We start from the raw sequence: 94,995 nt of genomic DNA on the forward strand, positions 1-94,995 counted from the left end.
GTGCGGTGGATGTATACAATTACATCGCTCTAAATGTTTTAGATGAGTTAAAAAGAGTTCCAGGGGTTGGAGATGCAAACGCCATAGGAAATCGTAATTATTCTTTAAGAATTTGGCTCAAGCCTGATTTATTAAATAAATTTGGAATCACAGCTACTGATGTAATTTCTGCGGTTAATGACCAAAATGCCCAGTATGCAACTGGTAAAATTGGCGAAGAACCTGTAACCCAAAAATCCCCTTATGTTTATTCAATCACTATGCAAGGAAGACTACAAAATCCTAGTGAATTTGAAAACATTATTTTAAGAACAAATGATGATGGATCATTTTTAAGACTTAAAGATGTAGCTGATGTAGAAATAGGGTCACAACAATACAGCTCACAAGGACGATTAAATGGCAATGATGCAGTTCCGATTATGATCAATCTTCAATCAGGGGCAAACGCATTGCATACAGCAGAACTTGTTCAAGCTAAAATGCAAGAACTTTCAAAAAATTTCCCAAAAGGTTTAACATATAAAATTCCTTACGATACAACAAAATTTGTAATAGAATCAATCAAAGAAGTTGTTAAAACTTTTGTTGAAGCTCTAATTTTAGTTATCATTGTTATGTATATGTTCTTAAAGAATTTCCGTGCAACACTTATTCCTATGATAGCTGTACCTGTTTCATTGTTAGGAACTTTTGCTGGACTTTATGTTTTAGGTTTTAGTATTAACTTGCTTACGCTTTTTGCTTTGGTTTTAGCCATAGGGATCGTTGTAGATGATGCGATTATAGTTGTAGAAAATATCGATAGGATTTTACATGAAAATGAACAAATAAGCGTAAAAGATGCTGCTATCCAAGCGATGCAAGAAGTTAGTTCTCCGGTTATTTCAATTGTTCTTGTGCTTTGTGCTGTTTTTGTACCAGTTTCTTTTATATCAGGTTTTGTTGGAGAAATTCAAAGACAATTTGCCCTTACCTTAGCTATATCTGTAACTATATCAGGTTTTGTTGCTCTTACCTTAACACCTTCTTTATGCGCACTCTTTTTGCGACGTAATGAAGGAGAGCCATTTAAATTTGTAAAGAAATTTAATGATTTTTTTGATTGGAGCACCTCTGTATTTAGCGCAGGAGTAGCATATATTCTAAAAAGAACCATTCGTTTTGTTTTAATTTTTTGTATTATGCTTGGAGCGATTTTTTATCTTAATAAAGCTGTGCCAAATTCTTTAGTTCCTGAAGAAGATCAAGGTTTGATGATTAGCATTATCAACCTTCCTTCAGCTTCAGCACTCCATAGAACAATTTCAGAAGTTGATCACATAAGCCAAGAAGTTTTAAAAACTAATGGAGTTAAAGATGCAATGGCTATGATAGGATTTGATCTTTTTACAAGCTCATTAAAAGAAAACGCTGCTGCAATGTTTATAGGCTTGCAAGATTGGAAAGATAGAAATGTGAGTGCTGATGAAATCGCCATGGAGCTTAATAAAAAATTTGCTTTTGATCGCAATGCTTCAAGTATATTTATAGGCCTACCTCCTATACCTGGATTAAGTATCACAGGTGGTTTTGAAATGTATGTTCAAAACAAAAGTGGAAAAAGCTATGATGAAATACAAAAAGATGTAAATAAGCTTGTTGCTGTAGCCAACCAAAGAAAAGAGCTATCAAGAGTAAGAACAACTCTTGATACAACTTTCCCTCAATACAAGCTTATAATTGATAGAGATAAATTAAAACACTACAATCTTAACATGCAAGATGTTTTTAACACAATGAATGCAACTATAGGTACTTATTATGTTAATGATTTTTCTATGTTAGGCAAAAACTTCCAAGTAAATATCCGTGCAAAAGGTGATTTTAGAAATACACAAGATGCATTAAAAAATATTTTTGTAAGATCAAACGATGGAAAAATGATACCACTTGATTCTTTTTTAACTTTACAAAGAAGTTCAGGGCCTGATGATGTAAAACGATTCAACCTTTTCCCAGCAGCACAAGTTCAAGGTCAACCCGCACCAGGTTATACTTCAGGTCAAGCTATAGAAGCGATTGCTCAAGTAGCAAAAGAAACTTTAGGGGATGATTATTCCATAGCTTGGAGTGGATCAGCCTATCAAGAAGTTTCTAGCAAAGGAACAGCAAGCTATGCTTTTGCTTTAGGAATGATATTTGTCTTTTTAATTCTAGCTGCCCAATATGAAAGATGGCTTATACCTTTAGCAGTTGTAACAGCCGTGCCTTTTGCGGTATTTGGATCATTTTTATTGGTATATTTAAGAGGATTTAGCAATGATATATATTTTCAAACAGGACTTTTGCTCTTGATTGGACTTTCAGCTAAAAATGCTATCTTGATTGTAGAATTTGCAATGGAAGAGCGCTTTAAAAAAGGCAAAGGAGTTTTTGAAGCAGCTGTTGCAGCGGCAAAACTTCGTTTTCGTCCTATCATAATGACTTCTTTAGCATTTACTTTTGGAGTCTTGCCAATGATTTTCGCAACAGGAGCAGGAAGTGCTTCAAGACACTCTTTAGGAACAGGGCTTATTGGTGGAATGATCGCAGCATCAACTTTAGCGATATTCTTTGTGCCTTTATTTTTCTATCTTTTAGAAAATTTTAATGAATGGCTAGATAAAAAAAGAGGTAAGGTTCATGAATAAAATAATTTCAATTAGCGCTATAGCAAGTTTTGCTCTTTTGATTTCAGCTTGCTCTTTAAGTCCAAATTTAAATATTCCCGAAGCAAACTATAGCATTGATAATAAGCTTGGAGCCTTATCCTGGGAAAAAGAAAACAATAGCTCTATCACAAAAAATTGGTGGAAAGATTTTGATGATGAAAATTTAAATAAAGTGGTTGATTTAGCACTTAAAAATAATAATGATTTAAAACTTGCCTTCATACACATGGAACAAGCTGCTGCTCAATTAGGTATAGATTTTAGCAGTTTGTTGCCAAAATTTGATGGTAGCGCAAGCGGTAGTCGTGCAAAAACAGCTATAAATGCTCCAAGCAATCGAACTGGGGAAGTAAGTTACGGTAATGACTTTAAAATGGGGCTTAATTTAAGCTATGAAATCGATCTTTGGGGAAAATATCGCGATACATATCGCGCCTCAAAATCAGGCTTTAAAGCAAGTGAGTATGATTATGAAGCTGCAAGACTTTCTGTTATTTCAAATACAGTTCAAACTTATTTTAATCTTGTAAATGCTTATGAAAATGAAAATGCTCTTAAAGAAGCCTATAAATCTGCAAAAGAAATTTATAGGATTAATGATGAAAAATTTCAAGTTGGTGCTGTAGGTGAATATGAACTTGCTCAAGCAAGAGCCAACTTAGAAAGTATGGCTTTGCAATATAATGAAGCAAAATTAAATAAAGAAAATTACCTTAAAGCTTTAAAAATTTTAACTTCAAATGATTTAAATGACATACTTTACAAAAATCAAAGCTATCAAGTTTTTAATCTTAAAGAATTTGACATTCCAACTGGAATTTCAAGCACCATCTTGCTTCAACGTCCAGATATTGGCTCTTCTTTAGAAAAATTAACTCAGCAAAATTATCTTGTTGGAGTAGCTCGCACGGCTTTCTTACCTAGCCTTTCTTTAACAGGATTATTGGGATTTGAAAGTGGGGATTTAGATACCTTGGTTAAAGGAGGTTCTAAGACTTGGAATATAGGTGGAAACTTTACTCTGCCTATTTTTCATTGGGGTGAAATTTACCAAAATGTAAATTTAGCTAAGCTTAATAAAGATGAAGCTTTTGTAAATTATCAAAATACTTTGATTACTGCTTTTGGAGAAATTCGCTATGCTTTAGTAGCTAGAAAAACTATACGCTTACAATACGATAACGCACAAGCAAGCGAACAATCTTATAAAAGAATCTATGAAATTGCTAAAGAACGCTATGATATAGGAGAAATGTCTTTGCAAGATTATTTAGAGGCACGTCAAAATTGGCTTAATGCTGCGGTTGCTTTTAATAATACTAAATATTCTTATGCCAATTCCATAGTAGATGTAATCAAAGCATTTGGTGGAGGATTTGAGCAAAGTGAAGATACGAGTAAAAATATAAAAGAAGAATCAAAAAATTTAGATATGTCTTTTAGAGAATAGTTCGTTCTATTCTCTAAATAAATTAAAAATCTTTGTCTAAATCTGCATCTGTAATTTCATAAGCCTTGTAAATAGCAGGCAATAATTTCCTTATAGCATAATCAAAATGATAAAATTGCTTATATACCTCTTCTGGATTTAAATTTTTAGCATTCTTAAAATCAAATACTTCAGTATTATTGATTTTGGCAATATTTTCATCAAAATAAGAGTAAAACTCTGCTCTTTGTTTAAACAAAGCATTTAAATTTTGAACAATTTTGGCTTTATCCATTTTTATATCCTTTTTAAATAATTTAAAAACTTAATCCCATTTTTTATTTAAGAAATAAAAAATTTACTCCTATTTTAGCTAAAAATTGATAAAGTTATGTCTTAAATATTTTAATATATAGGCCACTTATGAATTTATTTCAAAATTTAGCTTTAAAATACTCTCATACTATGATGGAAAAATCCCTACAAAAAGGTTTCAATGTCGAACTTTTAAAACAACCCAAAGAAAAAATTCCAAAACAAGATAAAAGCTATATGCTTTATGCTCATGTACCTTTTTGTCATACTTTTTGTCCTTATTGTAGTTTTCATAAATACTATTATGATGAAAATTTAGCCAAAGTGTATTTTCAAAATCTTAGAGAAGAAATTAAAATTATGAAAGATAAAGGTTTTGATTTTACCTCCATGTATGTGGGTGGTGGTACAACACTGATTAATGAAGAGGAATTATTAAAAACTTTAGAACTTTGTAAAAAGTTATTTAATATAAAAGAAATTTCATGTGAAAGCGATCCAAATCATATTGATCCAAACAAGCTTTCTATGTTTAAAGGTATAATTGATCGTTTAAGTTGCGGGATTCAAAGTTTTGATGATGAAACTTTAAAAAAAGTGGCAAGATATAATAAATTTGGTTCATCTAAAGAACTTCAAGAAAAAATTTCAAAAGCTTTAGGAATTTTACCTATTTTTAGTATAGATCTTATTTTCAATCTTCCAGGACAAAGTGAAAAACAACTTTTAAATGACTTAGAAATTGCTAAAAATTTAGCCCCACAACAAATCACAACCTATCCTTTAATGAAATCAAATCTCACCAAAGATAATATCGCCAAAAGTTTAGGAGTAAGTATTAAAGATAATGAATTTACTTATTATCAAATCATATGCGAATTTTTTAAAGACTATACCCAAAACAATGGTTGGAGTTTTTCTTTAGAAAAAAACAAGCTTAATGATGAATATGTCAGTTCTCATCATGAATACCTAGGAGTGGGCAGCGGGGCTTTTAGCTTTTTAGATGGGGAGCTTTTAATTAATGCATTTAATCTAAATGATTATGCTAAATTTATACAAGAAAAACAAAATGCTAATATAGCCAAAGCTTGTTTTGATAAAAAAGAAATTATCAAATATGTCTTTTTAACTGAAATTTTTTCAGGGAAAATAGAAATTGATAAATTCAACAAAACTCTAAATTGCAACCTCGAAAAAGAACTTTTCATAGAACTTTTAGGGCTTAAAACAAGTGGTGCCATCATAAAAGATCAAAATGCTTTAATCGCAACTGAATTTGGTCGATATCTTTTTGTGGTTTTAATGAAAGATTTTTACACAGGAATGGATCTTGTGCGTGCAGTATTTAGAGATGATAAGCGTCTTAAAAATAAAGATTATATCGATATCATGAAAGAAAATATTGATCCGCTTAACTCCGCTAGTATGGAATTTAAAGCGGAGACAAACTAAAAGGGACGAACAACCATCATTAAAGCGATAATAATAAACATTATAGTTGGAAGTTCATTATAAATTCTAAAGTATTTCCCACTTTTAGTAGAAGTATCATTTGCTAAAGCTTTTAAACAATAATAATTATGTATATGAAAAATAATCAAAAGTGTAACACAGGTAAGTTTAACATGCATAAAACCCGCACCTACCATTAAAACTTCCTTATGAGCATGCAACATTAAACTTCCTGTGATTAAAGTCACAATCATTGCAGGAGTTTGTATATAAAAATAAAGTTTTCTTTCTTGAATTTTTACAATCTCGACAAAACCTTTATTGTCTTTATGTTCAGCATGATACACAAAAAGACGAGGTAAATAAAAAAGTCCAGCCATCCAAGAAACAAATGCCAAATAATGCACCCATTTAATCCAAAAATAATAATCATTAATCCATTCTGTCATCTTTTTTCCTTTTTTTAAATATTCCTTGTATTAAAATCAAAGCCACACTTATATTTATCATGACATCTGCAACATTAAAAATAGCAAAATTAAACCATTTATGCCAAAAAAACATATCCACTACACCTCCGTATATAAAACGATCCAATAAATTTGAAACGCCAGCACCAAGCATCATTCCAAAAGCTATGCTATGAGTTTTTAAAAGTGTTTTTTGCCAAAAAAGATAAATAAAAAGCACTCCAATTAAAGCAAGATGTAAATATTTTAAATTATGTTCTAAAAAACTCAACATTGAAAAAGCTACGCCTGTATTTAGAGCATAAGTTAAATCTAAGTATTCACTCTGCCATCTAAGTCCTGCTAAAGTTAAGGATTTCACCCATTGATCAAGGACAAAAACCAAAACAAAGGCACCCCAAAAATAAAAAATAAATTTAAAAGTTTTAGCCATTTAAAGCTTTCTTAAAAAACTCCACAACATTTTTCATTTCTTTTTCTAAGAGCTTAATATCTTTGGCTTCTAGTAAAAGTCTTATCAAATTTTCAGTTCCAGAATAGCGAAATAAGGTATTGATATTTTTATTTTCTAAATCTTTTTTTAATTCTTTTAAACCTTTAATTTTATCCAAATCTTTTTTTTCTGCAATTTTAAGATTGGTTAAAAGCTGAGGATAAGGCTTAACTTGACCCAAAATAGAACTTGCAGATTTTTTCTTAGAAAGCATTAAAGCACTAAATTGCAAAGCAGCTATTAAGCCATCTCCAGTTTTTGCATAATCGCTAAAAATAATATGCCCACTTTGCTCTCCACCAAAATTTCCACCATTAGCTTTTAATTTTTCAAGCACATATTTATCACCCACATTACAAGTATCAAGTTCTATACCATGTTTATTTAAAAATTCTTTTAAAGCACCATTACTCATTATAGTGGCTACAACACTTGATTGTAATTTACCTTGTTCTTTAAGATAAAGTGCTAATACACCCAATAAACTATCTCCATTAGCCACTTCGCCTTTTTCATCTACAACCACCAAACGATCCGCATCACCATCAAAAGCAAAGCCCACATCTGCACGCAAACGCTTTACTTCAGCAGCTAAGTTTGCAGGATGCAAAGCTCCACAATTTTCATTGATATTAAGTCCATTGGGTTTATCACTCATTACTATAACTTCAGCACCTAATTCCTTAAAAACAGTAGGTGCTACCTTATAAGCTGCTCCATGAGCCACATCTAAAACCACACGCAAAGACTTTAAAGTAAGATCTTTTGGAAAAGAATTTTTAATAGAAACAATATATCTTCCTATAACATCATCAATTCTTTTTGCTTGACCAATTTTTTCCATATCCACCTTAGAGGCTTGTATAAGCTTATCATCAAAATAAATTTCTTCTATTTTTTTCTCTATATCTTCACTAAGTTTGTTTCCATGAGAATCAAAAAATTTAATACCATTATCATAATAAGGATTGTGAGAAGCTGAAATCATAATCCCTGCATCACAACGCATATCTTCAGTTAAGAATGCAATCGCAGGAGTTGGCATAGGACCAATTTGTATAACATTATATCCTATAGAAGTAAGTCCGGAAACAATAGCATTTTCTATCATATAACCACTTCTTCTTGTATCTTTTCCTACTAAGATATTATTAGTAATACTTTTATCTTTAAAATAAATACCCGCAGCCATTGCTAAACGCATAGCCAAAAAACTATCTAAAAATTCACCCGCTTTTCCACGAACTCCATCAGTTCCAAAAAGTTTCATTGCAAACCTTTCTAGCAAAATTTAAAGACAATTATAACAAAGCTAAGATAAAGAAATTTAAACAAGCCCTAAAAATAGAGCTCGTTTGGAAACCTTATAGTTCAGGTTTAGGAGTTTTTTCAGTAGAAATAGGAAGTTGTGGATAAACAATTGCTGGTTTTGTTCCTGTTAAAGATTTTAAGAAAGTTTCAATACTTTTTGCTTCTTTATCAGAAATTTTAATGCCAAGTTGCACACTACCCATTTCCTTAATAGCATCTTTTAAATTCCAAATCGCACCATTATGAAAATATGGAGCAGTTTCAGCAACATTTCTTAAAGTTGGAGTTTTTACCATGCCATTTGCATCACCTTTAAAATCACCTAAATTTGCAAATTTATATTTACCAGCAACTTCAAACGCTTGCATATTGCCACCTAAATTCACACCATTATGACAAGCTACACAACCTTTATCTATAAAAAGCTTTAAGCCTTTTTGTTCTTCTTTTGTTAAAGCTTTTTCATCGCCTTCTAAAAATTTATCAAAACGAGATGGAGTGATCAAAGTTCTTTCAAAATTTGCAATTGCATCAGCAATATTGTCAAAATTTACACCGCTTTTACCATAGATTTTTTTAAACTCACTCACATATTCAGGCAAAGATGAAATTTTTTCTACTGCAAGTTTAGCAGGAGTTGCCATTTCAGGATCAGCTTGGATTGGACCTTTAGCTTGATCGGCTAATGTTCCTGCACGACCATCCCAAAATTGAGTATTATTTAAAACTGCATTATAAACTGTTGGTGAATTTAAATGATGAGGATTTGCTGTCCATTTATGACCTATTGCAGTACTGATTCCATCTGTTCCACCAAGTCCTACATTATGACAGGTATTACAAGAAATGATACCACTTTTTGAAAGACGTGGTTCAAAATAGAGCTTTTTGCCAAGCTCTGCTTTTTCAAGAGTAAATTCACTAGCCTTTACTCCATTTTGTTTTAAAATTTCATCAACGCCTTTTTGATCTTTTGGTAAGGCAACAAGACCTGAATTTTTAGCTTCATCTATAAGACTTGCAGCATTTAAGCTTGAAAAAGCAACTAAGGATGCGATTAGCAATGATTTTACTTTCATTTACAAACTCCTATTAAAGATAAATTAAAATAAAATAATAATCATTTAGAGCTTAAATAAAAATAAATATTATTAAAAAATATTTACAATTAATTAATACTATTTTTATCTTAAAAATTATTTTTTGTTTATTTATTTTCATAAGATATAATTTTTAGTTATAAATCTTAAAATTTTAAGATGATTTGAAAAGGATATTATGGAAAATTTAATAATTTACGCTTTTATATATCTTTTAGGTTCAATCCCTTTTGGGCTAATCCTAGCTAAATTTTTTGCTAAAACTGATATCAAAAAAGAAGGTTCAAAAAGTATAGGGGCAACCAATGTTTTAAGAGTAGTAAAAGAAAAAAATCCCAAACTAGCAAAAAAACTTGCCATTGCTACAATAATTTTAGATTTTGCAAAAGCAGCTATTCCTTTACTAATCTTGAAATTTCTTCATTATGATCAAGCTTTGCTTTGGAGCGTCGCAGTTTTGGCTATTTTTGGACACTGTTTTTCAATTTACTTGTTATTTGAAGGAGGTAAAGGCATAGCAACAGGAGCAGGTGCTATGATAGTTTTACTTCCATTGGAAGTACTTACAGCATTTATTGTTTGGGCAATTATTGGAAAAATTTTTAAAATATCTTCGCTAGCTTCTTTAGCAGCATTACTTGCCTTTGTTGTAAGTTCTTTTATATTTAATTATGACTTAGAAATTCATACACATGCACCCGTTTTCATTATCGCTTTTATTATAGTATATAAACATCTACCTAATATTAAAAGATTGATTTTTAAAGAAGAATGCAAAGTCATATAAAAATAAAATTTCACTTTAAGTGTATCATTGGTATATTAGATTTCGAAAGAAGAAAAAAACAAAAAATTATTATCAAGCTTAAAGCTAAAGCAAATGAATTTTTAAATTATGCAGAGGTAATTACCAAAATTAAAAAATGGTATAAAAAAGAAGAATTTTACACCCTTGAAGAGTCTTTAGGCTTTGTAAGCTTAAATTTAAAAAAAGATTTTCCTAATTTAACCAATCTTAACATAAAAATTTTCAAACCCCATATAATAAAAAATGCTACAGTTGGGGTTAAATTGAAAAAAAAATATTAATTTTTTTTTAAAGATATCTAAACATTTACTTAAACTATGATATAATTTTTTAAATTTTTCTTAATAAGGATAGAACAAATGAGAATTTTAGTTATAGAAGATGAGATTAGCCTAAATAAAACAATTATAGACAATCTTAATGAATTTGGTTATCAAACCGATTCTTCTGAAAATTTTAAAGATGGAGAATACTTTATCGGCATTAGACATTATGATTTAGTTTTAGCAAACTGGACTTTACCCGATGGAGATGGAGCAGAACTTGTTAATACCATTAAACATAAATCTCCAAGAACTTCAGTTATGATTATGTCTTCAAAAACAGACAAAGAAACAGAAATCAAAGCTTTAAAAGCTGGAGCTGATGATTTTGTTAAAAAACCTTTAGATTTTGATATTCTACTCGCAAGAATTGAAGCAAGACTAAGACTTGGCGGAACCAATGTTATTAAAATTGAAGACTTAGTTATTGATCCAGATGAGGAAAAAATTACTTATAAAGGTCAAGATATAGAACTTAAAGGAAAACCTTTTGAAGTTTTAACGCACTTAGCAAGACATTCAGATCAAATTGTATCCAAAGAACAACTTTTAGATGCTATCTGGGAAGAACCTGAGCTAGTAACTCCAAATGTTATCGAAGTAGCTATCAATCAAATTCGTCAAAAAATGGATAAACCATTAAATATATCTACCATAGAAACAGTTCGTCGTAGAGGATACCGTTTCTGCTTTCCTAAAAAATCTTAACAATTTTGCACCTTCGGTGCAAAAAATTTATCTTTATTTCTATTTTTATATTTTATTTAAGTTTGGTTATTGTATAAACTAAAATTATTTTTTAAATTTTTGAAAGGTTATGATGTCTCTTTTAATTACAAAAGACTGCGTATGTTGTGATGCTTGCAGAGAAGAATGTCCTGATGAAGCTATTTATGAAAATAGTCCAATTTATGTAATAGACCCTGATCTTTGTTCAGAGTGCGTTAATGATTTTTCAGAGCCTGCCTGTATTGTTGCTTGCCCATATGAATGTATCATTCCTGATCCTGATAATGTAGAAACTATAGAAGAATTAAAACTCAAACATAGAGATAGAGAATTTTAATGGCAAAAAAAACAGCCGTTGTTGATCTTGGCTCAAACTCCATTAGAATGGTGATTTTTGAAAAAACTTCTAGATATGGTTTTTATACAACTTGCGAATACAAACGCAAAGTAAGACTTGGAGAAAATGCTTATAATAATGGTAAAATTCTCCAAGAAGAAGCCATGCAAAGAGCTGAAGATGCTTTAGCTTTTTTCAAACAATGCGCTTTAAAGCATAAATGTAAAAAAATATTTATAGTAGGCACATCAGCCTTAAGAGATGCCCCAAATTCAAAAAATTTCATTAAGAGAATCAAAGATAATCTGTCTTTAAATATACGCTGTATAGATGGAAAAAGCGAAAGCTACTTAGGTGGTCTTGCGGCTTTAAATTTATTAAGTCCTTTTAAGGATGGAACCACTTTAGACATAGGTGGTGGTTCTAGTGAATTGTGTTTAATAAAAAATAATAGAATTATTTCTTGCATATCTCTTGATATTGGCACTGTTAGGCTAAAAGAATTATTCTATGATACTGGAAAAATGGATTCTTTAGAAGAATTTATAAAACCAATTTTAGAACAAATTCCTAAAGAATTTTGCAATCAAAACCTTATTGCAATAGGTGGAAGCTTAAGAGCAATATCTAATTCCATCATGCAAAAAAATTCCTATCCACTGAAAAATTTACATGATTTTCGCTATATGCTAGATGAAGAAAAAGGACATATTTTAAAAATTTTTAATTCAAACTTAGACTCTTTAATCAATTTTGGCATAAAAAAGGATCGTTTTGATACCATTAAAGAAGGTATATTTATTTTTTTAAAGATTGCGGAAAAAATAAAAGCCAAACAAGTTATCACGAGTGGAGTTGGAATCAGAGAAGGAGTTTATTTACAAGATTTGCTTCGTCCTAAAATCACATTTCCATCAAATTTCAATCCTAGTTTAAAATGTTTACAAGATAAATTTTTACAATCAAAACAAAAAAATAAAACTCCACATTTTGCTCTCCAAATTTTTACAGCCCTTAAAAATCTTCATAGACTTAACGATAACTACAAACATACTTTACTAAATGCTGCTAAATTATGCCATATTGGAGAATATTTAAATTTCTATTTTGCTAATGAACACTCTGCTCATTTTGTACTAGGTGGATTAAATTATGGATTTTCGCATAAAGAAAAAGCTTTAATTGCTAGCATTATTAAGCTTAATGGAAAAAAAGTTAATCCTTATAATCTTGAACCCTATAAACAACTTTTACCCAATATTCATACCATTTCATGGCTTAATTTTATTTTGTGCTTAGCTAAAACTTTAAGCACAAATGAAGATAAGATTGATTTTGCTTTTGCAAACAATACTCTTTATATATATCAAGAAAACAAAATTCTTAATTTACCCAAAGATGAGCTCAAAAAAATTGCAAAACCAGCTACCATAGCATTAGCAATCAATCAAAAAATTTAAGATTTTTTACCTTTTTGACGCTGCTCTATAAGATTTTGAATTCTTTTTTTATTCTCTTCAAAAAAAGAATCAAAATTTTTCTCTGTTTTTTCTGTATGTTTTATTATTTGTTCCTCTGGAATTTCAACACTTTCTAAAAGTACATTGGAATTACCTATTATCATTGTATAACGTTTGTTGGCGTGATCAAAAACAACAAGTTGATTATTTTTATCTAAAAATCTTTGGAAAATCATAGTAAAATCTCTAGAAACATTGTTATTTTTATAAACCATAGTCTTTTTAAACCACCAAAGCACTATTAACAAAATAACTAAAATCAACATTACTAAGATATAATTTGTATAATCATACCCTTCTAAACTTGTACTTTTTGGTTTAGGCATTAATTCTTGAGAACTATTCGCAGTAGTTATAGGTGATGCTACAGATTCGATATTTGCTTTCCCTTGCTCTATAGCTCGTATTCTTATTCCAAATTTATCATTGATAGAGCTAAGTTCTAAATTAATATTTTGTTTGTTTTGTAGCATAATATAGGTATTATTATTTTTAGAACTAATACTAATTTTATCTACAAGTTGAGAGTTAAGTTCTTTTAATTCATCTTTAGAATATGTTAAATCACTAAAAGTTAAAAGAGTTAAATTTTTTTCTTTTTTTTGAGAAATCTTGCCATTATAAGCATTATCAAAGGAAAGCATTAAATCTACTCGATCATTTCTATCGTAGATATTATAACTAATCAACTCAACACTATATAAAGGTAAAATTAAAAAAAATAATACTAGCAATCTCATTTAAATTTCTTTTTTAAAATATTGAAGCACAGTCTTAGAATCCAAAATTTCATTAATTCTTATAGCGAGATTTTTTTCATAAACCATAACCTCGCCTTTGCCAAAAATTCTTTTATTGATATAAAGCTCAACGCTTTCTCCAGCAGGCTTTTCAAGATCAATAACCGAACCTACTTCAAGTTTTAAAAGCTCCGCTACACTCATATTTGTAGTTCCAAGCTCGCTTACAAAATCTACTGTAATATCTAAGATATCTTCATAAGATTGTAAAAGCCCATGATGAATGTTAAACTCTATATCATCGCTCATTATTTGCAATATCCTATTCTAAAATAACAATTTTCAAATTTATAAGTTAAAGCTTCATCTAGAACTATTTCAGAAAAATCAACTTTTCCTAAATATTCCGGAATTCCGAGTTTATACTCGTCATCACCCTTGGCATCATTTAACAAATTTTTAGCATAACCTATAATCTGATTGGCACATTCTTTAGTTAAATCGCACCAGTCATCTTCTTTAAATTTTTCATCATTAATTAAAATTTCTGCAATTTTTTTTAAAAATTCTTTTGGAAAAAATAAATAAAAATTACTTTCTCCTTCACTTTTGCCCATGATAGGAATACTCGCTCCATAAAGTTCACCGCTTATATCTTGAGCTGCTTCAATGCGAAGTCTTAAGATATGCTCGCAAAAATGAGTGATGGAATACTCAAGAATCTTTAACATAGCTACCACCTTTATAAAAAACTTAATTTAAAATTATAGTAAATATAAAATAAAAATATGTTTTAAAATTTTATTTTTTGAAAATTTCTTCAATATCTTTCATTATTATATCCAAATTTCCTTGTTTAAAACACTTTACTATGCTAGTTCCCACAATCACTCCATCAGCAACTTTTCTCATTCTTTTTACATCTTGATTATTTTGAATGCCAAAACCTACAAAAATAGGCAAATTTGTAAAAGATCTGATTTCTTTTACTTTATCTTGTAAGATTGCTTCTTCGACACTTTTAGTACCTGTAATACCTATGCTTGCTAATAAATAAATAAAACCTTTAGCATGTTTTACTAACTTTTTAACCCTTTCTTTAGGGGTTGTAACACTTACAAGTGTAATTAAAGCTATATTATATTTCTCACACTCTTTAATTAAATCATCACTTTCTTCAAAACTTAATTCAGGTATAATCAAAGCACAAATCCCTAAAGATTTTGTTTTTTTCACAAATTTTTCCAAACCATAAGAAAAAATTAAATTATAATAAAGCATAAAAACCAAAGCTTTTTTAGTTTTTACCCTAGCTAAAAGCTCAAAAACATTGTAAATATCTACACCTTGATCAAGAGCTATTTTTGCCGCATCTGCAATAATCTCACCATCGGCAATAGGATCACTATAAGCAACACCAAGTTCTAAAATATCAATAGGGCTTTGATCCAATCTTTGCAAAAAAGCTTCACTTGTTTGAAGATTTGGATAACCTAAAACCGTATAAGCCACATTTGCATTTTCTTTATAAAATTTTCTAAAATCAACCATAAATCACCCCTTTTTTATAATCTCTAATCATTTGCATATCCTTATCTCCCCTACCTGAAAGATTTACTACTATCACGCTTTTCTTTTTTAAAGTTGGACAAAGTTTTTCTAAAAACGCTAAAGCATGCGAACTTTCAATCGCTGCAATAATACCTTCCTCTTTGCAAAGTAATTTTAAAGCTTGCATACATTCTTCATCACTTATAGCATGATATTGCGCTCTTTTACTTTCAAATAAAAAAGCATGCAAAGGGCCAATTCCTGGATAATCAAGCCCTGCAGAAACACTATGCACAGGCAAGATATTGCCTAAATCATCTTGTAAAACCTTGGTTTTCATACCGTGAATAATGCCTGTTTTTCCCTTATTTAAAGTCGCTGCATGATAAGGTGTATCGATGCCAAGCCCCCCTGCTTCAATACCTATAAGTTTAACATTTTCATCTTTGATAAAATCATAAAAAATCCCAGCTGCATTGCTTCCACCCCCAACAGCTGCGATAATATAATCTACTTTTTTATTGAGTTTTTGAAGTTGCATTTTGCATTCTTTTCCTATAATGCTTTGAAAATGCGTTACCATTTTAGGATAAGGATAAGGACCTACCGCACTTCCAACCACATAAAAAATATTTTTAATATCTCCAACCCAAGCTTGAATAGCCGCAGTAGTAGCTTCTTTTAGAGTTTTAAGCCCACTTTGTACTGCATGAATTTTAGCACCCAAAAGCTCCATTTTATAAACATTTAAAGCCTGTCTTTGTACATCAGTTGCCCCCATATAAATTTCACATTCAAGTCCTAAAAGTGCTGCTGCAGTGGCTGTTGCAAGTCCGTGTTGACCTGCTCCTGTTTCTGCTATGATTTTTTTCTTTCCCATTTTTTTTGCTAAAAGGGCTTGAGCGATGGCATTATTGATTTTATGTGCTCCAGTATGATTTAAATCCTCGCGTTTTAAATAAATTTCATGCTGATATTTTTTGCTTAAATTTCTAGCAAAATAAAGCGGAGTAGGACGCCCCACATAAGTTTTTAAAAGCTCGTTTAATTCTTTTTTAAAGAGTTTATCTTTAGAAAATTTCAAAAAAGCACTTTCTAGCTCATTTAAAGCAAACATTGCACTTTCAGGCAAAAACTGCCCACCAAAATCCCCATAATATGCTTTTTTCATTTTTTCAGCTCCTTTAAAATTTGTTTTATTTTGTTGATATCTTTTAAGCCTTTTTCATCTTCAAGCTTCGAATTAAGATCTAAAATTTTAGCTCCTGTTTTTACGGCCTTATGAATATTATCCAAACCTATGCCTCCAGCTAATACAAAATCTTTAGTATAAGAACTTAATAAAGTCCAATTAAAACTTATTCCATTACCGCCCTTTAAAATTCCCTTAGCATCAAAAAGCACTAAATCAGCAAAAATTTCACTTTTTAAATCTAAACTATCTTCCACACTTATCACCTGCCATACAAAAACATTTTGCACCTTTAAAATTTCAAATTCTTCTTTGGTAATAGTGCGATAAATTTGTACTCCATCAAGCTTAACTTCTTGAATACATCTTAAAATTTGTTCCAAATTTTCATCTACAAAAACACCGACAACTTTTTTATCTTTTTCATGAAAAATTGCACTTAAATTTCTTGCTTGTTCTAAACTCACTCTTCTTGGACTTTTAGCAAAAATAAGTCCAAAAAAATCAATATTTAAAAAAGCTAAATCTTTGGCATTTTTTTCATCTTTAATGCCACAAATTTTAAGCTTTAGCATAAGCTTGATACTCCTTAAAATACTCTATAACTTTACCTGAATAAATGGCTTCTAAAATCATATCTTTAGCCACTAAAGGCGAACTTGCTTTATTGGCTGTATAAAGTGCAAACATAGCATTTAAAACTACTAAATCAAATTTTGCCCCTTGCATTTTACCACTTAAAATATCTTTTAAATCCTTAGCGTTTTCATATGCACTAGATCCTATGATTTCACTATGAAAAGCTCTTTTAAAACCAAATTGTTCAGGACAGATAGAATACTCTAAAATTTCTCCTTCACAAAGCTCATAAATTTTACTTTCATCGCAAATACTAAGCTCATCCATACCATCATTTCCTCTTACCACTAAAGCTTTTTTGCGTCCTAAATTTTTTAAAACCTCTATCAAAAGCCTATGCACAGGTGCGTGATAATTTCCCATAAGTTGATATTTTAACTTTAAATTAGGGTGCAATAAAGGACCTAAAACATTAAAAACCGTTCTTACTCCAAGCCTTGATCTGATCTCTTTAAGTTCTCCTACTAAAGGATGGAAAAATGGAGCATGTAAAAAACTAAGCCCTTGATTGTTTAGTTGTTTTAAAGCTGATTCTAAAGTGTTTGGAGTAGTTATATTTAAAGCTTCTAACACATCTGTACTTCCGCTAGAACTTGAAATGGCACGATTTCCGTGTTTGGCTACTTTTACTCCTAAAGCTGCTAAAATAAAAGCACTAGTCGTAGAAACATTGATACTTTTAAAACCATCTCCACCTGTTCCACAAATATCAATCATCTCACTCTCATCACTAAAAGTTTGAGAATATCTTAAAATTTGTCTTACAAAAGCACTTAAAGATTTTTCGTTTAAAGACTTTTCAGTGATTAAAATCAACAAAGCCGCCACTTGCAAAATTTCATAATCTTTAGACATAATAATCTTACAAATTTGCTCAAAATCATCGCTTTGTAAAAAATGATTTTCACTCATTTTTTGCAAATAAAAACTTAAAGGATTTTCCTGTTTTTGTGATTTTTTTATATCTTGTTTTAAAAAATTAGAAAAAAGTTGTAAGCCATATTCACTAAAATAGCTTTCAGGATGAAATTGCACACCATAATAAGGTAAATTTTTATGTCCCAAAGCCATAATCACACCCTTTTCATCAAGGGCTAAAATTTCAAGCTCATCACTAAGCTGTTTAACCTCTAAAGAATGATAACGCATCACGCTAAAATTTAAAGGTAAATTAGAAAATAATTCATTTTCCCTGCACTGTTTTATCAAAGAATTTTTTGCATGCATAGGCTCTTGCATCTTAACCACTAAAGAATCAAAAGCTAAAGCTAAAGCTTGATGTCCTAAGCAAATGCCCAAAACAGGGATATTAAGCCTTGCTTTAAAAATTTCAAGACAAATCCCACTTTGACTTGGATGCTTTGGACCAGGACTTAAAATAATATGAGTAGGATTTAAATTTTTAATTTCACTCAGAGAAATTTCATCATTTCTTCTTACTAAAATTTCATCATTGCTGAGTTGCTCTAACATGCTTTTAACATTAAAAACAAAAGAATCATAATTATCAATTAAAAGTATCATTGATTTTCCTTTTTTAAATTTTCAAAAGCTACCAAAAGCGCCTTGCGTTTAGCACGAATTTCTGCATATTCTTTTTGACTCTCACTTTGCAAAACAATACCCGCCCCACTTGCCAAATAAGCCTTATCTTGAGTAAAAAAAGCGCAACGAATTAAAATCGCTAAAGTTATGTCTTCGTTAAAATTTAAAAATCCTACCGCACCACCATAAATTCCACGATCGCAATCTTCAAGCTCACTAATGATCTCTAAAGCTCTTATTTTAGGAGCTCCGCTTAAAGTTCCCGCTGGAAAAACTGCTTCAATCACATCAAAAATACTCGCATCTTCTTTCATATTGGCATACACTTCACTCACTATGTGTATTACAAATTTATTTTTAATAATAGAAAAAAGATTTTCCACTCTTGTTTGAGTGCCAAATTTAGAAGCATCATTTCTTGCTAAATCTACAAGCATCTTATGTTCACTAAATTCTTTTTCATCACTTAAAAGATCTTTTTCTAAAGCTAAAAGATCACAGTTATTTTCCAAATTTCTAGTTCCAGCAATAGGGGCTAAATAAATCTCTCTTTTTTTAATTTTCAATAAAAACTCTGGAGAAGAACCCAAAACAACACCATATTTACTTGGAAAATAAAACATATAAGCGCTTGGATTTAAAGCACTTAAACTCTCATAGTAGTCAAAAGCATTTACTTGATGTTTGATACAAAGTTGCTTACTTAAGACCACTTGAAAAATATCTCCACTTAAAAGATATTCTTTGGCTTTTTCGCACATTTTTAAAAAATCATTTTTTTCATCTTCTAAAGAATTTAAAATTTCAAAATCATTTTTTTGTTTCTTTTTCATTGGTTCAATATCATCTTTTAAATATTCAAAATATTTTGAAGCACCAAATTTAAAAAACATCTTGCTATTTTTCTCATAAATCAAATAAGCTTTAGCATTGGCAAATAAAAATAAAGGAAAATCATAATTTTTCTTAGAAGAAAGTGGAATTTTTTCAAACAAAGATACAAAATTTGCACTAAAAACTCCAAAAAATCCAGCAAAGTCGCAAATTTTATTCTTGCTTAAAGCTTCATAATATTTTGCCTTAAACTCGCTAAAGGATAATTCATTAGCATCTAAATAATCACAATCAATCCCTATAATTACCTTAGTCAAATCCTCTGCAAAATAAGAATTTTCAAATTTTTCAAGGATTTGTCTGTAATAAAAATTTACATTTTTAACAAACATAATAAACCTTTTTTAAAAAATAAATTAAAATAATATTAAAGAAAAAATTTAGATAAAAAGAAGTTTAGAAACGCCAAGAGCGAAGAGTATGTGTAAGTTTTAAAATCAAAGAATTGCTAAAAAAACCATTTTGACTCATCTTTTACCTTTCTTATAAAATATTTCAAAAATTAAGACTTTTATGAAAATTTTTAAAGTCTAAATTAATTTTAATCAATAAATATAAATTTTGCTTTAAATTTAAAATAAATATTATAAAATCTTTATATTTTATAATATTTTGAAACATTTTTACGATGCTTAAAGTTACCAAAAAATATTCTATTGTTATAAAAAACTAAGATAATACTTAGCTTAATAAGATAAAATTATTCCGTATTTGAAATATTTAATATTTTTTAGGAAAAGCTATGGAAATCACAGATTTACCTTATCTAATCATAGGAATCATTTCAGGTATTGCTTCTGGACTTTTTGGCATTGGTGGAGGTATGATTATCGTTCCTTCTATGTTCGCACTTGGAGCAAGTGCTCACCATGCTATCGGAATTTCAGTATTGCAAATGATTTTTGCAGCAGTTTTTGGCTCTTATATTAATTATAAGAAAAAAAATCTAAATCTTAAAGATGGTATTATGATAGGTTTTGGAGGACTCATAGGGGCAAGCTTTAGCGGAATGCTTTTAAAAGCTTTAAGTGATGTAGCTCTTACTAGCGTATTTTTGGCGGTAAGTTGTATATTTTTTATCAAATATGCTTTTGGAATTAAAGAAAACATTGTGCAAAATCAAAGAAGCGTTTGGGTAAAGAATGTCATTTTATTTATTGCTGGAGCTTTTACTGGTATTTTTGCTATTTCTTTGGGAATTGGTGGTGGACTTTTAATTGCTCCGATTTTAGCTTATTTTTTAGGCTATGATAGTAAAAAAGTTGTTTCTTTATCCTTGTTTTTTGTTATTTTTGCTTCAGTCTCTGGTATTATATCTTTTTCAAATTCTAGAGTTATAGACTCTGAAGTTATTCATAAAGGAATACTAGTAGGTATAGCTTCTATGGTTGGAGTTTTTATAGGAATTAAAATCATAGAAAAAATGCATATTTCAGCTCATAGAAAAATTTTACTTTGCGTATATGCCTTATCAATACTTGGAACCACCCACTCTTTACTTAATAAGCTAAATCTTATAAATTTTTAACTTGGATTTATCCAAGTTCTTTTAATATTATTATGCTAAAATCTTAAATTTATTTAATGTTTAGGAAAGACTATGAACGATACCATAAAAATCATTGGTGCAAGAGAAAATAACCTAAAAAATATCCACCTTGAAATTCCCAAAAACAAACTCATTGTTTTTACAGGACTGAGTGGAAGTGGAAAATCAACCCTTGCTTTTGGAACTCTTTATGCTGAAGGACAACGCCGTTATATAGAAAGTTTAAGTGCTTATGCCAGACAATTTTTAGATAAGGTAGGCAAACCTGATGTCGATAAAATCGAAGGTTTAACTCCAGCCATTGCCATAGATCAAAAAACCACTTCTAAAAATCCACGCTCGACCGTGGGAACCATCACTGAAATTTATGATTATCTAAGACTTTTATATGCAAGAGTGGGTATTCAACATTGTCATCAATGCGGACAAAAAATCTCATCTATGAGTGCAAGTGATATAGTCAGTGAAATTTTAAAATTTCCAAAAGGTGCAAAAATCATCATCTACGCCCCACTCATACGAGAAAAAAAAGGAACTTATGCAGATTTGCTTGAAAATTTACGCAACAAAGGCTATGTAAGAGCTCAAATCGATGGAGTTTTGGTAAGACTTGATGAAGAAATTGAACTGGCCAAAACCAAAAAACACACCATTAAACTTGTCATAGATAGGCTTGAAATTCAAGAAGATTTACTCTCTCGTCTTGCAAGCGATATAGAAAAAGGCTTACAAGAAAGCTTTGGAGAAATAGAAATAGAAGTTTTAAATCATGAGGAAATAAACCTTAATAAACATTATCATTTTAGCGAACATTCAGCTTGTTTTGATTGTAAAATTTCTTTTGTTCCACTCGAGCCTTTAAGCTTTTCTTTTAATTCTCCAAAAGGAGCATGTGAAGCTTGTGATGGACTTGGAATTCGTTATACTTTAGATATGAAAAAAATCATCGATGAAAATTTAAGCCTCGAAAATGGTGCTGTTAAAATCATGTATGGTTTTAATAAAAGTTATTATTATAAATTCCTAATCGCCTTTTGCGAACAAAATGAAATTCCTATCAAAATACCTTTTATGCAATTAAGCGAAGAACAAAAACGCCTTGTATTGTATGGTAATGCCAAAACTATAGAATTTCTTTGGAAAAGAAATCGTCTAAAACGCACCTTTGAAGGCGTAGTTAAAATGGCTTATGAAATGCTAAAAGATGAAAAAGATTTAGCCGAATATATGAGTGAAAAAATTTGTAAAGACTGCGGTGGGCATCGTTTAAAACCCGAAAGTTTAGCCGTGAAAGTAGCCAAAAAAGGCTTGGGTGAAATTTTAGATATGAGCATAGAAGATAGTACGGCCTTTTTTGCAGATGAGAAAAATTTTTCTTATTTAAGCGAGCAACAAAAACTTATTTCTAAACCTATCCTAAAAGAAATCAACGAAAGATTGTTTTTCTTGTATGATGTGGGACTAGGTTATCTTTCCTTAGGGCGCGATGCAAGAACGATTAGTGGGGGTGAAGCACAAAGAATCCGCATAGCTTCACAAATTGGCAGTGGTTTAAGTGGAGTGATGTATGTCTTAGATGAGCCTAGCATAGGACTTCATGAAAGAGATACTGCAAAACTGATTAAAACTTTAAGAAATTTACAACAAAAGGGCAATACCCTAATTGTCGTAGAGCATGATAAAATGACTATAGAAGAAGCAGATTTTATTGTAGATATTGGCCCAAAAGCAGGAAAATTTGGAGGTGAGGTTGTATTTAGTGGAACTTATAAAGAACTTTTAAAAAGCAAAAGCGAAACTGCACTTTATATGAATGGTAAAAAACAAATTTCACAACTTCAAAACAGAGCACAAAAAGAATGGCTTGAACTTAAAAATGTAAATATTAACAATATCCAAGATTTAAGCGTAAAATTTCCTTTACAAAATTTAGTCGCTATAACAGGAGTTTCAGGTTCTGGAAAAAGTTCTTTGATACTTCAAACCCTACTTCCTTTTGCACAAGAAGAATTAAACCGCGCTAAAAAAGTTAAAAAACTTGGTGGGGTACAAATAGAAGGACTTGAAAAACTTGATAAAGTCATTTATCTTGATCAAAGCCCAATTGGGCGCACACCACGATCAAATCCTGCCACCTATACAGGCGCTATGGATGAAATCAGAAATCTTTTTGCCTCCACTAAAGAAGCCAAAATGCGTGGTTATAAAGCAGGACGCTTTTCTTTTAATGTCAAGGGTGGAAGATGTGAGAAATGTAGCGGAGATGGAGAAATCAAAATAGAGATGCATTTTTTACCTGATGTTATGGTAGTTTGTGATACTTGCGGGGGCAAACGCTACAATGATGCCACGCTAGAAATCAAATATAAAGGCAAAAATATCAGTGAAATTTTAAATATGAGTGTTTTAGAAGCGAGTGAATTTTTTACAGCTGTTCCCAAAATCAAACAAAAATTAGATACTCTAGTAAAAGTGGGTTTAGATTATCTAACTCTAGGACAAAATGCCACCACCTTAAGTGGAGGTGAAGCACAAAGAATCAAACTTGCTAAAGAACTAAGCCGTAGCGATACAGGAAAAACGCTTTATATACTTGATGAACCTACAACAGGACTGCATTTTGAAGATGTCAATAAACTCATCTTAGTTTTACAACATTTGGTTGATCTTAAAAATTCGGTTTTTGTAATAGAGCATAATTTAGATGTGATTAAAAATGCTGATTATATTATCGATATGGGGCCTGAAGGCGGAGTTAAAGGTGGAAAAGTTATAAGCACAGGAAGCGTGGAAAAAGTCGCTAAAGAACACAAAAAAACCCGTTCTTACACAGGATATTATCTAGACTTAGAGCTTAAAAATACACAAAAATCATAATTTTATGTTTGGTTTTTTATATAATGATATAAGTTATTTAGGACTTTTTATAGTGTGTTTTCTTTCAAGCACACTATTACCTTTGGCAAGCGAAGCCTTTGTTTTAGGCTTTATAAAACTTGATTTTAATCCAAATTTAGTGCTTATCGTAGCTACTTTGGGTAATACCTTAGGAAGTTTAAGTACTTATGGCTTGGCTTATCTTGGTAAGCAAAAAATTTTAGAAAAATACTTTAGCAAATCCTTGAAAAAATTAGAAAATTTCAATGCTAATTTTGCTAAATTTGGAAGTATATTTGCTTTTTTTACTTTTTTACCTTTGGTGGGAGATCTTTTTGCCTTGGGACTTGGTTTTGCGAAATATTCTTTTTTAAAAACTATATTTTTTATCTTACTTGGAAAATTAAGTCGTTATGCTTTCATAATTTTCATAGCAAACTCCTTTTAAAAGCCTCTCTTTTATAAGTTTTAAAAGCTTTGTATTATCTACATTTTTTAAAATTTTAACACAATTTTTAGTGCTTAAATCCACCCCCATACTCATTTTTGGTTCTTTAAAACAACGCCAACTCATACCTCTTGCCAAAGAACTATCACAAATAACATCAGCATAACACTCATCAAAATCTGCAATACTAGAATCTAATGCATAAGCTATTGTTAAAGCGTCATGTATCCAAGTTCCCTTTGTACCACGTGTTTTAGAAACATAATCAATCCAAACACCTAAAGTTTCAACGATAAAATCGCATAAAATATTCTTAGCTTGCAACTCTTTTAAATCCTCATGTGTTAGTAAAGTCTGCATGGTTACATTATAAGGTACGAGTGTAATTTTAGCTCTTGAATTTAACACTATACTAGCCGCCTCAGGATCGAAACCAAAATTTGTATCCTTAGTGTAATAAGGCATATCAAAACTACCGCCCATAATAAAAAGCTCTTTAAGATTTATATCAAAATCTTTAAAAATTTTCATAGCCATAGCAATATTTGTCAAAGGTCCTATCGCACAAATAGAAATTTCTTTAGGATTTTTACCCACCAACTCACCCATTTTAAAAATCGCATCAGGATTTATATTTTCTAAAATTTCAGGACTTTTTATATTTTCCCAAAGATATTCAAGCTTAAAATTTTTTACACTTTCATCAAGTCTTTGACGCCAAGCTTTACTTGGTTCTTTTAAGGCTTCATTCGCTCCTAAATAAACGGGGATATTTAAATTTAAACGTTTAAATAAATCCTTAGCCACGCTATAGGCAACAAGACTTGGAACATTACCGCAAATTGTGCTTAGCATTTCAAGTTTGATTTCTTTAGATGCCAAAATCAAAGCAAGCGCTAAACCATCATCGGTATTTGCTCCTGCAATAGCATTGCCTATATCCGTGTCTAAGATAAGTCTCATATCGCATCCTCTATTTTATTTAAATCCCTGCCTCTAGTTTCTGGCGCAAAAAATGTAGTCACAAAACCTATACCTGCAGTTAATACAAAATACGTTGCGATAGGCCACCAAGTGCCATAATACGCAAGCAAAGCAGAAGCCACCATAGGCGCTGTTCCTCCTGAAAGAATAGAACCTAGCTCCTTAGCAAAAGCCATTTTTGTATAACGGTTTTTTACCCCAAAAAGTTCTACACCCCAAGCCGCTTGTACACCAAAAATCCCTAAAGATGCTAAAGACATACCTACAATAATAGTTAAAATCACAATAATTTCATTTTTACTATCTAAAAGCATAAAAGCAGGAAAAGCATAAATCATCAAAAGCAAACAAAACATTCTATAAGTAATACGTCTTCCAAATCTATCACTTAAATAACCTGCCAAAGGAATAACCAAAAAACCCACCAATGAAGCTATCATTACCGCTGTAGTGGCAACTGATTTGTCTAAAAGTAAAATTTTAGTCACATAACCTACAATAAAACCTTGTGCAAGATAAGAAGGTCCGTTTTCGCCTATTCTTAAGCCCACCATAGTCCAAAAAGCACGACTTCTTTGCCAAAAACTTCTTTCATCTTTTTTCATATGCTTTTCGTTATTAAGACGCAATTTCATCATTTCATTTTTTTGCTTTTCAAAAACAGGGGTTTCTTTGACATGAAAACGAATATATACAGCAAAAAGAGCGATTAAAATACTTCCCATAAAAGGAACTCTCCAACCCCATTCTTTAAAACTTGCTTCATCCATTTGTACCATCAAAAGCCATACAAAAGACGCAAGCAAAGTTCCGCTATTTGATCCTAAGGCAATCACAGAAGAAACAAGCCCTCTTCTCTTGCTAGGAGCATATTCTCCTAGCATAACTGTTCCACCTGAAAGTTCAGCTCCCGCACCAAAACCCTGCATAAAACGTAATATAACCAAACAAATAGGCGCCCAAACACCAATCACTGCATAGCTTGGAATAAAACCTATAAGAGTAGTTGAAATTCCCATTAAAGCTATTGTAGCCATCATAACATTTTTTCTTCCGTGTTTATCGCCTAAATAACCAAAAAACAAAGCCCCAATAGGTCTTGCAATAAAACCTATGCCATAAGTTACAAAACTAAGCAAAAGTGCAATTACTGGAGTTTGCTCAGGAAAAAACACTTCTGAAAAAATTGTTGCAGCTGCTAAACCATAAAGTGCAAAATCTGCATATTCCATAGCAGTTCCCAACCAGCAAGAAAAAACTGCCTTTTTAAAAACTTTCCTACCTTCAGGTGTGTTAAAATTCTTATCCGCAATTCCATCAATTTGCTGATTTGTCATTACATTATCCTTATATTTTAATATATTTTTTTATAAATAATTTGTAATTATGGCTAAAAATTGCAGTGTTTTTGCTTAAAGATCTTAAATTGTAGACATTATTAAGCAAAATTTTGAAATAATACAGCTTAAAAATATATTTTATCAAAAGAAGAAATTATTATGAAAACTTTAACTATTATCGATACTTTTGGATTTTTTTTCAGACTTTACTACGCATTAAAAGGTTTTAAAAATTCACAAGGACAAGCTAGTGGAATGATTAGCGGTTTTGCAAATTTTATTTATAGCTTAAAAAATGAACATAAAAGTGATTATATTGTTTTTGCATTAGACTCCAAAGGAAAAACTTTTCGTAGCGAAATTGATCCAAACTATAAACAAAATCGCACTCCACCACCACCTGAACTTCTAGAACAAATTCCAATTTGCATAGAGATGATAGAAAAAATGGGTTTTATAAGCGTTTCTCAAGAAGGTTATGAAGCCGATGATATCATCGCTTCTTTTGTAAAAACTTGTGAAGATAGGGATATTTTTGTACGCATTATCACTCAAGATAAAGATCTTTATCAACTCATAAAAGATGGTAAAACAAGCATTTACAGTCCTATTTCTAAAAACGACTATGATGAAGCAGCGTGTTTAGAAAAATACGGAGTAAAACCTCATCAAATCAGAGATTTTTTAGCTCTTTGCGGAGATAGTTCTGATAATATTCCAGGCGTTAAAGGTATAGGTGCAAAAGGGGCTAAAACCTTACTTGATGAATTTGGTAGCATAGAAGGAATTTATGAAAATTTAACTCTAATACGCAACGAAAGAAGTCGTAACTTGCTTTTAGAGGGTAAGGAAAATGCATTTTTAAGCAAAAAATTAGCTTCTTTATACGAAAATTTAGAAGTGCAAGATCTTATAGAAAAAGCAACTTATCCTGATGAAGAACCTCTTTTAAAAATACTTGAAATTTTAGAACATTACGAACTTAATACTTTGCTTAAAAAGCTGCGTCAAAATCCTGATAATAAAGATAAAAATTTAGGTTTTAAAGCCACTTTAATACAAGATGAAAACAAACTTTTTGAAATTTTAAATACCCTTGATAAAGAAAGTATTATTGCTTTTGATACCGAAACCACAGGACTTGATACAAAAGAAGCAAAAATTGTTGGTTTTAGTTTTTGCATGAGTGAAAACGAAGCTTTTTACGTGCCTTTAACTCATAACTATCTTGGAGTAGGTGAGCAAATTTCATTGCAAAGTGCCAAAAAAGCTATAGAGCTAATCTTTAATCATTTTGTTATAGGACACAATCTCAAATATGATTTTAAAATCATTCAAAACAATTTTGGATTAAATTTACCTCAAAAATACGCAGATACAATGATTTTAGCATGGCTTAAAAATCCTTCTTTAAGAGTAAATATGGATGATTTAGCCTTAAGACTTTTTAATTATGAAACCTTACATTTTGAAAGCCTTGTTAAAAAAGGAGAAAATTTTGCAAGTGTAGAACTTGAAAAAGCTTGCAAATACGCCGCAGAAGATGCTTATATCACGTTAAGATTTTATCTTTATTTTTTAAAAAATCTTGAAACTCCTTTATTAGAACTTGCTAAAAACTGTGAATTTGATTTCATTAAAATCATTATGATGATGGAAGAAAATGGCATAAAGCTTGATACAAATGCACTTGAAGCCCTTATGAAAAAATTTGAAAATGAAATCAAAAATTTAAGTGAAGAAATTTATACTCTTTGTGAGGATAGATTTAACCTAAACTCACCTAAACAAGTAGGTGATATACTTTTTGAAAAACTTAAACTTCCAAGTGGAAAAAAAGGAAAAACAGGATATTCTACCGATGAAAAAGTTTTAAATGCACTTTTAGATAAACATCCTGTAATTGCCAAAATTTTAGATTATAGAGAACTTGCCAAACTTTATTCCACTTATTGCGAACCTTTGTTAAAACTAGCGTTAAAAGATAAAAATTCACGCATTTATTCAAGTTTTTTACAGACTGGAACTGCTACAGGACGCCTTTCATCTAAAGATCCGAATTTGCAAAATATTCCTGCACACGGACAATACGCAAAAGATTATAAATCTTGCTTTGTAGCTAAAGATGGATTTAGTTTTATCTCTCTTGATTATTCTCAAATCGAACTGAGAATGCTTGCGCATTTTAGCGAAGATGAAAAACTTTTAAATGCTTTTGCTAACGATGAAGATATACATGCAAGAACAGCTATAATGATTTTTGGAGAAAGCAATTATGAAACCAGAAGTGTTGCAAAAAGTATAAATTTTGGACTTATTTATGGCATGGGCTATAAAACTTTAAGTCAAAATTTAAAAATAGAAGCTCATTTAGCCAAATCTTACATAGAAAAATATTTTGAAAATTTTACTAGTATTAAGAAATATTTTGAAACAGTTAAAAACAAAGCTAAACAAAATGGTTTTATCACTACTTTAAGCGGTCGCAAGCGTTATTTTGATTTTGAAAACGCAAAACCTATGCAAATTGCCATGTATGAAAGAGAAAGCATTAATTCAATCTTACAAGGCTCAGCAGCTGATGTAATCAAACTTGCAATGCTAGAAATCAATAAAGAATTAAATGAAGACAAAAAGCTTATTTTGCAAATTCACGATGAATTAATTTTTGAAGTAAAAGATGATTTATGTGAAAATTTTGTAAAAAAAACTAGAGATATTATGGAAAATATAGTAAAATTAAAAGTAAAATTAAAAACAAGCTCAAGTATCGCTAAAAATTGGGGCGATTTAAAATAATCAAGGAGATATTTAATGGATCTTTCAACCATACTGGGAATGGTGCTCGCAGTTACTAGTATTTCAGTAGGAGATATATTAGAAGGAGGAAATCCTTTACATGTTATTCACCTTTCTTCCTTTCTTATAGTTATGCCAACGGCTGCATTTTGTGCAATGACTTCTACACATAAAAAAATTGTAAAAGCAGCTTATAAAGAACTCAAAGTTGTCTTTAAAGGTTCTGGAGTAAATCTACCTGAAAGGATAGCTCAGTTAATAGAATTTGCTATTATTGCAAGAAGAGATGGTCTTTTAGCATTAGAATCAAGAACCAATGAGATCGAAAATGAATTTTTAAAAAATGCTATGATGATGCTTGTAGATGGTAAAAGCTTTGAAGAAATTCACGAAAGCATGGAAATACAAACCGAACAACTTGAAGAGCATTATAAAGAATGCGCAGAATATTGGATAGTATTTGGAGAAACTTGCCCTACCATGGGACTTGTTGGAGCGGTTTTTGGTCTTATTCTAGCTCTTAAATTGCTAGATAATCCTCAAGCAATGGCAGCGGGTATTTCAGGTGCTTTTACAGCTACGGTTACTGGGATTTTTGGTGCTTATGCGCTTTTTGCACCTTGGGGAAGAAAAATGAAAGCTAATGGAATGGATCTTGTAAAAGAGCAAATTGTCATCACTGAAGCCATAAAAGGAATTGCAGAAGGTGCGAATCCTAGAGATTTGGAAGCTAAGCTTTTTAATTTCTTAAGTCACGATGATCCAAAAATTTCACAATTTGACAAAGGTTAAAAATGGCCAAGAAACATAAATGTCCAGAATGTCCTGCAGGTGAAAAATGGGCTGTACCTTATGCAGACTTTCTAAGTTTGCTTTTGGCACTTTTTATTGCTCTTTGGGCAATTTCTAAAACAAATCCTGCTAAAGTAGAGGCTTTAAAAACCGAATTTGTTAAAATCTTTGATTATACCTCTACTCAAACAGTCAAAGAAGAAAGTAAAACCCAAGAAAAATATAAGGGTGCAGCAAAAGAAGAAAGTGATGAACTCAAATCGTTAAAACAAATGACTATGACACAGCAAGAAACCATCAAACGTCTTCAAGCAGCTCTAGATCAAAGCGACAATCAGGTTGCTCTTAACCTTCCATCTAAAGTTGAATTTGAAAGAGGTAGTGCTCAAATCGTTTCAGCTGATATACAAGATTATTTAAAACGTATGGCTGAACTAACAACATATTTGCCACCTCAAGCAAAAATAGAAATTAGAGGCTATACAGACAATAGCGACTCTATTATAAGAAGTTATGAACTCGCCTATCAAAGAGCAGAAAATGTATTAAAATATTTTATAGAAGGTGGAGCAAATTTAAAAAACATTAGCATTAAAAGCTACGGGCTTAATAATCCCATCAATGGAAATCCACAAGCTCTAGAAAATAATAGAGTAGAAATATATTTTAAAGTCGATACAGCAGATACAAATACTCAAAAATCGGTTCTTGAGCTTATTAACAAAATAGGAACTAAAGCACCTTAAAAGTTTTAGTTTCCTTTTTTTACTTGACCAGCTAAACGACTCTTATTATTTGTATTATAAACAAATCCTAGTACCTCAGCTACAGCTTTAAACATTTCCCTAGGAATAAGATCATTAACATCACAAGCTTTATAAAGCTCTCTTGCTAAAGGAGGATTTTCATAAACTACAACATTATTTTCATAGGCTACTTGTTTTATGCGAAGAGCGAGAAAATCCACTCCTTTGGCAACAACCCTAGGGGCTTGTTCTTTACTTGTATCATAACGAATAGCTACGGCATAATGCGTTGGGTTTGTGATCACCACATCCGCACCTGCAACATCTTGAATCATACGACGACGCGCAGCTTCCATTTGAAGTCTACGAATTCTACCTTTAACCTGAGGATCTCCTTCCATTTGTTTATACTCATCTTTTATTTCTTGTTTGCTCATACGCAAACCTTTAAAATACTGAAAACGCACCAAAAAAACATCTAAAACAGCAATAATTAAAAAAGCAACTATAACAATAGCTGCTAAAACAATAGCTCTGTCTCTTAGCCAAGTAAGCTGTGCAACCATAGTATAAAGCTCAACTCTTGGAAGCTCTTGCATAAATTTAAGTAAAACTATAAAAGCTATAGTAAAAACAATACCCACTTTTAAAATAATTTTTATACTTTCAACAATTTTTTTCAACGAAAAAAGGTTTTTTAAACCTTTTAGAGGATTGATTTTTCCTAAATTTGGCATAATAGGTTTAGTTGTAAAAATAAAACCAAATTGCATAATATTTCCTAAAACCCCAGCAATCATAATACTTAAAACAATAGGTGCAAGAATAATTAAAACCTCAAAAATACTTTTAATCATAATGGCTTGAATAATACGCAAATCAAATTCAACACCAATAAAACTTTGATAGTATCTATATAAATTTACAATTCTCTCGCCCATAAAACTCATCATAAATAAAGTTATAGTTACTCCAATTATCAAAGTTACAATAGCTGCCGCATCTTGAGACTTTGGAACATTACCTTCTTTACGCGCATCTTCTATCTTTTTGGACGTGGGTTCTTCTGTTTTTTCTTGATCTTCGCCTGCCATATTTTAGCCTAAATAAAAATTTTAATATGTGTGTAAAATTATAGTAGAAAATTTATGAATTTCAATTAAAGAATAAAAATGAAGAAAAAGCCTCGTAAAGAGGCTTTATACTAAGAAATTAAAGTTTAGCTTCGTTTTTGCCAAGATATTCAGCCACGCCTTTAGGGTTAGCTTTCATACCTTCATCACCCTTATTCCATCCTGCAGGACAAACTTCACCATGCTCATTTGTAAAAAGCATAGTATCAACCATTCTTAACATTTCATCTATATTTCTACCTAGTGGTAAATCATTAACCACAGCATGGCGAACTGTTCCATCAGCATCAAGCAAGAACGAACCACGAAGGGCAACTGCTTCTGCATAAAGTACATCAAAATTTCTAGCAATCTGCTTAGTTAAGTCAGCAACAAGCGGAAATTTAACCTGACCAATACCACCTTGATTTACTGGAGTATTTTTCCAAGCAAAATGTGAAAATTCATTATCTCCTGAAATTCCAATTACTTCAATGCCACGGTTTTTAAATTCTTGATATCTTTTGTCAAAAGCTATAATTTCTGAAGGACAAACAAAAGTAAAATCTTTTGGATAAAAGAATACTACCGCTCCTTTTGGACCTATATTTTTATAAAGATTAAAATCTTGAACAATTTCATTGTTTCCCAATACTGCTGGAGCAGTAAAATCTAAAGCTTTTTTAGTAACTATCATATTTTCTCCTAAATAATAAATTTTATTGATAACGAAATTATATCGTTTAAATCTTTATTTTTTTTTAAATATCTAAAATAATATTAAAAATTTAAGAAAGTTATAATTATTATCAAATAAGGTAAAATTTTGATTATCAAAATTTACATTATTTAAGAATTTTATGCTAAAATCTTTTAAATCTTAATATTAAAAAGGAGAAAAAATGGCTGTAAAAATTACAGATATATGTATTGCTTGTGGTTCTTGTATTGATGAGTGTCCAGTGAGTGCTATCGTTGATGATGCTAACAATCCAGAAGGTGAAGATAGATATTATGTTTATGCAAACAAATGCGTTGAATGCGTAGGACATAATGATCAACCAGCTTGTGCCAGTGCTTGCCCAACAGATGGATGTATAGTTTGGAGTGCTGTAGAATCAGGACAACCAAGTCGTGATAATATTGGCGCTGATATGAGAAGTGGGGACACTCCAGTTTTTGCATAATTTTAAAAAATTAAAAAGCTAGAGATTCCTAGCTTTTTCTTTATAATTTAACTTTCTTTAAACAAATTCAAGTATAATTTTAAGCTTTATTAAAATAAGGAGTTATTACAAAGATGGAAAAAACTTTATCTATAATTAAACCTGATGCTGTTAAAAAAGGTGTTATAGGAAAAATTTTAGATCGTTTTGAAAGCAATGGATTAAGAATCGCTGCAATGAAAAAAGTTCAACTTAGTAAAGAACAAGCTGAAAATTTTTATGCTGTTCATAAAGAAAGACCTTTTTTTAAAGACTTAGTTGAATTTATGATTAGCGGTCCTGTTGTTGTTTCTGTACTAGAAGGAGAAGGTGCTGTATTAAAAAATAGAGATTTAATGGGAGCGACAAATCCTAAAGAAGCTAAAGCAGGAACAATTAGAGCCGATTTTGCTGAGAGTATTGATGCTAATGCTGTTCATGGAAGTGACAGCTTGGAAAATGCAAAAATAGAAATTGATTTTTTCTTTAAACCAAATGAAATTTGCTAAATGAAAATCCCTTTTTCTAAGATTAATACAAAGGAATATCCTTTTAAACTTAATCTTGAAAATATGATTTTTGAGGGAAATTTAGTAAAAATAAATCCTAAGCTTGTTAAAATAAATGCTATTATGCAAGGTTTTATCTATAGACCTTGTGATAGTTGTGGAGCTGAGTTAAAACTTGAAATTAAAGAAAATTTAGAACTTTTTGCAAGTGATGGTATTTTTAAAGATGAAGCAAACGAATTGAGCAATACTATAGAATTTTTCGATGGACATATTGATTTAATAGAAGTTGCTATCAGCGAGCTTGAAGCTTATTTAAGTGATTATTTTTATTGCATAAATTGCAATAATTAATTAAATTTTATAAAGGAGAAAAAATGGCAGTACCAAAGAGAAGAGTGAGCAAAACTCGTGCAGCTAAACGCAGAACTCACTATAAAGTTAGTCTTCCTATGCCTATAAAAGACAAAGATGGAAGCTACAAAATGCCTCACCGTGCGAATCCAACAACTAAGGAATATTAAAATCAATGATTAACATTGCCATTGATGCAATGGGTGGTGATTTTGGAGAAAAACCCATTATAGAAGGCGTTTTAAAGGCGCTAGAAGCAAAACCTTTTAACGCTATCTTAGTGGGAAATTCTAAAATTCTAAAACCTTTAATACCAAAAAAATTAGAACAATATATACAATACGAAGAAGCTAGTGAAATTTTTTCGATGAATGAAAATGCCACAGATGCTTTAAAAAATAAAGAAACAACCATATATAAAGCTATTAATTTATTAAAAGAAAAAAAAGTAGATGCTGTAGTTTCAGCGGGTCATAGTGGAGCAAGTATGTCTTTGGCTACCTTAAGGCTTGGAAGACTTAAAGGCATTTCAAGACCTGCTATTGCCACTTTAATGCCAAATATCATTAACAAAACTTTACTTTTGGATGTTGGAGCTAATACAGATTGTAAAGCTGAAAATTTATTTCAATTTGCCATAATGGGTGAAGTTTATGCTAGAGCAATCATGCAAATTCAAAAACCACGCCTTGCTTTACTTTCTAATGGTGAAGAAGAATGCAAAGGTAATGAACTTACCAAAGAAAGTCATCAGCTTATGAAAAAAATTCCAAATTTTATAGGTAATGCTGAAGGTAGAGATATTTTCAATGGTGAAATAGATGTTTTAGTCTGTGATGGTTTTGATGGAAATGTTATCTTAAAGGCTTGTGAAGGTGTGGCAACAGCTATTTTTCAACTTCTAAAAAACGAAGTAAAGCAATCTTTTATTTCTAAAATAGGTGCTTTACTCATGAAGCCATCTTTTAAAAAATTAAAAAAACACACAGATTGGCAAGAATATGGCGGAGCACCCCTTCTTGGAGTTAATGGCTGCGTGATCATAAGTCATGGAAAAAGCGATTCTAGAGCTATTAAAAATGCAATTTTTCAAGCTATAAATTTTAGCCAATCTCATATCAATGAACTTATAGAAAATGAACTTGGGAAATACAATGCTTAAAGCCGGTCTTAAAAGTATAGCTTCTTATATTCCAGAAAAAATTTTAAGCAATGCTGATCTTGAAAAAATGGTAGATACCACCGATGAATGGATCACTAGACGCACAGGTATTAAAGAAAGGCGCATTGCTAGTGAAAATGAAAATACTAGCGATTTGGGCACAAAAGCTGCATTAAAAGCCATAGAAAGAGCAAATTTAAAACCTGAAGATATTGATGCTATTCTTGTAGCCACTTTAAGTCCTGATTATTTTACTATGCCTTCAACCGCTTGTAAAATTGCTTCAAATTTAGGACTTGTAAATATTAGCGCTTTTGATATTTCAGCAGCTTGTTCTGGTTTTATCTATTTGCTTGAACAAGCTAAAGCCTTAGTAGAAAGTGGTTTGAAAAAAAATGTTTTAATCATAGGAGCTGAAAAAACAAGTTCAATTATGGATTACAATGACAGAAGTATTTGCATACTCTTTGGAGACGGTGCAGGTGCTGGAGTTGTAAGTTTGGATAATGAAAATCATATCCTTGATGTACATACTGCAAGCAATGGTAATTATGGAGATCTTTTAATGACTCAAAGATCGCAAAAATCAAGCCTATGTCAAACACTTTCTATGCAAATGAAAGGCAATGAAGTTTTTAAAATAGCAGTAAACACGCTTAGTAATGATGTTGTAGAAATTTTAACCAAAAATAACATTTTAGCACAAGAAATTGATCTTTTTATTCCTCATCAAGCTAATCTACGCATCATTAAAGCCGTCCAAGAAAAACTCAATCTAAGCGATGAAAAATGTGTGATCACTGTACAAAAATATGGCAATACTTCAGCTGCTTCTATACCTATGGCAATGAATGATGCCTATGAAGAAGGTCGGCTTAAAAAAGGGGATCTGATCTTGCTAGATGCTTTTGGCGGTGGTTTTACTTGGGGATCTGCACTTTTAAAATTTGGAGGAGAGAATTTTTAATTCTCTCTTAGCTTTCCAAAAGCTTGAATTTCTACCAAATAACCCTCTGCTAAAGCACTTCCTACACAAGCTCTAACAGGTTTAGGATAATTTTTAATCCAAGCATCATAAATTTCATTCATTGCATCAAAATCTTGCATATTATCTAACCAGATTTGAATTTGAATCAAATCTCCTTTGTTTGCGCCTATTTTTTCAAACAAAGCATCAAGTTCTGCAAGCACTTCTTTAGTTTGTTTTTTAATATCTCCGCTAGGTTCAAAAGCCACTTGTCCTGCAGTCTTAAAATATTTATCAAAAACAATAATTTGCGACATTCTATCGCACTCATCAAAACGCTTTATCATGCATATTTTCCTTGAAATTCTTTCATAAATTCACACAAGGTTTTTACCTGATCCAAATTAAGCGCATTATAAATACTTGCACGAATTCCTCCTAAAATTCTATGTCCTTTAAGTCCTATCATTCCAGCTTCTTCGGCTTCCTTTACAAAAAGAGACTCTAAATCTTTATTTTTAGCAATATTAAAACTCACATTCATTAAAGATCTATCCTTTTTATCTGCATGTCCTTTATAAAATCCATTACTTAAATCAATACACTCATAAAGCATAGCAGCTTTTTGAGAATTTTTCTCATGTACTTTATCAAGTCCGCCTTGATTTAAAAGCCAATCCATTTCAAGATTAAACATATAAATAGCAAAGGTTGGAGGCGTGTTAAACAAGGACTGATTCTCAGCATGAGTCAAATAATTTAACATGCTAGGAATTTGTTTATTTTTAGATCTTTCTAACATATCTTTACGGATAAAAATACAACTTAAACCCGAAATTCCAGCATTTTTTTGCACTCCGCCATAAAAAAGAGCAATATTTGAAAAATCTACTTTTCTAGAAAAAAAATCACTCGATGCATCCACAATCAAAGGAGTTTTAGTTTTAGGATAATTTTGATATTGAGTGCCGTAAATAGTATTGTTAGAACAAATATAAGCATAATCAGCATTATCGCTAAATTCCACTCTAGGAATATGATTAAAATTACTTTCCTCGCTACTTGCTACGGTTTTAACATTGACACCTAAAATTTGTGCTTCTTTAATCGCTTTTTTTGTCCAAACTCCTGTATTTGCATATTCACAAACCCCATTTAAAGCTAAATTCATAGGAATCATAGCAAATTGCAAACTTGCTCCACCTTGTAAAAATAATACTTCATAATCATCATTTAACCCGTAAAGTTTTTTAGCTTTCTCTTGTGCTCCAAAATGCACTTCTTCAAATACTTTTGTGCGGTGAGAAATTTCCATTATAGAATAACCCCTACCCTGATAATCACAGAGTTCTTTTTGAGCTTGCTCTAAAATTTCTAAAGGTAAAGTCGATGGCCCTGCACTGAAATTAATTTTTCTCATAATTTATCCTTATAAAATTTTTGCTTCTTTTTGAGAAGTTTGAGAACTTAAAATAACGATATCATCACTCTTAAGATCTTCTAAATTTGCTATTTTACCATTTTTTCTGATACAAATAAACTTTTTGCTTTTATTAAAAAAATTCTCATGTTGCAAATAGGCATTTTGCAATTTATCTAATTTTAATTCATTATAACGCATTTGATTTGCCAGTAGATGATTTAATTGCTTTTCTATATTATGGCTTTGTTTTATTTTTTCATCTATTATTTTTGGCAAAGAATTAAATTTGAAAAATTTGCTTAAATTTAAAAGCAAATTTTCATAATTTTGTATTTTATGATTCCAAAGTTGCATTAATTTTTCTTCCATTAAATCCAAACTTTGCTCTATATCCAGCTTAGAATAAAACAAAGTATCTATAGCAGCTGAGGGCGTTGGAGCTCTAAAATCTGCAACAAAATCACTAATAACATAATCAATCTCATGTCCTATGGCTGAAATAATAGGAGTTTTTGCTTTAAAAATCTCTCTTGCTAAATTTTCATCATTAAAACAAAAAAGATCTTCCCTGCTTCCTCCACCACGTGCTATAATAAGAACATCTAAATCCATATCATCGGCTTTTTTTAAAGCTTGTATAAGAGAAAAAGGAGCATTATTTCCTTGAGTTAAAGCATCAAAAATATAAATTTTTGCCAAAAAATATTCTTTGTGATGAATAAGTTTTAGCATATCTTGCAAAGCAGCAGAAGTTTTTGAAGTGATAATGCCTACTTTTTTAGGAAATTTTGGCAAAGATTTTTTAAAGCGTGGATCAAAAAGTCCTTCTTTTTGCAAACGCTCTTTTAAAGCCAAAAACTGTGCTTCCAAATCCCCAAAACCTGCTTTTTTCATACTAGTAGCGATAAATTGATAACGACCGCTTTCAGGATATAAACTCACACTTCCACAAAGCTCTAAAAAATCCCCCACCGCTGGTTTAAACGCGACTTTTAAATTAGCTGCTTTAAACATAGCACAAGCAATGCTTGATCTTTCATCTTTTAAATCAAAATACCAATGCCCTGAACCATGTAAAGTAATTTTTGAAATTTCTCCACTTAAAACTATATCATCAAAATGTGTTTCTAATAAAGCCTTTGCCTTAAGATTTAATTCTGTTGGTGTCATAGTTTTTTTGCTATAAACATTGAACTCACGCCAAAGCTAAAACTTTTATAATCAAGCATTTCAAAACCAGCATTTTTAAGTTCCAAGATGAACTCTTCCTTACTTAAAAATCCCTCAATAGAGTTTGGTAAATACTCATAAGCACTTTTATTTTTACTGATTATCCCACCTATACTTGGTAAAATATTTTTAAGATAAAAATCTCTACAAGCTGCTATAAATCCACCCTTTTCTCTTTTTGTAAATTCCAAAACTACCAAAATACCATCTTTTTGAAGTACTCTAGCAAATTCACTTAAGGCTTTTTGTCTTTCTACAACATTGCGAATGCCATAACTAATGCTTAAAATATCTAAACTTTGACTTTCTAAAGGTAAATTTTGCGCCCCTGCTTCTATAAATTCGACATTTGGAAATTTTTCTTTTGCAACATTTAGCATGCCACTACTTGGATCAATACCTTTAATATTTAAAATATTTTTTTCCATTTTTAAAGCACTCTCTTGCCAAATCTCTATCATATCCCCTGTGCCACAGGCAATATCAGCGATTTTTAAATCTTTTTTTAAATACAAACTCATCACTCTTTGACAAGCTTTTTTGCGCCACGCTACATCAGCTCCAAAGCTTAAAATTCTATTTGCCTTATCATAAGTAGGTGCAATTTGATTAAACATTTCTATAATTTTTTCTTGTTTTTGCATTTTTATCCTTTGTAAATTTTCAAATTTTTACTTGATTTTTTAAGCAATTTGCAAAATTTATTTTTATTATTGATTATTTTCGAAAAAATATTTTTATCCCTATCTTTGCAATATTTTTCATAAAGTTTGTTTAAATTTTTTATCTCTAAAAAACGATAAAAATATTCTAAAAATATTGCCAATTCAAAAAAACTATTTTCAAAAAGCTCTAAATCAAAATTTTTTAGTATATTTTTTCTAAATAAAATAATTTTTTTTCTAAGTTCTAACGCAACAAGTTGTTTAAAAAACCTATCTTTGCAATCGCCTTCATAAAAAGAATTTTCCTTTATGAAAAAATCAAAATCATTAAACAAATCTTGGATTTTTTCATCGCTTAAAAATAGCAATAAATCTTGATTTGAATTTTCACTTGCTAAAATATCTTGAGTTTTTTTCGTTATATCTTTAAACTTTAAAGCCAAAATATTACTCAAATTTTTATCTAAAATAGTATTCATGCTTGATAAAACTATATACAAGCTTCTTGAATAAAATAAAAATTCGCATAAACTTTGCTTATCTTTTCTCTCTAAAGATAAAGTCCAATAAAATTTTAATTTTTTAAATAAATAAAATAAAAAAATTCTAAATCCATCATAAGCATTAATATAATTTGGAAAATCCAAGCTAAAATTCTGATTTTTTTCTATAATTTTAAAACATTTCTCTATATCAAAATTTTGATATTCAAAACCATATAAAACAATATGTTTAGAATTTAAATCATGATGTAATTCTTTTTGAATTTTAAAATCTTTAGGAATTTTAAATTCATTGGAACTATCCAAAGTTGGAAAAAATATTTTTAAAATACAAATTTTAGGCTCTTCATAAATATCAATATAACTTTTTAAAGAGCAAAATTTAAATTCGAAGCGTTCTTTTTTAATACTCTTTCCTATAATCTTTTTTCGAGCTTTTTCAAATTTTTTTTTAGAAATTTTCTCTTCTTGATTCTGTTCTAAAATTGAATTATTAAATTTTGTAATTTTATAAAATTCATTGCAAAAACTTTGAAATTTAACACTATGATTTGAAGTTATTTGAGTATAAAAAGTTTCAAATTTAGAATTTCGAAAAGGTATATTATCTTTTTTTAAATTCTCTAAAAGAGTGCAATCAGATAGTAAAAAGTTTTTTTGAATTTCATAAACCATTAAAATAACCCTTAAAATATATGGGTTATTTTAACCTTATTTTGCTTAATGACACTTTTTGCAACTATCAACATAAGCACAAACAGACAGATGATTGACGAGATTGCCTATCTTTTTTTCTAAATGCTCTTGATATTCATAAAGCTTAGCATCTTTAAAACTTAAATCCTCTATACCACCACATTTGGTGCAAACAACATGAATATGTTCTTCTTCATAAATATCGTAACAAGTTTTTTGATTTAAAACATTGATTTCAACAACTAAACCTTGTTCTTGTAAAGTATTAAGATTTTTATAAACCGTCGCTAAAGAGATTGAAGGGTATTCTTTTTTAATTTCTGTATATAATTCATCAATATTAGGATGCTCATGTCTTTTTAAAATTTTTAAAACACATAGTCTTTGCGGAGTAGCTTTTAACTCATGTTTTTTAAGCATTTGTAGTAATTCCATTTTATTTATTCCTTGCTTTTTTAAGTAAAAATAATAATAAAATTTTTATTAAAAGAAGTTTATATTAAATAATATTTTTTATTATTTAATGATAAAATTTTAAAACTTTTGTCAACAAACTATTGACATCTTTTTCTAGATTTTTTTCCACCTCACTTGTTTTTCCATGTTCAATAAATTTGTCTTCATATTCAAAGCTAACAACTTTTACATGCAAATCATATTTTTGTAAAAAATTATTAATTAAACTTTCTATACCGCCAATTTTAACATTTTCACTAAAAATAAACCAAATTTTACTTTTTTTAGCAAGCTCACACAAAAGCTCTTCATCTAAAGGTTTAGCAAAAATTAAATCAATCAAATTAGCATTATTATTCATTTCTTGCAAGGCTCTTAAGACTTGCCACGCTTTTGCCACACCTTGTCCATAACCTAAAAAAGCAATTTCACTATTATTTTTTACAAGCCATTGTGCCTTACCAAGTTTTATCTCACAAGGATTAAATTCTTTATCCAAAATAAAACTCCCTCTAGGATAACGAAAAGCAATAGGTCCTTGATGTAAATAAGCATACTCCATTATATTTTGCATCATTTGTTCATCTCTTGGGGCTAAAAGAGTGAAATTTGGCAAAGGAGCTAAAAAACTAAGATCAAAAACACCTTGATGCGTCTCCCCATCTTCGCCTACTATCCCTGCTCTATCCATAGCAAAAACCACATTTAAATTCATAATCGCACAATCATGGATCACTTGATCATAAGCACGCTGCAAAAAGGTGCTATATATTGTAATAAAAGGTTTAAATCCTTCTTTTGCCATAGCGGCCATAGAAGTTACTGCATGCTGTTCTGCAATAGCCACATCCCAAAAACGATTTGGATATTTTTCTATAAGCTTATCAAGACCTGTTCCACTTGGCATAGCCGCCGTAACCCCAACAATATTTTCATATTTTGAGGCTAAATCAAGCAAATTCTTAGAAAAAATTTCAGTAGCAGATTTTTTAGTATCACTTTTTTTAACACTCTCTCCACTATCTATATCAAAGGCTCCCACCCCGTGCCATTTAGCATGTTTTCCTTCAGCTAAAGCATAGCCTTTACCCTTTATGGTTTGAGCATGTATCACACAAGGCTTTTGCATAGCTTTTGCTTGTTTTAATGCAGAAATAATTTCACCTAAATTATGTCCATCAATAGGCCCTATATATTCAAGCCCTAATTCTTCAAACAAAAGCCCAGGAGTAATAAGTTTAAAACTCTCTTCAAAACGCTTAGCCATATAAGTAGCACTATCAGGCAATATATCCAACATTTTAGCAATACGCTTTTTAAAACTTTGATAAAACTGCGTTGCCATAGCCTGAGAAAGATACTTTGAAATTGCTCCAATTGGTTTTGAGATACTCATTTCATTATCATTTAAAAGTATTACGCAAGGAAATTTAGAATCACCCAATTCATTTAAAGCCTCATAGGCCATACCCGCACTTAAAGCACCATCTCCAATCAAAGCAACAGGAATACGCTTTTCACCCTTTAAAGCAATGGCCTTACAAGCACCTACTGCCAAAGAAATAGAGGTGCTAGAATGCCCTGCTACAAAATAATCTCCCTCGCTAGGTTTTGTATAACCACTTAGACCATTGATTTGTCTTAAAGTATCAAATATTTCTTCTTTTCCGCTTAAAAGCTTGTGTGTATAAGACTGATGCGACACATCAAAAATAAAAGGATCTTTTTTTGCATCAAAAACCAAATGCATTGCTATACTAAGTTCTACAGCACCCAAATTTGAACTTAAATGCCCACCATTTTTACTCACAACTTGTATGATTTTTTCACGCATAGATACTGCTAAATTTTCTAATTCTTTTAAACTTAGCTTTTCTAACTCTTCTTGAGTATGGGCAAATTTTTTACTCATTATTCACCATTTTTTTAATTTTAGTTAGACGAGAGTTAAGATTGGATTCTATATTGCCTGCGTCACTTATAATAACAACACTTCCTTTGCTAATTGCATCATCAAGACTTATTTTAATATGAGCATTCTGATCAAATTGCTCTTTTAAATACTCATAATCCTCTGCATTAACCTTAAGCTCAATTGCACTAGCACCCTTAAGCTCGCCGATTAAATCTTTGGCCAAAGCATAAGCTATCTTACTTGAATTTAGTTCAAGCTCTTTTAAGATTACTTCTTTAGCGATATCTATAGCAGTATCTGCTAATTCTTTCTCATTTTTTTCTATGAAATTTTCAAGATTTTCGCAAGCATTATCGAGTTTGGCTATACTTTTTAAATACTTATCTTTAAAATCACTCAATTCCTTTTGAAATTCTTCTTTTGCTTTCTCATAACCTTCTTTGGCAAATTTTTCTTTAGCATTTTCAAGTTCTGAATTTAAGCGGTTATTAAATTCATTCTCTTGGCTTTCTATTTGCATTTGAAGTTTAATAATATTGCTTGACATTTCATCTGTTTTTTTAAGCAAATCTTCAACAAAGCTTGGTTGAAATGTTGGAATTTGAGTTTCCATAACAGCTTGCGTAGGGGCAATGGCTTGATTTTCTTCGACTGGTTTTTCATCATTTAAAGATATATTAGCATTTTCTTCATCTGGAGTTTGAGTATGTTTTTTTTCACCTGTATGATTATCAAATTCTGAAATAACTTTAAAACGATATCCTTCAACAACATGCTGATCAGAAGCCCCACCAGAAATTACATTGCTACGATTAACCATCTCTCACCTACTCTATCATTTCATCCGCATCGCCTGTTTGAACAAGACCTTGTTCTGCAAGTTTTTGCACCACTTCAACAACCTTTCTTTGCGCATCTTCAACATCTTTAACACGCACAGCACCCAAAAAACCCATTTCTTCAAGAAAAGCTTCGCTTGCACGCGTAGACATATTGGCTAAGAATTTTTGCTTTAACTCTTCACTTGCACCTTTTAAACCTATCATTAAATCACGCTTATCGGCTACTTTTAAAATTTCTCTTATAGCTTGAGTGCTAAGTTTTTGTATATCATCGAAAGTAAACATAAGCTCTTTAATAGTCTCTGCTAAGCGTTCATCACTTTGTTCAATATAAGTAATGGTTGATTTGCTTGCTTTTTGACCCAAACGATTAAGCACTTCTGCTACCGCTCTTGGGCCGCCCACTTCAACCTTATAAGAGGTAAGACTTTCAAGCTTGCTTTCTAACACTGCAGAAACTCTTTTAATAATACTTGGAGAAATATCGCCAAGATTTGCCATTCTTATAACCACCTCAGCCCTTAATTCATCACTAAAATACTCTAAAGTTTCTGCCGCATGAATAGAATCCATGTGTGCCAAAATAAGAGCGATGGTTTGTGGGTGCTCTTTGGTAATAAAGTCTGCAAGTTGCTGTGGTTTAATTTGTGCCAAATAAGCAAAATTTTGATTATTCTCCATACTTTTAGTAAGTTTTTCAAGAATTTTATTTGCAATCTCTGGCCCAAAAGTACGAAAAAGTATTTCTTTAGCATATTCCAAACCACCACTTTTAATATATTGATTTGATTGAAGCAGAGTGTAAAATTCTTCTAAAACCGCAGTAGCTACAGATCTATCAACATTTTTAGCCATAGCAATATAACGTGAAATTTCTGTAATTACATCAATTTCCATATGTGAAAACACAGAAGTTGTTGCATCTTCGCCAAGTTGTATAAGAAATATCGCTACCTTCTCAGGCATCGATAAATCATCATAGACCATTTTTTGTTCTTCACTTAGCTTTATCATCACATATCCTTTTCGCCAAATTCGCTATCATTTTGAATTAAGTTTTGCAAAAGTGCAGCAATTTCCTCACTTTTATCACTTACCAAACCACGCAATTTTTCAAGTAAAACCTCATACTGGATAGAATCTTCATTGAAGTTATCCCCAAAACCAAGTTGTTCTTCAACTTTCTTCCTTGCTGCATTCATTTTTTCCAAAGTATCTTCAACATCATCTAAAACAGCATTTGGACCTTGCTGCATTTCTTCTTGCGCTGCGACATCTTCAAGCATTTTTTGAGTAAATGGAGCAATGACTTTTTTGTAAAAAATAAAAAGTAAAATCGCTGCAATAAAATACTTAACCGGCGGAATAAATGGCTCAACAAAACGATTGTAAAAAGTTTTAACTTTACTCTCAACTCTAATCGACTCACGATGAAATGGCAAATTTTGCACTACAACACTATCACCTCTAGTAGCGCTAAAATTAATAGTATTTTTAACTATACTCTCAACACTTGCAAGCTCTTCTTTAGTCAATGGGACATATTCACTTTTCACATCCCCATTTTCATCAACCACATCTTGATATTTTCCATCTATAGTAACAGCTGCTGAAGTGCGTAAAACTGTTGCAAATTGTTTTTTGGTATTTGTGATAGTTTTAGAAAGTTCATTATTTGTAGTAACTTGATTTTTTTTATAAGTGTCAATTTGACCTTTATTGTCAAGTCCTTCAACAGGACCTATATTAGAAACAGCACCTGGAACACCCTGAATTTCTGGATCTTTTCTACCTGTTCTTTCTTCGTTTAAAGTCTGCTCACTACGCACTATAGGATTTGGATCATAAATTTCACTTTGAGATTCTTGCTTGGAAAAATCAAAATCTATATTTACACTCACTTTTACTTTATCCATACCACCTGCAAAAGGAGCTAAATTTTCTATAATCTTATCTTCTAAAGCTTTTTCTTGATCACTTTTAAATTTAATTTGCGCACGAACTAAGTCATCTTCATATGCTTCTTGCTCATCTAAAGGCACACCACTTTGATCACTAATCTTAACATTTTCTTTAGTAAGTTTTGGAACTGCCGCTGAAACAATATTTTTTATACCATCAATTTGTTTTCTAGTAAGCTTTAAGCCTTCGCGAACATTAACAACAACTGAAGCTGTAGGCGGAATTTGCCTTTCAGTAAAAACACTATCTTTAGGAAATGCTATGTGTACAACAGCGCTACGAATAGGTTCTAAAGTCTCAATAGTTCTTGCAAGTTCGCCTTCTATGGCTCTTTGGTATTTTACCTTTTGCTCTTCATTTGTAGCTCCAAAAGCTTGAGTATCAAAAGCTTCAAAACCCACGCGACTATCTTTTATAAGACCTTCGCTTGCAATAAACATTCTTTGACGATAAACCTGATCTTGTGGAACTAAAATTTTATTTTCACTTTCTAATTTATAGGGAATATTATTTTGTTCAAGTTTAGCTACAATTGCAGCAGAAGAACTTGGGCTTACATTTTCAACTAAAACTGCATATCCATTATTTGCATTACTACCACTTCCACGAAATAAAGCTAAAAAAACCAAAAACCCAACCACTACTACAATAGATGCAGCAATCACTATACGCTGCTTGCGAGTTAAATTTTGATAAAGTTGCCCAATTTGATGAAGCATATTTTTAAAATCCATTAATTCTCATCCCTTAGTTTAGCGAATTTTGCATATTTTTATTTGATTTATCTATCTTAAAATCTTATCAAATTCTGTAAAAAATTTTTCATTTTCATAAGATGTTCCTATAGTAATGCGTATAGCATTTAAACCATAGCTTTTTAAATTTCTTATTATTATACCCTTTTTAAGCAATTTTTCAGACAAATCTGTACTATTTTTTTCATCAAAAAAATAAGTGATGAAATTTGTATAACTATCAATGATTTTAATATCATATTTTTTAGCAAATTCTTTATAAAGCTCCATTTGAGAAAAATTATTCTCTAAAGTTTTTTTAGTAAATTCATCATCATCTATTGCTGCAACTGCTGCTTTTAAAGCAAGATTACTCACATTAAAAGGTGCACGAAGCTTGTAAAATGCACTAATAATATTAGCATTAGCTATACCATAACCAATGCGTAAGCCTCCTAATCCATAAAGTTTAGAAAAAGTTCCTAAATAAAGTACATTGTCAAATTCTTTAATCAATTCACAAGGTTTTAAATGTTTTTTGCTATCTTTAAAACTTGCAAATTCATTATAAGCTGCATCAATCACAACTAAACAATCCTCATCTACACCTTTAATAAACTTGGTCACTTCACTTGCATCCAAACACTCGCCTAAAGGATTGTTTGGTAAGCATAAGAAAATGAGTTTAATTTCATCTTTGTGTGCTTCATAAAGCTTTTTAAACTCATTTAAATCATGAGTAATGCTTTGAGTTTTATAGCACTTTGCACCGCATTGTTTGGCATAAATTTCATACATAGCAAAGGTAACTCCAGCTTGCAAAAAAGCATTTTTAGAATTTAACTTAGCATGTATAGCAAATTCAATCACTTGATCACTACCTGCACCAATGATAATATTTTCATTTTGAACTTTATATTTTTGAGCCAATGTGCTTTTAAGTTCTATCATACTATCATCAGGGTAAAGATGAGCTTTGTTTGCATTTTGTCTTAAACATTCTATGGCTTTTGGTGGTGTACCAAAAGGATTTTCATTACTTGCTAATTTCATCACTTCTTTAACGCCATATTCTTTAGCAATAACTTCTATATCTTTGCCAGGTTCATAATTGCTTAAATGATTTAAAAATTCATTAAATTTCATCTTTTTCTCCTGATAAATAAGATCCAAGCCAAACAATCTCTTGTATATCTTTTAAGGCTTTTTTTACATTTTCATCATCAATATGCCCTTCAAAATCTATATAAAAACTGTGTAAAAATTCTTTTGATTTTACAGGACGAGATTCAAGCTTAGTAAGATTAATATTTTCTTTTTTAAACTGCTCTAATAAAAAGCTAAGCCCCCCAGGTTTATGTGCTGTGTGTGCTAAAATAGAAGTTTTACAATTTGGCATTTTAGGATTTTTAATATCGCTTAAAATTAAAAATCTTGTTTTATTGGCTGCATTATCTTCTATTTTATCAAAAAGTACGGGCACATTATAAAGTTTAGCCGCTATTTTAGAACAAATTGCTGCTGCATATTTATCTTGCGAAGCTAGGTAAGCTGCATTAGCTGTAGATTTTGAAGGAACAAATTCTATAGCACTAAGTTCATGACTTTCTAAAAATTTACGACATTGATTATAACCTTGCGGATGCGAATAAATGCGTTTGATTTCTTTTAAATTTTCATTAATTCCTACAAAAGAATGATGAATATCCATATAAATTTCGCCAAAAATTTTAAGCTCATTATACTTACCTAGACAATCTAAAGTAATGCCCACTGCACCTTCGGTATTATTTTCTATAGGTACAACACCGTATTTTGCTTCTTTGTTGCTTAACTCTTTAAAAACATCTTCGATATTGGCCAAGGCTATATAACGACTCATCGCACCAAAACGACTTCTTGCTGCTTGATGCGTATAAGTTCCTTCAGGCCCTAAATAAGCTACAATTTGAGGCATTTCTAAATTTCTTGAAACTGCAAAAATTTCTTGATAAATTGCCTCTATGGCATTTTGATCTAAAAGTCCTAAATTTGCATTTTTTAAACGATTGATAATGGCTCTTTCACGCTCAGGACGATAAATACTTCCCCCACTACTTTGTTTAAGCTCACCTATACTTTTAACATAAGTCATTCTTTCATTTAAAAGATCTAAAATTTTATCATCAACCGCATCGATTTTATTTCTAAATTCTTCTAAATTTGGCATTTTAGATCCTTTAAAAACTCAAAAACACTAGGGTAAACTCCATCAAGCAAATCCGTATCAAGCCCTTTTGTGTCGCTTATCTTGCCGCTTAAAACTAGCAAGGTTTTCATGCCAAGTTCTTTTGCCTTAAGCAAGTCACCCCTAAAATCATCACTAATGATTTTAATATCTTCAAAATCGATTTTTGAATTTTGTCTTCTTATCAAATTTAAAGCTTCTTTATAAAAAACAATGCTAGGCTTACCCACAACCTCGTATTCAAAATCAATAGCATTTTTAAGCATAGCCATAATGCTACCTACACCAGGATAAGGCCTACCATCTTTTTTATAAATACTAGTTTCGTGCATAGCTATAAATCTAACTTCTCTTTTAGCCAATTCTATCATAGTGGCAAAATCTTTAAATTTAAAATCATCATAACTAGCCACAAGCACAGCACTAGGATTTACAAAATCGAGCTCAAAACCAAGATTTTCAAGACTTTTTACAAACTCATCTGCACCAAAAGCCGCAACTTTACAAGGTCTTAAAAGGTGTTTTAAAACGCTGAAAGGATCAATATAAGCATTTTCTTTTATAGCCAATCCTTTTTGCTGTAATTTTTCTAAAAAATCAAGTTTTTTTGTATTGTTAGTAATGATAAGATAAGGAAGATTTTTTGCATTTAAAAAATCAATCAATTCTTTAGCACCATGGATTAAAGATTTATCATGATCAGAAATTAAAGTCCCTTGAACATCTAAAAAAAACATTTTAAGCCTTTAAAAATTTCTCTTCTAAAGCGATTTGATCTTCAAAATTTTCTCTTTGACGGATCAATCTTACCTGTCCTTCTTCAAGGGCTAATTCGCAAGCTTTATTACGAGTATTGTAATTACTACTCATACTAAAACCATAAGCTCCAGTATTTTTAATAACCATTATATCGCCGCTTTGAGTGCTAGGTAAAGACCTTGCTTTAGCAAAAAAGTCTCCACTCTCACAAATTCCACCTACAACATCACATAAACTCTCTTGAGCTTGATTATAAGGTAAGATTATTTCATGATAAGCCTCGTATAAACTTGGGCGTATAAGATCATTCATCGCTCCATCTACTACAACAAAACGCTTGGTTTTATTTTGTTTTTCATAAAGCACTGAACAAACAAATTCTCCACTTTTAGCAACTAAATACCTTCCAGGCTCCATTCCTATGGTTAAATCAAGCCCATGAAGTTGTGCTAATATACCTTGTGCATAATTATAAAGATCAGGTTCACACTCATCTTTTTCATAAGCTACACCCAAACCACCGCCTATATCAAAAAATTTAAGGTCGATTTGCAAGGCTTTTAACTCTCTTACAAGTTTTGCAACAATGCCTGCTGCTTCATGAATGGGAGAAATATCTAAAAGTTGCGAACCTATATGAAAATGCACTCCAACGGGCTCTAAAAAAGATGAATTTTTTGCATAAAGATACATTTTTCTTGCTATATCAATTTCAACACCAAATTTATTTTCATTTAATCCTGTAGAAATATAAGGGTGAGTTTTTGCATCAACATTTGGATTAACACGGATACTGATTCTTGCCTTTAGATTAAGTTCTTTAGCCACACTTTCTAAAAGCATCATTTCAGCTTCGCTTTCAAGGTTAATATATAAAATATCATATTCTAAAGCTTGTCTTAACTCTTCTTTGGTTTTTCCTACTCCACTAAAAATAATCTTATAAGCTTTTGCTCCTGCTTTTAAGGCACGCTTTACCTCGCCTATACTTACACAATCAAATCCACTATCTAAATTTGCGAGCATTTGCAACAAACTTAAATTTGAATTGGCTTTTACAGCGTAAAAAATTTGAGATTTTCTAGCCTTAAAAGCCTCTTTGAGATTTAAAAAACGCTCTTTTATGAAATCAAAATTGTAAATATAAAAAGGAGTATTAAATTCTTGCTTTAATTGTTTATAATCCATATTTAACCTTTAATTTTTATAATTTTACTACACAAAGTTTAATTTATCGATGCTTATAATACATATAAGCACTTAAACAACCCAAAATTATAATAGGCACTACAATGCCAATTTCACTTGCAATCACACTATTTTCGCTTAATCTAGTAAGCAAAAACAAGACTCCCCAAATCATCAAAGTCACTACAAAAGCTATAAAAGTTACAAAAGCAAGATTAAAAAATCTTGCTATTACAGGAAAAAAATAATACATAATAAGCATTAAAAATGGTGCAAAAAAAGGAGTAAAAACAAATTTATAAAGATTGATTTTAAGAGCATCTGTATTGACATTTTGCGCCTTAAAAAGCTCAAAACTTTCAAGTGCGTCAGATATTGAATAATCACTATTACTAGCAACCCCTTCTATAATCTTTGGTTTAAAACCCTCAAGTGATTTAAGCTCGAAGAAATCTTGTATCTTTAAACCATCATTAGCAAGTTCATAATTTTTAGGTAATAATGTAATATTACCATCTCGCAAAATCCAACTTTCACCCTCAAAATGGGCATTTTTAGCACTTACAAAAGAGCTTAAATTTAAATCATTGATATTAAAAATTTTTATATTTTGAGCACTATTTTGTCCATTGTTTATCTTTGAAATATAAACAAAATTATTGTTAAATTTCAAAAACACTTCTCCACTTTGATTCATAATAGTGCCATTTTTTAAAATATTTCTCTTATAATCATTTGCATAAGCAAAAGAAGTAAAATTCAATCCTATATAAATACAACAAAAAAATAAAGCCCATAAAAAAGGAAATAAAATAACATAATTTCTGCTCAGTCCTAACGCATAAAGACTTACAAATTCATTTGCTCTGATCATAGAAATCAAAGAAACTACCAAAGCAAAAATCAAAGAAATGGGTAATACATAAGGCACTGCCGAGAAAGATAAAAACATAACATAAAGCAAATCAAGATTTGCGGCTTTTGGTAGATCTTTAAAATTTAAGAGCAAATCAATACCGCAATAAAAACCAAGCAAAGAAAAAAATATAATAAAAAAAATTTTTAAATAAATCCCTGAAATAAAACGAAAAAATATCCACATCTTAAGCCTTTAGGCTGTATTTGGATGATATAGCAGACAAATCATCATTTTCAATAAGCTCAAGCAAAGCTTTTTTTGTATGCTCTAAAACTTTGCTTAAAGTTATTTCTTCTTCGGATTTAAATTTACCTAAAACATGGGAAATCACATTTTCACCCTTTCCCACTCCTATACGCACTCTTTCATAATCATTTCCACATAAAGTATCTATGCTTTTAAGCCCATTATGTCCACCACTTGAACCGCCTTTTTTAAAGCGCAAGGCTCCTAAATTTATATCTATATCATCATGGATAACTATCATTCTTTCGCATTTATAAAAATCATTCACTGCTTTTACACTAAGTCCTGAATTATTCATATAAGTGCTAGGTTTAAGAAGAATTAAAGAAGAACCTATTTTAAAAAGTTCTCCTTTAAATTTAGAGTTTGTAAGATTTGTAAAATTGCTTTCTTTTAAAAGCAAGTCAATTAGCATAAAACCGACATTATGACGGGTATTTTCATACTCTACGCCTATATTGCCAAGCCCTACGACTAAAATCATCTAGCTTTTTCTACACCTACAACCGCTACTCTATCAGCATCAATCATAGTTACTCCCGCAGGAACTACAATATCACGAACTAGTAAAGCATCACCCACATCAAGTTTACTTACATCAAGTTCGAAGAAATTTGGTAAATTTTCAGCTGCACATTTTACTTTTAATCTTCTTTTTGATTGGATTAAAACACCTTTATTTTTAAGACCTATAGCTGTTCCTGTGATTTTAACTGGAACCATGTATTTAGAAATCACACCTTTTTGCGCAACTTTTAAATCCACATGTTTAAGTTCTGCAGTTACAGGATCTTTTTGATAATCCACAACTACAACACTTAAAGTTTGAGAACCTACTTTTACATCAAAAATTAAAGTAGTTTTTTTACGAACTTCCTTAATAAACTCATTTACTTTAAAAGCGGCATTGATGTTTTCTAATCCTTTTCCATAGATGTTTGCGATTAGATAACCATCTCTTTTTAAAGCTTTAGCAGCTTTTCTACCGATACTCTCTCTAACGATACCTTCTAACATCTTTTGTCCTTTCTTAAAAATGAGCTTTGATTATATCTAATTTTGGCTTATGGAAAAGTAAATTTATAGCTTCTTTTAATTTCTTTAAGATATAATTTGTTTTATAAATTATGTTAATTTAAGGCTTCATGTGAATGAAAAATTCAATATCAATATAGCTTGGTTTTTAATAATCTTAGGCGGGATTATAGAATGTTTTTGGGTAAGTGGACTTAAGTATTCTACAGAAATTTGGCACTATATTTTAACAGCCATTGGGGTTTGTATTTCTTTTACTTGTTTTTTAAAAGCTTGTGAAAGACTTGAAGTAAGCATTGCTTATAGTGTTTTTGTAGGCATTGGCACTATAGGAGTGGTTTTAAATGAAATGTTTATTTTTAATGAGGCTGTTTCTATAGTTAAACTTGTGCTTATAGCGATTTTACTTTTAAGCATTATAGCCCTTAAATGGGTAAGCAAGGAAGCTTAAACATGGAATGGTTTTATTTGTTTTTAGCTACTACTTGTGAAATTTTTGGCGTGGCGATCATGAAAGAACTTGTAAATACTAAAAATAAGCTTTATCTTTTGGCTTTGATAGTGTGCTTTGGGTTTTCTTTTACTTTTTTAAGCTTAAGTATGCAAAATATCGCTATGAGTGTTGCTTATGCTATATGGACAGGAGCTGGAACCGCTGGTGGGGCAATGATAGGAGTGCTTTTTTATAAAGAAAGTAAAAGTTTTTTAAAACTTTTTTTAATCGCTGTGATTATTGCTTGTACAGTGGGTTTAAAATTTCTTTCTTGAGGATTTTTTGTGCAAATTTATGTAAGTGGAATACATACTGATGTAGGAAAAACACATTTTAGCGCAGTTTTTTGTGCGAATTTTAACTATGATTATTTTAAACTCATTCAAGCAGGAACTCCAACAGATAGCGAGTTTATTGCAAAATTTAGCCCAAAAACAAAGATTTTTAAAGAAGGTATTTTTTTGCAAACTCCAGCTTCCCCTCATCTTGGAAAAATCAAAGAAAAGCTTGATTATAAAGCCTTAGATATCATTTTACCAAAAAGTGAGAACCTACTTATTGAGCTTGCGGGTGGGCTTTTTTCTCCTATGGATGAAAATTACACTATGATTGATTTTATGAATATTTTTAAACACCCTACGATTTTAGTAGCAAAATACTATCTTGGAAGCATTAATCATATTTTACTTAGCATTGAAGCTTTAAAGCAAAGAAATATCAATATTTTAGCCCTTGTGATGATGGGCAAAAAAGATACCTTTCAAGATGATTTTATAAAAAATTATGCAAAAATTCCCATAATTAATCTTGATTTTTTTGATGAAAATAGCATTTTAAATAAAGATTTTAAAGAGCAAATGCAAGAAATTTTGCAACTTAAAATTTCTTAAAAATTTGTTCTAAACTCTCTACTACATAAACGATTTGTTCTTTTGTGATGATGTAAGGAGGCATAAAATAAATCGTATTTGCTAAAGGTCTTAAAAGCAAACCTTTTTCTAAGGCTTTTTGAAATACAAAAAGTCCCACACGTTCGTATTTAGAGCTTAAAATATCAAAAGCACTGATCATTCCACAAGTTCTAAAATTTCCTAAAAAATCAAATTTTTTAAGTTTTAAAAATTCTTGCTGGATAAAGGCACTTAAAATTTGATTTTTTACTAAAATATTTTCATCCTCAAAGATATCTAAAACCGCATTTGCTGCGGCGCAAGCTAAGGTATTTCCCGTATAGCTATGAGAATGTAAAAAAGCCTTTTGGCTTTCATAAGTATCATAAAAAGCATTATAAATTTCATCTCTTGTAAGCACTACAGAAAGTGGCATAAATCCACCCGTGATCCCTTTTGAAAGGCAGATAAAATCGGGGCTTTGTTTGCATTGATGTAAGGCAAACAAAGTGCCTGTGCGTCCAAAACCTACCGCAATTTCATCAAAAATCACTTGCACTCCAAATTTATGGCAAAGCTTTATGGCCTCATCAATAAACCCTGCTTCATACATATGCATATTTCCTGCACATTGCACCAAGGGTTCAAGTATAAAAGCACAAATTTCACTTGCATTTTTTTCTAAAATATCTTTTAAAATTTCAAGCTCTTTAGTATAGTCTTTACCTTGTGGCACAGGCGTGCTTAAACACTCTAAAAGCAAAGCTTTGTAAGTATCTTTATAAAGCGCTACATCTCCTACACTTAAGGCTCCTAAGGTTTCGCCATGATAAGAATTGCTTAAAGATAAAAATTTACTTTTTTTCACTCCCTTATTTAAATGATAATGAAAACTCATCTTAAGTGCTACTTCAATAGCACTTGAGCCATTATCTGCATAAAAACATTTGTTAAAATTCCTGCCTACTTTTTCGCAAAGTCTTGCAGAAAGCTTGATGATGGGCTCATGTGTAAAGCCTGCTAAGATCACATGCTCTAGCTCATCAACTTGTTTTTTAATGGCATTTGTGATTTTTTCATTACAATGACCAAAAAGATTGACCCACCAAGAACTCACACAATCCATATAAGCCTTATCATCAAAATCATAAAGCCATACGCCTTTTGCTTTTTTTATAGGGATTAAAGGTAGGGTTTCGTGATCTTTCATTTGTGTACAAGGGTGCCAAATGTGTTTTAAATCGAGATTTTTTAAGATTTGATTTTGCATTATAACTTCTTTTTTAAAAATATTTTGGCAAAATAATACTTTAAATTTTTAAATTTACAGGAAAAAAATGAAGCTTGAAAAAATTTTGCAAGATCTAGAGCAAAATCACAATCTAAGAACTCTAACGCCTTTAAAACATGAAAATAAATTTGTTTATAAGCAAGATCAAAAACTTTTAAATTTAGCAGGAAATGATTATCTTTATTTGGCGTCTTCTAAAGAGTTAAAAGCTGAGTTTTTAAACACCCTAAAAGAACAAGATTTGTTTTTTTCAAGTTCGAGTTCAAGAAGTTTGAGTGGAAATTTTGAAATTTATGAAGAATTAGAAAGTTTTTTAAAGACTAAATTTAAAGATAAGGAAATTTTACATTTTAATAGTGGCTATCATTTAAATATCTCTTGCATAGCAGCACTTTCTAGCGTTTCTAAGACGCTTTTTTTAGCTGATAAATTTATTCATGCAAGTATGATTGATGGCTTAAGACTTGGTAGAGCTGATTTTTTTCGTTTTCACCATAAAGATATAAATCATTTAGAGAGTTTAATCCAAAAACATTATGAAAATTATGAAAATATCATCGTTTTAAGCGAAGCTTTATTTAGTATGGATGGAGATTTTAGCGATTTTAAAACTTTGTGTGAGCTTAAAAAACGTTATGATAAAATTAAGCTTTATATAGATGAAGCACACAGCGTGGGTTGTTTTGATAAAGAGGGTTTGGGGCTTATTAAAAAACTAGCCTTAGAAAATGAAGTGGATTTTTTGGTTTTTACCTTTGGAAAAGCCCTTGCTTCCATAGGTGCTTGTATGATATGTGATGAAAAATATAAAAAATTTTTCATCAACAAAGCTAGAGCTTTTATTTATTCTACAGCCTTGCCGCCTATTAATGTAGCTTGGACACAATTTATTTTTAAAAAAATACCTTGTTTTAAGAAAGAAAGAGAAAAATTAGAACTTTTAAGCACTTTTTTTAAAAGTAAATTGCAAGAAAAAAATCACACTGTTTTAGGCGATGCTTATATCATTTGCTTGCTTTTAGGTGAAAATAAAAAAGCCTTAGAAATTTCACAAAAACTCCAAAAAGCTGGATTTTTTGCTCCTGCGATCAAAGAACCTACTGTGCCAAAAAATACAGCTAGAATTCGTTTTTCTTTGCACGCAGGACTTAACACAGAAGAACTTGAAAGGATAATAGAGCTTTTATGAAATATGAATTTTTATGTAAAAATCCTGATTCAAAAAAACTTATAGTGGTATTTGGAGGGTTTGCTTCACATCCTAGTCATTTTTCGCATTTAAAAAGCAATAAAAATGTGATTTTATTTTATGATTATGAAAATTTTGATTTAAATTTTGATTTCAAAGCTTTTGATGAACTTTTTTTAATCGCTTTTTCTATGGGAGTTTGCGTAGCAAATAGACTTTTAAAAGAGCTTCATTTTAAACAAAAAATAGCCATAAATGGCACAAATTTAGGCATAGATAAATTAAAAGGAATTCATTCTACAATTTTTAAAAAAACCCTGCAAAATTTTAAATTAAAATATTTTAAAGAAGTTTTATTTGAAGAACGCAAAAGCTTAGCCAAAGATTTTATTTTTAAAGATGAAAAATCTTTGAAAATAGAGCTTGAAAAACTTTTTGACTTTGCTTTAACAAAACAAGAAGAAAATTTGCTTTGGGATAAGGTTTATTCAAGTAAAGAAGATGAAATTTTTCCACCAAATGCCTTGAAAAATAGTTTTAAAAATTTGATTTTTTTAGATGAACCGCATTTTGCTTTTTTTCATTTTAAAACTTGGGATGAGCTTTGAATTTTTTAAAAGCAAAAGATTATGAAAAACATGCAAAAGTGCAAGATTTTATGGGTTTAAAACTTTGTGAAATTTTAAAAGATTTAAAAATTTCACATTTTGAAAAAGTATTTGAATTTGGTTGTGGTAGGGGTGAATTTAGCAAAAAACTTCAAAATTTCATTACTTTTAATGAGTATTTAAAAAACGATATTTTAAACTTTAAAGAAAATTCTAATATTTTAATTTTTGATATGAATGAAATTGCAAAACAAGATTTAAGTAAAGAGAAATTTGATCTTATTGTTTCAAATGCAACTTTGCAATGGCTTGATTTAAAACGCATTATACCAAGTCTTAGAAATATGCTAAATCAAAATGGAATTTTACTTCTTTCTACTTTTGCAAAACAAAATTTAAAAGAAATCAAACAAAGTACGGGTTTTGGTTTAAATTATTTTAGCTTAAATGAATTAGAGCAAATTTTTAAAGTCTATTTTGATGAAGTAAAAATCACTCAAGAACTCATAGAATTAAGCTTTAATAATACTTTAGATGTTTTCAGGCATTTAAAATTAAGCGGGGTAAATTCTTTAGGATTTTATCCTTTAAATAAAAGTTTTTTAAAAGAATTTGAAGAAAAATTTCAAAACAAACTCACTTATCATCCTGTATTTATTTTATGCAAAAATGATATAAAATGAATTTTTTGTGTTATAATCCAAAAATTAAATTTTTACACAAGGAAAACTAAATGAAAAAGTTTATAGTATTTTTTGGGATTTTGTTTTTTGTTTCGTGTTTAAATGCACAAAATTTAAGTATTTTCGTGGCTTCTTCAGCTTCAAAGGCGATGAGTGAAGTTAAAGATGAGTTTTTAAAAACACATCCAAAAGATAAAATAGAATTGGTTTTTGGTGCTTCTGGAAAATATTATGAGCTTTTAAAACAAGGGAGAGAATTTGATCTCTTTTTTTCAGCAGATACTAAATATGCTAAGGCTATTTATGATGATAAAAATGCCTTAATAAAACCAAAAGTTTATGTTTTAGGAGTTTTGGCTTTGTATAGTTTGGATGAAAATTTACTCCAAGGAGGTGTTGAAAATTTAAAAGAAAAGGCAGGTAAAATCACGCATCTAAGCATAGCCAATCCTAAAGTAGCTCCTTATGGAGTAGCGGCTAAAGAAGTGCTTGAAAATTTGGATTTAAATGAGCTTTTTAAAGACAAAATCGTTTTAGGCGAAAATATCTCAGTACCTGTTTTACATGTAGATAGTAAAAATGTAGATATAGCTATAGTGGCTTATTCTTTAGTTTCTCCTATCAATCATCCTAAAGGTAAAACAAGTATTATTAATCCAAAGTATTTTAGCCCTTTAGAGCAAAGTTATGTCATTACAAAATATGCTAAGGATAAAAAATTAGCCTTTGAATTTAGTGAATTTATTAGTTCTTCAAAAGCAAAAGAGATTTTTAAAAAATACGGATTTAGCACACCATGAACCTTATAAAAGGACAAATTTATGAACTTTTGAATCAAGAGGATATAGTTATTGTTAAAATACTTTCTAAAGAAGTGATTTTTAGTGTTTTAATGCTTGAATTAAAATCTTTAGAAAATTTAAAAATTGGTGCGAGTGTAGAACTTCTTTTTAAAGAGCATGAACTTTGTTTTAGCACAAGTAAAACTCTTTTAAGTGTTGAAAATTCTTTTTTAGCTAAAATTACAAAAATTAAAAAAGGCGAACTTTTGTATCAGGTATTTTTTGATTTTAAAGGTAATGAGCTTTCTAGTATTATCACTAAAGAAAAAGCTTTAGAACTTGAACTTTGTGAAAATCAAGAATGGTTTTGTTTTGTAAAAGCAAATGATATTGTATTAAGGAGTCATAGTGCTTGATCCAGCTTTTTTACAAACCCTTTATCTTACTTTTAAACTTGCTTTTATCACGACTTTTATTCTTTTTTTTATTGGTGTTTTTTTAGCTTATTTGTTAAGTTTTGTGCGTTTTCCTTTTAAAACAATTCTTCAAAGCTTTATTTCTCTGCCTTTAATCTTACCTCCTAGTGTTTTGGGATTTTATTTGCTTGTAACTTTTTCGGCTAATAGTTTTTTAGGGCAAGTTTTAAAAGAATATTTTAATCTTTCTTTAGTTTTTAGTTTTGAAGGTCTTGTTTTTGCTTCTTTGATTTTTTCTTTGCCTTTTATGGTAAATCCTTTACAAAGTGCCTTTTCATCGATTAATCCAAATTTGCTCGATGCTTCTTATAGTTTAGGTAAAAGTAAAATTTATACTCTTTTTAGAGTGATTTTACCTAATTCTAAAGCAGGAATTTTTAGTGCTTGTGCGATGAGTTTTGCTCATACTGTGGGTGAATTTGGAGTCGTGATGATGATAGGAGGACATAAACAAGGCGAAACTTTAGTGGCTAGTATAGCTATTTATGATGAACTTGAAATCTTAAACTATAGCTTAGCCCATCAATATGCTTTTATATTGTTTATTTTTTCTTTTTTAGTGCTTTTTAGTCTTTATTTTGTCAATAAAAAAATGAGTTTTCAATGATAAAAATTGATATCAATCATCCTATGAATACCGCTAAAGGAAGGGTGGATTTAAATTTTAAAAAAGATATAGAATCAGGAAAAATTACTGCACTTTTTGGCGAAAGTGGAGCAGGAAAAACTACTCTTTTAAAAATCATAGCAGGGCTTATAAGACCTGAATTTGGGCGTATAGAAGCAGATAATGAACTTTGGTTTGATTCTTCAAAAAATTTTAGCTTAGCTTTACAAAAAAGAAAAATTGGTTTTGTTTTTCAAGATTATGCGCTTTTTCCAAATATGAATGTAAAAGAAAACATCGCCTATGCCGCTAGTTCTAAAGCAAAGGTTAGTGAGCTTTTAGCCTTAATGGGTCTTGAAAATTTGGCTAAAATTTATCCTAAACATTTAAGCGGAGGACAAGCACAAAGAGTAGCTTTAGCAAGAGCTTTAGCAAGAGAACCAAAAATTTTGCTTTTAGATGAGCCTTTGAGTGCTTTGGATTTTAAAATGCGCGCCAATTTACAAGATGAATTGGCTAAAATTTTAGAGTATTTTAAGATAAGTACTTTATTGGTAAGTCATGATTTGGCTGAAATTTATAAGTTAAGTCATAGAATTTTAGAGCTTAAAAATGGAAATATCATTAAGGATTTTCCTAAAAATGAATTTTTTACTCATTCAAGTATTAGTGCAAAATTGCGTTTGAGTGCGACTTTACTTGAAATTAAAAAAAGTGATATTTTGGTGGTTTTAACCTTGCTTTTAAATCAAGATATTATTAAAATCACTCTTAGTGAAGAGGAATTTTTAAAAGCTTATCAAGATATAAAAATAGGCGATACTCTCATACTTTCAGTAAAAGCTTTTAATCCTATTATTGTTGAAAAAATTAGCTAAATACTTATTTAATAATTCTTCCCTTATTTTAATATTTTTAATGTCCTTTATATCAACATTTAAAGCAAAAGATAAAATTTTGTTTTTAATCTTTACAAATCCAACAATCCAAGCTAAATTGATATTATCATTAAAACCTGTTTTAGCATAAATTTTTTGGATTTTATCTTCCTTAAAAAGAATAATTTCTTTAACTTCTTCTTGATTTTTTTTAGAAAAAGGTAAAGAATTTTGCGAAAGTTTAAAAAGTAAATCAGCTTGATTTTTTGCAGAAATTTGTAAAGAATTATCTAGCCAAAAGGTATCGATTTTTGAAATTTTTGTATTTCCATAAGAAAGTTTATTTAAGCTTTCTTGCATAGTTTTAAGTCCTATGTTTCTTGCCAATTCTTTAAAAGCAGGCACTTGAGAGCATTTTATGGCTGAGCTTAAACTAGCATCTTGTTTCCAAGAGGGCAAAAATACTTTTTCACCCTTATAATGATAAAAAATTTCCTTTGTGTCTCTAACTACACCATTATCAAGTGCAATTAAAGCATTAAAAATTTTAAAAGTTGAAGCAGGAGAAAAAGCTTTTTTAGCTCTTTTAAAATCATTACTTGCATAATTTTTTCCATTAAAGACTATAAAAGTCCCACTTGTATTATAATCTTTAAAAAAATTACCAAGTATTTTATCCTCTCCAATGGCTATATTCAAAAACAATATAAATACAATAAAATTTCTCACTGCTCTTTATATCTTGATAAGACTTTTCTCATTGCTAAACTTGCTAAAACTAAGCCAAAAGAAGCTGTCACGCCCATAAAAGAACCTAAATCTTTGCAATGTGCTTCTTCATCAGAAAATACCACATCAAAATTTCCCTTAAAGCCTGATTTTCTAAGTTCATAGCGAAATTTTTTCGCTAAAGCATCACCGTAAGTTTTAAAAATACTTGTGGTTTTAATACGTGTTGGATCAAGCTTTCTAGCTCCACCTGTTGAAGAAATAAAAATTTGTTTTTTAAAATCTATAAGATGAGCTAAAGCTACTTTTGCAGGGATATCATCAATGGCATCTATGATAAGATCAAACTCGCTTAAATCAAATTTTTTTAAAAAATCTTCATCGATTTTACTGACTATACCTTTAGCCTTATAAATTCTTTCAAATACTTTAGCCTTTTCTTCGCCTATATTTTCGCTATGAATTTGGCGATTTTGATTAGTGATTTCAAATTTATCCGCATCAATTAAAGTAAGGTTTTTAAAACCGCTACGATAAAGTGTATCAACGCAAATTCCACCCACTCCACCAAGTCCGCAAACCAAAACTTTTGTTTGTGAAATTTTTTGAAATTTTTCTTCTCCAACTAGCCATTTTATACGTGTAAATCTATCATTCATCATTTGCCTTTAACCATTTTTTAACTTTTTTCATTCTTTCATAAGCTGTAAGATCCAGCATTATAGGGGTTATTGTAGCGTAGCCTTTTTTAAGTAAGGCAATATCGCTATTTTTCTCATCTTCAAAGTCTAAATTCGCCGCTGCAAGCCAATAATACTCAACTCCTCTCGGATTGACATTTGAGTGAGCTTCAAAATTATAAACCCTTTTGCCCGCTTTACAAATTTTAATGCCTTTGATTTTTGATTTTGCAGGAAAATTGATATTTAAAAATTCTTTTTTTTCCAAAGGAAAACCTTTATCAAAAATATTTTGAATGATTTTTTTGGTAATTTTTAAAGCATTTTTATAGTCTAGTTCTTTTTCACTTTTTTTATAAAATTGAGAAAGAGCGATAGCAGGAATTCCTTGTAAAACCGCCTCCATAGCTCCTGCACAAGTTCCTGAGTAAGTAATATCTTCCCCTACATTTGCTCCTTTGTTAATCCCACTGATTACAAGATCAGGCAAGCGTGTTTTATAAAGTGCGTGAAGTGCAAGATAAACACAATCTGCAGGAGTACCATCATCAAGTTTGTAAAATCTTTTTCCTACTTTAACAAAGCGTAAGGGTTTTGTTAAAGTTATAGAGTGCGAACAGGCTGATTTTTCAGTAGCAGGAGCTACTATGGTAATTTTAACTTTAAATTCTTTTTTTAACATTTTGACAAGCTTTTTAAGTCCTTCGCTCTCATAACCATCATCATTGGTAATTAAAATTCTTTTCATTCTTACCCTTTTTTTAAGTATTTTAACATAAAAAGCCTTAAGTACAAGTATAGATTAAATTTCTACTACTAATTTTACTAATACTTTTATATTCCTTATCTCTAATTCAATTTAATAAAGCTAATCCATAAAATCAGCATAGGAATTAGACTTTGATTTTTGCTATTTAGTTTAAAATTTTCACCTATAAATGTAAATAATTTCTCTAACATTCAACCATATAATAAAAAATATAATAATTATCTATACTTTTTAATTTTAATACAATATCTTGTTAAAATCCAGGAACACTTAATTTCAATCTTCCTAGTTTTAGAGATTATAAACACTAATATCAACTCTCTATAAATAGTACTTTCAAAATTCAAATTATCTCAATCACAAAGCCTTTAGTCTATTATCAATTTTCTTTATTTTGCTTCAAAACTTTACTTAATTTCATTTATTACCAAACTGTCTGCATTACTTATAAATATTGATATCACTTACTATTTTTATTCTTTACATATATTTAAAAAATTAAATAAATTATAAATTTTATATCTTTTTAAAAAATATATTAATATACTTACAATATTTTTGCTTCAAGGAGAAAAAATGCAAAAAATTAATCTTGTAATAATATTAAGCTTGTTGTTATTATTTTTTATTGGATGTTCCTCTAAAGAACTCAATCCTTTAGGGCGTTCTTATGGTAAATTATATGATAGCGATCCTCTTAAAATAGGAAAAAAACCTACAATACCAGCTAAACAAGAAATTCCTGCATTAATTGATGACACAAACCTAATTCCAGCAGATATCCCGTTAGAACCACCTTTAATAAAATTAAATACTTTTAAAGATAATAGTAGTAGTATTAAAGGACCTTTGCCAAGATTAAAATCAAATGGCGAATTTAATGATGCATCTGTATATGAAAATAGAGGATATCCAAGCGATTTCGTGACTATTATGGGTCCTTCAGGAGCTGCTTTAACTGTTTGGGCATTAAGACCGGGAAATTGGATATGGGGTTATAATCTATACTCAAGCATACCTTTTGGAGATGCAAATATATGGCAACTTATAGAATTTCCTAATAATAAGGTTATGATTAAAAATGCCAAAACACTAACTTGTTTAAATGCTTATGGGGAAGGAATTGTTCATTATCCTTGCGATCAAAGTAATTATGCACAATTTTGGAAACTTTATCCTATGAGCAATGGAGCTTACCAAATTCAAAATTTTGCAACTCAAAAATGTATTCAAACTCCCATACAAGATGTGATGCATGAATTCAATTTCTCTTTTTATGATATATATACAACAGACTGTTTAAAATCAGGTGAAAAAAATCTAGATAGACAATGGTATATAACAGCACCTACTTTTGCTTCTCATAGACCGTATAGATAAAATGGAGTTTAATATGAAAAAAATATTTTTATTGGTTTTTAGTATAAATTTACTTTTTGGAGCCTTGGAAGATTATAATGTTGGAACATGGAATTTACAAGGCTCTTCAGCAGCAACAGAGAGCAAATGGAATATTAGCATTAGACAACTTGTCACAGGAGATAATCCTATGGATATTCTTGCTATTCAAGAAGCAGGGGTTCTCCCTACTACTGCAGTAATGACACAAAGACAAGTTCAACCTGTTGGAATAGGTATTCCTATTCACGAATATGAATGGAATTTAGGCACCTCATCTCGTCCAAATTCTGTTTTTATATATTACTCAAGAATAGACGTAGGCGCAAATAGAGTTAATATGGCTATAGTCAGCAGAAGACAAGCTGATGAAGTTATAGTTTTACCTCCTCCAACTGTAAGCTCACGACCTATTATAGGAATTCGTATAGGAAATGATGCTTTTTTTAGTATCCATGCTTTAGCAAGAGGTGGTAATGATGCAGGAGCTATAGTAACAGCTATAGATGCTCATTTTAGAAATATGCCTCAAATAAACTGGATGATTATGGGCGATTTTAATAGAAATCCAGGATTATTAGCACCCTTGCTAGATGCTGATTTAAGATCAAGAATCTCTTTTGTTACCCCTTCTTCTTTTACACAAGCAAGCGGCGATGTTCTTGATTATGCCATTACTGGAAATTCTGATATAAGTAGAAGATATAGTCCGCCATCAATACTTGCTATACTAGCTTTTGCAGGTCTTAGAACCTTTTTAGCATCAGACCACTTTCCAGTAAATTTTAGAAAATTTTAAAGGTAATACCATGAAAAAAATTTTTGTTTTAATTTTTATTTTTTTAAGTTTATCTAGATCAATTGAACAACCAGGCGACTTGTCTGATTTTACCCCTATGTTTGCCATAAGATCTTTAGAAACAGGAATTAGTTTAAGTCCATTCAGAGAAACTTCTCAGAAACTTGAAGATCAAAATTGGATTCTAAGAGAAATTATACTTAATGACAAATTAAAACAAAGGGATGAATTAGCAAAAGAGTTACCTTTTGGTTATGTGCAATTTGTTAATCCAAGCGATAGTGATTTATGTTTAGCAATACTAGAAAGTGGGTTTTTTGGAGGAAAATCTTGTACAAAAGATTTAGAAGATGAAAAATTAGAAACTGTATTCTCTATTATGCCGACAACAGGACCAGCAGTTCAAATTAGATCTTTAGTTGAAGGAGGAAGAGAGTGTATGGTAACATTTTATAATCCAAATGTCGCTATAGAAAATCGCTTTGGTATACAACCTTGCACTTTGGATCCAGCTTTATTTTTAGATTTAAATGAATTAATGTTTTTTACTCCAGCTATTATAGAAGCAACCCCTATTTATTAATTATACATTTGTAAACCAAAAATTTCGGTTTACAATATTATTAAAATAATACCAAATCTATTCTAATTTATATCTATGATTTTAATAATAAACAATACTTCATTTACAATTTTATTTTATAAAAAATTAATATTTATTATACATTGGTAATATTTTTATTACATTATAACTATTTATTAACATATAATTTCTAAAATCTCACCTTCAATCAATAAAAATTTATCATAAAAGGAAATACTATGAAAAAAATTATTACTTTATTTGGTGCATGTGCCTTAGCTTTTAGTATGGCAAATGCAGATGTAAATCTTTACGGACCAGGTGGCCCACACACGGCCTTAAAAGATATAGCAAGTAAATATAGCGAAAAAACAGGCGTTAAAGTAAATGTAAATTTTGGCCCTCAAGCGACTTGGTTTGAAAAGGCTAAAAAAGATGCAGATATTTTATTTGGTGCTTCAGATCAATCGGCTTTAGCTATAGCGAGTGATTTTGGGAAAGATTTTAATGTGAGTAAAATCAAGCCTTTGTATTTTAGAGAAGCCATCATACTTACTCAAAAAGGCAATCCTTTAAAAATCAAAGGTTTAAAAGATTTGGCCAATAAAAAAGTAAGAATTGTTGTGCCTGAAGGTGCTGGAAAGAGTAATACTTCTGGAACGGGAGTTTGGGAAGATATGATAGGTAGAACTCAAGATATAAAAACCATACAAAATTTTAGAAACAATATCGTAGCTTTTGTTCCAAATAGTGGAAGTGCAAGAAAGCTTTTCGCACAAGATCAAGCCGATGCTTGGATCACTTGGATTGACTGGTCAAAAAGCAATCCTGACATAGGAACTGCCGTAGCTATAGAAAAAGATTTGGTTGTTTATAGAACTTTTAATGTGGTAGCTAAAGAAGGTGCGAGCAAAGAAACACAAGATTTTATTGCTTATTTAAGTTCTAAGGAAGCTAAAGAAATTTTTAAAAAATACGGCTGGAGAGAATAATCTTCATACACGCTTTTTAGCGTGTATTCTTCCATAACTTCTTTTAATTAAGCCAAAATAAGATAAAATGTTTAAAATATTTTATCGGAAAATGTGAATGATTTTTGAAAAACAAGAGTATCAAGTTAAGTGCATAGATAATATTATCACACTTTTAAAGAATTTTGATTTTAAAAGACAGGATAATTTAAAAGAATGTTTGAAAGAATTTTATAAAAACACCTTTTTACCAGTGCAAAATATAAGTGATAAATTAAATTTAGATATTTTAATGGAAACGGGCACAGGTAAGACTTTTACTTATTTAAATTTGATATTTGAACTTCATAGGCAATTTAAGCAAAATAAATTCATTATTTTTGTTCCAAGAAAAGCAATTTTAGAAAGCGTAAAACAAAATATAGAACTCACAAAAATTTATTTTTATTCAGAATATCAAAAATATTTAAAAGCCTATTACTACTCAGATGGTAAGAGTCAGAGTGCTATTATTAATCACTACATTAACAATAAAGATGAGCTTTCGGTATTGGTTTTAACCAATAGTGCTATTGATAAAAAAACCAATTTGCTTAATCAACAAAATGAAAGTTTATTTAAAAGTTTATCTGAATTCAAAAGCGTTTTTGAAAATATCATAGATTTAAAACCTATTAGTATTATTGATGAGCCTCATTTACTTAAAGGAAAGGCTTTTAATGAATATTTTTCAAAAATAAATTCACTTTATTTTCGCTTTGGGGCGACTTTTCCAAAAGAAAAAGATTATGAACTTAGCAATATGATCTATTGTCTTGATTCTATATCTGCTTTTAAAGAATATCTTGTAAAACAAGTCAAAGTACATACTTTAGGAGTAAATACAAACAATATTTTTCTTAAAGAGTATAAAAATAAAAAAGCAATTTTTACCTATACTTTAAATGGCATAGAAAGAGAAGAAACAATAAAGTTACAAGATAGTTTTTCTCTTTTAAATAATGCCATTTTAACGCAAGTAAAGGATAATAAAGCTTATTTTAATGATGAAACTATTATCGAGAAAAAAGAAAGTTATGTTTTAAACAATGATGAAATTAAAGAACTTTTAAAAAAAGCGATTGACTTGCATTTTGAAAAGGAAGAAAAACTTTTTAAAAAAGGTATCAAAGCTTTAAGTTTGTTTTTTATCCCGAACATCACAGATTTTAGGGGCGAAAGTCCTTTTATTAAAAATACTTTTGAAGAACTTTACAAAGAAAAACGCAATGAAATTTTAAAGCTAAATTTAGATGTTCGATATAAAGAATATTTAGAAAAAGACTTTGATGAAGCAGGAAATTTAAGAGTTCATCAAGGCTATTTTAGTGGTGATAAAGGAAGTCCTGATGAAAAAGAAGCTAATGGAGTAAAGCTTATTTTAGAAGAAAAAGAAAAATTACTTTCTTTTGATACTTCTTTGCGTTTTATTTTCAGCGTTTGGGCTTTGCAAGAAGGCTGGGATAATCCAAATATTTTTACTTTAACCAAACTTTCAAATTCTTCTTCTCAAATTAGCATTCATCAACAAGTGGGGCGTGGTTTAAGACTTTGTGTTAATAATAAAGGCAAGAGAATTACGCATAATTATTTAGATTTTGATGACAATCAATTTTATGATATTAATTATCTTGATATTTTAGTGAGTGCAAGAGAAGTTGATTATATAGAAAATTTGCAAAAAGAAGTTTTAGATTCTAGTTTTAGATTTGATAGTCAAACACTAGAAAAAAACTTTCTTGAGAATTTATTAAATGTAGATTTAGCTAGTGATTTAATTTATCTTTTAAAAAAATCAAAATTAATTTCTTACAATGAAGAACAAAGTAATTATAAAATCTTATCTCCTATATATGAAAGTATAAAGGATAATGAAGAGTTTAAAGAACTTTTAGGCGATAAATTTGATAAATTCTTAAATATATTTAAAGAAAATTCAAACAACACTCATGAGCAAATCATCAATGCTAAAAATCAAGATAATAAGGTCAAAATAAGAACGCATTTAGCCAAAGATTTTAAAGAGCTTTGGGAAAAAATTAATAAAAAAGCACAAATAATTTATCAAAACATAAACGAACAAAGTATTATAGATGAAGTTATACTAGCTTTTAATGCTTTAAATATAGAAAAAGAACGCGTGTATTATGAAAGAAAACTTTTTGACGCTAAGCAAAATTCTATCATCACTGAAGAAATTAAAACCTTGGAAGAAATTGATTATAAAAAAAGCCTTTACCAAGAAATACAAAATTTGCTTTTAAATTTCAGTAAAGATGAAAAATTTCCTTTAGTATTTTTGCTAAAAATTTATGAAAAACTTGATAAAACTAAATTTGAAAACTCTCCAAAAAAAGCTTTTAATAGCCTAAAAAACATCATCAAAGATAAAATTCATCATAGTTTATTACACTCTATAAATTATGAATTTTCTCTTCATGCTTTTTCAAATTCTTATGAAAATTTGATAGAAAATGGTGAATTTAAAGAAAGTATCGCTATGCAAAAATTAGGGCGTTACAAAGATGATGAAGAACCGGCTAAAAATTATCTTTATGAAAGTGTGATTTATGATTCTAATATAGAAAAAGAAATCATCAAAGAAAATCATGAAATTATCGAAACTAAAACGATAAAAGTTTTTGCCAAATTACCAAAACTTAGCATCCCTACACCTTATAAAAACTATGAACCTGATTTTGCTTATTTTTTAGAAGATCAAAAGGGTAAAAAAATCTTTTTTGTATGCGAAAGTAAAGGCTATGATAAAGAAAGTGATATCGCATTAAATGAAAGAAAAAAGATAGATTATGCTAGAGTGTTTTTTCAAAAATTAGATGAGAATTTAAAAAATGAAAATATAAAAATTATTTTTAACACAAGGATAAATAAACAAAAATTAATTCATTGTATCAATGAAGTTTTAAAGGAAAATAATGCTTGATATAAATAAAATCAAAAAAGAAAATTTAATCAATACAAAAGAAAATAAAAATGAACTTTTAGAGTATTTAAAGCTAAATTTCCCACAAACCATAAAAGATGGACAAGTCGATTTAAAGGCTATTGCTATGCTTTTAGGCTTAAATAATAAAGAAATTAGAGGTTATGAGTTAAGTTTCACAGGCAAAGCTTTAGCAAATGCTCTTTACGATACTCCAAATACTAAAGAATTAAAATTTCATAAGAGTTTAAGCAAAAACTTTGAAACTACTAAAAATGCTATCATAAAAGGGGATAATCTTCATGCCTTAAAACTTTTAAAATCCGCTTACTATGAAAAAATAAAAATGATTTATATCGATCCGCCTTACAATACTAAAAATGATAAATTTATTTATAATGATGATTTTGTAAAAGAGCATAAAAAACTTTTAATAGAAGTTGGACTTTTAGAAATCACAGAAGAAGGTGAAGAAATCAGAAGTGAAATTTTAAATTTTTTCATCAATACTAGGGGCGATAGAAGTCATAGTGCATGGCTTGGCTTTATGCTACCACGCCTTAAACTTGCTAGAGATTTGCTAAGAGAAGATGGAGTGATATTTATAAGCATTGATGATAACGAACAAGCAAATTTAAAGATTCTTTGTGATGAGATTTTTGGGGAAGAGAATTTTATTTCATGTTTTATTTGGCAAAAAAAATCAGGTGGAGGACAGGCAAAATATTTTTACGAAGGACATGAGTATATGCTTATATATACAAAAGATAAAACAAATTTAAATGGACTTTTTAAATTTAAAGAAAAACCAGAAATTAACAATGATTTGATAAGAAAAGTCCACGGTAAATATACCAATAATGAATCCATTAAAAAAATTTTAAATTTATATCCAAAAGACACTATCGATCACAGAAATTTAATGTTTGAAGAATTAGATATTTTTTTAAAAGAAAATATGATTAGTGAGAAAAAATATAATGATATAAAATCAAAAATTGACAGCGGCGAGTATTTTTTACAACAATATAAAGATACAAAATTTCATCTCATTTGCTCTTATCAAGATGATAATTTATCAAAAATGTATTCCATATTTAGTGGACATTGGACTTCAGATGGAAATGAAGAAATAGAAAGCATATTTAATGGCAAATTGGTTTTTGAAAATCCAAAACCAACCACATTAATAAAGGAAATATTTTTTGCAAATACAAATCAAAATGATATTATCCTAGACTTCTTTGCAGGTAGTGGCACGACAGCACAAGCGGTAATGGAACTCAACGCAGAAGATAATGGAAATCGTAAATTTATTCTAGTGCAACTTGATGAAAAAATCGATGAGAATAAAAGCAAAGTGGCTTATAATTTTTGTAAAAATAAACTAGGAAGCGAAAACCCAGTTATTAGCGATATAACCATTGAAAGAGTTAAAAGAGCGGGTGAGAAAATTTTAAAAGAAAATAGGGATAAAAATTTAGATTTAGGCTTTAAAGTATTTTCTCTTGTAGAAAAACCTGAACTAACAAAAGATGATTTAAATGCTTTAAATTTAAAATATCACGAACATTTAACCCCTTATGAAAAAGCTTTGAATTTAGCCTTACTAGATGGTAAGACTTTAGACAAAGACTTAAAAATGATTTTAAAAGATAAACTTTATGAGTGCGAAGATTGTTTTTATATAGTAAATTGCGATGATGAAGTTTTAGAATTTTTAAGAAAAACACAAAATGAAAATGTGTATATTAATGGATATGATGATATAAATTTAGAAGATTATTTAAACCTAGAAAGCTTTTTAAAAGAACGTTTAAAAGTGGTGTATTAAGGAAAGATTATGAAAGTAAAGTTAAAAAATGTTGGAATGCTCGATGAGGCAGAATTTGAAGTAGGAAATATTACTTTAATTTGCGGTGAAAACAATACCGGAAAAACTTATGCTACTTATAGTTTGTATGGTTATTTGGATTTTATGAGAATTGTTAGAGAAAGTTTTTTTATAAGAAAAAGAAGGCTTTTTGATGATGAAAATTTAAATAATGATATAAAAGATACACAAGAGATAAAATTAACTTATGTAGATATTAAAAACAAATTAGAACATCATATAAAAATTAAAACAAAATTATATTCTCATCGCATACTTGTTAAAGTTTTAGCAGGTAAAAATGAAGATTTTGTAAATGCAGAATTTAATGTAGATATACAAATTTCTTTAGAAAGTGTTAAACAAGCTATAAAGCAGTATTTAGAAAATTTAAACTTAAACAATAAAGCAAAAGCTAAACATATAATTTATGATGATGGTATAGGTTTTTCTAATTTAAATAAACTTGAATTTAGAGAGTATTTAGAAATATTTTTTGATAATTTATTAAATTATATTTTAATAAAAAATTTTATTTTAAGTGTTGAAAGAACTGGTGCTTCTATTTTTCAAGGAGATTTGGATTTTATTAAATTAGCAAAATTAGAAGCTATGCAAAAAATGTTAAAAGAAGAAGATATAGATTTGTTTGAATTTCATAAAAAAATAGAAGAGAAAAAGAAACTTTATCCAAAACCTGTAAGAGATAATATAGATTTTATAAGAGATATACCGCAAAAATCAAAATTCGAAAGTATGTTTAAAAAAAATAAAGATAAATATAAAAATATTTTAGATTTATTGGGAAAGATAGTAGGTGGAAAATATAAAGCTACAGAGTACGGCATTTTATATCAACCAAAAGGTAGTAAGAAATATTTTAATATAGAAGTAGCTTCAAGTTCTGCTAGATCTTTATTGATGTTATATTTTTATATTTTACATGAAGCTCAAAAAGGTGATATTTTGATGATAGATGAACCAGAGCTTAATCTTCATCCTAAAAATCAAATTTTATTAGCAAGGCTTCTTGTTCTTTTGGCAAATGCAGGTATTAAAATTTTTATTACTACTCATAGCGATTATATAGTTAGAGAGTTAAATAATTGTATTATTTTAAACAATTTTGCAAATGAAAAGATAAAAGAAAATTTTAAAGAATATGATGATAGTTATAAATTATCAAAAAAAGATGTAAATGCTTATATTGCGTTTTATGACAAAAAAAGCAAAAAAAATACATTAAAAAAAGTAGATATAAGCAGTGAAAATGGCATAGATATGGAAACATTTAATGATATTATCGAACAAACTATAAATATAGATGAAAAAATGGCTAGTATGTTTATGGAAGATTAAAATGGATAATAGTCTTAAAACATTTAAAGAAAGCATAAATCAAAATTTACTTTGTGAAAATATTAAAGAAAGAAATGATGGAAGAACTAAAATTCTAGGTGTAAATTTTACTAAAAACAATGAAGATTTTATAGTAATTAGACAAGAAAATCACTATAAAAGCCAACATACTTTGCTTAATTATTCCAATGAAGAAGATTGGTTGCACAAAACTAATTTATCTTGTGATTTTATAATAGTTTATTCTAAAAATAATAAGGTAAAAATTAGTTTTTGTGAAATAAAAAGTAGCAATACTGACTTAGAAAAAGCAAGATGTCAAATATTATATTCTAAATTATGGCTTGAATATCTTTTTAAATGCTATAGCTTTGCACATAAAGTAGATATAGATTGCTTTACTAAAGCTCTAATTGAAAGTAAATATTTTATGTTATATCCTAGAATAAATAACGTTAATTTAAAAAAAACTATCGGAAAAGATAATAAAAGAAAATATAAAGAAATAGTAATACAAGATTGTTGTTTATCTGAAAAACATTTTAATGTAAATCCTTATAATTTTATTTAGGAATTTAAATGAAAACCTTTTTAGTTTGCGCCTTAGAGCCTTCAGCAAATTTACATTTAAAAGAAGTTTTAAAAGCTTATAAAAAAGATTTTGGTGAATTTGAACTTCATGGGATTTATGATGAAAGTTTGTGCAAAGAATTTGATTTAAATTCTAAGCCACTTTATAGCTCACATGAGTTTAGTGCTATGGGTTTTATAGAAGTTTTGCCTTTGATTTTTAAAGCAAAAAAAGCTATAAAAAAACTTGTAAATTTAAGTTTTACTCAAAAAATAGATGGGATTTTATGCATAGATTCGCCCGCTTTTAACATACCTTTTGCCAAGGCTTTAAAAAAAGCAGGTAGTAAAATTCCACGCATTTATTATATTTTACCTCAAGTTTGGGCGTGGAAAAAAGGTCGCATACCTATCATAGAAAGTCATTTTGATATTTTAGCTTCTATTTTACCCTTTGATAATCAGTTTTTTAACAAAAGCACTTATGTAGGCCATCCACTCTTAGATGAGATAAAAGAATTTAAAAATCAAGAAGATATTAATCATACACTTTCAAAAAAAGATGATGAAAAAACTATAGCCTTTTTACCAGGTTCAAGGCGTAGTGAAATTAGGCGTTTGATGCCTATTTTTAAAGAACTTTCTCAAAAATTTAAGGGTGAAAAAATTCTTTGTGTTCCCCCATTTAATCTTGAAAAATTAGAAATTTATGGTGATATTAGTGAATTTAAAATAGAAAGTAACACTCCAAAAGTGCTTAAAAAAGCTGATTTTGCCTTTATTTGTAGTGGAACGGCTACTTTAGAAGCAGCTTTAGTGGGAACTCCTTTTGTTCTTACTTACAAAGCAAAGGCTATTGATATTTTTATCGCAAAACTTTTTGTAAAATTAAAACACATAGGACTTGCAAATATTTTTTGTGATTTTGCTAAAAAAGAAGCTTTAAATCCTGAATTTTTACAAGATAAAGTCAATGTTTTAAATTTATATGAAGCTTATAATAAATATGATTATAAGGCATTTTTTGCTAAAGTTGATTTTTTAAAAGAATATTTACAATTTGGAAGTGCTAAAAATTTAGCAAAAATCCTAAGCGAAATATAAAAGGATAAATCATGCAAAAAGAACCAATGAGTCAATTTGGCTATGATAAGTTAGCCGCAGAATTAAAAGATTTAAAAGACAATCAACGCCCTGCCGTTGTAATAGAAATCGATACAGCAAGGAGTCATGGGGATTTGAAAGAAAATGCGGAATACCATGCTGCAAGAGAAAAACAAGCTTTGATAGAAAGTCGTATTGCAGAGCTTAGTGACTTGCTAGCAAGAGCTCAAGTGATCGATCCTTCAAGCTATGAACATGATAGTGTGAAATTTGGTTCAAGTGTTGTGATCATGGATTTGGATACAGAAAAAGAAAGTAAATATACTTTAGTAGGAATTTGCGAAGGAGATTTAGATAAGGGTTATATTTCCATCGCATCTCCAATAGCGAAAGCTATGCTTGGGAAAAAAGAAGGAGATGATTTTAAAGTGCGTTTGCCAAAAGGTGAGAGTGAATTTGAAATCCTTTCTATAAATTATGAGCCTTTGAAATTTTAAGGATAAAAAATTTTACTACAAAATGGAGCGATTTTAATCGCGGATGCTCATGAAAATGAACAAAGAAAGGGATTTTGGGAATTTTTACAAGCCTTAAAGAAAGGTAAAATTTCCACCCCTCAACTCATACTTATGGGCGATATTTTCGATTTGCTTATAGGCGAAATCTCTGCTACACATGAATTTGCTAAACCTTACATAGAACTTTTAGAAGAATTGGCCTTAAAAATTGAAATTATCTACTTAGAAGGCAATCATGATTTTAATCTTTCTTGTTTTTTTAAAAGGGTAAAAATTTTTAACTTACAAGAGCAGCCCATAAAGCTTAATTTGCATACAAGTAAAGGTAATAATCTTGTTTTAAATAATGCTTTTATAAAATTAGCTCACGGAGATATTTTTTTACCACCTCTTTTACAATTTACTCTTAAAACATTAAGAAATCATTATTTGCTTATATTTTTGAATTTTTTAAATATTATTACTTGTAATTTTATTTCAAATAAAATTCTTCAAAATCAAAACAAAAAAAACCTTTTTTATCAAATAAAAGATTTTGAAAATTTAGCGAAAAAAAGATATGAAAGATATGAAAATTTAGGATTTTGGGTATGTGAAGGACACTATCATCAAAATCATCAAATCAACAAAGAAAACATTAAATATCTTAACTTAGCTAGTTTTGCATATGAGAGAAGTTTTTTTGTAGTAGAATATCAGCAAGAAATCAAATTTCGAGAACAGAAATTGAGGGGTCAAAATGTTTGATGAAAATATCGTGAAAACGGGTTCAAATGAAATGGAGCTTGTCGATTTCCGTATCTTTAAGCAAGGACACGATAAAGTCTATGAAGGAATTTATGGTGTAAATGTTTCTAAGGTAAGGGAGATTATAAAAATCCCAAGCCTTACAGAACTTCCAGGTGTACCTGATTACATCGAAGGTATCTTTGATCTTCGTGGCGTGGTTATACCTGTAGTCAATCTTGCCAAATGGATGCAAATCACTGAGCCAGAAAGCACTATGCTAAAACCTAGAGTTATTATTACTGAATTTAGCAATATTCTTATTGGTTTTATAGTTCACGAAGCAAAAAGAATTCGTAGAATAAACTGGAAAGATATAGAACCAGCAACTTTTTCTACAGGATCAGGTGCTTTAGATAAAGGTAAAATCACAGGTGTAACACGCATTGAAAATGATGAAGTGTTGCTAATTTTAGATCTTGAAAGTGTTGTTGAAGATTTAGGAATTTACGCTCCAAAAACAGATATAGATTTTGGAAAAATAGAAAAATTTACTGGAACAGCACTTATACTTGATGACAGCATGACCGCTAGAAAACGCATCAAAGAAATGATGCAACAGATGGGCTTTCAAGTTGTTGAAGCTAAGGACGGCGTAGAGGGCATAAACAAATTAGAAGAATTAAGCCAAGTTTATGGTGAAAGTTTAAATGATACTTTAAAAATTATAGTAAGTGATGTCGAAATGCCGCAAATGGATGGTTTCCACTTTGCTGCACGCATTAAAGAAGATCCAAGATTTAAAGATATTCCTATAGTCTTTAACTCGTCTTTATCAAATGAATTTATGAATGAGAAAGGTGTTCAAGAAGCTGGTGGAGAAGGCTATCTTGTCAAATTTAACGCTAGCGATTTCTTCAATGAAATTGCAAAGGTTATTAAAAAACATCAATCTCAAGAACAGGGGTAAAATATGGAAGATATGCAAGAAATACTTGAAGACTTTTTGGTTGAAGCTTTTGAGCTTGTTGAGCAAATCGACCATGATTTAGTAGAGCTTGAATCAAATCCAGAAGATTTAGAATTATTAAATAGAATTTTCCGTGTTGCACATACGGTTAAAGGATCATCAAGTTTCTTAAATTTTGATGTTTTAACAAAGTTAACTCACCACATGGAAGATGTTTTAAACAAAGCAAGACATGGCGAGTTAAAAATAACTCCAGATATCATGGATGTAGTTTTAGAGTCTATTGATAGAATGAAAACTTTGCTTAATTCCATTCGTGATAATGGCAACGATACTGCTATTGGTATGGATATAGAACCAATTTGCGCAAGATTAACAGCTATTTCAGAAGGAGAGTCTCCTGTTGCGGCAACAGATTCAAATGAAAAATCTACTCCACAAGCAGAACCAGAAGCACCAAAACAAGAAACAACTACTCCTGAACCTGAAGTAGATGTTAATCAATTAAGTGATTCTGAAGTTGAAGCTGAAATAGAAAGACTTTTAAAAGTTAGAAAAGCTGAAGATCAAGCTCGTCGCGCACAAAAGAAACAAACAACAAATGCGGCACCTAAACCGACTAACAATACAGCAAATAAACCTGCGGAAAGTGGAGAGAAAAAAGTTCCTGCTTCAGGTAGTAATGCTAGCAGTATGGATCAAACCATACGCGTGGAGGTAAAAAGATTAGATCACTTAATGAATCTAATTGGGGAGCTTGTTTTAGGTAAAAACCGTTTGCTTAAAATTTACGATGATGTTGAAGAGCGTTATGAAGGAGAAAAATTCCTTGAAGAACTTAATCAGGTTGTAAGTCAATTAAGTATTATTACAACTGATGTTCAGCTTGCTGTAATGAAAACAAGAATGCAACCTATAGCAAAAGTTTTCAATAAATTCCCAAGAGTTGTTCGTGATTTGAGTCGTGAATTAGGAAAGCAAATAGAACTTGAAATTACAGGTGAAGAAACTGAACTTGATAAATCTATTGTAGAGGAAATTGGCGATCCTATCATGCATATGATTAGAAATTCATGTGACCATGGTGTTGAGGATCCAGCAACTCGTGCAGCGAATGGAAAACCTGAAAAAGGTATAGTCCAACTTAAAGCTTATAATGAGGGCAATCACATCGTTGTAGAAATTACAGATGATGGTAAAGGACTTGATCCAAATGGCTTAAAAGCAAAAGCTATAGAGAAAAATTTGATTACCGAAAGAGAAGCAGATCAAATGACAGACAAAGAAGCTTTTGCTTTGATTTTCAAACCTGGTTTTTCAACTGCGGCTAAAGTAACAAATGTTTCAGGTCGTGGCGTAGGAATGGATGTTGTTAAAACCAACATCGAAAAACTAAATGGGGTAATTGAAATTGATAGTGAGTTAGGTAAAGGAAGTTCATTTAAACTTAAAATTCCTCTTACCTTGGCAATCATTCAATCTTTACTTGTAGGAACTCAAGAGGAATTCTATGCAATTCCACTTGCAAGCGTTCTTGAAACAGTTAGAGTGCCAATTGATGATATCTATACTATCGAAGGTAAAAATGTATTACGCTTAAGAGATGAAGTGCTTTCCCTTGTGAGACTTTCAGATGTATTTGGAGTTAAACAAGTCCTTGAAAGCGGTGATCAAACTTATGTCGTTGTTATAGGGGTAGCAGAAAGCAAGCTTGGTATTATAGTAGATACTCTTGTAGGACAAGAAGAAATAGTTATTAAATCTATGGGTGATTATTTACAAAATATCCAAGGTATAGCAGGAGCTACAATCCGTGGTGATGGTAGAGTGACATTAATCATCGATGTAGGTGCTATGATGGATATGGCCAAAGAAATTAAAGTTGATATTAAAGCGCAATTAGAATCAAGTGCGAAAAAACCTAAAGAACAACCAAGTGACTATAAAGTCTTAATTGTAGATGATTCTAAAATGGATAGAACTTTAATGCAAAAAGCTTTAGAACCGCTAGGAGTTAGTTTAATTGAAGCAACAAATGGTGTTGAAGCATTGAATATTATAAAATCTGGCGAACATGATATTGATGCAATGCTTATAGATATCGAAATGCCAAGAATGGATGGATACACCTTAGCTGGTGAAATTAGAAAGTATTCTAAATATCGTAACTTACCACTCATTGCAGTTACTTCAAGAACAAGTAAAACTGATCGCTTAAGAGGTGTTGAAGTGGGTATGACTGAATATATCACTAAACCTTATTCTCCAGAATACTTGGAAAATGTGGTTAGAAAAAATTTGAAACTAGGATAAGAATATGAGTAATGAAAAATTAGAGCAAATTTTGCAAAAACAGCAAACTCAGATGGCTGGTCCTGATGTCGATCAAAGAGAAGATGATATCATCCAACTTGTCGGCTTTGTAGTTGGAGATGAGGAATATGCGATTCCAATTCTTAATATACAAGAAATCATTAAACCTATAGAATATACTAGAGTTCCTAGTGTACCTGATTATGTTCTAGGGGTTTTTAATATGCGTGGTAATGTTATGCCACTCATTGATCTAGCTCAACGCTTTCATTTAGGAAGTTCTAAAATGACACCTCAAACAAGATATATTGTTTTAAGAGGTGAGACAAATGGAACTGGAGTTGGAGGAAATGCTGGTTTTGTTATAGATAGATTAACTGAAGCAATTAAAATTCACAGAAACAGAATCGATCCACCACCTGAAACTTTAGTTAAAGACAAAGGTATGATTTATGGTATAGGAAAAAGAGATGAAAATATCTTAACTATACTCAAAGTAGAAGCTTTACTTAAGCGCGAATTTTAATGATTAAACTTTGTGTTTTTGACTTTGACGCTACTTTAATGGATGGTGAAACCATCGATATTTTAGCTACAGTGCATGGCAAGGGTAATCAAACAAGCGAAATTACCCGCCATGCCATGACTGGAGAGCTTGATTTTTTCGAAAGTCTTCAAAAACGAGTAAGCCTTTTAAAAGGTATGTCTTATAAAAAAGTTTTAGAATTAGGTAGCACACTTCCACTAATGCATGGAGCACATGAACTTATCCAATATTTAAAATCTAAAAATATACAAATTGTTATTTTTAGCGGTGGTTTTCATGAAGGCATAGATCCTGCTATGCAAAAACTTGGAATTAACCTTGGTTTTGCAAATTATCTGCATCATAAAAATGACATTTTAACAGGGCTAGTTGGTGGGGAAATGATGTTTTCAAATTCAAAAGGCTTAATGCTACAACGATTAAAAAGCTTTTTAAATTTGAAAACAGATGAAGTGATGTGTGTTGGCGATGGGGCAAATGATTTGGCAATGTTTAACGAAAGTGGATTAAAGATTGCATTTTGTGCTAAAGAAATTTTACGTTCCAAAGCTGATATTTGCATAGATATAAAAGACTTAAAAGAAATAATAAAGGTAATATAATGAAAAATTTTTCTCTTTGGTGTGATTTTATAGAAAATAGTTTTTTAGATAATGAATTTTTAAATTTATTATCACATGGAATTAATGGTGCTACTTCAAATCCTGCTATTTTTAAAAATGCTATTTTAAATTCTCCAATTTATAAAGATAAAATTCTTAAATTAAAAGGAAAAAAAACAAAAGATATTTATGAAGAATTAGCAATTTCTGATATTCAAAAAGCAGCTGATAAATTAGCTCCTCTTTTTTATCAAAAAAACGATGGATTTATAAGTATTGAAATAGATCCAAGACTTCATGATAACACGACTCTTAGTTTAGGCGAAGCTAAAAGACTTTATAGTGCTATTAGCAAAGAAAATGTAATGATTAAAATTCCAGCTACAAAAGCTTCTTATGAAGTAATGTATGAACTTATGAAAAATGGTATTAGCGTCAATGCTACCTTAATTTTTTCTCTTGAACAAAGTCAAAAATGTTTTGAAGCTTTAAATGCAGGTTTAGTCGAATTTAGAAAAAACAATATAGCCTTAAAAGAACAAAATACTAGAACACCACAAGCTGTTATAAGTATTTTTGTAAGTCGTTTTGATAGACTTTTAAATCCTAAAGCCAAAGAGCAAAATCGTATTGGAATTTTAAATGCAAATTTAGCTTATAACAATATCTACTCAAAAAATGAACCTAATATTCGCGCCTTGTTTGCAAGCACTGGAGTTAAAGGAGATGATCTGCCAAAAGACTATTATATCAAAGAACTTCTTTTTGAGAATTCTGTTAATACTGCTCCTCTTGATGCAATAGAGGCATTTAAAGGAAAAATGGATTTTAAAAAACCTTTAATGAATTTTGAAATTTATACAGAACTTAATCAAATCATTTCTCAAAGTGAACGAGAAAAAGCTTGCAATGATTTGTTAAGCGATGGCATAGAGCAATTTTGTATTGCTTTTGAAGATATTTTAAAAGCTCTTTAATTAACGTATTTTTATCATTTTATTCTTTGAAAGTTTTAATATTTTTGATGGGATATTTTCGAAAAATTTCTCATCAAGTATTATATCAGCAACACTTCTAGCCCATTCTTCATCAAATTCTTTTCCATGCTTGTTTGCCGAAGATGAATAAAAATAGCCATTTTTACTTAAAAAATTCGCATGTTTACACTCTTTCACAATACGAATGGCCTGATTATTTGGATAAATAAAAGTTGTTTTTTTAGAACGACGTACTAAATTTTTAAAAGATTTTGGAATTCTTGCTAAACTTTTTAACTCGCAAAATTTCGCAGAAGTGATTAAGCAAGGTTGATTTTTATCTCTACCTTTTAAAGCATTAATCTCTTCTAAATTTTTACTTAAAAATCCTACCGTAGTATCTGTTTGAGCTAAATAAATCAATATTTAAGCCACTCTTGCAAACTCTTTACATCTAGGCAAGATTTACTCTGTATAGCTTTAATCGATTTTGCACCTGCTAAAGCTGATCGTAAATTTGTAAAATAAGGTATTTTAAAACGAATAATATTTTCACGAATTTTTTTCGTATCACCTTTAAAACTGTGATTATCACTTGTATTGATAACTAAGTGAATTTCTCCATTTTTCAATTTATCTTCAACATTGGGGCGTCCTTCTGAAATTTTATGCACAAGCTCACACTCAAAACCACTTTCTAAAATTTCCTTGCAAGTCCCCCCAGTTGCCATAAGCTTAAAGCCAAGCTTTACATATTCTGCGGCGATTTTTTTGGTATATTTTTTATCCTTATCTTTTAAGGAGATAAATACCACGCCTTGCTCTGGAAGATGATTAAACGATGCGATTTGACTTTTTGCGTAAGAATTTGCAAAATCCTTGCTTATACCCATAACTTCACCCGTTGAACGCATTTCAGGGCCTAATTCTAAATCACTTCCGCTAAGTTTTGCAAATGGAAATACTGCTTCTTTTACGCTCATATATTTTGGAGTTTTAGGGCGTAAAATTTTAGTATCAAAATTAACCACTTTGAAAGTATCATAAAATTTTAAAGCTTCTTTTAAATTTCCTTGCCACATCACACGCGTTGCCACTTTTGCTAAAGGAATACCCGTAGCTTTACTAACAAAAGGCACAGTACGACTAGCTCTAGGATTTACTTCTATCATATAAAGCTCATTATTATGTAAAGCAAATTGTATATTTAAAAGCCCTACAACTCCTAAATTTAAAGCAATATCTGCTGTTTTTTGTGCAATAAATTCTTGCATTTTTTCATCGATATTACAAGGTGGTAAAGAACAAGCACTATCACCTGAATGAATTCCTGCTTCTTCTATATGCTCCATAATTCCTGCCATATAAACATCTTTGCCATCACAAATCGCATCAACATCAATTTCTGTAGCATTGTCTAAAAACTGATCGATCAAAACAGGACTTTTATCGCTTACATCCACAGCTTCTTGCATATAGAGTCTAAGTTCAGCCTCATCATTTACCACACGCATCGCACGCCCACCTAAAACATAACTTGGTCTTACAAGCACAGGATATCCTATATCACTAGCCTTAAGCACTGCTTCTTCCACGCTTATTGCAGTGGAATTTTTTGGCTGATTGATGCCTAATTTTGTAATAAATTCGGCAAATTTCTTTCTATCTTCTGCCATATCAATTACTCTTGCACTAGTACCTATAATTTTAGCTCCAAAAGCACTCAAACGCTTAGCAAATTTCAAAGGAGTTTGTCCACCAAAATGCACAATCACTCCATCAGGTTTTTCACGCTCAATCACCGCTCTTAAATGTTCAAAATCAATAGGCTCGAAATACAAAATATCGCTTGTATCGTAGTCAGTCGAAACGGTTTCAGGATTGCAATTATACATAATAGTTTTAATACCCATATCTTTAAGCGCAAAAGAAGCATGTACGCAAGCATAGTCAAATTCTATACCTTGTCCTATGCGGTTTGGCCCCCCGCCTATAATCATCACTTTTTTTTCTTTTTTATCCTTAGCATCGTTTTTACTTTGAGTGAGTTCGCTTACATTAATACTTGAATAAAGATAAGGAGTTAAGGCTTCAAATTCACCCGCACAAGTATCCACTTCACTAAATTCTGCGATGATTTTTTGCTTCATTCTCGCATAATAAATATCATTTTGGCTTAATTCTAAATTATCTTTCAAATTTACAAGCAAGGCTATCATTTTATCTGAAAAGCCCATAATTTTTGCTTTTCTCAAAAGAGCTTTATTGTTTAAAATATCCATATCAATTTGCTCTTCAAAATCTACAATTTCTTTAATCTGTGTTAAAAACCAAGGATCTATTTTACAAAGCTCATAAAGTTCTTCTACGCTAAAACCTTCCCTAAAAGCTTGAGCAACATAAAGCAAACGCTTTTCATTGGCATTGCGAATTTTAAAAACAAGATCATTTCTATCTTCAAATTTTACTCTATCAAAACCACTCAAAGAACGCTCAAGAGAACAAAGTGCTTTTTGTATACTTTCTTTAAAAGTGCGTCCTATAGCCATTACCTCACCCACACTTTTCATAGCTGTACCTAAAGTTGTGTTTGCTCCTGGAAATTTTTCAAAAGTAAAGCGAGGAATTTTTGTTACGATATAATCAATCACAGGCTCGAAAGATGCAGGAGTTCCTGTAATATCGTTTTTAATCTCATCTAAACTAAAGCCTACTGCCAAAAGTGTCGCAACCTTTGCTATAGGATAGCCCGTTGCCTTAGAAGCTAAAGCACTTGATCTTGAAACTCTTGGATTCATTTCTATAACTATCATTCTTCCATTTTTTGGGTTGATAGCAAACTGCACATTACTTCCGCCTGTATCTACGCCAATTTCACGCAAAATAGCAAAAGAAGCATTACGCATAACTTGATATTCTTTATCCGTCAAAGTTAATGCTGGAGCTATTGTAATACTATCTCCTGTATGAACTCCCATAGGATCGATATTTTCTATACTACAAACTATGATACAATTATCCGCTCTATCGCGTATAACTTCCATTTCATATTCTTTCCAACCCAACAAACTTTCTTCAATCAAAATTTCATGGATAGGCGATAAAGCTAAAGCAGTATTGGCAAGTTCTTTAAATTCGTCCATATTATAAACCACACCACTTCCAGCACCTCCTAAAGTATAAGAAGCACGGATCATCAAAGGAAAGCCAATTTCATCTACAGCTTTTAAAGCTTCATCATAATTATACGCATACATCGATTTTGGTAAATCCATGCCGATTTTTTTCATACATTCTTTAAAGACCTGACGATCTTCACCTTTTTTAATCGCCTCAGGGTTTGCACCTAAAAATTTCACATCTCCTAAAAGTCCACTTTCATAAACTTCCATAGCAACATTTAACGCTACTTGTCCACCCATGGTTGGTAAAATTGCATCAATTTTTTCTTTTTTAATAATACTTAAAATACTTTCTTTTGTTATGGGTTCTATATAAGTCGCATCTGCAAATTCGGGATCTGTCATGATGGTTGCAGGATTTGAGTTAATTAATACTACACGATATCCTAATTCTTTTAAAGTCTTTGCGGCTTGAGTTCCAGAATAATCAAATTCACAAGCTTGTCCTATCACAATAGGACCACTTCCTATAAGTAAAATACTTTTAATATCTGTTCGTTTTGGCATAAATTTTCCTAAGAGCATAAATTTGGGCTGATTATAACAAAAATTAGTTTTATAAACTTTGAAATTATCGATATAATTTTAAAAAATAAACACTCTGCTTTTAATCTAGGAAATAATACATAAAGAAATTTAAGATTTTTTATAAAATTCTCATTCGATTATAAAAATTTATTTGATAATTTAACAAAATTTTTAGCATTAAACAAAGTTATAATAATTAGCAAAAATATAGAAATTTTTTTAAAAAGTCTAATCCTTGACTTATAAATTATCTACTACATATAAATAAGCAGGAATACTAATCTTAACATAAGGCTTTACTTCTACACTTTGATACATATCTTCATCATCAATTCTATTCACAATCCCAACAGGTATATCTGAAAAGAAAATATTATCAAGTCCACTTGTTAAAATTTCATCTCCGATATTAATTTTTGCCCATTTTGGAATAAATTTAACCACAATCCTGCCATCTTCACCTTGGATTAAACCTGGAGCTTTGGATTTTCCTATATAAACAGAAAAAACACACTGATCATCACCTTGTAAAAGAGCCATTGCTCTACCATTTTTATTAATAGCTATACCTGCGGTATATCCTTGATATATCAAACCACGATTTTTACCAACGGGAATTTTGCTCCAATCTAACCATAATTTTTTATAATCATTCAATTGAACATAAGAAATAACTCTAGTTAAAGAAACTTGAGGTAAATATTTTGTAGAATTTTGATCCTCTAAAATACGATTTAATTGATTTGCAAAACTAGTTACCTTTACAGCAATATCTTCTAATTCTTTATTTCTAGCTTTTAGTTGCTGAATTTGATTTGCTTGATTAAAGTGTTCTGAAATTTTTTCTCCTAAATAATCTTTAATATTATAAAAATTACCTATAACAAAATCATTAACACGGAGAACATTTTGCTTAATAAGTCCTCCATAATAAAAAGATATAAAAACCAAAAAGGCTAAGACAAGAACATAAAAAATCTTATTCTTCATTGGTTAATTGTTGTAATAATGAAATTTCCTCTAAAGCTTTACCTGTTCCTTTTGCTACAGCTAAAAGCGGTTCATCTGCGATATAAACTGGCAAACGTACAATTTCACTTAAGTATTTATCAAGACCACGAATCAATGCTCCGCCACCTGTTAAAACTACACCATTTTCTACTATATCACTTGCTAAATCAGGCGGCATCATTTCAAGAACCATTTTTAAAGCATCAGCAATTTCTTTTAAATACTCACGCATCGCTTCTCTTACATCTTCGCTTGTAAGTTCAATACGACTTAAAAGTCCACTTACTTGATCGCGTCCTTTTACCACCATAGAAAGCTCTTTTGGAAGTTGTATTGCTGAACCTATAGTGATTTTGATCTCTTCGCCTGTTCTTTCACCTATGATAAGATTGTATTTTTCTTTTACATAATTAACTATACTCATATCAAGCTTATCTCCAGCCGTACGAATAGACTTTGAAATCACAAGTCCACCCAAAGAAATCACTCCAATCTCAGTAGTTCCACCCCCTATATCTACTACCAAATTTCCTTTAGGCTCTTGTATAGGTAAACTTGCACCAATAGCTGCTGCCATAGGCTCTTCAATCAAAAATACCTCTCTTGCACCTGCGCTTAAAGCACTTTCTCTTACCGCTTTTCTTTCTACTTGAGTTAAACCATAAGGAACAGAAATGATAATTCTAGGGCGTAAAAAACTTTTTCTACGGTGTGTTTTTTCTATAAAATAGCGGATCATTTTTTCAGTCATATCAAAATCTGCAATCACGCCATCTTTCATAGGACGAATAGCTTCGATATTGCCTGGAGTTTTTCCCACCATATCTTTAGCTTCTTTACCTACGGCTAAAATTTTTGCTTTGGAACCATACCTTTCTCTTTCAACTGCCACAACAGAAGGCTCATTTATCACTATACCCTTATCTTTTACCAAAACTAGCGTATTAGCTGTTCCTAAATCAATCCCCATATCACTAGAAAAAAATCCTATAAGCTGATCTAATATCATTTCTATCCTTTTTAACTTATTTTTCTTTTTATTAATAATGCCTTTGCATTGTCTTTAACAACTTCTTTGGTTATTACAATATCATAGTCTTTATACTCTGGTAACTCAAACATTAAATCTACCATCATTTCTTCTATAATACTTCTAAGCCCCCTAGCCCCTGTTTTTCTCTCCAATGCAAGTTGTGCGATAGCTCTTAGAGCATCTTCCTCAAATTTTAAATTCACTCCATCAATAGCAAAAAGCTTTTGATATTGCTTAATAATGGCATTTTTAGGCTCAGTTAAAATTCTTACCATATCTTCTTCATTAAGCTCATTTAAAGATGCAATCACATGCAAACGACCTATAAGCTCAGGAATCAAACCAAAATGTACCAAATCATCGGGTTCAATTTTCTCAAGTAAAGCTTTATTTTCTTCTTTTGCATCATCAAAAAAGCCCACAACTTTATCGCCAAGTTTTCTTTTTAAGATAGTTTCCAAACCATCAAAAGCTCCACCACAAACAAATAAAATATTTGAAGTGTCAATTTGTATAAACTCTTGATTTGGATGTTTTCTTCCCCCTTTTGGTGGAATATTTACCAAACTTCCTTCGATAATCTTAAGTAAAGCTTGCTGCACACCCTCTCCACTTACATCACGAGTAATAGAACGATTTTCACTCATTCTAGCAATTTTATCAATCTCATCAATAAAAACTATACCTTTTTGAGCTCTTTGCACATCTCCATCTGCAGCTTGTAAAAGACGTGTTAAAATATTTTCCACATCCTCACCTACATATCCTGCTTCAGTTAAAGAAGTTGCATCACAAATTGCTATAGGTACATCTAAAAATTTAGCTAAAGTTTGCGCCAATAAAGTTTTTCCACTTCCTGTTGGCCCAACAAGTAAAATATTTGACTTAAAAAGCTCTGTATCATCATCTTGAAGTTCGGCTTTAAAAAGTCTTTTATAATGATTGTATACTCCAACACTAAAAACTTTTTTAGCTCTATCTTGTCCTATAACATAACGATCTAGATAAGCTTTTAATTCTTTTGGAGTGATATCTTTAAATTCTGTATTATGGCTTTGTTTAGGTTCTTTAAATTCTTTTTCTTCTCCATAAATAATACTATAAGCACCTTCAACGCAATATTCACAAATAAAAGCATCATCATTTTCATTTGCTAAAATTCTTCTTTGTGGATTCTCCACTTCATTGCAAAAACTACATTTTCTAGGCATTATTTTTACCCCTATAGATAGGAATTCCGCGCTTTGTTTCTAATATAAAATGGCACATTTTTTTAACATTTTCACTTTCTTGATTTTCAAGCAAATTTTTAGCATTTTCTTTTAAATCTCCTTGTCTAAATAAAGTTTTAAAAGCTCTGCTAAGTCTATCTACTTCATCTTTATCAAAACGACGACGAATACCTACTAAATTTAAACTTCTAATACTTGCACGATTTCCTTCTGCTAAACAAAACGGTACTATATCCTGAGAAAGTGCACTTGCTCCTGCTATCATACAACCCTCACCTACTTTGACAAATTGATGAATAGGTGTAAGCCCGCCTACAACCGTAAAATCTCCAAGCTCTACATGTCCTGCTAAAGTTGCATTATTAGCTAAAATAATATTATTACCTAAAAGACAATCATGAGCAATATGACAATAAGCCATAATAAAAGCATTATCGCCTATACGAGTAAAACCATCTCCTTTAGCTGTACCTGAATTTATCGTTGCAAATTCTCTAATAGTTGCATTTTTTCCTATAACAACACCGCTTTTTTGCTCTTCTTTATAAGATATATCCTGAGGAATATCGCCTACTATAGCATAAGAAAATACACGAGAATGATCACCTATAGTTGTATCTGAAAGAATTCGAGCACCTTGTTTGATGACAACATCATTACCTATTTTAGCATCTTTGCTTACATAGGCATAAGCTTCTATTACAACATCGTCACCAAGTTGTGCACCCTCTTCAATCACCGCACTTGGATGAATTTTTTTCATTATTTATCCACTATCATAGCTTTAAGCTCGGCCTCTGCAACTAAATTTCCATCTACAAAAGCTTGCCCTTTAAAAATCCACATATTACCACGATTTTTAACCACGCTCATTTCATAATCAAGCCTATCTCCAGGACGCACAGGATTTCTAAATTTTGCTCCATCTATGCCTGTGAAATAAACCACTTTACTTTTTGGATCCACTTTATCTTCCATACTTTCAAAAGCTAAAACTCCACCTGTTTGAGCCATACCTTCTAAAATCAAAACTCCAGGATAAATAGGATGCCCTGGAAAATGTCCCATAAAAACATGGTCACTTATACTGATGTTTTTATATCCTCGCACCACTTCTTTAACTTTTAATTCTGTAATTTTATCTACTAGTAAAAAAGGATAACGGTGTGGTAAGATTTCTTGAATTTGCATTACATCTATCATTATTAAATTAACCTTGAAAACAATTAAAAATTTTATTATATAAAAAAATCATTAAAAATTACATTAACAAAAAAGTTTTTCTTAATAAATTTCTTAAATTTCTACAAGCACCTCTTGATTATCATGATAAATTTCACTTTTTGCTATCACTTCATATCTTGAAGGTAAAATATTTTCAAGGATGATAATAGGGCTAAGATTATAAGTTCCAAACAATTTATTGCGCCATTTAATTTCTGCTTGCACACTCAAAGGTCTTTTTAAAAAATCTTCAAAATTTTTCCATTTATTTTTAAAAAATGTATTAAAACGCCAAAATTCTACAAAAACCATTTCATCTTTGGTGCTTCTATAAAAACCTTCTTTTAAATTCTGTTTTAAGCTTTCTTCATTTAAAGAAAATCTTGTATAAGCGTTTTTAAAATGCGAATAAAATAAAATATGAGATTTAACAGGCTTTTTATCTAATTTTATCAAAGCGCTTAAAAGACGATAATTTAAAAATTTCTCTCTTAAAATTTCAAATTTTATACCCTTTTTTTCCCATAAAACTACTTTTTTATAAAGAGCTATTCTTGCTTCTATACTTGCAGGTAAAATTTGCTTATTTACAGAAGACATTAATTCATCAATGAAATTCTTATCTTGTTTTTGTTTTTTAAGTCCATAAATACAACCACAATAATTTTGATGATAGAGCATTTCTTTTTTTGCTAAAGCAAACTGCCTTTGAGTGCCGCCATTTTTACGAAAATCAGGAGCTAAAAACTCTACCCCATAAGGCTCACATTCTTTTTGTAAAGCATTTTTTAACTGTTCTAAATCTTTTTTAGGGCTAGTTAAAAGCGTAGTAGTAAGCTTTTTTTCTCCTATTTTAGCAGCAAATTTAACACTAGATCCCATTCTTACATCAAAGCAAATTTCACACCTTGCACCCTTTTCAGGCTCATCTTCATAACCACGCACAGCATTAAGCCATTTTTCATACTCATACTCACCTTTATAAAGCTTGATACCAAGTTTATCACAAGATCTTTTTACATCTAAAAATCTTAGTTCGTATTCGCTTAAAGGATGGATATTTGGATCATAAAAATATCCTATGATTTTTTCATTAGGATAAGTTTTTCTAAGTTCTTCAATAAAATAATGACTATCTACGCTACAACAAATATGTACTAGCATTAAAGACTTTCAAGCACTTTTAAAGCATGATCTTTTACACGAACATTACTATAAATTTGGGCAATCTTACCTGTTTCATCGATAACAAAAGTAGAACGAATAAGACCTTCGTATTCTTTTCCGTAATTTTTCTTAAGCCCCCAAGCTCCATAAACTTTAGCAACTTCTTTTTCACTATCGCTAAGTAAAGTATGTTTTAAATCAAATTTAGAGATAAATTTTTCATGACTTGCCACGCTATCAGGACTGATACCAATAATCACTGCATTTTTACCACCAAATTTATCATAATTTGCACTAAAATCACAAGCTTCTGTAGTGCAACCTGGGGTATTATCTTTTGGATAAAAATACAAAATCACCTTTTTGCCAATAAAATCTTTTAATGCTATTTTTACCCCATCTTGATTTAAAAGCTCAAACTGAGGCGCTTTATCTCCTATGTTTAAACTCATTTACTTGCCTTTGCTTTAATAGCTTCAACGCTTTCTCCGCCAAAGCCTATGTCATAATTTTCCACATCTTCTAAAACCACCACAACTCTTTCTCTACTTTTATTATATTTCGTGCTTAAAAGTTCGGTAATATCAGCTATAAGTTCCGCTTTTTGTTCCTTGCTTAAAGACGGCTTTGCTAATTTAATATTTACCAATGGCATAATTTCTCCTTTTTAACGATAATTTTTCATAATTATTTCAAAAAATACCTAATATTTTTTTTAACAAAAAACCTTAATTTAATAAAAGCTTATTGTTAGTATATTTTTGATAAAATCCCGATTTATTCTTAAAATAATATTTTTTAAGAAATAAACAACTATAAAAGGTAAAAAATGATCTCAGCAGATAAAATTTGGATGGATGGAAAATTAGTTGATTTTAAAGATGCAACTTTGCACTTTTTAACCCATTCTTTGCATTATGGCAATGCTGTTTTTGAAGGAACTAGAGCCTATAAAACAGATAAAGGCTTAGCAATTTTCAGACTTGAAGATCACACCAAAAGACTTTTAGAGTCTGCAAAAATTACTCTTTTAAATTGTCCTTTTTCTCAAAAAGATCTTGAAAATGCACAAATTGAACTCTTAAAAGCAAACAATTTTCAAAGCAATGTCTATATCCGTCCTTTGATTTTCTTAGGTGATGGAGTTATGGGACTTTATCATATAAAAGCTCCTGTAAGAGTTGGGATTGCAGCTTGGGAATGGGGTGCTTACCTTGGAGAAGAAGGTTTAGAAAAAGGCATAAAAGTAAAAATTTCGTCTTTTGCAAGAAATAGTGTTAAATCATGCATGGGAAAAGCTAAAGCAAGTGCGAATTATCTTAACTCTCAAATTGCAAAATTTGAAGCTATTGAAGCAGGCTATGAAGAAGCTTTGATGCTTGATGAAGAAGGTTTTATCGCAGAAGGAACAGGAGAATGTTTCTTTATTGTAAAAGATGGGGTTTTAATCACGCCTCCAAATGATTTTTCTTTAAAAAGCATTACTCAAGATACAGTGCTTAAAATCGCTCATGATCTTGGTATCACCGTGCTTCGCCAAAGAATTTCAAGAGATGAAGTTTATACTGCTGATGAAGCATTTTTTACCGGAACAGCCGCTGAAATCACACCTATTAACAATATCGATGCAAGAATAATAGGAAATGGTTTAAGAGGATCTGTAACTAAAAAACTTCAAGATGCTTATTTTGATGTAGTTTATGGACGCAATGAAAAATACGCATCTATGCTAACTTATATTTAAAAAAGGAAATAAATGCCAGCTGATTTGAATGATTATTTCAATAAAAAAAATGGAAATTCTAACAATAACGGAAACAACAACCGTCAAAATTTCAATTTCAAAGCACCAGAATTTAATTTTAAAGGTTTTGGAAAATTCTCTCCATTTGTTTATGGAGTGATTATTATTATCTTATTTTTAATCGTTGCAAAACCTTTTATGGTGATAAATTCTGGGGAAATGGGGATTAAATCAACAACAGGTAAATATGACCCAAATCCATTAGAACCAGGACTTCACTTTTTCTTACCTTTTGTACAAAAAATAACCATAATCGATACTAGAGTAAGACAAATCAACTATGCTTCTATAGAGGGAAGTAATGAAAATTTATCTTCAGGTTCAGGTGTTATTAATAAAAATAGTATTTCTGTACTTGATTCTCGTGGATTGCCTGTATCTATTGATGTTACGGTGCAATACCGTTTAAATCCTTTGCAAGTTCCTCAAACCATAGCTACTTGGAGCTTAAATTGGGAAAATAAAATTATCGATCCAGTTGTTCGTGATGTAGTGCGAAGTGTTGTAGGAAAATATACAGCCGAAGAACTTCCTACTAATCGTAATACAATAGCCGCTCAAATAGAAGAAGGTATAAGAAAAACCATAGAAGCCCAACCAAACGAACCTGTAGAACTTCGCGCTGTACAACTTAGAGAAATTATTTTACCTTCAAAAGTAAAAGAACAAATCGAACGCGTGCAAATTGCAAAACAAGAGGCTGAAAGAACTAAATATGAAGTAGAAAGAGCTAATCAAGAAGCCTTAAAAAAAGCTGCTTTAGCTGAAGGGGAAGCAAATGCAACCATAATCAGTGCCAAAGGTAAAGCTATGGCTGTTAAAATAGAAGCAGATGCACAAGCTTATTCTAACAAAGAAATCGCAAACAGCTTAAACACTCCTTTGCTAAATTTAAAGCAAATTGAAACTCAAAAAGAATTTAATGAAGCTTTAAAAGTCAATCAAGATGCTAAAATTTTCTTAACTCCAGGTGGAGCAGTGCCAAACATTTGGGTTGATACCAAAGATGCTAAAAAGCAAAGTTCTGCCAACATGAACTAAAAGGATACGCAAGTGGAAAAACTAAGAGAAATCGTGCTTTTTTACACTACTCATTTATATTTAGTAGATTATATGCTGATTTTATTAGTTTTTTTTCTCTTCACTTGTGTTTTACTTCTTTGTGTATTTTTACGCCATAGACCTATAGCAGCACTTTTTATTATTGCATTTGATATTATTATTTGTTTTTTAGTTTATATCTATGGGTATAAACTAATAGACAATGAAATAAGAACTCGAAAAACCGCTATTACAGATCAAAAAATAATACAAAGCTCAAATGATTTAATTGTTGATTTTAACATTACAAATAATTCAAAAAATAATTTTAAAGAATGCAAAATTACAGCTAAAATTTTTGCAGATAAAATACCTAATGATAATATCATAGAAGAATATAAAAAGAAATTTATCCCTTTTAGACAAAAAAGTAGAGAAATTAAAGATCTAAAGAAAAATGCAACCCAATTTCAAAGAATTGCTTTTGAAAATTTTAACTATGAAAATAACTATACCATACGCTTAGTTTCGGAGTGTTTTTAATGCATTTTACAATTTTTCATATTATAGCTTTTATTATTTTACTTATTTGCTTTGCCTTGATTTGTATTTTAATCTTTCTAAAAGTCGAACAGAAAGAAATGGCTTTGATTTCTTATACCATAGCTACTATTTTTATCGCACTTTTGATATATTCTATTTTTCTAACAATCAATCAATTCACCACTCAAGCCGATCTTAGCAAACTAACCTACACAAGAGATCTGAGACATGAAAGTGTTATCGTAAGCGGAAAGGTCCAAAATCTTACTAAATTTGAAATCAGAAAATGCTATTTGATGCTTAGCATATTAAACCAAAAAAAAGCAGGGGGAGAAATTTTCAATGATAAAAATATCCGCAATGCCAAAATGCAAAATACAAGTGTTTCTTACACTATAGAAATTATAGACAAACTTCCAGGTAATGCTTATAAAGAATTTAGAGCGAGTGTTCCTTTTCCTCCAAGTTTTGATAACCCTGAATTTTATCACACTCTAAAATGTATTTGATTTAAAAAATATACTTAATATTAACAATTAGAATTTGTCTATATCACAATTTCATTAAATCTTAAAGAATTAAACATATATTATTTTATAGAGATAACTAGCTTTTTAGCTAGTTATCTAAGGTTAAAACCTCTTCTTCTTAACATCTTCTAAGATATTATTAGC

The 94,995-nt window shown here is 30.3% G+C and carries 99 protein-coding genes (1 of these 99 cut by a window edge); 50 read left to right on the top strand and 49 right to left on the bottom strand.

Features of this window, described 5'->3' with window-relative positions; genetic code table 11:
- Positions 1-2,672: the 3' portion of a multidrug efflux RND transporter permease subunit CmeB gene (gene cmeB / locus ELQ07_RS03805; RefSeq protein WP_134224755.1), read on the top strand. 451 nt of this gene lie to the left of the window's left edge; only the last 2,672 of its 3,123 coding nucleotides appear in the window; its start codon lies off the left edge, out of view; it ends in the stop codon at positions 2,670-2,672.
- Entirely contained in the window at positions 2,665-4,143 is a 1,479-nt protein-coding gene (gene cmeC, locus ELQ07_RS03810) for a multidrug efflux transporter outer membrane subunit CmeC (RefSeq protein WP_134224756.1), read from the top strand. The genes cmeB and cmeC overlap by 8 nt, the downstream gene beginning before the upstream one ends.
- A gap of 22 nt (positions 4,144-4,165) precedes the next feature.
- On the opposite strand, the gene cmeU is transcribed toward cmeC, so the two are convergent.
- Positions 4,166-4,417, bottom strand: coding sequence for a CmeU family protein (gene cmeU, locus ELQ07_RS03815; RefSeq protein ID WP_002857293.1), 252 nt, complete (start codon positions 4,415-4,417; stop codon positions 4,166-4,168).
- 128 nt (positions 4,418-4,545) lie between these two features.
- Here cmeU and ELQ07_RS03820 point away from each other — a divergent pair, with 128 nt between their 5' ends.
- Complete coding sequence (locus ELQ07_RS03820) at positions 4,546-5,892, top strand: coproporphyrinogen III oxidase family protein (protein WP_134224757.1); 1,347 nt, start codon at positions 4,546-4,548, stop codon at positions 5,890-5,892.
- Here the strand turns inward: ELQ07_RS03820 and hemJ are convergent.
- The 4 genes from hemJ to ELQ07_RS03840 all read right to left on the bottom strand — a co-directional run bounded on the left by hemJ (position 5,889) and on the right by ELQ07_RS03840 (position 9,245).
- Positions 5,889-6,341: a protoporphyrinogen oxidase HemJ gene (gene hemJ, locus ELQ07_RS03825; protein WP_134224758.1), complete on the bottom strand. Its 453-nt coding sequence runs from the start codon at positions 6,339-6,341 to the stop codon at positions 5,889-5,891. The two genes, ELQ07_RS03820 and hemJ, sit on opposite strands and share 4 nt — an antisense overlap.
- Positions 6,325-6,795, bottom strand: coding sequence for a signal peptidase II (gene lspA, locus ELQ07_RS03830; protein WP_134224759.1), 471 nt, complete (start codon positions 6,793-6,795; stop codon positions 6,325-6,327). Before lspA ends, hemJ begins: the two co-directional genes overlap by 17 nt.
- Entirely contained in the window at positions 6,788-8,125 is a 1,338-nt protein-coding gene (gene glmM, locus ELQ07_RS03835) for a phosphoglucosamine mutase (protein WP_088303795.1), read from the bottom strand. Before glmM ends, lspA begins: the two co-directional genes overlap by 8 nt.
- Before the next feature lie 94 nt (positions 8,126-8,219).
- Entirely contained in the window at positions 8,220-9,245 is a 1,026-nt protein-coding gene (locus ELQ07_RS03840; protein WP_002857587.1) for a cytochrome-c peroxidase, read from the bottom strand.
- 199 nt (positions 9,246-9,444) lie between these two features.
- Here ELQ07_RS03840 and plsY point away from each other — a divergent pair, with 199 nt between their 5' ends.
- The 5 genes from plsY to ELQ07_RS03865 all read left to right on the top strand — a co-directional run bounded on the left by plsY (position 9,445) and on the right by ELQ07_RS03865 (position 12,923).
- Positions 9,445-10,053 (top strand): glycerol-3-phosphate 1-O-acyltransferase PlsY, encoded by a 609-nt coding sequence (plsY, locus tag ELQ07_RS03845; protein ID WP_070316729.1) that lies wholly within the window; start codon positions 9,445-9,447, stop codon positions 10,051-10,053.
- Positions 10,038-10,355: a dihydroneopterin aldolase gene (locus tag ELQ07_RS03850; RefSeq protein ID WP_070316728.1), complete on the top strand. Its 318-nt coding sequence runs from the start codon at positions 10,038-10,040 to the stop codon at positions 10,353-10,355. The genes plsY and ELQ07_RS03850 overlap by 16 nt, the downstream gene beginning before the upstream one ends.
- A gap of 78 nt (positions 10,356-10,433) precedes the next feature.
- Positions 10,434-11,105, top strand: coding sequence for a homeostatic response regulator transcription factor HsrA (gene hsrA, locus ELQ07_RS03855; RefSeq protein WP_002857553.1), 672 nt, complete (start codon positions 10,434-10,436; stop codon positions 11,103-11,105).
- A 112-nt stretch (positions 11,106-11,217) separates the two neighbouring features.
- On the top strand, positions 11,218-11,463 hold the full coding sequence (locus tag ELQ07_RS03860; protein ID WP_002854647.1) for a YfhL family 4Fe-4S dicluster ferredoxin: 246 nt from the start codon (positions 11,218-11,220) through the stop codon (positions 11,461-11,463).
- Complete coding sequence (locus tag ELQ07_RS03865; protein ID WP_052858526.1) at positions 11,463-12,923, top strand: Ppx/GppA phosphatase family protein; 1,461 nt, start codon at positions 11,463-11,465, stop codon at positions 12,921-12,923. Before ELQ07_RS03860 ends, ELQ07_RS03865 begins: the two co-directional genes overlap by 1 nt.
- Here the strand turns inward: ELQ07_RS03865 and ELQ07_RS03870 are convergent.
- The 9 genes from ELQ07_RS03870 to ELQ07_RS03910 all read right to left on the bottom strand — a co-directional run bounded on the left by ELQ07_RS03870 (position 12,920) and on the right by ELQ07_RS03910 (position 20,165).
- Positions 12,920-13,723 carry a hypothetical protein gene (locus ELQ07_RS03870; protein WP_134224760.1) on the bottom strand — a complete coding sequence of 268 codons (804 nt, stop codon included), beginning with the start codon at positions 13,721-13,723 and terminating at the stop codon, positions 12,920-12,922. The two genes, ELQ07_RS03865 and ELQ07_RS03870, sit on opposite strands and share 4 nt — an antisense overlap.
- Complete coding sequence (fliN, locus tag ELQ07_RS03875) at positions 13,724-14,032, bottom strand: flagellar motor switch protein FliN (protein WP_002824739.1); 309 nt, start codon at positions 14,030-14,032, stop codon at positions 13,724-13,726.
- The gene (locus ELQ07_RS03880; RefSeq protein WP_002934004.1) at positions 14,032-14,454 is read right to left on the bottom strand and encodes a chemotaxis protein CheX; all 423 of its coding nucleotides are present in this window, start codon (positions 14,452-14,454) and stop codon (positions 14,032-14,034) included. Before ELQ07_RS03880 ends, fliN begins: the two co-directional genes overlap by 1 nt.
- Before the next feature lie 70 nt (positions 14,455-14,524).
- The gene (trpA, locus tag ELQ07_RS03885) at positions 14,525-15,274 is read right to left on the bottom strand and encodes a tryptophan synthase subunit alpha (RefSeq protein ID WP_134224761.1); all 750 of its coding nucleotides are present in this window, start codon (positions 15,272-15,274) and stop codon (positions 14,525-14,527) included.
- Positions 15,267-16,445 carry a tryptophan synthase subunit beta gene (gene trpB / locus ELQ07_RS03890; RefSeq protein ID WP_002857405.1) on the bottom strand — a complete coding sequence of 393 codons (1,179 nt, stop codon included), beginning with the start codon at positions 16,443-16,445 and terminating at the stop codon, positions 15,267-15,269. The genes trpA and trpB overlap by 8 nt, the downstream gene beginning before the upstream one ends.
- Positions 16,442-17,041, bottom strand: a complete 600-nt coding sequence (locus ELQ07_RS03895; RefSeq protein ID WP_002854429.1) for an N-(5'-phosphoribosyl)anthranilate isomerase — start codon at positions 17,039-17,041, stop codon at positions 16,442-16,444. The genes trpB and ELQ07_RS03895 overlap by 4 nt, the downstream gene beginning before the upstream one ends.
- Positions 17,028-18,629, bottom strand: a complete 1,602-nt coding sequence (gene trpD / locus ELQ07_RS03900) for an anthranilate phosphoribosyltransferase (RefSeq protein WP_074469059.1) — start codon at positions 18,627-18,629, stop codon at positions 17,028-17,030. The genes ELQ07_RS03895 and trpD overlap by 14 nt, the downstream gene beginning before the upstream one ends.
- On the bottom strand, positions 18,626-19,876 hold the full coding sequence (locus tag ELQ07_RS03905) for an anthranilate synthase component I family protein (RefSeq protein ID WP_134224762.1): 1,251 nt from the start codon (positions 19,874-19,876) through the stop codon (positions 18,626-18,628). Before ELQ07_RS03905 ends, trpD begins: the two co-directional genes overlap by 4 nt.
- Positions 19,877-20,039: 163 nt before the next feature.
- Positions 20,040-20,165 carry a hypothetical protein gene (locus ELQ07_RS03910; protein WP_002854718.1) on the bottom strand — a complete coding sequence of 42 codons (126 nt, stop codon included), beginning with the start codon at positions 20,163-20,165 and terminating at the stop codon, positions 20,040-20,042.
- 121 nt (positions 20,166-20,286) lie between these two features.
- Between ELQ07_RS03910 and ELQ07_RS03915 the strand changes: the two genes are divergently transcribed.
- From ELQ07_RS03915 to ELQ07_RS03925, 3 genes are all read left to right on the top strand, one after another.
- Positions 20,287-21,072, top strand: a complete 786-nt coding sequence (locus ELQ07_RS03915; protein ID WP_070316722.1) for a sulfite exporter TauE/SafE family protein — start codon at positions 20,287-20,289, stop codon at positions 21,070-21,072.
- 72 nt (positions 21,073-21,144) lie between these two features.
- Positions 21,145-23,970, top strand: a complete 2,826-nt coding sequence (gene uvrA, locus ELQ07_RS03920) for an excinuclease ABC subunit UvrA (RefSeq protein WP_070316721.1) — start codon at positions 21,145-21,147, stop codon at positions 23,968-23,970.
- A 4-nt stretch (positions 23,971-23,974) separates the two neighbouring features.
- Positions 23,975-24,418 carry a YqaA family protein gene (locus ELQ07_RS03925; RefSeq protein WP_070316720.1) on the top strand — a complete coding sequence of 148 codons (444 nt, stop codon included), beginning with the start codon at positions 23,975-23,977 and terminating at the stop codon, positions 24,416-24,418.
- On the opposite strand, the gene ELQ07_RS03930 is transcribed toward ELQ07_RS03925, so the two are convergent.
- Together ELQ07_RS03930 and ELQ07_RS03935 are read right to left on the bottom strand one after the other, a co-directional pair.
- Positions 24,374-25,381: a nucleoside hydrolase gene (locus ELQ07_RS03930; protein ID WP_070316719.1), complete on the bottom strand. Its 1,008-nt coding sequence runs from the start codon at positions 25,379-25,381 to the stop codon at positions 24,374-24,376. The two genes, ELQ07_RS03925 and ELQ07_RS03930, sit on opposite strands and share 45 nt — an antisense overlap.
- A complete protein-coding gene (locus ELQ07_RS03935; protein WP_059110892.1) occupies positions 25,378-26,739 on the bottom strand; it encodes an MFS transporter in 1,362 nt (453 codons plus the stop codon). The genes ELQ07_RS03930 and ELQ07_RS03935 overlap by 4 nt, the downstream gene beginning before the upstream one ends.
- Positions 26,740-26,901: 162 nt before the next feature.
- On the opposite strand from ELQ07_RS03935, the gene polA reads away from it, so the two are divergent.
- From polA to motB, 3 genes are read left to right on the top strand one after another with little or no spacing between them, the layout of a single operon-like run.
- On the top strand, positions 26,902-29,541 hold the full coding sequence (polA, locus tag ELQ07_RS03940) for a DNA polymerase I (protein WP_070316718.1): 2,640 nt from the start codon (positions 26,902-26,904) through the stop codon (positions 29,539-29,541).
- A gap of 15 nt (positions 29,542-29,556) precedes the next feature.
- Entirely contained in the window at positions 29,557-30,333 is a 777-nt protein-coding gene (gene motA, locus ELQ07_RS03945; RefSeq protein WP_002880492.1) for a flagellar motor stator protein MotA, read from the top strand.
- Positions 30,334-30,335: 2 nt separating this feature from the next.
- Complete coding sequence (gene motB, locus ELQ07_RS03950) at positions 30,336-31,079, top strand: flagellar motor protein MotB (protein WP_070316717.1); 744 nt, start codon at positions 30,336-30,338, stop codon at positions 31,077-31,079.
- 5 nt (positions 31,080-31,084) lie between these two features.
- Here motB and flhB read toward each other — a convergent pair whose 3' ends face one another.
- Together flhB and ELQ07_RS03960 are read right to left on the bottom strand one after the other, a co-directional pair.
- Positions 31,085-32,173 (bottom strand): flagellar biosynthesis protein FlhB, encoded by a 1,089-nt coding sequence (gene flhB / locus ELQ07_RS03955; protein ID WP_070316716.1) that lies wholly within the window; start codon positions 32,171-32,173, stop codon positions 31,085-31,087.
- A 118-nt stretch (positions 32,174-32,291) separates the two neighbouring features.
- On the bottom strand, positions 32,292-32,888 hold the full coding sequence (locus ELQ07_RS03960; protein WP_002854219.1) for a peroxiredoxin: 597 nt from the start codon (positions 32,886-32,888) through the stop codon (positions 32,292-32,294).
- A gap of 205 nt (positions 32,889-33,093) precedes the next feature.
- Here ELQ07_RS03960 and ELQ07_RS03965 point away from each other — a divergent pair, with 205 nt between their 5' ends.
- The 6 genes from ELQ07_RS03965 to ELQ07_RS03990 all read left to right on the top strand — a co-directional run bounded on the left by ELQ07_RS03965 (position 33,094) and on the right by ELQ07_RS03990 (position 36,388).
- Positions 33,094-33,378 (top strand): 4Fe-4S dicluster domain-containing protein, encoded by a 285-nt coding sequence (locus ELQ07_RS03965; RefSeq protein WP_002854354.1) that lies wholly within the window; start codon positions 33,094-33,096, stop codon positions 33,376-33,378.
- A 113-nt stretch (positions 33,379-33,491) separates the two neighbouring features.
- Positions 33,492-33,905: a nucleoside-diphosphate kinase gene (gene ndk / locus ELQ07_RS03970; RefSeq protein ID WP_002854376.1), complete on the top strand. Its 414-nt coding sequence runs from the start codon at positions 33,492-33,494 to the stop codon at positions 33,903-33,905.
- Positions 33,906-34,259, top strand: a complete 354-nt coding sequence (locus ELQ07_RS03975; protein ID WP_134224763.1) for a hypothetical protein — start codon at positions 33,906-33,908, stop codon at positions 34,257-34,259.
- Positions 34,260-34,282: 23 nt separating this feature from the next.
- The gene (rpmF, locus tag ELQ07_RS03980; RefSeq protein ID WP_002858674.1) at positions 34,283-34,429 is read left to right on the top strand and encodes a 50S ribosomal protein L32; all 147 of its coding nucleotides are present in this window, start codon (positions 34,283-34,285) and stop codon (positions 34,427-34,429) included.
- Between the two features lie 5 nt (positions 34,430-34,434).
- The gene (plsX, locus tag ELQ07_RS03985) at positions 34,435-35,421 is read left to right on the top strand and encodes a phosphate acyltransferase PlsX (RefSeq protein ID WP_002854249.1); all 987 of its coding nucleotides are present in this window, start codon (positions 34,435-34,437) and stop codon (positions 35,419-35,421) included.
- Positions 35,414-36,388 (top strand): beta-ketoacyl-ACP synthase III, encoded by a 975-nt coding sequence (locus tag ELQ07_RS03990; RefSeq protein WP_134224764.1) that lies wholly within the window; start codon positions 35,414-35,416, stop codon positions 36,386-36,388. The genes plsX and ELQ07_RS03990 overlap by 8 nt, the downstream gene beginning before the upstream one ends.
- On the opposite strand, the gene ELQ07_RS03995 is transcribed toward ELQ07_RS03990, so the two are convergent.
- The 17 genes from ELQ07_RS03995 to ELQ07_RS04075 form a co-directional block, all read right to left on the bottom strand.
- A complete protein-coding gene (locus ELQ07_RS03995) occupies positions 36,385-36,735 on the bottom strand; it encodes a RidA family protein (protein ID WP_134224765.1) in 351 nt (116 codons plus the stop codon). The two genes, ELQ07_RS03990 and ELQ07_RS03995, sit on opposite strands and share 4 nt — an antisense overlap.
- Complete coding sequence (serC, locus tag ELQ07_RS04000; protein ID WP_070316712.1) at positions 36,732-37,808, bottom strand: phosphoserine transaminase; 1,077 nt, start codon at positions 37,806-37,808, stop codon at positions 36,732-36,734. The genes ELQ07_RS03995 and serC overlap by 4 nt, the downstream gene beginning before the upstream one ends.
- A 9-nt stretch (positions 37,809-37,817) precedes the next feature.
- Complete coding sequence (gene xseA / locus ELQ07_RS04005; protein WP_134224766.1) at positions 37,818-38,981, bottom strand: exodeoxyribonuclease VII large subunit; 1,164 nt, start codon at positions 38,979-38,981, stop codon at positions 37,818-37,820.
- Complete coding sequence (ubiE, locus tag ELQ07_RS04010; protein WP_002872421.1) at positions 38,978-39,685, bottom strand: bifunctional demethylmenaquinone methyltransferase/2-methoxy-6-polyprenyl-1,4-benzoquinol methylase UbiE; 708 nt, start codon at positions 39,683-39,685, stop codon at positions 38,978-38,980. Before ubiE ends, xseA begins: the two co-directional genes overlap by 4 nt.
- Before the next feature lie 2 nt (positions 39,686-39,687).
- Positions 39,688-40,884, bottom strand: coding sequence for a hypothetical protein (locus tag ELQ07_RS04015; protein WP_002892855.1), 1,197 nt, complete (start codon positions 40,882-40,884; stop codon positions 39,688-39,690).
- Positions 40,885-40,929: 45 nt separating this feature from the next.
- On the bottom strand, positions 40,930-41,340 hold the full coding sequence (gene perR / locus ELQ07_RS04020; RefSeq protein ID WP_002876900.1) for a peroxide-responsive transcriptional repressor PerR: 411 nt from the start codon (positions 41,338-41,340) through the stop codon (positions 40,930-40,932).
- Between the two features lie 85 nt (positions 41,341-41,425).
- Entirely contained in the window at positions 41,426-43,273 is a 1,848-nt protein-coding gene (dxs, locus tag ELQ07_RS04025) for a 1-deoxy-D-xylulose-5-phosphate synthase (protein WP_070316710.1), read from the bottom strand.
- Positions 43,266-44,096 carry a flagellar assembly protein FliH gene (fliH, locus tag ELQ07_RS04030; protein WP_002876898.1) on the bottom strand — a complete coding sequence of 277 codons (831 nt, stop codon included), beginning with the start codon at positions 44,094-44,096 and terminating at the stop codon, positions 43,266-43,268. Before fliH ends, dxs begins: the two co-directional genes overlap by 8 nt.
- A 7-nt stretch (positions 44,097-44,103) precedes the next feature.
- Positions 44,104-45,132, bottom strand: a complete 1,029-nt coding sequence (gene fliG / locus ELQ07_RS04035; RefSeq protein WP_002854670.1) for a flagellar motor switch protein FliG — start codon at positions 45,130-45,132, stop codon at positions 44,104-44,106.
- Positions 45,132-46,814: a flagellar basal-body MS-ring/collar protein FliF gene (fliF, locus tag ELQ07_RS04040; protein WP_070316709.1), complete on the bottom strand. Its 1,683-nt coding sequence runs from the start codon at positions 46,812-46,814 to the stop codon at positions 45,132-45,134. Before fliF ends, fliG begins: the two co-directional genes overlap by 1 nt.
- 51 nt (positions 46,815-46,865) lie before the next feature.
- Entirely contained in the window at positions 46,866-47,960 is a 1,095-nt protein-coding gene (gene hisC / locus ELQ07_RS04045; protein ID WP_134224767.1) for a histidinol-phosphate transaminase, read from the bottom strand.
- Positions 47,950-49,023, bottom strand: coding sequence for a prephenate dehydratase (gene pheA, locus ELQ07_RS04050; RefSeq protein ID WP_126393744.1), 1,074 nt, complete (start codon positions 49,021-49,023; stop codon positions 47,950-47,952). Before pheA ends, hisC begins: the two co-directional genes overlap by 11 nt.
- Complete coding sequence (locus ELQ07_RS04055; protein WP_088303851.1) at positions 49,011-49,778, bottom strand: HAD-IIA family hydrolase; 768 nt, start codon at positions 49,776-49,778, stop codon at positions 49,011-49,013. The genes pheA and ELQ07_RS04055 overlap by 13 nt, the downstream gene beginning before the upstream one ends.
- A gap of 1 nt (position 49,779) precedes the next feature.
- The gene (gene lysA, locus ELQ07_RS04060) at positions 49,780-50,988 is read right to left on the bottom strand and encodes a diaminopimelate decarboxylase (protein WP_134224768.1); all 1,209 of its coding nucleotides are present in this window, start codon (positions 50,986-50,988) and stop codon (positions 49,780-49,782) included.
- Between the two features lie 43 nt (positions 50,989-51,031).
- Complete coding sequence (locus ELQ07_RS04065; RefSeq protein ID WP_134224769.1) at positions 51,032-52,090, bottom strand: LptF/LptG family permease; 1,059 nt, start codon at positions 52,088-52,090, stop codon at positions 51,032-51,034.
- Between the two features lies 1 nt (position 52,091).
- Positions 52,092-52,637 (bottom strand): aminoacyl-tRNA hydrolase, encoded by a 546-nt coding sequence (pth, locus tag ELQ07_RS04070; protein WP_070316701.1) that lies wholly within the window; start codon positions 52,635-52,637, stop codon positions 52,092-52,094.
- Positions 52,634-53,170 carry a 50S ribosomal protein L25/general stress protein Ctc gene (locus ELQ07_RS04075; RefSeq protein WP_002791314.1) on the bottom strand — a complete coding sequence of 179 codons (537 nt, stop codon included), beginning with the start codon at positions 53,168-53,170 and terminating at the stop codon, positions 52,634-52,636. The genes pth and ELQ07_RS04075 overlap by 4 nt, the downstream gene beginning before the upstream one ends.
- Positions 53,171-53,300: 130 nt before the next feature.
- Between ELQ07_RS04075 and ELQ07_RS04080 the strand changes: the two genes are divergently transcribed.
- From ELQ07_RS04080 to bioD, 3 genes are read left to right on the top strand one after another with little or no spacing between them, the layout of a single operon-like run.
- Positions 53,301-53,639 carry a multidrug efflux SMR transporter gene (locus ELQ07_RS04080; protein WP_134224770.1) on the top strand — a complete coding sequence of 113 codons (339 nt, stop codon included), beginning with the start codon at positions 53,301-53,303 and terminating at the stop codon, positions 53,637-53,639.
- Positions 53,640-53,641: 2 nt separating this feature from the next.
- A complete protein-coding gene (locus ELQ07_RS04085; protein WP_134224771.1) occupies positions 53,642-53,956 on the top strand; it encodes a multidrug efflux SMR transporter in 315 nt (104 codons plus the stop codon).
- Between the two features lie 9 nt (positions 53,957-53,965).
- Positions 53,966-54,571, top strand: coding sequence for an ATP-dependent dethiobiotin synthetase BioD (bioD, locus tag ELQ07_RS04090; RefSeq protein ID WP_134224772.1), 606 nt, complete (start codon positions 53,966-53,968; stop codon positions 54,569-54,571).
- Here the strand turns inward: bioD and ELQ07_RS04095 are convergent.
- A complete protein-coding gene (locus ELQ07_RS04095) occupies positions 54,558-55,841 on the bottom strand; it encodes an adenosylmethionine--8-amino-7-oxononanoate transaminase (protein ID WP_134224773.1) in 1,284 nt (427 codons plus the stop codon). The two genes, bioD and ELQ07_RS04095, sit on opposite strands and share 14 nt — an antisense overlap.
- A gap of 67 nt (positions 55,842-55,908) precedes the next feature.
- Here ELQ07_RS04095 and ELQ07_RS04100 point away from each other — a divergent pair, with 67 nt between their 5' ends.
- Genes ELQ07_RS04100 through ELQ07_RS04130 form a run of 7 tightly spaced genes read left to right on the top strand, consistent with a single transcriptional unit; the run spans position 55,909 to position 61,085 of the window.
- Positions 55,909-57,051, top strand: coding sequence for a pyridoxal phosphate-dependent aminotransferase family protein (locus ELQ07_RS04100; protein ID WP_088303856.1), 1,143 nt, complete (start codon positions 55,909-55,911; stop codon positions 57,049-57,051).
- Entirely contained in the window at positions 57,048-57,659 is a 612-nt protein-coding gene (locus ELQ07_RS04105) for a pimeloyl-ACP methyl esterase BioG family protein (RefSeq protein ID WP_088303857.1), read from the top strand. Before ELQ07_RS04100 ends, ELQ07_RS04105 begins: the two co-directional genes overlap by 4 nt.
- Positions 57,656-58,342 (top strand): malonyl-ACP O-methyltransferase BioC, encoded by a 687-nt coding sequence (bioC, locus tag ELQ07_RS04110; RefSeq protein WP_002936890.1) that lies wholly within the window; start codon positions 57,656-57,658, stop codon positions 58,340-58,342. The genes ELQ07_RS04105 and bioC overlap by 4 nt, the downstream gene beginning before the upstream one ends.
- Before the next feature lie 50 nt (positions 58,343-58,392).
- Positions 58,393-59,142 carry a molybdate ABC transporter substrate-binding protein gene (modA, locus tag ELQ07_RS04115; RefSeq protein ID WP_052802222.1) on the top strand — a complete coding sequence of 250 codons (750 nt, stop codon included), beginning with the start codon at positions 58,393-58,395 and terminating at the stop codon, positions 59,140-59,142.
- Entirely contained in the window at positions 59,139-59,540 is a 402-nt protein-coding gene (locus ELQ07_RS04120) for a TOBE domain-containing protein (RefSeq protein WP_134224774.1), read from the top strand. Before modA ends, ELQ07_RS04120 begins: the two co-directional genes overlap by 4 nt.
- Positions 59,533-60,207, top strand: coding sequence for a molybdate ABC transporter permease subunit (gene modB, locus ELQ07_RS04125; RefSeq protein ID WP_002936881.1), 675 nt, complete (start codon positions 59,533-59,535; stop codon positions 60,205-60,207). Before ELQ07_RS04120 ends, modB begins: the two co-directional genes overlap by 8 nt.
- Complete coding sequence (locus ELQ07_RS04130) at positions 60,204-61,085, top strand: sulfate/molybdate ABC transporter ATP-binding protein (protein WP_134224775.1); 882 nt, start codon at positions 60,204-60,206, stop codon at positions 61,083-61,085. Before modB ends, ELQ07_RS04130 begins: the two co-directional genes overlap by 4 nt.
- On the opposite strand, the gene blaOXA is transcribed toward ELQ07_RS04130, so the two are convergent.
- The 3 genes from blaOXA to surE are packed head-to-tail and all read right to left on the bottom strand — an operon-like array spanning position 61,041 to position 63,242.
- Entirely contained in the window at positions 61,041-61,814 is a 774-nt protein-coding gene (blaOXA, locus tag ELQ07_RS04135) for an OXA-184 family class D beta-lactamase (protein ID WP_134224776.1), read from the bottom strand. The two genes, ELQ07_RS04130 and blaOXA, sit on opposite strands and share 45 nt — an antisense overlap.
- Positions 61,811-62,476 carry a ThiF family adenylyltransferase gene (locus ELQ07_RS04140; RefSeq protein WP_134224777.1) on the bottom strand — a complete coding sequence of 222 codons (666 nt, stop codon included), beginning with the start codon at positions 62,474-62,476 and terminating at the stop codon, positions 61,811-61,813. Before ELQ07_RS04140 ends, blaOXA begins: the two co-directional genes overlap by 4 nt.
- On the bottom strand, positions 62,466-63,242 hold the full coding sequence (gene surE / locus ELQ07_RS04145) for a 5'/3'-nucleotidase SurE (protein WP_134224778.1): 777 nt from the start codon (positions 63,240-63,242) through the stop codon (positions 62,466-62,468). Before surE ends, ELQ07_RS04140 begins: the two co-directional genes overlap by 11 nt.
- Positions 63,243-63,839: 597 nt before the next feature.
- On the opposite strand from surE, the gene ELQ07_RS04150 reads away from it, so the two are divergent.
- From ELQ07_RS04150 to ELQ07_RS04225, 16 genes are all read left to right on the top strand, one after another.
- A complete protein-coding gene (locus tag ELQ07_RS04150) occupies positions 63,840-64,643 on the top strand; it encodes an RICIN domain-containing protein (RefSeq protein ID WP_088303862.1) in 804 nt (267 codons plus the stop codon).
- Between the two features lie 13 nt (positions 64,644-64,656).
- Complete coding sequence (locus tag ELQ07_RS04155; RefSeq protein WP_070316697.1) at positions 64,657-65,460, top strand: cytolethal distending toxin subunit B family protein; 804 nt, start codon at positions 64,657-64,659, stop codon at positions 65,458-65,460.
- A 10-nt stretch (positions 65,461-65,470) separates the two neighbouring features.
- Positions 65,471-66,043: a cytolethal distending toxin subunit A gene (locus ELQ07_RS04160; RefSeq protein WP_070316696.1), complete on the top strand. Its 573-nt coding sequence runs from the start codon at positions 65,471-65,473 to the stop codon at positions 66,041-66,043.
- 239 nt (positions 66,044-66,282) lie between these two features.
- On the top strand, positions 66,283-67,035 hold the full coding sequence (gene peb3, locus ELQ07_RS04165) for an AcfC family glycoprotein adhesin PEB3 (protein ID WP_002886243.1): 753 nt from the start codon (positions 66,283-66,285) through the stop codon (positions 67,033-67,035).
- A gap of 97 nt (positions 67,036-67,132) precedes the next feature.
- Complete coding sequence (locus ELQ07_RS04170) at positions 67,133-69,997, top strand: DEAD/DEAH box helicase family protein (RefSeq protein ID WP_134224779.1); 2,865 nt, start codon at positions 67,133-67,135, stop codon at positions 69,995-69,997.
- Positions 69,990-71,831: a site-specific DNA-methyltransferase gene (locus tag ELQ07_RS04175; RefSeq protein WP_134224780.1), complete on the top strand. Its 1,842-nt coding sequence runs from the start codon at positions 69,990-69,992 to the stop codon at positions 71,829-71,831. The genes ELQ07_RS04170 and ELQ07_RS04175 overlap by 8 nt, the downstream gene beginning before the upstream one ends.
- A 9-nt stretch (positions 71,832-71,840) precedes the next feature.
- Positions 71,841-73,229, top strand: coding sequence for an AAA family ATPase (locus tag ELQ07_RS04180; RefSeq protein ID WP_134224781.1), 1,389 nt, complete (start codon positions 71,841-71,843; stop codon positions 73,227-73,229).
- 1 nt (position 73,230) lies between these two features.
- Positions 73,231-73,800, top strand: a complete 570-nt coding sequence (locus tag ELQ07_RS04185; protein WP_053872392.1) for a hypothetical protein — start codon at positions 73,231-73,233, stop codon at positions 73,798-73,800.
- A gap of 8 nt (positions 73,801-73,808) precedes the next feature.
- Positions 73,809-74,903, top strand: coding sequence for a lipid-A-disaccharide synthase (gene lpxB, locus ELQ07_RS04190; protein WP_134224782.1), 1,095 nt, complete (start codon positions 73,809-73,811; stop codon positions 74,901-74,903).
- Positions 74,904-74,914: 11 nt separating this feature from the next.
- Positions 74,915-75,400: a transcription elongation factor GreA gene (greA, locus tag ELQ07_RS04195; protein ID WP_002851733.1), complete on the top strand. Its 486-nt coding sequence runs from the start codon at positions 74,915-74,917 to the stop codon at positions 75,398-75,400.
- A 9-nt stretch (positions 75,401-75,409) separates the two neighbouring features.
- A complete protein-coding gene (locus ELQ07_RS04200; protein ID WP_323469217.1) occupies positions 75,410-76,168 on the top strand; it encodes a UDP-2,3-diacylglucosamine diphosphatase in 759 nt (252 codons plus the stop codon).
- On the top strand, positions 76,161-77,117 hold the full coding sequence (locus ELQ07_RS04205) for a chemotaxis protein (protein WP_088303868.1): 957 nt from the start codon (positions 76,161-76,163) through the stop codon (positions 77,115-77,117). Before ELQ07_RS04200 ends, ELQ07_RS04205 begins: the two co-directional genes overlap by 8 nt.
- 3 nt (positions 77,118-77,120) lie before the next feature.
- Positions 77,121-79,430 carry a chemotaxis protein CheW gene (locus ELQ07_RS04210; RefSeq protein ID WP_057096018.1) on the top strand — a complete coding sequence of 770 codons (2,310 nt, stop codon included), beginning with the start codon at positions 77,121-77,123 and terminating at the stop codon, positions 79,428-79,430.
- Between the two features lie 4 nt (positions 79,431-79,434).
- Complete coding sequence (locus ELQ07_RS04215) at positions 79,435-79,956, top strand: chemotaxis protein CheW (RefSeq protein WP_002826355.1); 522 nt, start codon at positions 79,435-79,437, stop codon at positions 79,954-79,956.
- Positions 79,956-80,579, top strand: a complete 624-nt coding sequence (serB, locus tag ELQ07_RS04220) for a phosphoserine phosphatase SerB (RefSeq protein WP_134224783.1) — start codon at positions 79,956-79,958, stop codon at positions 80,577-80,579. The genes ELQ07_RS04215 and serB overlap by 1 nt, the downstream gene beginning before the upstream one ends.
- Positions 80,579-81,556 carry a transaldolase gene (locus ELQ07_RS04225; RefSeq protein WP_002921692.1) on the top strand — a complete coding sequence of 326 codons (978 nt, stop codon included), beginning with the start codon at positions 80,579-80,581 and terminating at the stop codon, positions 81,554-81,556. Before serB ends, ELQ07_RS04225 begins: the two co-directional genes overlap by 1 nt.
- On the opposite strand, the gene ELQ07_RS04230 is transcribed toward ELQ07_RS04225, so the two are convergent.
- The 10 genes from ELQ07_RS04230 to ELQ07_RS04275 form a co-directional block, all read right to left on the bottom strand.
- Positions 81,557-81,979, bottom strand: coding sequence for a hypothetical protein (locus ELQ07_RS04230; protein ID WP_002851686.1), 423 nt, complete (start codon positions 81,977-81,979; stop codon positions 81,557-81,559).
- A complete protein-coding gene (gene carB, locus ELQ07_RS04235; protein WP_134224784.1) occupies positions 81,976-85,245 on the bottom strand; it encodes a carbamoyl-phosphate synthase large subunit in 3,270 nt (1,089 codons plus the stop codon). Before carB ends, ELQ07_RS04230 begins: the two co-directional genes overlap by 4 nt.
- A 261-nt stretch (positions 85,246-85,506) precedes the next feature.
- On the bottom strand, positions 85,507-86,256 hold the full coding sequence (mreC, locus tag ELQ07_RS04240; RefSeq protein WP_002877813.1) for a rod shape-determining protein MreC: 750 nt from the start codon (positions 86,254-86,256) through the stop codon (positions 85,507-85,509).
- Positions 86,246-87,286, bottom strand: coding sequence for a rod shape-determining protein (locus tag ELQ07_RS04245; RefSeq protein WP_002851700.1), 1,041 nt, complete (start codon positions 87,284-87,286; stop codon positions 86,246-86,248). The genes mreC and ELQ07_RS04245 overlap by 11 nt, the downstream gene beginning before the upstream one ends.
- An 11-nt stretch (positions 87,287-87,297) precedes the next feature.
- Entirely contained in the window at positions 87,298-88,521 is a 1,224-nt protein-coding gene (gene clpX, locus ELQ07_RS04250; RefSeq protein ID WP_002864582.1) for an ATP-dependent Clp protease ATP-binding subunit ClpX, read from the bottom strand.
- Entirely contained in the window at positions 88,514-89,305 is a 792-nt protein-coding gene (gene lpxA, locus ELQ07_RS04255) for an acyl-ACP--UDP-N-acetylglucosamine O-acyltransferase (protein ID WP_070316688.1), read from the bottom strand. Before lpxA ends, clpX begins: the two co-directional genes overlap by 8 nt.
- Positions 89,305-89,745, bottom strand: a complete 441-nt coding sequence (fabZ, locus tag ELQ07_RS04260) for a 3-hydroxyacyl-ACP dehydratase FabZ (protein ID WP_002851782.1) — start codon at positions 89,743-89,745, stop codon at positions 89,305-89,307. Before fabZ ends, lpxA begins: the two co-directional genes overlap by 1 nt.
- Positions 89,746-89,838: 93 nt before the next feature.
- Positions 89,839-90,930 carry an epoxyqueuosine reductase QueH gene (locus tag ELQ07_RS04265; RefSeq protein WP_044305744.1) on the bottom strand — a complete coding sequence of 364 codons (1,092 nt, stop codon included), beginning with the start codon at positions 90,928-90,930 and terminating at the stop codon, positions 89,839-89,841.
- The gene (gene bcp, locus ELQ07_RS04270) at positions 90,930-91,385 is read right to left on the bottom strand and encodes a thioredoxin-dependent thiol peroxidase (protein ID WP_134224785.1); all 456 of its coding nucleotides are present in this window, start codon (positions 91,383-91,385) and stop codon (positions 90,930-90,932) included. Before bcp ends, ELQ07_RS04265 begins: the two co-directional genes overlap by 1 nt.
- Complete coding sequence (locus ELQ07_RS04275) at positions 91,382-91,588, bottom strand: 4-oxalocrotonate tautomerase family protein (RefSeq protein ID WP_070295301.1); 207 nt, start codon at positions 91,586-91,588, stop codon at positions 91,382-91,384. The genes bcp and ELQ07_RS04275 overlap by 4 nt, the downstream gene beginning before the upstream one ends.
- Positions 91,589-91,762: 174 nt before the next feature.
- On the opposite strand from ELQ07_RS04275, the gene ilvE reads away from it, so the two are divergent.
- The 4 genes from ilvE to ELQ07_RS04295 are packed head-to-tail and all read left to right on the top strand — an operon-like array spanning position 91,763 to position 94,830.
- On the top strand, positions 91,763-92,677 hold the full coding sequence (gene ilvE / locus ELQ07_RS04280) for a branched-chain-amino-acid transaminase (protein ID WP_002857493.1): 915 nt from the start codon (positions 91,763-91,765) through the stop codon (positions 92,675-92,677).
- 12 nt (positions 92,678-92,689) lie between these two features.
- Complete coding sequence (locus ELQ07_RS04285; RefSeq protein WP_070316685.1) at positions 92,690-93,778, top strand: prohibitin family protein; 1,089 nt, start codon at positions 92,690-92,692, stop codon at positions 93,776-93,778.
- A 12-nt stretch (positions 93,779-93,790) separates the two neighbouring features.
- Entirely contained in the window at positions 93,791-94,321 is a 531-nt protein-coding gene (locus ELQ07_RS04290) for a DUF2393 domain-containing protein (protein ID WP_002934113.1), read from the top strand.
- Positions 94,321-94,830 (top strand): DUF2393 family protein, encoded by a 510-nt coding sequence (locus ELQ07_RS04295; protein WP_070316684.1) that lies wholly within the window; start codon positions 94,321-94,323, stop codon positions 94,828-94,830. Before ELQ07_RS04290 ends, ELQ07_RS04295 begins: the two co-directional genes overlap by 1 nt.
- The last annotated feature ends 165 nt before the right edge of the window (positions 94,831-94,995 follow it).

The sequence above is a fragment of the Campylobacter sp. US55 genome, from assembly GCF_004378955.1.
GTDB classification, from domain to species: Bacteria; Campylobacterota; Campylobacteria; order Campylobacterales; family Campylobacteraceae; genus Campylobacter_D; species Campylobacter_D jejuni.

Bases quoted from the DNA above. Each gene is read 5' to 3' on its own strand.
- peb3 (WP_002886243.1), top strand. From the start codon at position 66,283: ATGAAAAAAATTATTACTTTATTTGGTGCATGTGCCTTAGCTTTTAGT.
- pth (WP_070316701.1), bottom strand. From the start codon at position 52,637: ATGATTTTAGTCGTAGGGCTTGGCAATATAGGCGTAGAGTATGAAAAT.
- ELQ07_RS04160 (WP_070316696.1), top strand. From the start codon at position 65,471: ATGAAAAAAATTTTTGTTTTAATTTTTATTTTTTTAAGTTTATCTAGA.
- ELQ07_RS04140 (WP_134224777.1), bottom strand. From the start codon at position 62,476: ATGATGAATGATAGATTTACACGTATAAAATGGCTAGTTGGAGAAGAA.
- ELQ07_RS03975 (WP_134224763.1), top strand. From the start codon at position 33,906: ATGAAAATCCCTTTTTCTAAGATTAATACAAAGGAATATCCTTTTAAA.
- ELQ07_RS04170 (WP_134224779.1), top strand. From the start codon at position 67,133: ATGATTTTTGAAAAACAAGAGTATCAAGTTAAGTGCATAGATAATATT.
- ELQ07_RS04065 (WP_134224769.1), bottom strand. From the start codon at position 52,090: ATGTGGATATTTTTTCGTTTTATTTCAGGGATTTATTTAAAAATTTTT.
- pheA (WP_126393744.1), bottom strand. From the start codon at position 49,023: ATGCCAAATTTAGAAGAATTTAGAAATAAAATCGATGCGGTTGATGAT.
- greA (WP_002851733.1), top strand. From the start codon at position 74,915: ATGCAAAAAGAACCAATGAGTCAATTTGGCTATGATAAGTTAGCCGCA.
- cmeU (WP_002857293.1), bottom strand. From the start codon at position 4,417: ATGGATAAAGCCAAAATTGTTCAAAATTTAAATGCTTTGTTTAAACAA.
- lysA (WP_134224768.1), bottom strand. From the start codon at position 50,988: ATGGATTATAAACAATTAAAGCAAGAATTTAATACTCCTTTTTATATT.
- perR (WP_002876900.1), bottom strand. From the start codon at position 41,340: ATGGAATTACTACAAATGCTTAAAAAACATGAGTTAAAAGCTACTCCG.
- rpmF (WP_002858674.1), top strand. From the start codon at position 34,283: ATGGCAGTACCAAAGAGAAGAGTGAGCAAAACTCGTGCAGCTAAACGC.
- ELQ07_RS04225 (WP_002921692.1), top strand. From the start codon at position 80,579: ATGAAAAATTTTTCTCTTTGGTGTGATTTTATAGAAAATAGTTTTTTA.
- polA (WP_070316718.1), top strand. From the start codon at position 26,902: ATGAAAACTTTAACTATTATCGATACTTTTGGATTTTTTTTCAGACTT.
- ELQ07_RS03935 (WP_059110892.1), bottom strand. From the start codon at position 26,739: ATGACAAATCAGCAAATTGATGGAATTGCGGATAAGAATTTTAACACA.
- fliN (WP_002824739.1), bottom strand. From the start codon at position 14,032: ATGAGCGATGATATAGAGTTTAACATTCATCATGGGCTTTTACAATCT.
- ELQ07_RS04100 (WP_088303856.1), top strand. From the start codon at position 55,909: ATGAAGCTTGAAAAAATTTTGCAAGATCTAGAGCAAAATCACAATCTA.
- ELQ07_RS03960 (WP_002854219.1), bottom strand. From the start codon at position 32,888: ATGATAGTTACTAAAAAAGCTTTAGATTTTACTGCTCCAGCAGTATTG.
- hisC (WP_134224767.1), bottom strand. From the start codon at position 47,960: ATGAAATTTAATGAATTTTTAAATCATTTAAGCAATTATGAACCTGGC.
- hsrA (WP_002857553.1), top strand. From the start codon at position 10,434: ATGAGAATTTTAGTTATAGAAGATGAGATTAGCCTAAATAAAACAATT.
- trpD (WP_074469059.1), bottom strand. From the start codon at position 18,629: ATGATACTTTTAATTGATAATTATGATTCTTTTGTTTTTAATGTTAAA.
- serB (WP_134224783.1), top strand. From the start codon at position 79,956: ATGATTAAACTTTGTGTTTTTGACTTTGACGCTACTTTAATGGATGGT.
- ELQ07_RS04180 (WP_134224781.1), top strand. From the start codon at position 71,841: ATGAAAGTAAAGTTAAAAAATGTTGGAATGCTCGATGAGGCAGAATTT.
- motA (WP_002880492.1), top strand. From the start codon at position 29,557: ATGGATCTTTCAACCATACTGGGAATGGTGCTCGCAGTTACTAGTATT.
- ELQ07_RS04185 (WP_053872392.1), top strand. From the start codon at position 73,231: ATGGATAATAGTCTTAAAACATTTAAAGAAAGCATAAATCAAAATTTA.
- ELQ07_RS04085 (WP_134224771.1), top strand. From the start codon at position 53,642: ATGGAATGGTTTTATTTGTTTTTAGCTACTACTTGTGAAATTTTTGGC.
- trpA (WP_134224761.1), bottom strand. From the start codon at position 15,274: ATGGTTGATTTTAGAAAATTTTATAAAGAAAATGCAAATGTGGCTTAT.
- ELQ07_RS04130 (WP_134224775.1), top strand. From the start codon at position 60,204: ATGATAAAAATTGATATCAATCATCCTATGAATACCGCTAAAGGAAGG.
- ELQ07_RS04055 (WP_088303851.1), bottom strand. From the start codon at position 49,778: ATGTTTTTTTTAGATGTTCAAGGGACTTTAATTTCTGATCATGATAAA.
- ELQ07_RS03865 (WP_052858526.1), top strand. From the start codon at position 11,463: ATGGCAAAAAAAACAGCCGTTGTTGATCTTGGCTCAAACTCCATTAGA.
- motB (WP_070316717.1), top strand. From the start codon at position 30,336: ATGGCCAAGAAACATAAATGTCCAGAATGTCCTGCAGGTGAAAAATGG.
- ELQ07_RS03905 (WP_134224762.1), bottom strand. From the start codon at position 19,876: ATGTTTGTTAAAAATGTAAATTTTTATTACAGACAAATCCTTGAAAAA.
- ELQ07_RS04015 (WP_002892855.1), bottom strand. From the start codon at position 40,884: ATGGTTTATGAAATTCAAAAAAACTTTTTACTATCTGATTGCACTCTT.
- carB (WP_134224784.1), bottom strand. From the start codon at position 85,245: ATGCCAAAACGAACAGATATTAAAAGTATTTTACTTATAGGAAGTGGT.
- bcp (WP_134224785.1), bottom strand. From the start codon at position 91,385: ATGAGTTTAAACATAGGAGATAAAGCGCCTCAGTTTGAGCTTTTAAAT.
- mreC (WP_002877813.1), bottom strand. From the start codon at position 86,256: ATGAAGAATAAGATTTTTTATGTTCTTGTCTTAGCCTTTTTGGTTTTT.
- clpX (WP_002864582.1), bottom strand. From the start codon at position 88,521: ATGCCTAGAAAATGTAGTTTTTGCAATGAAGTGGAGAATCCACAAAGA.
- cmeC (WP_134224756.1), top strand. From the start codon at position 2,665: ATGAATAAAATAATTTCAATTAGCGCTATAGCAAGTTTTGCTCTTTTG.
- lpxB (WP_134224782.1), top strand. From the start codon at position 73,809: ATGAAAACCTTTTTAGTTTGCGCCTTAGAGCCTTCAGCAAATTTACAT.
- ELQ07_RS04105 (WP_088303857.1), top strand. From the start codon at position 57,048: ATGAAATATGAATTTTTATGTAAAAATCCTGATTCAAAAAAACTTATA.
- ELQ07_RS04120 (WP_134224774.1), top strand. From the start codon at position 59,139: ATGAACCTTATAAAAGGACAAATTTATGAACTTTTGAATCAAGAGGAT.
- fliF (WP_070316709.1), bottom strand. From the start codon at position 46,814: ATGGATTTTAAAAATATGCTTCATCAAATTGGGCAACTTTATCAAAAT.
- ELQ07_RS03840 (WP_002857587.1), bottom strand. From the start codon at position 9,245: ATGAAAGTAAAATCATTGCTAATCGCATCCTTAGTTGCTTTTTCAAGC.
- ELQ07_RS03925 (WP_070316720.1), top strand. From the start codon at position 23,975: ATGTTTGGTTTTTTATATAATGATATAAGTTATTTAGGACTTTTTATA.
- ELQ07_RS04215 (WP_002826355.1), top strand. From the start codon at position 79,435: ATGAGTAATGAAAAATTAGAGCAAATTTTGCAAAAACAGCAAACTCAG.
- ELQ07_RS03880 (WP_002934004.1), bottom strand. From the start codon at position 14,454: ATGTTAAAGATTCTTGAGTATTCCATCACTCATTTTTGCGAGCATATC.
- ELQ07_RS04075 (WP_002791314.1), bottom strand. From the start codon at position 53,170: ATGTTAGAAGGTATCGTTAGAGAGAGTATCGGTAGAAAAGCTGCTAAA.
- ELQ07_RS03870 (WP_134224760.1), bottom strand. From the start codon at position 13,723: ATGAGATTGCTAGTATTATTTTTTTTAATTTTACCTTTATATAGTGTT.
- flhB (WP_070316716.1), bottom strand. From the start codon at position 32,173: ATGGCAGGCGAAGATCAAGAAAAAACAGAAGAACCCACGTCCAAAAAG.
- glmM (WP_088303795.1), bottom strand. From the start codon at position 8,125: ATGAAACTTTTTGGAACTGATGGAGTTCGTGGAAAAGCGGGTGAATTT.
- serC (WP_070316712.1), bottom strand. From the start codon at position 37,808: ATGAGAAAAATTAATTTCAGTGCAGGGCCATCGACTTTACCTTTAGAA.
- ubiE (WP_002872421.1), bottom strand. From the start codon at position 39,685: ATGCAAAAACAAGAAAAAATTATAGAAATGTTTAATCAAATTGCACCT.
- surE (WP_134224778.1), bottom strand. From the start codon at position 63,242: ATGAAAAGAATTTTAATTACCAATGATGATGGTTATGAGAGCGAAGGA.
- trpB (WP_002857405.1), bottom strand. From the start codon at position 16,445: ATGAAAAAAGCATATTATGGGGATTTTGGTGGGCAGTTTTTGCCTGAA.
- ELQ07_RS03820 (WP_134224757.1), top strand. From the start codon at position 4,546: ATGAATTTATTTCAAAATTTAGCTTTAAAATACTCTCATACTATGATG.
- ELQ07_RS03860 (WP_002854647.1), top strand. From the start codon at position 11,218: ATGTCTCTTTTAATTACAAAAGACTGCGTATGTTGTGATGCTTGCAGA.
- ELQ07_RS03915 (WP_070316722.1), top strand. From the start codon at position 20,287: ATGGAAATCACAGATTTACCTTATCTAATCATAGGAATCATTTCAGGT.
- ELQ07_RS03910 (WP_002854718.1), bottom strand. From the start codon at position 20,165: ATGTTTCAAAATATTATAAAATATAAAGATTTTATAATATTTATTTTA.
- ELQ07_RS03895 (WP_002854429.1), bottom strand. From the start codon at position 17,041: ATGCTAAAGCTTAAAATTTGTGGCATTAAAGATGAAAAAAATGCCAAA.
- ELQ07_RS03850 (WP_070316728.1), top strand. From the start codon at position 10,038: ATGCAAAGTCATATAAAAATAAAATTTCACTTTAAGTGTATCATTGGT.
- ELQ07_RS03995 (WP_134224765.1), bottom strand. From the start codon at position 36,735: ATGATAAAGCGTTTTGATGAGTGCGATAGAATGTCGCAAATTATTGTT.
- ELQ07_RS04095 (WP_134224773.1), bottom strand. From the start codon at position 55,841: ATGCAAAATCAAATCTTAAAAAATCTCGATTTAAAACACATTTGGCAC.
- ndk (WP_002854376.1), top strand. From the start codon at position 33,492: ATGGAAAAAACTTTATCTATAATTAAACCTGATGCTGTTAAAAAAGGT.
- fabZ (WP_002851782.1), bottom strand. From the start codon at position 89,745: ATGATAGATGTAATGCAAATTCAAGAAATCTTACCACACCGTTATCCT.
- uvrA (WP_070316721.1), top strand. From the start codon at position 21,145: ATGAACGATACCATAAAAATCATTGGTGCAAGAGAAAATAACCTAAAA.
- ELQ07_RS04265 (WP_044305744.1), bottom strand. From the start codon at position 90,930: ATGCTAGTACATATTTGTTGTAGCGTAGATAGTCATTATTTTATTGAA.
- lpxA (WP_070316688.1), bottom strand. From the start codon at position 89,305: ATGAAAAAAATTCATCCAAGTGCGGTGATTGAAGAGGGTGCACAACTT.
- ELQ07_RS04175 (WP_134224780.1), top strand. From the start codon at position 69,990: ATGCTTGATATAAATAAAATCAAAAAAGAAAATTTAATCAATACAAAA.
- ELQ07_RS03930 (WP_070316719.1), bottom strand. From the start codon at position 25,381: ATGAGACTTATCTTAGACACGGATATAGGCAATGCTATTGCAGGAGCA.
- xseA (WP_134224766.1), bottom strand. From the start codon at position 38,981: ATGACACCAACAGAATTAAATCTTAAGGCAAAGGCTTTATTAGAAACA.
- ELQ07_RS04285 (WP_070316685.1), top strand. From the start codon at position 92,690: ATGCCAGCTGATTTGAATGATTATTTCAATAAAAAAAATGGAAATTCT.
- ilvE (WP_002857493.1), top strand. From the start codon at position 91,763: ATGATCTCAGCAGATAAAATTTGGATGGATGGAAAATTAGTTGATTTT.
- lspA (WP_134224759.1), bottom strand. From the start codon at position 6,795: ATGGCTAAAACTTTTAAATTTATTTTTTATTTTTGGGGTGCCTTTGTT.
- ELQ07_RS04295 (WP_070316684.1), top strand. From the start codon at position 94,321: ATGCATTTTACAATTTTTCATATTATAGCTTTTATTATTTTACTTATT.
- fliH (WP_002876898.1), bottom strand. From the start codon at position 44,096: ATGGTTAATCGTAGCAATGTAATTTCTGGTGGGGCTTCTGATCAGCAT.
- modA (WP_052802222.1), top strand. From the start codon at position 58,393: ATGAAAAAGTTTATAGTATTTTTTGGGATTTTGTTTTTTGTTTCGTGT.
- ELQ07_RS04205 (WP_088303868.1), top strand. From the start codon at position 76,161: ATGTTTGATGAAAATATCGTGAAAACGGGTTCAAATGAAATGGAGCTT.
- ELQ07_RS04245 (WP_002851700.1), bottom strand. From the start codon at position 87,286: ATGATATTAGATCAGCTTATAGGATTTTTTTCTAGTGATATGGGGATT.
- ELQ07_RS04210 (WP_057096018.1), top strand. From the start codon at position 77,121: ATGGAAGATATGCAAGAAATACTTGAAGACTTTTTGGTTGAAGCTTTT.
- ELQ07_RS04275 (WP_070295301.1), bottom strand. From the start codon at position 91,588: ATGCCATTGGTAAATATTAAATTAGCAAAGCCGTCTTTAAGCAAGGAA.
- dxs (WP_070316710.1), bottom strand. From the start codon at position 43,273: ATGAGTAAAAAATTTGCCCATACTCAAGAAGAGTTAGAAAAGCTAAGT.
- ELQ07_RS03965 (WP_002854354.1), top strand. From the start codon at position 33,094: ATGGCTGTAAAAATTACAGATATATGTATTGCTTGTGGTTCTTGTATT.
- ELQ07_RS04150 (WP_088303862.1), top strand. From the start codon at position 63,840: ATGCAAAAAATTAATCTTGTAATAATATTAAGCTTGTTGTTATTATTT.
- plsY (WP_070316729.1), top strand. From the start codon at position 9,445: ATGGAAAATTTAATAATTTACGCTTTTATATATCTTTTAGGTTCAATC.
- ELQ07_RS03990 (WP_134224764.1), top strand. From the start codon at position 35,414: ATGCTTAAAGCCGGTCTTAAAAGTATAGCTTCTTATATTCCAGAAAAA.
- ELQ07_RS04155 (WP_070316697.1), top strand. From the start codon at position 64,657: ATGAAAAAAATATTTTTATTGGTTTTTAGTATAAATTTACTTTTTGGA.
- fliG (WP_002854670.1), bottom strand. From the start codon at position 45,132: ATGATAAAGCTAAGTGAAGAACAAAAAATGGTCTATGATGATTTATCG.
- plsX (WP_002854249.1), top strand. From the start codon at position 34,435: ATGATTAACATTGCCATTGATGCAATGGGTGGTGATTTTGGAGAAAAA.
- hemJ (WP_134224758.1), bottom strand. From the start codon at position 6,341: ATGACAGAATGGATTAATGATTATTATTTTTGGATTAAATGGGTGCAT.